This is a genomic window from Virgibacillus carmonensis (assembly GCF_057836705.1).
Window position 1 is genome coordinate 57672 of sequence record NZ_JBYQFJ010000001.1, and the last position, 115343, is coordinate 173014.

At 37.8% G+C, this 115343-nt stretch carries 94 protein-coding genes and 1 riboswitch (2 of these 95 cut by a window edge); of the genes, 84 read left to right on the forward strand and 10 right to left on the reverse strand.

The annotated features are described in order from the left end of the window. From AC3G7N_RS00280 to solA, 20 genes are all read left to right on the forward strand, one after another. Nucleotides 1-899: the 3' portion of an SLC13 family permease gene (locus AC3G7N_RS00280; RefSeq protein ID WP_489420130.1), read on the forward strand. It extends 526 nt beyond the left edge of the window; the window shows 899 of its 1425 coding nt (coding positions 527-1425); its start codon lies off the left edge, out of view; the stop codon is at nt 897-899. 243 nt (nt 900-1142) lie between these two features. Continuing rightward, nucleotides 1143-1913, forward strand: coding sequence for an IclR family transcriptional regulator (locus AC3G7N_RS00285; protein ID WP_489420131.1), 771 nt, complete (start codon nt 1143-1145; stop codon nt 1911-1913). Between the two features lie 91 nt (nt 1914-2004). After that, nucleotides 2005-3402 (forward strand): APC family permease, encoded by a 1398-nt coding sequence (locus AC3G7N_RS00290; protein WP_489420132.1) that lies wholly within the window; start codon nt 2005-2007, stop codon nt 3400-3402. Between the two features lie 23 nt (nt 3403-3425). Beyond that, the gene (locus AC3G7N_RS00295; protein WP_489420133.1) at nt 3426-4235 is read left to right on the forward strand and encodes a creatininase family protein; all 810 of its coding nucleotides are present in this window, start codon (nt 3426-3428) and stop codon (nt 4233-4235) included. A 332-nt stretch (nt 4236-4567) separates the two neighbouring features. After that, entirely contained in the window at nt 4568-6691 is a 2124-nt protein-coding gene (locus AC3G7N_RS00300; RefSeq protein WP_489420134.1) for a BglG family transcription antiterminator, read from the forward strand. A 12-nt stretch (nt 6692-6703) separates the two neighbouring features. Continuing rightward, nucleotides 6704-7144 (forward strand): PTS sugar transporter subunit IIA, encoded by a 441-nt coding sequence (locus AC3G7N_RS00305; RefSeq protein WP_489420135.1) that lies wholly within the window; start codon nt 6704-6706, stop codon nt 7142-7144. Between the two features lie 5 nt (nt 7145-7149). Continuing rightward, nucleotides 7150-7425, forward strand: coding sequence for a PTS sugar transporter subunit IIB (locus AC3G7N_RS00310; protein ID WP_489420321.1), 276 nt, complete (start codon nt 7150-7152; stop codon nt 7423-7425). A 30-nt stretch (nt 7426-7455) separates the two neighbouring features. After that, nucleotides 7456-8751: a PTS ascorbate transporter subunit IIC gene (gene ulaA, locus AC3G7N_RS00315; protein WP_489420136.1), complete on the forward strand. Its 1296-nt coding sequence runs from the start codon at nt 7456-7458 to the stop codon at nt 8749-8751. Nucleotides 8752-8830: 79 nt separating this feature from the next. Then, nucleotides 8831-9823, forward strand: coding sequence for a phosphotriesterase family protein (locus tag AC3G7N_RS00320; RefSeq protein WP_489420137.1), 993 nt, complete (start codon nt 8831-8833; stop codon nt 9821-9823). Nucleotides 9824-9848: 25 nt separating this feature from the next. Next, nucleotides 9849-10562 carry a creatininase family protein gene (locus tag AC3G7N_RS00325; protein ID WP_489420138.1) on the forward strand — a complete coding sequence of 238 codons (714 nt, stop codon included), beginning with the start codon at nt 9849-9851 and terminating at the stop codon, nt 10560-10562. Nucleotides 10563-10594: 32 nt separating this feature from the next. Continuing rightward, nucleotides 10595-11308 (forward strand): KDGP aldolase, encoded by a 714-nt coding sequence (locus AC3G7N_RS00330; RefSeq protein ID WP_489420139.1) that lies wholly within the window; start codon nt 10595-10597, stop codon nt 11306-11308. After that, a complete protein-coding gene (locus tag AC3G7N_RS00335) occupies nt 11309-12037 on the forward strand; it encodes an SIS domain-containing protein (protein WP_489420140.1) in 729 nt (242 codons plus the stop codon). A 237-nt stretch (nt 12038-12274) separates the two neighbouring features. Then, nucleotides 12275-12997: a GntR family transcriptional regulator gene (locus AC3G7N_RS00340; protein ID WP_489420141.1), complete on the forward strand. Its 723-nt coding sequence runs from the start codon at nt 12275-12277 to the stop codon at nt 12995-12997. A gap of 292 nt (nt 12998-13289) precedes the next feature. Then, nucleotides 13290-14405, forward strand: a complete 1116-nt coding sequence (locus tag AC3G7N_RS00345; RefSeq protein WP_489420142.1) for an NAD(P)/FAD-dependent oxidoreductase — start codon at nt 13290-13292, stop codon at nt 14403-14405. A gap of 84 nt (nt 14406-14489) precedes the next feature. Next, nucleotides 14490-14813: a (2Fe-2S)-binding protein gene (locus tag AC3G7N_RS00350; RefSeq protein ID WP_489420143.1), complete on the forward strand. Its 324-nt coding sequence runs from the start codon at nt 14490-14492 to the stop codon at nt 14811-14813. Further along, nucleotides 14803-15915 carry an NAD(P)/FAD-dependent oxidoreductase gene (locus AC3G7N_RS00355; protein WP_489420144.1) on the forward strand — a complete coding sequence of 371 codons (1113 nt, stop codon included), beginning with the start codon at nt 14803-14805 and terminating at the stop codon, nt 15913-15915. The genes AC3G7N_RS00350 and AC3G7N_RS00355 overlap by 11 nt, the downstream gene beginning before the upstream one ends. Beyond that, on the forward strand, nt 15916-16248 hold the full coding sequence (locus AC3G7N_RS00360) for a (2Fe-2S)-binding protein (RefSeq protein ID WP_489420145.1): 333 nt from the start codon (nt 15916-15918) through the stop codon (nt 16246-16248). Continuing rightward, on the forward strand, nt 16241-17332 hold the full coding sequence (locus tag AC3G7N_RS00365; protein WP_489420146.1) for an NAD(P)/FAD-dependent oxidoreductase: 1092 nt from the start codon (nt 16241-16243) through the stop codon (nt 17330-17332). The genes AC3G7N_RS00360 and AC3G7N_RS00365 overlap by 8 nt, the downstream gene beginning before the upstream one ends. Nucleotides 17333-17422: 90 nt before the next feature. Then, entirely contained in the window at nt 17423-18850 is a 1428-nt protein-coding gene (locus AC3G7N_RS00370) for a sodium:solute symporter family protein (protein ID WP_489420147.1), read from the forward strand. A gap of 42 nt (nt 18851-18892) precedes the next feature. Further along, nucleotides 18893-20020 carry an N-methyl-L-tryptophan oxidase gene (solA, locus tag AC3G7N_RS00375; RefSeq protein WP_489420148.1) on the forward strand — a complete coding sequence of 376 codons (1128 nt, stop codon included), beginning with the start codon at nt 18893-18895 and terminating at the stop codon, nt 20018-20020. A 182-nt stretch (nt 20021-20202) separates the two neighbouring features. Here solA and AC3G7N_RS00380 read toward each other — a convergent pair whose 3' ends face one another. Further along, on the reverse strand, nt 20203-20343 hold the full coding sequence (locus tag AC3G7N_RS00380; protein WP_489420149.1) for a hypothetical protein: 141 nt from the start codon (nt 20341-20343) through the stop codon (nt 20203-20205). Between the two features lie 161 nt (nt 20344-20504). Then, a riboswitch (cyclic di-GMP riboswitch) is annotated at nt 20505-20607 on the forward strand. 96 nt (nt 20608-20703) lie between these two features. Between AC3G7N_RS00380 and AC3G7N_RS00385 the strand changes: the two genes are divergently transcribed. From AC3G7N_RS00385 to AC3G7N_RS00425, 9 genes are all read left to right on the forward strand, one after another. After that, nucleotides 20704-21174, forward strand: a complete 471-nt coding sequence (locus tag AC3G7N_RS00385; protein ID WP_489420150.1) for a chemotaxis protein CheX — start codon at nt 20704-20706, stop codon at nt 21172-21174. Nucleotides 21175-21198: 24 nt separating this feature from the next. Then, a complete protein-coding gene (locus AC3G7N_RS00390; RefSeq protein WP_489420151.1) occupies nt 21199-23148 on the forward strand; it encodes a chemotaxis protein CheW in 1950 nt (649 codons plus the stop codon). A gap of 17 nt (nt 23149-23165) precedes the next feature. Next, nucleotides 23166-23627: a chemotaxis protein CheW gene (locus AC3G7N_RS00395; RefSeq protein ID WP_489420152.1), complete on the forward strand. Its 462-nt coding sequence runs from the start codon at nt 23166-23168 to the stop codon at nt 23625-23627. Nucleotides 23628-23647: 20 nt separating this feature from the next. After that, complete coding sequence (locus AC3G7N_RS00400; RefSeq protein ID WP_489420153.1) at nt 23648-24007, forward strand: response regulator; 360 nt, start codon at nt 23648-23650, stop codon at nt 24005-24007. Between the two features lie 25 nt (nt 24008-24032). Continuing rightward, complete coding sequence (locus AC3G7N_RS00405) at nt 24033-25727, forward strand: methyl-accepting chemotaxis protein (protein ID WP_489420154.1); 1695 nt, start codon at nt 24033-24035, stop codon at nt 25725-25727. A gap of 59 nt (nt 25728-25786) precedes the next feature. After that, nucleotides 25787-27559, forward strand: coding sequence for a methyl-accepting chemotaxis protein (locus AC3G7N_RS00410; RefSeq protein ID WP_489420155.1), 1773 nt, complete (start codon nt 25787-25789; stop codon nt 27557-27559). A 113-nt stretch (nt 27560-27672) separates the two neighbouring features. Next, nucleotides 27673-29382, forward strand: coding sequence for a methyl-accepting chemotaxis protein (locus tag AC3G7N_RS00415; RefSeq protein ID WP_489420156.1), 1710 nt, complete (start codon nt 27673-27675; stop codon nt 29380-29382). 71 nt (nt 29383-29453) lie between these two features. Then, nucleotides 29454-30191, forward strand: coding sequence for an EAL domain-containing protein (locus AC3G7N_RS00420; RefSeq protein ID WP_489420157.1), 738 nt, complete (start codon nt 29454-29456; stop codon nt 30189-30191). Nucleotides 30192-30249: 58 nt separating this feature from the next. Then, a complete protein-coding gene (locus tag AC3G7N_RS00425; RefSeq protein WP_489420158.1) occupies nt 30250-30885 on the forward strand; it encodes a response regulator transcription factor in 636 nt (211 codons plus the stop codon). A 239-nt stretch (nt 30886-31124) separates the two neighbouring features. On the opposite strand, the gene AC3G7N_RS00430 is transcribed toward AC3G7N_RS00425, so the two are convergent. Beyond that, nucleotides 31125-31514: an RNase H family protein gene (locus tag AC3G7N_RS00430; RefSeq protein WP_489420159.1), complete on the reverse strand. Its 390-nt coding sequence runs from the start codon at nt 31512-31514 to the stop codon at nt 31125-31127. 321 nt (nt 31515-31835) lie between these two features. Here AC3G7N_RS00430 and AC3G7N_RS00435 point away from each other — a divergent pair, with 321 nt between their 5' ends. From AC3G7N_RS00435 to AC3G7N_RS00465, 7 genes are read left to right on the forward strand one after another with little or no spacing between them, the layout of a single operon-like run. Continuing rightward, nucleotides 31836-32504: a GntR family transcriptional regulator gene (locus AC3G7N_RS00435; protein WP_489420160.1), complete on the forward strand. Its 669-nt coding sequence runs from the start codon at nt 31836-31838 to the stop codon at nt 32502-32504. A gap of 46 nt (nt 32505-32550) precedes the next feature. Further along, on the forward strand, nt 32551-33243 hold the full coding sequence (locus AC3G7N_RS00440; RefSeq protein WP_489420161.1) for a DUF2848 family protein: 693 nt from the start codon (nt 32551-32553) through the stop codon (nt 33241-33243). Between the two features lie 2 nt (nt 33244-33245). Continuing rightward, nucleotides 33246-34043: a carbon-nitrogen family hydrolase gene (locus AC3G7N_RS00445; protein WP_489420162.1), complete on the forward strand. Its 798-nt coding sequence runs from the start codon at nt 33246-33248 to the stop codon at nt 34041-34043. Between the two features lie 16 nt (nt 34044-34059). Then, on the forward strand, nt 34060-35055 hold the full coding sequence (locus tag AC3G7N_RS00450) for a TRAP transporter substrate-binding protein (RefSeq protein WP_489420163.1): 996 nt from the start codon (nt 34060-34062) through the stop codon (nt 35053-35055). Between the two features lie 56 nt (nt 35056-35111). Continuing rightward, the gene (locus AC3G7N_RS00455) at nt 35112-35570 is read left to right on the forward strand and encodes a TRAP transporter small permease (protein ID WP_489420164.1); all 459 of its coding nucleotides are present in this window, start codon (nt 35112-35114) and stop codon (nt 35568-35570) included. Beyond that, the gene (locus AC3G7N_RS00460; RefSeq protein ID WP_489420165.1) at nt 35567-36841 is read left to right on the forward strand and encodes a TRAP transporter large permease; all 1275 of its coding nucleotides are present in this window, start codon (nt 35567-35569) and stop codon (nt 36839-36841) included. The genes AC3G7N_RS00455 and AC3G7N_RS00460 overlap by 4 nt, the downstream gene beginning before the upstream one ends. A gap of 15 nt (nt 36842-36856) precedes the next feature. Beyond that, nucleotides 36857-37624: a putative hydro-lyase gene (locus AC3G7N_RS00465; RefSeq protein ID WP_489420166.1), complete on the forward strand. Its 768-nt coding sequence runs from the start codon at nt 36857-36859 to the stop codon at nt 37622-37624. A gap of 112 nt (nt 37625-37736) precedes the next feature. Here AC3G7N_RS00465 and AC3G7N_RS00470 read toward each other — a convergent pair whose 3' ends face one another. The 4 genes from AC3G7N_RS00470 to AC3G7N_RS00485 are packed head-to-tail and all read right to left on the reverse strand — an operon-like array spanning nt 37737 to nt 42355. Continuing rightward, nucleotides 37737-39308, reverse strand: coding sequence for a hydantoinase/oxoprolinase N-terminal domain-containing protein (locus tag AC3G7N_RS00470; RefSeq protein WP_489420167.1), 1572 nt, complete (start codon nt 39306-39308; stop codon nt 37737-37739). Nucleotide 39309: 1 nt separating this feature from the next. Beyond that, nucleotides 39310-40401 (reverse strand): S-methyl thiohydantoin desulfurase family protein, encoded by a 1092-nt coding sequence (locus tag AC3G7N_RS00475; protein WP_489420168.1) that lies wholly within the window; start codon nt 40399-40401, stop codon nt 39310-39312. Then, on the reverse strand, nt 40398-41735 hold the full coding sequence (locus AC3G7N_RS00480; protein WP_489420169.1) for a purine-cytosine permease family protein: 1338 nt from the start codon (nt 41733-41735) through the stop codon (nt 40398-40400). Before AC3G7N_RS00480 ends, AC3G7N_RS00475 begins: the two co-directional genes overlap by 4 nt. Before the next feature lie 29 nt (nt 41736-41764). Further along, nucleotides 41765-42355, reverse strand: coding sequence for a TetR/AcrR family transcriptional regulator (locus AC3G7N_RS00485; protein WP_489420170.1), 591 nt, complete (start codon nt 42353-42355; stop codon nt 41765-41767). A 267-nt stretch (nt 42356-42622) separates the two neighbouring features. Between AC3G7N_RS00485 and AC3G7N_RS00490 the strand changes: the two genes are divergently transcribed. The 21 genes from AC3G7N_RS00490 to AC3G7N_RS00590 all read left to right on the forward strand — a co-directional run bounded on the left by AC3G7N_RS00490 (nt 42623) and on the right by AC3G7N_RS00590 (nt 74258). Beyond that, nucleotides 42623-44545 carry a BglG family transcription antiterminator gene (locus tag AC3G7N_RS00490; RefSeq protein WP_489420171.1) on the forward strand — a complete coding sequence of 641 codons (1923 nt, stop codon included), beginning with the start codon at nt 42623-42625 and terminating at the stop codon, nt 44543-44545. A 107-nt stretch (nt 44546-44652) separates the two neighbouring features. Then, nucleotides 44653-46596: a fructose-specific PTS transporter subunit EIIC gene (locus tag AC3G7N_RS00495; protein WP_489420172.1), complete on the forward strand. Its 1944-nt coding sequence runs from the start codon at nt 44653-44655 to the stop codon at nt 46594-46596. Nucleotides 46597-46664: 68 nt separating this feature from the next. Continuing rightward, nucleotides 46665-46904, forward strand: a complete 240-nt coding sequence (locus AC3G7N_RS00500; RefSeq protein WP_489420173.1) for a hypothetical protein — start codon at nt 46665-46667, stop codon at nt 46902-46904. A 195-nt stretch (nt 46905-47099) separates the two neighbouring features. Next, nucleotides 47100-48089, forward strand: coding sequence for a substrate-binding domain-containing protein (locus AC3G7N_RS00505; RefSeq protein ID WP_489420174.1), 990 nt, complete (start codon nt 47100-47102; stop codon nt 48087-48089). Further along, a complete protein-coding gene (locus AC3G7N_RS00510; protein ID WP_489420175.1) occupies nt 48086-49540 on the forward strand; it encodes a sensor histidine kinase in 1455 nt (484 codons plus the stop codon). The genes AC3G7N_RS00505 and AC3G7N_RS00510 overlap by 4 nt, the downstream gene beginning before the upstream one ends. A 40-nt stretch (nt 49541-49580) precedes the next feature. Further along, on the forward strand, nt 49581-51005 hold the full coding sequence (locus AC3G7N_RS00515; RefSeq protein WP_489420176.1) for a response regulator: 1425 nt from the start codon (nt 49581-49583) through the stop codon (nt 51003-51005). 90 nt (nt 51006-51095) lie between these two features. Continuing rightward, a complete protein-coding gene (locus AC3G7N_RS00520) occupies nt 51096-52391 on the forward strand; it encodes an ABC transporter substrate-binding protein (RefSeq protein ID WP_489420322.1) in 1296 nt (431 codons plus the stop codon). A 223-nt stretch (nt 52392-52614) separates the two neighbouring features. Continuing rightward, complete coding sequence (locus AC3G7N_RS00525; RefSeq protein ID WP_489420177.1) at nt 52615-53553, forward strand: carbohydrate ABC transporter permease; 939 nt, start codon at nt 52615-52617, stop codon at nt 53551-53553. 68 nt (nt 53554-53621) lie between these two features. Further along, nucleotides 53622-54374: a carbohydrate ABC transporter permease gene (locus AC3G7N_RS00530; RefSeq protein ID WP_489420323.1), complete on the forward strand. Its 753-nt coding sequence runs from the start codon at nt 53622-53624 to the stop codon at nt 54372-54374. A gap of 392 nt (nt 54375-54766) precedes the next feature. After that, entirely contained in the window at nt 54767-59908 is a 5142-nt protein-coding gene (locus tag AC3G7N_RS00535) for a GH92 family glycosyl hydrolase (RefSeq protein WP_489420178.1), read from the forward strand. 211 nt (nt 59909-60119) lie between these two features. Further along, nucleotides 60120-60848 carry a MurR/RpiR family transcriptional regulator gene (locus AC3G7N_RS00540; RefSeq protein WP_489420179.1) on the forward strand — a complete coding sequence of 243 codons (729 nt, stop codon included), beginning with the start codon at nt 60120-60122 and terminating at the stop codon, nt 60846-60848. Between the two features lie 126 nt (nt 60849-60974). After that, nucleotides 60975-62936 carry a PTS 2-O-a-mannosyl-D-glycerate transporter subunit IIABC gene (mngA, locus tag AC3G7N_RS00545; protein ID WP_489420180.1) on the forward strand — a complete coding sequence of 654 codons (1962 nt, stop codon included), beginning with the start codon at nt 60975-60977 and terminating at the stop codon, nt 62934-62936. Between the two features lie 24 nt (nt 62937-62960). Next, nucleotides 62961-65576, forward strand: coding sequence for a mannosylglycerate hydrolase (gene mngB / locus AC3G7N_RS00550; protein WP_489420181.1), 2616 nt, complete (start codon nt 62961-62963; stop codon nt 65574-65576). A gap of 67 nt (nt 65577-65643) precedes the next feature. Next, nucleotides 65644-66777 carry a glycerate kinase gene (locus AC3G7N_RS00555; RefSeq protein WP_489420182.1) on the forward strand — a complete coding sequence of 378 codons (1134 nt, stop codon included), beginning with the start codon at nt 65644-65646 and terminating at the stop codon, nt 66775-66777. A gap of 54 nt (nt 66778-66831) precedes the next feature. After that, nucleotides 66832-67788 carry a mannose-6-phosphate isomerase, class I gene (manA, locus tag AC3G7N_RS00560; protein ID WP_489420183.1) on the forward strand — a complete coding sequence of 319 codons (957 nt, stop codon included), beginning with the start codon at nt 66832-66834 and terminating at the stop codon, nt 67786-67788. 10 nt (nt 67789-67798) lie between these two features. After that, nucleotides 67799-68707, forward strand: coding sequence for an ROK family protein (locus tag AC3G7N_RS00565; RefSeq protein WP_489420184.1), 909 nt, complete (start codon nt 67799-67801; stop codon nt 68705-68707). A gap of 294 nt (nt 68708-69001) precedes the next feature. Further along, complete coding sequence (locus tag AC3G7N_RS00570; RefSeq protein ID WP_489420324.1) at nt 69002-70012, forward strand: LacI family DNA-binding transcriptional regulator; 1011 nt, start codon at nt 69002-69004, stop codon at nt 70010-70012. Nucleotides 70013-70079: 67 nt separating this feature from the next. Further along, the gene (locus AC3G7N_RS00575; protein ID WP_489420185.1) at nt 70080-71423 is read left to right on the forward strand and encodes an extracellular solute-binding protein; all 1344 of its coding nucleotides are present in this window, start codon (nt 70080-70082) and stop codon (nt 71421-71423) included. Nucleotides 71424-71484: 61 nt separating this feature from the next. Then, nucleotides 71485-72399 carry a carbohydrate ABC transporter permease gene (locus tag AC3G7N_RS00580; RefSeq protein ID WP_489420186.1) on the forward strand — a complete coding sequence of 305 codons (915 nt, stop codon included), beginning with the start codon at nt 71485-71487 and terminating at the stop codon, nt 72397-72399. Nucleotides 72400-72415: 16 nt separating this feature from the next. Then, entirely contained in the window at nt 72416-73240 is an 825-nt protein-coding gene (locus tag AC3G7N_RS00585; RefSeq protein WP_489420187.1) for a carbohydrate ABC transporter permease, read from the forward strand. Between the two features lie 49 nt (nt 73241-73289). Then, entirely contained in the window at nt 73290-74258 is a 969-nt protein-coding gene (locus AC3G7N_RS00590) for a formylglycine-generating enzyme family protein (RefSeq protein WP_489420188.1), read from the forward strand. Between the two features lie 99 nt (nt 74259-74357). Here the strand turns inward: AC3G7N_RS00590 and AC3G7N_RS00595 are convergent, their stop codons facing one another. Then, complete coding sequence (locus AC3G7N_RS00595) at nt 74358-75161, reverse strand: AraC family transcriptional regulator (protein ID WP_489420189.1); 804 nt, start codon at nt 75159-75161, stop codon at nt 74358-74360. A gap of 194 nt (nt 75162-75355) precedes the next feature. Between AC3G7N_RS00595 and AC3G7N_RS00600 the strand changes: the two genes are divergently transcribed. The 3 genes from AC3G7N_RS00600 (at nt 75356) to AC3G7N_RS00610 (ending at nt 79535) form a co-directional block, all read left to right on the forward strand. After that, nucleotides 75356-77530: a glycoside hydrolase family 3 C-terminal domain-containing protein gene (locus tag AC3G7N_RS00600; RefSeq protein WP_489420190.1), complete on the forward strand. Its 2175-nt coding sequence runs from the start codon at nt 75356-75358 to the stop codon at nt 77528-77530. Nucleotides 77531-77643: 113 nt separating this feature from the next. Next, nucleotides 77644-78717 (forward strand): Gfo/Idh/MocA family protein, encoded by a 1074-nt coding sequence (locus tag AC3G7N_RS00605; protein WP_489420191.1) that lies wholly within the window; start codon nt 77644-77646, stop codon nt 78715-78717. Nucleotides 78718-78731: 14 nt separating this feature from the next. Continuing rightward, the gene (locus tag AC3G7N_RS00610; protein ID WP_489420192.1) at nt 78732-79535 is read left to right on the forward strand and encodes a sugar phosphate isomerase/epimerase family protein; all 804 of its coding nucleotides are present in this window, start codon (nt 78732-78734) and stop codon (nt 79533-79535) included. A 114-nt stretch (nt 79536-79649) separates the two neighbouring features. On the opposite strand, the gene AC3G7N_RS00615 is transcribed toward AC3G7N_RS00610, so the two are convergent. After that, a complete protein-coding gene (locus AC3G7N_RS00615; protein ID WP_489420193.1) occupies nt 79650-80444 on the reverse strand; it encodes a DeoR/GlpR family DNA-binding transcription regulator in 795 nt (264 codons plus the stop codon). A gap of 401 nt (nt 80445-80845) precedes the next feature. On the opposite strand from AC3G7N_RS00615, the gene AC3G7N_RS00620 reads away from it, so the two are divergent. From AC3G7N_RS00620 to AC3G7N_RS00725, 22 genes are all read left to right on the forward strand, one after another. Next, the gene (locus tag AC3G7N_RS00620; protein ID WP_489420194.1) at nt 80846-81514 is read left to right on the forward strand and encodes an aspartate/glutamate racemase family protein; all 669 of its coding nucleotides are present in this window, start codon (nt 80846-80848) and stop codon (nt 81512-81514) included. After that, nucleotides 81515-83011 carry an FGGY-family carbohydrate kinase gene (locus AC3G7N_RS00625; RefSeq protein WP_489420195.1) on the forward strand — a complete coding sequence of 499 codons (1497 nt, stop codon included), beginning with the start codon at nt 81515-81517 and terminating at the stop codon, nt 83009-83011. 56 nt (nt 83012-83067) lie between these two features. Then, entirely contained in the window at nt 83068-83985 is a 918-nt protein-coding gene (locus AC3G7N_RS00630) for a class II fructose-bisphosphate aldolase (protein WP_489420196.1), read from the forward strand. 54 nt (nt 83986-84039) lie between these two features. Then, nucleotides 84040-84732 carry a class II aldolase/adducin family protein gene (locus tag AC3G7N_RS00635; RefSeq protein WP_489420197.1) on the forward strand — a complete coding sequence of 231 codons (693 nt, stop codon included), beginning with the start codon at nt 84040-84042 and terminating at the stop codon, nt 84730-84732. After that, nucleotides 84729-86051, forward strand: a complete 1323-nt coding sequence (locus tag AC3G7N_RS00640) for a four-carbon acid sugar kinase family protein (RefSeq protein WP_489420198.1) — start codon at nt 84729-84731, stop codon at nt 86049-86051. The genes AC3G7N_RS00635 and AC3G7N_RS00640 overlap by 4 nt, the downstream gene beginning before the upstream one ends. Beyond that, nucleotides 86048-86683, forward strand: a complete 636-nt coding sequence (locus tag AC3G7N_RS00645) for a D-sedoheptulose-7-phosphate isomerase (RefSeq protein WP_489420199.1) — start codon at nt 86048-86050, stop codon at nt 86681-86683. The genes AC3G7N_RS00640 and AC3G7N_RS00645 overlap by 4 nt, the downstream gene beginning before the upstream one ends. After that, the gene (locus AC3G7N_RS00650) at nt 86680-87672 is read left to right on the forward strand and encodes an ROK family protein (protein ID WP_489420200.1); all 993 of its coding nucleotides are present in this window, start codon (nt 86680-86682) and stop codon (nt 87670-87672) included. The genes AC3G7N_RS00645 and AC3G7N_RS00650 overlap by 4 nt, the downstream gene beginning before the upstream one ends. Nucleotides 87673-87709: 37 nt before the next feature. Continuing rightward, complete coding sequence (locus tag AC3G7N_RS00655; protein WP_489420201.1) at nt 87710-88867, forward strand: Gfo/Idh/MocA family protein; 1158 nt, start codon at nt 87710-87712, stop codon at nt 88865-88867. Between the two features lie 14 nt (nt 88868-88881). Then, on the forward strand, nt 88882-89955 hold the full coding sequence (locus AC3G7N_RS00660; RefSeq protein WP_489420202.1) for a Gfo/Idh/MocA family protein: 1074 nt from the start codon (nt 88882-88884) through the stop codon (nt 89953-89955). Between the two features lie 139 nt (nt 89956-90094). Beyond that, on the forward strand, nt 90095-93283 hold the full coding sequence (locus tag AC3G7N_RS00665) for an FAD-dependent oxidoreductase (protein WP_489420203.1): 3189 nt from the start codon (nt 90095-90097) through the stop codon (nt 93281-93283). A gap of 32 nt (nt 93284-93315) precedes the next feature. Next, the gene (locus AC3G7N_RS00670; protein ID WP_489420204.1) at nt 93316-95739 is read left to right on the forward strand and encodes an alpha-mannosidase; all 2424 of its coding nucleotides are present in this window, start codon (nt 93316-93318) and stop codon (nt 95737-95739) included. A 115-nt stretch (nt 95740-95854) separates the two neighbouring features. Further along, nucleotides 95855-97198: a GH1 family beta-glucosidase gene (locus tag AC3G7N_RS00675; RefSeq protein ID WP_489420205.1), complete on the forward strand. Its 1344-nt coding sequence runs from the start codon at nt 95855-95857 to the stop codon at nt 97196-97198. Nucleotides 97199-97639: 441 nt separating this feature from the next. Continuing rightward, a complete protein-coding gene (locus AC3G7N_RS00680; protein ID WP_489420206.1) occupies nt 97640-98644 on the forward strand; it encodes a LacI family DNA-binding transcriptional regulator in 1005 nt (334 codons plus the stop codon). Between the two features lie 22 nt (nt 98645-98666). Next, on the forward strand, nt 98667-99554 hold the full coding sequence (locus AC3G7N_RS00685) for a carbohydrate ABC transporter permease (RefSeq protein ID WP_489420207.1): 888 nt from the start codon (nt 98667-98669) through the stop codon (nt 99552-99554). A gap of 4 nt (nt 99555-99558) precedes the next feature. Then, nucleotides 99559-100446: a carbohydrate ABC transporter permease gene (locus AC3G7N_RS00690; RefSeq protein ID WP_489420208.1), complete on the forward strand. Its 888-nt coding sequence runs from the start codon at nt 99559-99561 to the stop codon at nt 100444-100446. Nucleotides 100447-100555: 109 nt separating this feature from the next. Then, nucleotides 100556-101863: an ABC transporter substrate-binding protein gene (locus tag AC3G7N_RS00695; protein ID WP_489420209.1), complete on the forward strand. Its 1308-nt coding sequence runs from the start codon at nt 100556-100558 to the stop codon at nt 101861-101863. Between the two features lie 61 nt (nt 101864-101924). Continuing rightward, nucleotides 101925-103220 (forward strand): amidohydrolase family protein, encoded by a 1296-nt coding sequence (locus AC3G7N_RS00700; protein WP_489420210.1) that lies wholly within the window; start codon nt 101925-101927, stop codon nt 103218-103220. Beyond that, nucleotides 103213-105354: a Sip1-related alpha-galactosidase gene (locus AC3G7N_RS00705; protein WP_489420211.1), complete on the forward strand. Its 2142-nt coding sequence runs from the start codon at nt 103213-103215 to the stop codon at nt 105352-105354. The genes AC3G7N_RS00700 and AC3G7N_RS00705 overlap by 8 nt, the downstream gene beginning before the upstream one ends. 44 nt (nt 105355-105398) lie before the next feature. After that, nucleotides 105399-106229 carry a sugar phosphate isomerase/epimerase family protein gene (locus AC3G7N_RS00710; RefSeq protein WP_489420212.1) on the forward strand — a complete coding sequence of 277 codons (831 nt, stop codon included), beginning with the start codon at nt 105399-105401 and terminating at the stop codon, nt 106227-106229. 42 nt (nt 106230-106271) lie between these two features. Beyond that, nucleotides 106272-106901 carry a YesL family protein gene (locus tag AC3G7N_RS00715; RefSeq protein ID WP_489420213.1) on the forward strand — a complete coding sequence of 210 codons (630 nt, stop codon included), beginning with the start codon at nt 106272-106274 and terminating at the stop codon, nt 106899-106901. A gap of 66 nt (nt 106902-106967) precedes the next feature. Then, on the forward strand, nt 106968-108428 hold the full coding sequence (gene betC, locus AC3G7N_RS00720; RefSeq protein WP_489420214.1) for a choline-sulfatase: 1461 nt from the start codon (nt 106968-106970) through the stop codon (nt 108426-108428). A gap of 33 nt (nt 108429-108461) precedes the next feature. Beyond that, on the forward strand, nt 108462-110345 hold the full coding sequence (locus AC3G7N_RS00725) for a beta-N-acetylhexosaminidase (RefSeq protein ID WP_489420215.1): 1884 nt from the start codon (nt 108462-108464) through the stop codon (nt 110343-110345). Nucleotides 110346-110447: 102 nt separating this feature from the next. Here AC3G7N_RS00725 and gtfA read toward each other — a convergent pair whose 3' ends face one another. Both gtfA and AC3G7N_RS00735 read right to left on the reverse strand, forming a co-directional pair. Further along, entirely contained in the window at nt 110448-111917 is a 1470-nt protein-coding gene (gtfA, locus tag AC3G7N_RS00730; protein WP_489420216.1) for a sucrose phosphorylase, read from the reverse strand. A gap of 58 nt (nt 111918-111975) precedes the next feature. Next, nucleotides 111976-113163, reverse strand: coding sequence for an ROK family transcriptional regulator (locus AC3G7N_RS00735; protein ID WP_489420217.1), 1188 nt, complete (start codon nt 113161-113163; stop codon nt 111976-111978). Between the two features lie 201 nt (nt 113164-113364). On the opposite strand from AC3G7N_RS00735, the gene xylA reads away from it, so the two are divergent. Then, nucleotides 113365-114690 carry a xylose isomerase gene (gene xylA / locus AC3G7N_RS00740; RefSeq protein WP_489420218.1) on the forward strand — a complete coding sequence of 442 codons (1326 nt, stop codon included), beginning with the start codon at nt 113365-113367 and terminating at the stop codon, nt 114688-114690. A 29-nt stretch (nt 114691-114719) separates the two neighbouring features. Further along, nucleotides 114720-115343, forward strand: partial view of a xylulokinase gene (gene xylB, locus AC3G7N_RS00745; protein ID WP_489420219.1) — the 5' end (the start) only. Its footprint extends 876 nt past the window's final position; only the first 624 of its 1500 coding nucleotides appear in the window; the start codon lies at nt 114720-114722; the stop codon falls past the right edge of the window.

A 115343-nucleotide genomic window follows, 5' to 3' on the forward strand; every position in this document is an offset into this window, starting at 1 on the left:
CAGTCATTTTAATTATCACGTTTGTACCCTATTTATCTACCATTAGTATCTTGACAGGTGCAGGTGGATCTATATACGCCGCTAGTTTGTTTGAATCAATGCTCGGTTATGAATGGTCCTATTTGCACTGGATGATTGTTATGACACCTATTTCTTTGTTGATACTTTTAATTTTTTGGTGGTTATTACTTTGGCTATACCCAGTAAAACTAAAAAGACTAAAGAATATGAATCTGTTTCTTGAAAAGGAAAAGGATAAGCTAGGTTATATTACGACCTCTGAAAAAAAACTAGGGATATTGTATTGTCTCCTTATTATTCTATGGGTGACAAAAGAGATTCATCATATTCCAATTTCAATGTCAGCTGTACTGATATGCATATTTTTATTCATTCCAGGGTTCCATATACTTAATTGGGGAGAGGCAAAACAAGGTGTCGATTGGGGAGTTCCGCTATTATTTGCAGCTGGGTTTACAATAGCTCTTGCGCTTCAAAAAAGCGGGGTTGTTGAAATGATTACAACTTTAGTAGAAGAAAACCTCATAAATGTACCTAATTTACTTTTACCATCAATTCTTATGCTTATATTTGTTGCCGTCCGCATTGTTTTTACAAACTACACTGCAATGGTGGCATCATTATTGCCTGTTGCACTTACTTTTGCAGTTGGTAGCCCATTTAATCCAGTATGGTTAGGGATGATTTGTGTTGTTGCTAGTAGTACTTCTTATTTGTTTCCTTCACAGTCAATCGGGAATATGATGACATATTCACTTGGGTACTATAACGGGCGGGATATGTTTATGGTAGGAAGTTTTTTAACAAGTGCCATGATTATTATTACCTTATTGGCAGCCCTGTTTTATTGGCCGTCAGTAGGGATTGATATGTACTAAGCCGATAACGAAAGAGGAACTTTATGGGATTATGAAATCGAATGCATATGAGCATGGACTAAATAGTAAACAATCGTTTATTTGAAAGGGTAGACTCTAAGAAAATGTTAATGCAAATGAAGATGTAAAGTCAATCACTTTAACGGATGTATATTTTTCTGGAAATTGATAGTACTCATATCAAAAGATTAAAAGTTAGACACGTTTAGATAATATCGAAATAATTTAGGGGCTGAAAACCACATGAAAGAAAAAACTAGTAGAAGTTCCAGTGTTGATAAAGCATTATTATTATTAAATAGCTTTAAGGAGAAAAAATATAGTTTAACGCTTGATGACTTAACTAAACAAACAGGAATTCCACGATCAACAGTATTTAGAATGCTTACTTCGTTGGAGGGTTATGGTTATGTAAAGAGAATTAAACTTTCAAATAAGACATGGTATAGTCTTGGTTATGCTTTCCTTGAGAAAGGAATGATGGTACACCGGAATTTAGATATCCGGGGATTTGCAAGAGAAAGTATGACAGCTTTAAGAAATGAATTAAATTTAAATGTACAACTTGCTATACAAGACGGATTAGATGCTTTATACATTGAACAAATTCAATCATGGCGCCCTATTCGTTTGTACCCAGCTATAGGACGAAAAGCCCCTCTGTATGCGGCAGCTTGTCCAAGAGTTTTGTTAGCTTATTGTGAAGAAGACGAACGAAAAACAATCTTAAATCAATCTGATTTTAAGTTATTTACATCAAACACACCGACTAGCGAAAGGGAGATTAATAAACATATAGAAAAGGTGAGAAATCAAGGTTATAGCTACAGTAAGGGAGAACTATTTGAAGGAACTGTTGCAATTGCAGTACCAATTTTTTACCCCTCTACCAAAAATGTTATAGCTGCTTTGAGTATTGTTGGTTTAGAATCGGATCTTGAACTAAGTAATGACACTTATGTGTTAAAGCTACAAATGGCAGCTTTAGAAATATCTAATAATATTTCTGATTAATTTAAAAAATATAAAGGAATTTGAAAGAATATATCGAAGTATTTAATATAATGGTTTTTTAATACCACTAAATGGGATGGAGGGGATAAAGATGGAGGCTGATTCAACCAACACATCCGGAAGACTTATACGTGGCCTAGGCTTCGTGGATCTATGGAGTATTGGTGTAGGTGCGTTAATTGGTGGAGGAATATTTACGGTAATTGGCCCTGCAGTTGCTCAGGCGGGTCCTGCTTTATTTATTGCGTTTATAATTGCAGGTCTTGTAGCAATATTATCATCACTGAGTTATGCAGAATTGGCATCAATATGGCCTTATCAAGGAGCATCCTACGCATATTCTAAATTTGCTTTTAGTTCTATTTCACCTGACTTAGGAAAACTTATTGCCTTATGGTGTGCTGGTTTATATTTTTTGTCGTTTGCTTTTGCAGCAGGTGCAGTAAATTTAGGCTTTGCAGGTTATTTTAATTTTATATTTCCAGGGTTACCTCCAGTTATTGTAGCACCAGTAGTCTCAGTTATCATAACTGGATTATTACTAGTAGGAATTAAGGCTACAGGAAAAGTAAATACATTTTTTTCTATAATACAAGTGATCGCTTTGTTTGCTATTGCGATAATTGCAATATTTTCTAACCCAATTGGTCCGTTTCAACATAGTGAATTCTTACCGAATGGGTGGACGGGAGTATTTGCTGCTACAGCACTAATTGCGTTTGGACAAATGCAAGTGGAAGCAGTGCTTACACTAGGCGAAGAAGCAAAGAATCCAAGAAGAAATCTACCTTTGGCGCAAGTATCAGCCTTGGTAACTGTTGTTGTTTTATATGTAATAACTGGCTATGGTGTAGTTTCATCTTCGTCTCCAAGTGATCTAGCAGCGTCAAGTGCACCATTATCATTAGCGGTAGAAAATGTTTTACCAGGGATAGGGGCAGTTTTAATCGCGATTGCAGCTTTAACTGCTACTGGAACATCCACTATTGGTTGTTTGTTGGGTTCATCAAGAATGCTTTATGCGGGTGCAAGAGAGAGGGCATTCCCACCAATTTTTGCAAAGATAGGGTCAAGAACTGGCGTTCCAACGAATGCTATTATATTTACTGGAGTAATAGCTTTGGCAGCCACCTTGACAAGTACAATTGGTTACGCATCAGCTATTAGTTTGCTTGTTGGTGCAGCAGTGTTTGCTAACTGGCTAATGATGGCAATAGTGAATGTTGCACTTGTGGTTGTGAGGGTGACAAGAAAAGATTTAAAACCATCATTCCGTTATCCAGTAAACATTAAAAATATACCCATCCTTGCCATATTAGCAACAATTGCTTGTATATGGATACTTACTTACATTGAACCAATACCCACGTTAATAGGTATTTCATGGATAGTTCTCCTAACAATTTGGTATTTTGCATACGCAAAAAGTCGTTGGGAATTCCTTGATGAAAAAGATATGGAAGTAATAGCTAAATCTAATGAAGAATAAATTTTTAAGTAAGGAGTTTTATTATGAATAACGTATGGCTACAAGAAAATAAATGGGAAGACGTGGAAAACTACCTCGAAAAGAAGAAAACAATAATAATACCTTTTGGAAGTGTAGAACAACACGCCCAACATTTGCCCCTAGGTACAGACGCCTTCTTATCACAACAAATTGCAGAAGATGTGGCTAAAGAAACGAGTACACTTATTGCTCCACCAGTATGGGTAGGGTGGGCTCCACACCATATGGCTTATAAAGGTACTATAACTTTAAAACCAGAGACGTTAACAAGTATAGTGGAGGATATGTGTGAAAGTTTAATTTATCATGGTTTTGAAAAAATAATACTGGTAAACGGGCATCGTGAAGCGAATCTCCCTCCTATTAAAATAGCAATGACTAGGGTAAGAAATAAGACTGGTGCATTTTTAGCGATAGCAGATCCGTTTTACATTAATTATCAGAAAGGCAAAGAATTAAGTGAAGTTGAAGCAGGCGGAATAGGACATGCGGAAGAATTAGAAACTTCACAAATGTACCATCTGTTTCCTGGATTGTGTGAACCGTCTCGTTCCGCAAAAAATATCCCGGAACACCATCGTTTTTTACAGCATGACCCTCTTGTAATCGGTGATAAAATGATTACAGTGAGTGATGTGGCAACACATAAGGAGAATACTAAAGGAATTGGTATAATGGGTGATGCTACTTTGGCAACAAAAGAAAAGGGCAAAGAATACCATAAAGCATTAGTTAATAACATTTCGGAGTTTATAAACTACTGTGAAGATAATATTGAGGTGAAATTAAGGAACCAAGAGATACCTCTTTAAGAAATTGGGATTAGTGCCTGTCACTTCCCGTTTTTTGTCGTATATTGTCGAATGAGATTAGTAGGTTATAAAAGCTGTTAGATCTGATGTGCGTTATGCTATTGCCATTGGAACTAATGGCTTTTTGGCTAGCGGACCTCACTAGTGAGCGTTATGAAAAACAAGACCTTTGCATAGTCAAATGCAGGGTCTTGTTTTTTAATTATTTCAAACAGTCCAGTTTTGCAAATGCACATGTGGCTTATTTGGTCTTTTATACGGCTTGTATCTTTAATATATTATAACTAAGGGCAAGCTATTTTTAGCTTTCTAGAGTAGTGAGGGTGATAAGGATGGATCAACGCAGTATTGCAATTATAACTAAACTTGCAGAATCAGATTCGTACATTTCTGTTCACGATCTTGCGGGCCTATTTAATGTATCAAGACGTACCATCTATAATGAACTTGATAAAATCAATAGTTGGCTTTCAGAACATGACTTTTCTGAAATAAAACAGGTTCATTCAAAAGGTCTGTATATAGAACAGAATACAAAACAGCAAATCTTAAATAAACTTGGGCCATCTAATATCCCATACTATGAATTCTCACCAACGGAACGTAAAGCATGGATTTATATTTACCTTACGACTCAAGGGAAGTCATTTTTACTCAGTGACATTATAGATCTGTGCCGGGTAAGCAGGAATACTGCGTTGGACGATATTAAGAAATTGAAAGATGAATTAAATGAATACCAGATAACCTTATCCTCTGAAAGGAAGCGGGGATATATTGTTACAGGATATGAAAGCGATATCAGGCGAGCCCTTATCGATTATGTTGCTTTCGTTATACCTGATAATGGCTGGTATGGCCTTGTAGCAGGGTTGGAAGAGGATCTTGAAAGTGAGATGAATGCTGTTTATGCCATCTTCAAATCGAAAGATCTACGCTTATTAAATCAGCTTATTCGAGAATATGAGACACAGGAGAAGCTTGAGTTTACGGATAATGTTCTGGATACGCTTGTTATATGGTTCTATTTGTTCCTGAATCGGATCAGGCAAAACCAATTTGTCAAGATAGACCCGGATGAGAAAGAAGTTATACGTGGAACGAGTGAGTATCAGGGAGCAAGGAGTCTAGGCATTCGACTTGAAAATGAGATTCATATTGAAATACCAGTTGATGAAGTATGTTATTTTGCCAAGTATTTGCTTAGTTCTAAGGTGAATCAAAATTTAAGTTTACAGTTTCCCAATAAAGAGATGAGATCGCTTCAACATGTCGTGAAGAAAATGATACACGATTTTCAAATTTATGCGGCTGTAGCGTTTCCTGACCCTGAGCGGATGTATCAGAATATATTACTTCATATAAAGCCTGCGTATTATCGAATTAAATATGGAATTAGTATTGAAAATGCTTTGCTTGATTCTGTTAAAGGTAACTACCCGGAAGTGTTCCATCTGACCAAAAAAGTGATTCATCATCTAGAAGATACGATTGGGAAAACGGTACCGGAAAATGAACTGGCATTTATTGCTATGCATTTTGGTGGTTGGCTGCGCAGTGAGGGTGTAGTGATTGAGTCACAACGAAAGCAGATGCTAATCGTTTGTACGAATGGTTTAGGTACGTCACGTCTTTTGGAAAGTCAGATGAAGGGGTTATTCTCAGACGTGGATGTTGTAGGAGTTACGTCATTTCGGGAATATGAAAAAATGGATTTGTCAGTCGACTTCATTGTTTCTACCATCCCACTTTCAGACAGAGGTATTCCGATTTTTGTTGTAAGTCCTGTGTTAAATAATGCGGAAAAGGAACAGCTGTTGAAAAAGGTTAACAGTCTCTTCCGAAGTTCATCTACTTCCCAGAGTTATTCCGTGGATACTGTGATAGGCATGATTGAACGTTATGCCACAATCAGAGAAGAAGAGAACTTACGACAGGAATTGCGTCAGTATTTTCATGCACCAGTGACACTGAAAAGTGAAAGGTTGAAACCAAGCTTAAATGATTTGCTGGTAGCAGATAAAATTGTTTTCCAAAAGCGACTAGAAAATTGGGAAACAGCAATTAAAACTGCAGCACAACCATTATTAACTGGAGGCTACATTCAAGATAATTATATATGTAAAATGATTAATATTGTTAAAGAAAAAGGGTCTTACATGGTTATTTCCAATCTAATCGCCCTCCCACATGCGACTGGGGATGATGGTGTAAATAAAACGGGAATGAGCATGCTGCATCTGGAAGAACCGGTAGATGTGATGGGGAAAGATGCACAAATTTTTATTGTATTGGCACCGAAGGATAATGAGCAACATTTGAAGGCACTGGCTCAACTTACCAGGTTATTTTCTAACCAATCATATAAAGATGAGATGTTACAAGCAACGTCAAAAGAGCAAATTACAAATTTAATACGTATACATTCAGACGAATCGTATGACGCAAAGAGATAGGTGTTGAGTGGAATGAAGTTTTTGGATAAAAGTCTGATTAAACTGGGAGCAGAGGTAAACAACGCACAGGAAGCAATTGAAGAAGCCGGAAAACTACTGTTTACCGAAGATCTTGTCGAGGAGTCGTATATTGAGGCGATGGTACAAGCATATAACGAAAATGGACCATACTTCGTTCTTGCGCCAAAAATTGCCATTCCTCATGCAAGACCTGAGGATGGGGTGAAAGAAGCATCCGTATCCTTTGTGCAACTAAAGAAGCCGGTAGTATTTGGTCATGCATCTAATGATCCTGTCCAACTGATATTTGGACTTGGGGCGTCATCAAGTGATGAACATTTAACTCTTTTAAAAAAGTTAACTAGTTTATTAAATGATCCCGCTAATATTGAGGCTTTAGTAAATGCATCAAGCTACGAGACTGTACAACAACTAATAGAAATGGAGAGATAGAGATGATTAAAATTTTAACAGTTTGCGGATTAGGTCAGGGAACAAGTTTAATTTTAAGAATGAATGTCGAGCAAGTACTTGGAGAAAGAAATATTCAGGCAGACGTTGAGCATACGGATGTTTCTGCTGCTTCAAGTATGGAGGCAGATTTTATCATTACGAGTAATGAACTGGCAGAAAGCCTAGTTGGACACAACGCTAAAATTATTATTGTTACTAATTATTTTGATATGGACGAGATTAATAAAGTAGTTGATGAAACTATTATACAAGAAAATTAGATTGTACTAAATCTATCAGGGGGCAGCGAAATGGATATTATTTTTTGGATTGCTACAAATATATTTGGCCAAGCAGCTATCTTATTAGGTTTTATTGTTCTACTAGGTCTACTACTGCAGAAAAAGACAGCCAGTCAAACGATTAGTGGAACGTTTAAAACAATTATTGGGTTCTTAATTATCGGTGCCGGTTCCGGCGTAATCGTAAATGCGTTAACGGTATTTGAACCATTATGGAAGGAAGTCTTTAATCTTTCTGCTGAACCTTTAGGCGACTTTATGGGACAAGAGGGTTTTAATGCGAAATTTGGAAGTGCAGTCGCTTTAGCAATGACACTTGGTTTTGTCATCAACGTTGTGCTAGCTAGATTTACACGATTTAAATTTATTTATTTAACAGGGCATATGATGTTTTGGACCACAACGATTTTTGCAGGTATTGTAGTTCAGGCAGTAGGTGACGTTTCTTTCGGAAAACTAGTGATATTCTTAGCGATTATTATGGGGGTATACTGGACGCTTCAACCAGCAGCAACTCAACCATTAATGCGTAAAATCACAGGTAACGATAATATTGCACTTGGGCACACGTCGGCCTCTGTAGCGTTACTGGCAGCATTGGCTGGTAAACTACTAGGAAATAAAGAAAATGATTCGGAAAAAATAAAGTTACCAAAGGGCTTAGAGTTTTTAAGAGACTCCAATGTAATTACTGCTTTAACAATGGGGCTACTATTCTTAGTTGGTGCAGTCATCATTTCCTTCAAGGATACGCCGGGTGCACAGGAATTAGTTGCACTGGCTGGCGATCAAAACTTTATCATTTATGCTATTATCCAATCATTTACCTTTACTGCAGGTATTGCAGTTGTGCTCATGGGTGTACGCATGTTCATCGGTGAAATGGTTCCTGCCTTCAAAGGTATAGCAACAAAAATAGTTCCTGGTGCAAAACCTGCTTTGGATAGTCCAATTGTTTTTCCATTCGCACCAAATGCAGTGATCCTCGGTTTCTTAGGATCTTTTGTAGGAGCATTATTGTGGTTAGTTATTTTAGGTAATACAGTCGGATATGTCTTTGTACCGACGATGATTGTATTGTTCTTCCATTCTGCAACTGCTGGTGTATTCGGAAACGTTACTGGCGGTGTGCGCGGTGCTCTAATGGGTGGATTTATTACAGCTACTATTGTGGCCTGGGGGCAGTTTGTTACAGTTAAATTCCTTCTCCCCGACACCATACCAGATACCGCAATGTGGGCGGCGGATTCGGATATGTTTATACTGGGACCAATTATCCGCTTTTTAGCACAGTTATTCTTTTAATTGTGATTGTTAAACAACCATGCCAAAGGGAAGAGAGTTTACTTTCTTTCCTTTTGTACATTAAAGGGAGTGTTTCTAAATGAGCTTTATTCGAACTTTTCATGGAGATATAGAACCTGATAAATTAGGATTTACGTACTCACACGAACATATTGTATGCAGACCACCATATTGGGTGGAGCTTGAGGCAGATGATTTGTTACTTGATGACAAAGAAAAGTCGAAGCTTGATGTTCTTGACTTTAAGAATCTCGGTGGACAGACTATTGTCGATGCTACGGCAATTGACTATGGCCGAGATGTGGATGCAGTAAGACAAATAGCTGAGGAGACTGGGGTCACCATTATTGGGACAGCGGGATTTAACAAAAGCTTTTTATGGAATGCGGCTATTCCAGATGGAGTGAAGGATGTAGTTGGCGACTTCCGTACGTATCATGAGTGGATTGAAACACGAACAATTAATGAGTTAGCTGATTTTGTGGTCAGTGAAATTGAGGAGGGATTACAAGGTACAGATGTGCGCGGCGGACAGGTTAAGTTCGGTACGGGATACAATCGAATAACCCCTCTTGAGGAAAAAACATTACGCGCTGTTGCACGGGCATACCACGAAACGAAAGCTCCGATGCATTCCCATACAGAAGCAGGAACAATGGGACTTGAACAGGTAGAACTTTTGAAAAGTGAAGGGGTAAACCTTGAACATATCAGCTTTGGCCACATGGACCGGAATCCGGATCCTTTTTACCATCAAAAGATGGCGGAAACAGTGGCGTTTCTCTGTTTTGATGGCATTTCAAAGATAAAATACGCGCCGGAAAGTACCCGAATCCATTGTATATTAGAGCTAGTCAAAAAAGGTTACGAAGATCAAATATTGGTAAGTGGCGATACTGCAAGAAAGTCTTATTACAAGCATTATGATTATGGATTAGGGTTGGAAAATATAATCGGTAAGTGGGTTCCGCGTTTTATCGAAGAAGCAAATACAAATGGATTTGATGGAAAGAATCTAATAGACAAATTTTTCATTGATAATCCTGCAAGATGTTTTACGTTTAAGAAGTAAAGGCGGAAATGGATGGTGATTAGGAATGCAGATGCAATATCAAAACTCGTATGACATAAAGGAACAGATTAATAAGTCAAAAATAGCAATCCTGCCAATTGGAGCAGTTGAAGCGCACGGCCCTCATTTACCTCTGGGTACCGACAATCTATTAGCAGAACGTGTTGCGGAAAAATTAGCTGATCGTGTGAACGGCATGCTCCTACCAACGTTACCATATGGACAAGTGTGGAGCTTACGTAATTTTCCTGGAAGTATCACTGTTAGTAATGATTCACTAATTCGTTTCATTGTTGATATTGGAGAAAGTCTTTCCAAACAAGGATTCAGGACATTTGCAATGGTGAATGGGCATTTGGGGAACGGTACTGCGTTAAAAGAAGCGGCTCGCGTCTTGTACGAAACCTGTCCAGAAATGAAGGTGTTTTACTTTTTTTACCCTGGAATGAACAAAGCGGTTGCAGAGATTCGTGAAACTGAATCTGCACATGGCACCTATTTTCATGCGTGTGAAATTGAGACATCCTACATGCTTTATTTAGCACCAGAGTATGTGGATATGGATAAGGCAATTACGGATATTCCAACGATACCAGCCCATGCTGATGTAACGCCTACACCGTGGGAAGAGTTTACAGAATCAGCAGTTCTGGGTGATGCAAAGCTTGCTACAAAAGAAAAAGGAAAGTACGTTATTGATATCGCACTTGAGAACATGGTGAAGCTTGTTATGGGGTAATAGAAGTTGTAAAGGAATGGTGAGATTTTAAAATGAAGCGTAAGCTATACGATAAATTTTTGTTTAACTTTTTAGCGAGTGACAAGGATAATGCTTCGAATATTATGGAAGCGGGTAGGGGATATGTTGTCCCGGGTATTGTCTCCGATCAATTTCCCTCTATTAATCGTGCTGTGGATAAGGTTCACGAGTTAAAGCGAGTCGCTGAAGTGGTCAGTGTTGGTCTTGGTGGTGGCGGTAATACAGCGAACTGGAAGCGGGTATTGGAAATAAGTGCTGCATCTCAGCCAGGCCATTTAAACCAACCATTTGAAACTGCATCCTATACAAAGGGATTTTTAGATGGACATGATGTCTCAAATCAATTGGTAAATGCACTTGTGAAACCAACAGGACAAGTAGGAAAGATACAGCTTTCGTCTGGATTAATTATGAATGTAGAAGAGTTTATCGAAGTAGCACTGGCGGTAGGCATAGAAAGTATTAAGATGATGCATGTAAAGGGTGCCCAACATTTAGAGGAACTTATTTATTTGACGGAAAAAGCTGCAGGCAAGGGAATTCGAGGCATTGAACCAGCAGGTGGAATAGATGCCACTAATATCGGTCAGATTTTTGATGGAATCAAGGGCATCGATATTGAATTTTTTATGCCGCATATATTTGGATCTACCATCGACAAAAAGACAGGCAAAACAATTCCACGTAAGGTTGAAGAAATACTACACGTTTTGGAGGGGAAATAAATGATTAATCAGTACATGCAAAAAATCCATGAATTATTAGAAGTGGTAGAAAAAGAGGAACATAAAGCGATGAATGAGGCTGCACAAAAGGTTGCAGAAGCGATTCAGGATGGGGGTGTCATTCATCTATTTGGTTGTGGCCATTCACATATCCTAACAGAAGAGGTTTTCTATCGTGCCGGTGGTCTTGTACCAATTCATCCGATCCTACATGAGCCACTAATGCTTCATGAAGGTGCAGTCCGTTCCTCAGAATTTGAGCGAAAAAATGAATACGCAGGTTCATTTATGGAAGAACAGGATATTCGTGAAGGGGATGTGATAGTTGTTATTTCCACATCAGGTCGTAATCCAGTTCCTGTTGATGTTGCACATATTGCAAAAAAGAAGGGTGCGTTCGTGATCGGAATTACGTCCCATGCCTATTCTTCAAGCCAACCCTCACGCCATCATAGTGGTGAGCATTTATATGACGCAGTAGACCTAGTGATTGATAATCATGCTCCTGTTGGAGATGCATTGCTAACGCATGAACATGTCAAAGTTAACTTTTCGCCAAGTTCAACAGTTGTTGGTTCAACCATTTTAAATGCAATATTTGCAGAAGCGATTACGGTAATGGCTGAAAATAATTTTGAGCCTCCTGTATTCCTAAGCGGTAATATTGATGGCGCGGACGAGCATAATGAGAAGTTGATTGAGAAGTATCGCGGTAGGGTTGAGTTGTAGTTTTGTGTGATTGGATTTAATTATGTGGATGATAAGGTGTTGTTTCTGTGGATAGGGACAACACTTTTTTTGTGGTTGAATTAGTGAGTATGGTTTGGTGATATTTCATTTCAGTTATTATTAAACAAATACAAATATATAATTGACTTTCCCTAAGTTTAGAATTATACTTTTCTAAATTAACTTATAATTTAAAAGGTTATAACATTATAATAATTTTTTCAAAGGGAGAACAGCATGAATATTAATAAGAACTTATCCATACCTTTATATCAACAAGTAAAGGAATATCTAAAAGATAAAATTAACTCGGGTGAATGGGAAGTAGGCTATAAGTTGCCATCAGAAAAAGAATTGGCATCTCAATTTAACGTTAGTAACATCACAGTAAAACGAGCAGTACTTGAGCTAGTTAATCACGGACTGTTGCATCGTCAAAGCGGTAAGGGGACTTTTGTTACACAAATTGAAGAAAAAGATATTTCAAAATTTGTTTCATTAAAAAATGAAGCTTGGGAACAACATCATCATCCGCACAAAACACTGAGCTTTAAAAAAGATAAAGCTGGGAAAAAGATTGGTAAGTTGTTAGAAATAAATCCTAATGAACAAATATATAAAATTAATCGTTTGAAAATCCAAAATGATAATCCAGTTGTAATTGAACATTCTTTTATTCCATCAGCTTTATTTCCTGATTTGGAGCAAACAGATATTGAAAACGATTTATTATATAACATTTTTGTAAAGAAATATGGTGCACAATTAAATAAGGCAAGAATTTATTTTTCAACAATCCTTGCTGATGAATACGAAGCAAATTTATTAAATGTCCCAATAGGGGAACAGTTATTTGTATTTGAACGCTATACGGTCACAAAAGATAAAAGAGCGATTGAATACTCCAAATTTGTTCTCAAACAAGATCAATCTAAATATTTTCTTGAAGTTCAACTTTAAAAGACTTTTAAGCAAAGGCTCTTTTCGTACAGATTGTAGTTTTTAGGTTGTTTAATGCAGCGTGGAAATATACTCGCTTTCCGCGGGGAAGCCGCAGGAGTCTCGCAAATTTCCACTGCTGATGTGCACTCACTTCTATCCAGCAACACTTTTTTTAATTAACAACAACTTTTTTAGAAAACAGCCTAAGCAAAATAGCTTTGGTATAAAAATAAAAGTTATAACTTTATAAGATTATAGTTTTATAGATTGTAAACATAAATTATTTTAACTTCTCAATAGGAGTGAAGCAATGAAGGTTATTATTATCGGCAGTGGCATAGTGGGAGCCAGTGCTGCATATCATCTAGTTAAAAATAATACAGAAGTAATTATGGTTGATAAGGATTATCAAGGGGCTGCAACCTCTGCTGGTGCAGGAATTGTTTGTCCATGGATTTCAAGTGTAGAAAATGATGATTGGTATAGAATTGCAAAAGGTGGCGCGCACTATTACCCTGATTTAATTTCACAATTAAAAAATGATAAAGAAGAAAATGTTGGTTATAAAAAAGTAGGAGCATTATGCGTAAGTTCCAACGCTGAAGAATTAGACAGAATTGAAAAAGGGGTAAGAGCAAAACAGAAAGATGCACCGGAATTAGGTGATATTGAAAGATTAACTTCGGAAAAAGCCTGTCAATTGTTCCCTCCGTTAAATGAGGGATTGGAAGCTATTTTTGTTTCGGGTGCTGCACGTGTAGACGGTAGATTACTAAGAGATGCAATGAAACGTGCCGCACAAAAACATGGCACCAAACTGTTGAATGGCGAAGCGGAATTAATTTATGAACATGATAAGATAACAGGTGTTAAGGTCAATGATCAATTAATTTATGCAGATGAGGTTCTTATAACAGCAGGTGCTTGGTCGACTGAATTATTAGCCCCTATTGGTATTGATTTGAAAGTGGAACCGCAGCGTGGACAAATTGCGCATATTAAGTTACCAAATACGGACACGTCTAATTGGCCTGTAGTATTGCCCGGAAGTAGTCATTACATGCTAGCGTTTGATGATTCACGAATTGTTGCTGGTGCGACAAGAGAAACAGGATCCGGATTCAATTATCGGACTACTGTTGGTGGGGTTAATGAGATTGTAACAGAGGCATTAAGCGTGGCACCTGGTCTTGCTGAAGGAACCATACACGAAGTACGGATTGGATTTCGACCGATGGGCCCTGATATTTTACCTATACTAGGAACATTGGATAATTTAAAAGGCGTAGTATTGGCAACAGGTTTAGGAGCTTCTGGGCTGACAATGGGACCATATGTTGGGACATTAGCCGCTTCAATTTTAAAAGGTGATGAAGTAAATCTTGATTTGTCTGCATATAATCCAATGCGTGCTATTTCGATTTAGGAAATGACTATTGAAGCTAATAAATGTAAACGGTTCAATTAAGATTATAATATTATAACTTTATAATATTAGGAGGCTTTCAGAATGAACACTTTCATTCATCCAATTCTAGGAAAAAACATTGAAAAGGAAGTATCTTTTTATTTTAATGGAAATTTGCTTAAAGCTAAGAAAGGCCAAACGGTAGCGTCGGCATTAATAGCAAATGGTATGAAGAAATTCGGAATTAGTAGAAAGCTGCAACAGTCTAGAGGGTTGTTTTGTGCAAACGGCAGATGTTGTAGCTGTTTTGTTTCTATAAATGGTTTAGATCATGTGCTTAGCTGCATGACCCTTGTGGAAGAGGGCATGAAAGTCGATTCAACTAATGGTGACCCTAATGTTAGGAGGGGGAAAAATGGAGACTGATTTATTAATAATTGGTGGTGGTCCAGCAGGTTTAAATGCTGCATATGAAGCGGCTTCAAATGGTGTAAAAACGGTAGTCGTTGACGAATCATTTTCAATAGGTGGGCAATTAAGACAACAAACGCAACTATTAGGTAACCTCCCAAAGCAATTTGAAAGACAAAGAGGTACAACACTTGCCCAGACATTACTTGAACGGCTCTTACCCTTAAACGTAACGATTTTACTAAAGCATACCATGATAGGAACGTATAAGGATGGGCGAATTGGCGTTTCAAATGGGGTGAACACGATTCCGATCACTGCTAAGAAAGTTATTATTACAACTGGTGCGGCCGAGGAGGCAAGTGTATTTCCCGGTTGGACCTTGCCAGGAGTTATGACTATAGGAGCTGCCCAAATATTAATGAATCGTGAATATGTACTCCCAGGTAAAAATGCACTTATTTTAGGATCGAATACTTTTTCGTTAGAAGTTGCTAAACAATTAAAAGAAAGTGGTGTAGCTATACAAGGAATTATTGAAAGTGATAGTCAATTAGCTAGTAATCATGAAAAAACGATTCAATTATTAAAGGAAGATGGTATCCCTATCTATTTAAATAGTTTCATTGCAAATGCAACAGGTTTTGGTGAGGTACAGAAGGTGATTCTAAATCATAACGGTGTGGAAGAAGAAATCAATACAGACTTGGTTTGTATTGGTAAAGGTGTGACACCGATTTTAGAACCCTTCGAAATACTGAATTGTGGTTTTACATATCAAATTGGCCTTGGAGGGTGGTTACCCCAATATTCTATAGTGATGGAAACAAGCAAACCTTCCACATATGTAGCTGGAAATGCAGCTGGAATCACCAGTATGGGTGCCATTCTATTAACAGGAGAAATTGCAGCAGTCAGTGTGACAGAATCCTTAGGTCTGTTAAGTGAGGAAATAGCAACAGAGAGAAGAGCATCTTTGTGGAAGGAGCTCTATTGTATAGAAACTGCGGATTCGAGGGAGGCATTTAATGCACGAATGGCTTTAATTAAAGGTTTTCATGAAGAAACAAACCTACAATCATCATCGTTATTTGAATTGAGCTTGGAGGAATGTTAAATGGACAAATCAACAATCGTTTGTAGGTGTGAAGAAATCAATATTGATGAAATCGAATCAGCGATAAAAATGGGGGCACATACCTTTGACGACATTAAAAGAATAACGAGGTGTGGTATGGGGCCATGTCAAGCGAAGATATGCACAAGTTTGGTTCAACGAATCATCAGTGAATTAACCAATAAACCGTTGAGTGACATTGGTCCATCGAAAATGCGAATGCCGTTAAAAATAACCCGGATCGGTGCATTAGTTGGTAGTAAAGAATCTTCAAGTGTAATTTCAGTTTTTAGCGAGTCAGCCCCAAAAGAAGGTGAAGCGAATAATGACTAATCAGTACGATATTGTAGTTATTGGAAGTGGCGTAATAGGGAGTAGTATTGCTTTTCATCTATCTGAAAGCAGACAGAAGAGCATCTTAGTAATCGATAAAGGATTCCCTTTATCTGGAACATCAGGATCTACTCAAGCTTGGGTTTGGGTTCATAATAAAACACCATCATGGTATGGCGAACTAAGTATGTATAGCGCGGAATTATATCCCTTTCTCGAAAGGAAAATTGGAGATGTGGAATATAAGCGTACTGGTGGTATTGCTCCATTTTTTGATGAAGCAGACCGAGAGAAAGCGCTAAGGCTTGCGGAAAAACAGGCGGAAGTTGGAATTGAGATTGAAGTATTAAATCGTGAGCAAGTACTAGAAAAAGAACCCGCATTATCTCCAACTATTGCCGGTGCTACGTTTAGCAAAATTGATGGAAATGTGAATCCGTTTCGCTTGGTCGAACTTTATATTAAAGCAGCTAAAAAGAACGATGTAGAGTTCTCTTTTTATAATCCGGTTATCGGTATTGAAAAACAGAATGGGAAATTTACAATCACAACTAAAGACAGCATCTTTTTTGCCAAACAATTGATTATAGCCGGAGGCCCTTGGACGAAAGGATTGGGAGAACTGTTAGGAGTAGATATTCCGGTGAAGCAAGTCCGGGGGCAAATAATAGTTACAGAACCATTGGCACCACTAATCAAACATACTATCGGGGGGATGCGACAAGCTGACAATGGAGAAGTCTTGATTGGATATTCAAAAGAGGAGGTGGGCTATGACCGGAGAACTACACTAGATGTAATTCAGGATACAGCAAGGATGGCTGTTGACTATTTGCCAGATCTAGCAAAAGCAAATATAGTACGCTGTTTTTCAGGAATTCGAGTAATACCAAATGATGGGTTCCCAATCATAGGCAAGATTCCTACGATTGATAATGCATTTCTTGCTGTTATGCATAGTGGGATTACGTTGTCCCCTCTAGTTGGAACGTTAATGACGGAGCTTTTAATGGAAGGGGATACCTCTATCGATTTAAAGCGTTTAAGGATTGATCGTTTTAATGAATTTAAGGCTTCTGTATAAAGAAGATATAAACACAACATGACTTTTACTATACTAATTTTTTATAAAAAAAACGTAAGGTAATATTAATAAATTAGTAGGAGGTAAAAAATGAGTGCTACTTTGGTAATTGTATTAAGTTCTATTGTAGTTTTGGCAGGTGCAGCTATCTTCTCATTTTGGATTGGCAGAAGGAATAAAAGCAGTGAAAACTGGACAGTCGGGGGGAGATCGTTACCTATTTATGTAGTAGCAGGAACTCAATTTGCTACAGGCATGGGGGGCGGTGTATTAGTTGCTCATATAGGAATAGGCTATAGTGCTGGTTGGTCGGCTGTAACCTATAATGTACTGTATTCCATAGGTATTGTTATTCTGGTATTACTTGCTAATTGGCTAAAAGAGCATAAGTTTACCACGATGCCGGAAATTTTTAAAAAACTATACGGTGACCATAAAATAATGATGAGTATCGTTACCTTTTTAGCTATTGTTGTTCCATTTGGATGGTTATGTACGCAATTGGTTGCTTTTGGAAGTCTATTTTCAGAGATAACAGGTATTGGTTTTACTACACTGATAGTAATCTTCGCTGCTATTAGTCTATTATTTGTACTGCCTGGTGGATTGACTTCTGTCGCGTGGACTGATTTTATTTTTGGCTGTGCAATGGTAGTCATGACAATAGTAAGTGGATTTTATGTTTTAAATCTTGCTGGAGGATGGTCTGAAATATCAACGAAAGTACCTGAATCTATGATTAGTTTTCCAGAAGGGTTCGGTGCAGTTGGAACGATGACGATTATATTTTGGATTTTGGCTATTTTCCCTGGGGCATTGACGAATCAGATGTCCTACCAGCGTATTTATGCTGCAAGTAGTCCTAGTGTCGCGAAAAAAGGTTTTATCATTGCTGCAATAGTGGGAGTTATCAGCGGTTTTTGGGCATCATTTATGGGAATTGCCATTTTTTCGATGAATCCTGATTTAACTGATCCAGAAATGGCTTCAGGGTGGTTCTTAACTCAACTTCCACTTTGGTTTATGGCTATCTATGCATCGTTTATTATTGCCACGATTATGTCAACTGTTAGTAGTGCTGTTCAATCAGTTGTAGTTAATATAACAACGGATATTTATCAATCTTACATTAATCCAAAAGTTAGTGATCGTAAGTTATTGAAGTTATCACGGATGATGTCCGTTATAGTAATAGTACTGGCGGTTATTTTAGCGTTATATTATCCCAAGGCTTTAGGGTGGTTAGTTGCAACGTATGCCTATTCTGCATCAGGATTATTAGTACCAATTTTTGGAGGCTTTATTCTAAGAAAATCGAACCTATTAAATGCTAAAGGTGCAATTGGAAGTATGTTGTTAGGAATATCTTGTGCAGCAGTTGCACAAATTATTGGTACCAATATACCTTATGTAGGTTTCGGTATACTAGGTTCATTAGTAGGTTTCATTTTGTTTAATTATTTGTTTAAAGATAAAAACCGTGTCAATGATTTAGAAATAAATAAGAAAGAGGCGTAGTCTAAATTAACGTAATAAATAAAAAACTAATGAGGTGAGATGATGGATGCTGATGTAGCAGTTATTGGCGTTGGGGCTATGGGAAGCATGGCTCTATGGCAGATTGCTAAAAGGGGTGTTTCTGTTTTAGGGTTTGAACAATTTGGAGTCGGGAATGATCGGTCAGCTGTCGGAGGAGAATCCCGCCTGTTTCGTACAGCGTATATGGAGGGAAAGGAATATGTACCATTATTGCAAGAATCTCGTAAATTATGGAGGCAATTAGAGCAGGAAACAGATAAAAGTCTATTAACACTAAATGGAGGGTTAATGATCGGTGACCCCAATACGGAAGTGATAAAGAATGTACTTCGATCGATAGAAGATTTTAATTTAGAACATGAGGTTATTCATGGGAATGAGGCTAAAAGTCGATATCCTCAACACCGATTATTTCCTGAAGATATAATGGTCCTAGATAAGAATGCTGGCTTTATGCGACCTGAGTTAGCAGCTATTTCAGCTGCAAATCAAGCAGAGGCTCTAGGGGCAAAAATTCACCGATATTCAAAAGTGGAAGAGGTCCTTCCAGATAGCGATGGTGTCACTATTTTAGCTAATGGAAAAAAGTATCGGGTAGGTAAAGTATTGGTTACTACAGGAGCATGGACCGGAAAACTCATTCCGAAATTAGAAAACAAAATAACGGCACGACGTTTAGTCTTAACATGGTTTGCAGCAAAAAACATCGATGATTTTAAACCTGATAAATTTCCGATATTTGCCCGCATGCGAAAAGAATTTAGATTAACGGGTGCACCAACACTAGATGGAACGATGGTGAAAGCTTCAAATACGAAAAATCCAGGAATCGTTCCCGAACCAGGATCTCTTGACCGTGATGTTTCTCTGGAAGAAATGATAGAAGTCAGTGATGCGGTTAAGGAATTAATTCCTGATCTAATACCTGATCCCGTTCGAGCCAGTGTTTATATGGATGGTTACACACAAGATGATCATTCAATTGTTGGCGATGCACCAGGAATGGAAAATACATTATTAGTAAGTGGTTTTTCAGGACATGGATTTAAAATGGCCCCTGTTATCGGATCGATTGCAGCAGATCTTATCATAGATGGGGAAACCTCCCATTCGATTGAGCATCTTAATCCAAAGAGATTTACGAATTAATATTATGCCGTTTCAGCAAATAGACTCTCGAAGGATCTAGAGAGCTAGGGTTAAGGTAGTGTCAATTATTACCACCCTAAACAGGAACTACACAGACTCGTTAAGAGATGTGTAGTTTTTTTCACCTATGCGATCAAATAGTATACTTTTATCGGTTATCCGTTGTAAAGATGACAGCGCACTTAATATGTTCGATCAATTACTTTTTTACCTCTAAAATTATTTTCCTCTGCCTTAAGAAGCTTCTCCAAGATTTCATGTCCAACAACGATTAGCGGGCCAATATTGGACTCATTGCGGATTTGTACTGGATTAATTAGCATATATTAATGCAGTACCCGTTGCCAGGTAACTAGTATAGAAGTGCATGAAAAATTACCAGTATGTATAAGTTATACTTTTTTGAAAGAAATAGTCGATTGTTGTTGAATTTTGGATAAAAATGGATTATCATACTAAAGAACCAGTTAAAAAGTACTATTATTGAAGATAAAGGCAAACTATTCGAAAGGGTGGGACGCAAAGCTTAGGGTCTAACGTGAGGATTTGTCATAAATCCTAAACACTACGATTGCCTGGTTACCAAATTCGGTTTTTAATATTTATATATTAGAATCTATTGGCTGTTCTATGTACTTAGGATAGTCAATTTTTTTGTGGAATTTTATTTAAATCAGAGGAGAGTGGTTCTATTGACCATTACGGTAGAGGAAAGAAATAAGTCCGTTAAAGAATTATTAAACGGGACGTATACATCTTTAAAAACGGTAGTCCCTATTAAACATGAGATTGCTAAACCTCAATTATTAAAACAACATTTACATATTCAGTTTGGTGTTCTTATTGGTATTACAGGGGATGTAAAAGGAAAATTAGTTTTATCTGGGGATACAACTATCTTTGGCTCTATTGGTGAATCAATGTTTGGGATGCCAATAGATGGAGAAATGCTTGCTTCCTTTAGCGGGGAATTAGGCAATATGGTAGCTGGAAGTCTTTCTACGAATATCGTTAAAGAGGGAATCAATACAGATATCACTTCCCCGACAATTATTCAAGGTAATACGACATTATCAGGTTTTGAAAAGGCCATCCAAGTTACAGTGAGCTTCGATCAGATTGGAGAAATGGAAATCTACTTACTACTAGATTAATAGAGACAAGAATGGAGGTATCAAATGGATACCAATCAATACATAGAAATGTTTCTTGATGAAAGTCGCGAACATTTACAAGCGGTTAATGACAATCTTTTAAAACTGGAAAAGCAGCCACAAGATCTAATGATTGTTAATGAAATATTCCGCTCCGCTCATACGTTAAAAGGTATGGCTGCAACAATGGAATTTATGGACATAGCATCGTTAACACATCAGATGGAAAATGTGCTTGATAAAATTCGTACTAATGATTTAGCTGTAAGTGCTGAGGTAATTGATGTAACTTTTGACGCAATTGAGTATTTAGAGGAAATGGTTGGTGCGATTTCAGAAGGCGCGGATGGGAAGAAAGATGTCTCAGGTCTCGTTACTCGTTTAGAGCAAATAGAAAACGGCACTACTGTAGAGAAAAAGCTTACTATTACGAATATGGAATTAGATGAATATCAACTTACGGTTGTTTCACAGGCAAAAGAACAAGGTTTCCAAACATTTCACATAACAGTTGGACTAACGGAAGATTGCATGTTAAAAGCGGCACGTGTATTCATGGTTTTTGAAGCATTGAAAGATTTAGGCGAGGTTATTAAATCCGTTCCTTCTGTAGTGGAATTAGAAGATGAGAATTTTGAACAAGACTTCTCCATTGTTTTCTTAACAATGGAGCAACCTGAAGCTATTCAAGCTCGTATACATAAGATCTCAGAGGTTCAGAAAGTCGAATTAGCTAGTTTTTCTGCCTTGGAGCAAAAGAAAACTATCGAACAAAATAAGTTAGAAAAGGTTAGTGAAGAACCTGAAAATGGTAGGTCAATTTCATCAAAAACAATTCGTGTGAACAGTGATCGTATCGATGAGTTAATGAATCTTTTTGAAGAGGTAGTCATCGACCGAGGTAGATTAGAAGATCTATCAAAGAAAATGGAAAACCAGGAATTAACAGAAACGGTGGAACACATGTCTAGAATCTCGGGGGATTTGCAGAGTTTGATATTATCCATGAGAATGGTTCAAATTGAACAAGTGTTTAACCGATTCCCACGTATGGTAAGGGGACTAGCGAAAGATTTAGATAAAAAAATCAACCTGGAAATTATCGGAGCAGATACGGAGCTCGACAGAACTGTTATCGATGAAATTGGTGATCCTTTAGTCCATTTAATTCGAAACTCGATTGATCACGGCATTGAAGCACCAATGAAACGGAAACAATCTGGAAAGGTAGAAGAAGGGAAGTTACATTTACGGGCCTTTCATAGTGGTAATCATGTGTTTATTGAAATAGAAGATGATGGTGCTGGAATCAATCGGGATAAGGTAGTTGCCAAGGCTATTGAAAATGGATTATTCACACATGAACAAGCTGAAGCTCTTTCTGATGAAGAGGTTTATCAGGTGATCTTATCATCTGGGTTTAGCACAGCCGATGAAATCACTGACATATCAGGACGCGGTGTTGGCTTAGATGTGGTAAGAAGTAAAATAGAATCGCTTGGTGGAAGTATATTCATCGAGTCGGATTCAGGAAAAGGGAGTAAATTTTCCATTCAATTACCTTTGACACTTTCTATCCTTTCAACCTTGTTAGTTAAGGTTCAAAAAGAAACCTATGCAGTACCACTTACTTCGATCGTGGAAACAGTGTTAATGCAAGAAGAACAGATCATGTATGTACATGGGCAAAAGGTAATGAACTTTAGGGACGAAGTGATACCCCTTGTATCTTTAAAAGAAGTATTTGCGGTTCCACAGGATCAAGTAGTAGATGAACAACACTACTCGATTGTCGTAGTTAAAAAGGGAAACAGAATGACAGGATTACTGGTAGATTCCTTGATTGGCCAGAAGGAAGTTGTTTTGAAGTCAATGGGCAATTATTTGCGTCATGTACATGCTATTTCAGGAGCTACCATTCTAGGGGATGGGCGCATATCGCTGATAATCGATCCTAATGCATTAATCAAGTAGAAAAGAGGGACTTACGAATGGAAGAGCTATTAAAAGTTATTGTATTTCAATTGAAGGAGCAACAGTATGGTGTCAATATACAACATGTTCGTTCAATAGAAAGACTGGAAGACGTTACCGAAGTTCCTGGTACGTCTGACTTTATAAAGGGTGTTATAAACCTTCGTGGTGATATTACACCTGTGGTTGATTTAAAGGAACGACTGCAAATAGGTATCACGACTCTAACCAGTGAAACGCGGGTTCTAATCGTGGATATCAATACTGTTCAAGTTGGATTGATTGTTGACACAGCAACGGATGTTATCGACATCGACCCGGCAGTAATAGAAGCTTCACCTAAGATTATTGGCGGTGTTAATGAAGCTTTCATAAAAGGGGTAGCAAAATTAGAAAGCAAACTTTTAATACTATTAGATTTTGAATGTATTTTAAATCTTGATGAAATAAACGAGGTTCAAGAGGTAGTAGAGAATTAATACGTAGGGGGAAAACAACAATGGCGAGGATATTAATAACGGACGATGCAGCGTTTATGCGAATGCAATTAAAAGATAATTTAATAAAACATGGTCATGAGATAGTTGGCGAGGCAGAAAATGGTCGTGATGCGGTCGAAAAATATCAGGAATTAGAACCAGATCTTATCACCATGGATATTACCATGCCGGAGATGAATGGGGTAGAAGCGGTTAGAGAAATTAAGAAATTAAATTCTAACGTCAAGATTATTATGTGTTCAGCTATGGGGCAACAGGGGATGGTTGTTGATGCTATTCAAGCTGGAGCAAGTGATTTTATTGTGAAACCTTTTACTCCTGATCGAATTAAAGAAGCAGTGGATAAAGTACTAAAATAACACTTAGAGAAAAAGAGGTTCAACATTGAAGAAATTAATAAACTTTAAAAGTATAAAAACAAAGATCTTATTCGGTTTTTCACTAATCATTTTATTGGTTCTTATTTTTGGCGGATATAATTATTTCGCACTTGAAAAAATCAATCATGAAACAGAAGAAATTGTAAATAAACAACTTCCATTGTTAATTGCGGATGAAAAGATTGCTTACAATATGGCACATAGAACAGCATTAGTACGTGGTTTTTTACTATATGAAGATAATGAATTTAGGAATGAATTTAACGGTCAAATAGAAGAAAGTATCAAACTTGAGGAACAAGTTCTAAAGTTAAGTAATTCACAAAAGGTAAAAGACCTTATTGCGAAAAAAGTGGAATGGGGAACTGCGTTAGATGAAGTTTTTGCGGAATATGACCGTGGAAATAAAGAGAATGCAATGGAAATTTTGTCTACTGAGGTTAAACCTCTTGCACGTGAAATAATGACTGGATTTGAAGAAATGGCCGTAACTAGAGAAAATTTAATAAATGAAGCGGGAAAAGATAGTTTATCTAGTGGAAAAGCGACAGCGCTTGTAGGAATAGTAGTGTCCATCTTAGTTGTAGTACTAGGGTTAGCTATTGCACTTCTTACTTCGAGGATAATCACAAAACCGATTGTGACCGTTATGAAGCGAATGAAATTACTTGCAAGTGGCGATTTAAGCCAGGATGCCCTAGAAACAAATTCAAAAGATGAGATTGGTCAGCTTGTTGCAGCAACCAATGAAATGAATCGTAATACCCGTGAATTATTAAGCAAAATAAATCAGGTTTCTGGTTCTGTAACAAGTCAAAGCGAAGAATTAACCCAATCAGCAAACGAGGTAAGAGTTGGATCTGAGCAAGTTGCGACAACCATGCAAGAATTGGCTTCTGGCTCAGAGACACAAGCAACTAGTGCAAGTGAACTGGCTTCGAATATGAGCACATTTACTACTAAAGTTGAGGAAGCAAATACAAAAGGGACACATATTCAACAATCATCAAATGAAGTCCTTGGCATGACAAATGAAGGTAGCAGGTTAATGGAATCTTCTACGAAACAAATGGCAATGATTGATCAAATCGTACAGGATGCCGTTCAAAAGGTGCAGGGTTTAGATGTGCAGTCTAAAGAGATATCGAAGCTGGTTTCGGTCATAAAAGATATTGCGGATCAAACAAATCTTCTTGCATTAAATGCAGCCATCGAAGCCGCAAGAGCTGGTGAACATGGGAAAGGTTTTGCCGTGGTAGCGAGTGAAGTGAGAAAACTTGCAGAACAAGTATCTATATCTGTTACAGATATTACAGGCATAGTTGGTAACATACAAAATGAAACAAGTACCGTTACGGAGTCATTAAAAACGGGGTATGCAGAAGTTGAATTAGGATCAACTCAAATCAAAACTACTGGTGAAACATTTAATGGAATTAGTACAGCGGTTAATGAAATGGTTACACACATAGAAACAATCTCAGAAAACTTATCTGATATTGCAACTAACAGCCATAAAATGAATGGATCGATTGAAGAAATTGCAGCAATTTCAGAAGAGTCTGCTGCAGGTGTTGAACAAACTTCTGCATCATCACAGCAAACAAGTAGCTCAATGGAAGAAGTAGCAGGAAGCTCGGAACAACTGGCTAAATTGGCGGAAGAGCTAAATGAATTAGTTCGTAAGTTCAAACTTTAAGGAAAATGAAGTGTTAAATGAATCGTACATAGTAGTTAGCAAAAGGAGATCCGAAACAAATGAAAAAGTTCAGAACGAAATTGTTACTTATTTTTTCTGTATTGTTTTTTATATTAGCAGGTGTGACAGGTGCATATAACATTATTACTACCATTAATAGCAATGACGCCCAGGTACAAAGTTATAAGAAGGATTTAATTAAAAATTATGATACAAGCATAAAGGAACAAGTGAATACTGCGCTTTCCCTAATGAATTATGCCTATGAGCGCCACCAATCCGGGGATTTATCAGAAAAGGAAGCGCAGGCCCTAGGAATTAAATTAATAAAGGCATTGAAATATGGTGAGACTGGTTACTTTTGGATTGATGACACGGAGGGAGTACTTATAGCACATCCTGAGACACCTGATAAAGAAGGAACAAACCGCATCGATATTCAGGATCCAGAGGGTACGTATTTAATTCAAAATGTTATTTCAGCAGCTACGAAAGAGAATGAAGATGGGTTTTCTGAGTATATGTGGGACAAACCGGGAGTAGATCATTTAGTCAAAAAGCGAGCATACTCACAATCATTTGAACCATGGAATTATATTATAAGTACTGGTAATTATATTGATGATATTGATGCTCTTGTGGCGCAAAAAAGGGAGTCATTTAACGAACAAATGACAAATGAAATTACATATCAAGTAATTATTATTGCTATTTTACTTCTAATCTCAGGATTAATAGCTTTTGTATTTAGTAACAGGGTATCAAAAAATATAGTGGCTATTACAAATCATGTCAAAAGCGTTGCCAATAACGATCTATCTGTTGAAGATTTACCCATTACAACAAAAGATGAAATTGGACAATTAAGTGTTGGCGTTAATCAGATGGTCGGTAATTTGAAATCTATTATTAGAAACGTCGGTGAAGCATCCGAAAAAATGACCAGCCATAGTGAAGAGTTAACGCAATCAGCAAATGAGGTTAAATCTGGTTCAGAACAAATTGCGACTACGATGCAAGAATTGGCATCTGGTTCGGAAACACAAGCAAATAGTGCGAGTGAGCTGGCCACTGTCATGAGTTCGTTTACAACTAAAGTTCAAGAAGCTAATACAAAAGGTGAGCACATTCAGCATTCTTCAATTGAAGTTGTAGGGATGACCACTGAAGGTAGTCACTTAATGCAGTCTTCTTCTGAGCAAATGGATAAAATAGATCAAATTGTTCAGGAAGCTGTTAAAAAGGTACAAGGATTAGATACGCAGTCACAAGAAATTTCTAAGCTAGTATCCGTTATTAAAGATATTGCGGATCAAACAAATCTTCTTGCATTAAATGCAGCAATTGAAGCCGCAAGAGCTGGTGAACATGGTAAGGGTTTTGCCGTGGTAGCGGACGAAGTAAGAAAGCTAGCTGAACAGGTATCTGTATCTGTTTCGGATATTACAGGCATAGTTGGTAATATCCAAACTGAAACAGGTTCCGTAACGAACTCTTTAAAAAGTGGTTACGCAGAGGTTGAGCTAGGAACAAATCAAATTAAAACTACTAGTGAAACCTTTAATGGAATCAGTACAGCTGTTACTGAAATGGTAGCTAATATAAAAACGATATCTGAAAACCTTTCTGATATTGCAGTTAACAGCCAAAAGATGAATACGTCTATTGAAGAAGTTGCAGCAATTTCAGAAGAATCGGCTGCAGGAGTAGAGCAAACGTCCGCTTCAACACAACAAACCAGTGGTTCTATGGAAGAAGTAGCAGGAAGCTCAGAACAACTAGCTAAATTAGCGGAAGAGCTGAATGGTTTAGTTCGTCAATTTAAACTTTAGAATAAGAAAAAACAGTAAAATAAAAAGCATAGGATAGTCCGCAAAATAGATGAACTATCCTATTTTTTTATGTTAATTAAACTAACTAGTCTATAAAAAAAGGAGAACCCTATATGTTTAAAAAGTTTAAAATTAAAAATTTGAATATTGGTATGAAATATGGTCTAACACTTGTTTTAGTATTTGTTTTATTTGGAATCTCAACAGCTGTTGTTACAACATTAATCGATGATATTGGTAGCAATGTTGATGAATTAGAGCGACGTGGTCAACGAGCAATAGATGTTACAGAAATGGGATCATTAACCCGTTCTAAAAGTATCCGTATTATAAGTTATATTCAAAGTGGAGACCAGGCGTTTGCTGATGAATATGAAACAAGAAGAGAGAATTTTAACACACTCGAAGCTACCATAAGAAAAAAGATGGATACCCCTGAACAACAAGAAATATTTGACCAGATTGTTGTAAATGACAAGAAAATGAATGATTTATTTACAAAAAAGGTTGTTCCAGCAGTAGATAATGGTTATGTAGATTTAGCAAGTAACTATGTCAAAGACGCCACTAATCTAAGGTCAGAAACAGTAGATTTACTGGAAAGTCTTCTGACAATAGTGAATGATGAACGTGCTTTCGCAGGTAGTCAAGCTAAAAACAGTCAGGAATTAACGCTTCAAATCCAGGTTGCATCTATGATCGCTTCCATTATTATAGGCGTGGCACTCGTATTTTTTATTAGTTGTTCAGTCTCACGTAACCTGAATAAAGTAGTAGGAATGAGTAATCAAATTGCTGAAGGAGACCTTTCTGTTCAGAAGATTGATTATGATGGAAAGGATGAAATTGGCAGACTTGCTACTTCCATAAATACCATGAGTGATAATCTGCGAAGCGTCATTCAACAGGTTGCTGAAGTATCTGAAACAGTTACGAGTCAAAGTGAAGAATTAACGCAATCAGCAAGCGAGGTTAAAGCTGGTTCGCAACAAATTGCTACTACTATGCAAGAATTGGCTTCAGGTTCAGAAACACAAGCAAATAGTGCAAGTGAACTTTCTTCTGTAATGGTTTCATTTACATCTAGGGTTCAAGAAACGAATGAAAATGGCCAATTAATCCAGCAATCTTCAAACAAAGTTCTTGATATGACAGATGAAGGCAGTAAATTAATGGAATCCTCTACAAATCAAATGGCTAAGATTGATCAAATTGTTCAGGATGCTGTTCAAAAAGTGCAAGGATTGGATGTACAGTCTCAAGAAATATCAAAATTAGTTTCTGTTATCAAAGATATTGCAGATCAAACAAATCTTCTTGCATTAAACGCAGCGATTGAAGCTGCAAGAGCAGGAGAACACGGAAAAGGTTTCGCGGTTGTAGCAGATGAGGTGAGAAAGCTAGCAGAACAAGTATCTGTTTCCGTGACTGACATTACAGGTATTGTAACTGGTATTCAAAACGAGACGAGTAGTGTAACTGACTCGTTAAAAGGTGGATATATTGAGGTTGAGCAAGGAACGACTCAAATAAAAACTACCGGCGAAACGTTTAAAGGAATAAGTTCTGCTGTATCAAATATGGTACAACGTATACAAACAGTATCGGAGAACTTATCTGATATTGCAGCTAACAGTCAAAATATGAACAAATCCATTGAGGAGATTGCAGCAATTTCAGAAGAATCGGCTGCAGGTGTAGAGCAAACATCTGCATCTTCGCAACAAACAAGTAGCTCAATGGAAGAAGTCTCAGAGAGTTCGGAACAGCTTGCAAAGTTAGCAGAAAAACTAAACGGATTAGTTCGTCAATTTCAGCTGTAATGTCCATTTAAACATTTCAAAATTCAAGATATAAAAACTGACGGCAAAAGAAAGAAAGGGTAGCGAATAAAATGGAAAATCCACAATGGAAGACGTTGATTAAAGAATCCAATTTTCATCACATCGTACAACCTATTATGGACATGTCAAATGATGAAGTACATGGTTATGAAGTTTTACTTCGCTCACATGGTTTTCGGAATCCGGAATTATTATTTAAGTATGCAATGGAACAAAATCAGCTATTTGATTTGGATATGAAAGCAATTTCAAAAGCTTTTCAAACTTTCAAACTGGACACATCAGATTTAGGTGATAAATATTTATTCATTAACATATTTCCATCTACACTAATTAATCCAGATTTTCATTATAATTTACAACGTATTATATTAACTATAAATTTCCAACCAGGAACAATCGTGTTTGAAATAAATGAAGCAGAAAAGGTACCCGATTTAATTGTTATGAAAGAAGTTATCTCAGACTTGCAGAAACAAGGTTTTTTAATTGCTCTTGATGATATTGGAAAAGGTGAATCAACGCTACAATCTATTGTAGAACTTGAACCAAACATTGCAAAGATTGATCGCTACTTTGCAAAAGGCCTATCCAATTCACTTCCAAAACAAAAGATAATCAGGATGATGTTACAACTTTTTGGGAATGAGATTACGATGATTCTAGAAGGCTTTGAATGTGAAGCAGACTTTTTGAAGGCGAAAGAGTTGGGTGTTCCTTATGGTCAGGGATTCTTTCTGGGTAGGCCTCAATCATTAAGTTATTATGAAAAGGTGGATTCGCTGTAACGTTATGCGCTACTACTTGAAAGATAAGATTTAATTTAGAAAGAGGTATCTATTGATAATGAGCAGGATTGCAATAGTTAAAGATCCAGGTATACTTCGAGAAGGAATTTTGAAGGTTTTACAGGATAAGTTACCTAATCATAATTTTGCAGTATATAGTACGACACAACTAGATTTACTTTATCAAGAAATCTATATAGCAGACCTACTTATCATTGATATGGATACAGCCATAGATATATCAAAAATAATTAATTTTTACACAACGGCTCATATAAAAATTGCTGCCTGGGCTTCTGATATAGAAAGTGATTACTTAACTAAGTTATTTAAACTAGGTTTACATGGTTATTTTTATCATGGAATGGGGACAAATGAATTATTATTTGCAATAAAAAGTATGCTGAATGGGGGGAAATATATTCACCCATATTTGGCACCAACTCTTTTAAACGATTATATAAGAGTTACAGGCAAGGTGTTCATTCGGCCTAGCAAAATTTTAACAGGACGAGAATGGGAAGTATTGGAGCAAATAGTGGAGGGCGCAAGTAACGAGGATATCGCTGATAATCTATTCATATCACCAACAACTGTCAAAAACCACATTGGATCAATTTTCAGGAAATTAAATGTGACGGATAGGACAAATGCCGCTTTATTAGCAATTAGGAATAATTGGATTGAAGCGTAGGTTGGTTTGGTGCCTGTCAATTCCCGCTCATACGTTTTTAGCCTACTGTAAAAATAAACAAAAAATCACAGGAGTACAATCCTGATTGTCTCCTGCTGATCCATTTTAACGACACCCAAGCTAAGGTGGTGTGAAGTGTTTAGGGTTATCCACCCTTCCTGACTAGGTGTTATCTTTTGTATACTTTTTCCGGTGTATGTTTCGGTGATCTTATAATATGAGAATTGCCTACATATTTATTACTGCATTCGAATGGCTTCTCTTGCTAGCCGATCCGCATGGTTATTACTCTTTTCAGGTATCCATTTGATAAAAAAGAATGGAAAGTTGTTTGCTTCTTCTCTGATTGTTTCAAGCAAGGGAAGAAAGGTTTGGTTTTTTGTGAGATTCTTTTCAATCACATCTACTACTAGCTTTGAATCCGACCTAAAGGACAGTATTTCACCTGGAAATTGCTCCCTGCAAATTTCCAATGCTTTCACAACAGCATGAAATTCAGCTTCATGGTTAGACATCTCTCCTAATGGAAACGCGTATTCATACTTTTTTCCCCTTGCTTTTATATAAACTCCTGCACCACTAATTCCCGGATTGCCACTTGATGCGCCATCTGTATAGACTTCAATCAATGTCTTGTCTCCTTTTATTGAGGATATATTTCTAGATTATAACAGTTTTATACTGAGGTGTTATTAATACTGTTTATGGTAACACCACCAAAAACATATACAAGTGAAAGTCTACATTGATTCCAATGTAGTTAGCTATCATTCATCAGTCCAACTGGTTGGTTAACCAGTTGGACTTTACATTGGAATGTCTGAATTTATAGATACTAAAACCTATTAATGAACCAGGAATCATAAACCATTTATAATTTTCCGCCTAGTATTGACAATTCTGTGAAGTTTAATGTATTATGTATACATCATACAAGGAGAGGTTAGTATATGGAAAAATTGAGGATACAACCTATTAAAAAAAATAAAACAACAAAAGAAATCGTATATGAAAAACTAAAAACAGCAATTTTAATTGGCTCAATTAATAACCAGGAGATATTAACGGAAACCATGCTTTCTGAAGCATTAGAAACCTCCAGAACTCCTATTAGAGAAGCTGTTGCTGATTTAACAAAAGAAGGTTTATTAGTTCATATACCAAGAAAAGGATTTCACGTTAGAGAAATTACCGAAAATGAAAAAGATCAAATTATTTTCTTGCGATCAGCTATCGAATCAGAAGGATTAACAAAACTTGCTTCAACGGTAACGAAAGAACAGATAGGTGAATTACTAGAAATAGTAGGAAATCAGGAAATTTCAATGAAGGAAGACGATCGCGTAAGGTACATTGAATTAGATCAACTATTTCATCAACAAATATTAGAATTCGCAAATCAAACTATCTTAAGTCAGTTGTTACAGGATATGTACAATCTAACAAGATTAATTGGCCATCATGCTCTTATGAAAGATGGAAGAATGATAGAAGTTTTGAAGGAACACAAGGAAATTATTAAATCGTTAGAAGTAAATGATGGTGACAAAGCAGCTCAATTAATGAGGGACCACTTGGAGATTACAAAAGAAATTGTAAAGACTGTTAAACCAAACTAATTTTTTTAATAATTAAAGAAAGCGCTATCATACGAGGAGGATTATCATGAATACAGAGAAATCACTTTACCCATTTGAAGTGGATGGGGAAGTCAAGAATATTAAAGTAGATTCGGTTTATTGCATTGGTTATACAGGCAGAAACAAAGAAAAAACAATGGAACATATAAAAGAGCTTGCTGAAATTGGTATTCCGGAACCATTAGAAGTTCCAACCTTATTTCCAGTTCGGACAAGCAGTTTAAATCAGGTTAATAAAATTGAAGTTCTTGGTGGAGACACGAGTGGAGAAGCTGAAATTGTATTAATTTTTGGAGATTCAAAAGATGACGTTTTCCTAAGTGTGGGTAGTGACCATACTGATCGCTCGTTAGAGGCTGTTGATATTAATAAGTCAAAACAAGTTTGTGATAAGCCGTGTGCCTCAAAAGCGTGGAAAGTTGAAAGTGTTATAAGTCATTGGGATGAATTAGAGCTCTCCTCGCAAGTTTACACTAATGGTAGTTGGTTGGAATACCAAAAAAATCCGATTTCTTCGATTATCAGTTTAGAAGAAATACAAAACTATCTTCAAAACAAAAAAGTGGAACTAAAAAATAGTGTGATATTTTCTGGTACAGTTCCTTTGCTTAACGGATTTAAGTATGGCGATAAGTTTAAAATGCAACTAACTGATCCAGTTAATAGTGCGTATATTGATACTTATTATGATATCAAAGACATTTCGGTAGGGGGGTAGTCATGAAGTATTCCATATATCAAATGAATATAGTACCTGGGAATCCAAGCGAAAACAGACGTAACGTACAAGAGTGGATGGAGGAGGAGGTGAAGAAAAGTAATCCCGATACAATCGTTTTGCCGGAATTATGGACCACTGCATATACACTTGATTCACTTGAACAATATGCTGATCGACACGGGGAACCGACCAAAAGTTTTTTACAGGAATTAGCAAAAAAACTCCATGTAAACATAATTGGTGGTTCAGTTGCAAATAAAGTTGATGGTGAGTTTTACAATTCTTCTTTTGTTTATAACCGATCAGGAGAGTTAGTTTATGAGTATGACAAAGTTCATCTAGTACCTATGTTAAATGAACATAACTTTTTGTCTGGGGGTAAGGCTGTTCCAGAAGTATTTGAGCTTGAGGGAGTCAAAATGGGAGTAATCATATGTTATGATCTGCGTTTTCCAGAAGTGATTCGTTCGCTTGCGTTAGAAGGAGCCCAAGTATTGCATATTGTTGCCGAATGGCCAAGCGCCCGTACCTCTCATTGGAGGTATCTTCAAATTGCAAGAGCTATCGAGAACCAAATGTATGTTGTTTCTTGCAACAGAATTGGGAGTTATGACGGGGTTTCCTTCTGTGGAAAGTCAATGGTAATTGATCCATGGGGAGATATTTTACTAGAGGGTTCCGAGTCAAACGAGGAATCGTTACGCGTAGCCTTAGACCTAGAGAAGGTTATTCAAGTAAGAAATAATGTTCCTATATTTTCAAGCAGGGTCCCTCATTTATATAAAAAAGAGAATTAGAAAGGGGAAAATAAAAATGAAAAAGGTAATTACGTTAACAATTGTCGCAATGTTCGTTATAGTTTTGGCTGCTTGTTCAGATTCAAGTTCAGATGAAGGCAATGGGGAAAGTAAGTCTATTAAGTTGGCCCATTCGGGATCTGAAACACATCAGTATCATATTGCTGCTAAAAAGTTCAAGGAATTGGTTGATGAAAAAACAGACGGAGAATTACAAATTGAAATTCATCCTAATGCTACCCTCGGGAGTGAAGCCGATGTCATCGAACAAGTGATAGGGGGATCTGTCGAAATGACAACAGTAGCTGCGGATAGTTCATTCGCAAATACTGTCCCAGAAATGAATGTTTTCGGAATACCATATTTATTCACTGATCGAGAACATGTGTATAGTGTCCTTGACGGTGAGATTGGGAAAGATTTATTAGAATTGACAAGTGAAAATAGCCTTAAGGGGTTGGGATATTGGGAAGTTGGATTTAGACATCTAACAAATAACCAAAGAGAAATTGTTACACCAGCTGATGCGGAAGGATTGAAAATTCGCGTTCAACCTGCTCCTGTATGGGAAGCACACATGAAGGCTATAGGTGCAAGCCCAACACCTGTCGCATTTAATGAATTATATTCGGCTCTTGATCAAGGTGTAGTAGATGGACAGGAAAATCCTTTACCAACTATAAACTCCATGAAATTTTATGAAGTGCAAAAATATGTTTCTCTTACTTCACACACGTATTCACCAGCAATTGTAGTGATGAATGAAAGCTTTTTTGATGGTTTAAGTGAAGATCATAAAAAGGCTGTGCAAAGTGCTGTTAAAGAAACTACAGATTATCAAAGACAATTTCTTGCTGACAAAGAAAAAGAGATTATAGAAACATTAAAGGAAAATGACGTAACCATTACTGAACCTGATCGTGACGCTTTTCGTGAAGCAACTAAAAACGTTAAAGATGCAGTTAGTGAAGAAGTTCCACAAGAGCTCATTGACAGAATCAAAGAACAATAAATAGAGTAGCCCATAATACAAGATTATGGGCTGCTTTTACAAAGGGTTGTGATTCCGTGTTACTTAATAAATTCGATACGTTTCTTGGGAAATTATTAGAGACAATTACAACAATCGCTTTATCGGCAACAGTAATAATTACCTTTTTACAAGTGATCTATCGATATGCCTTGCAGCAACCACTAAGTTGGTCACAAGAGGTTTTAATGATTTGTTTCGTTTATAGCATTCTTTTTGGATCTGCGCTTGCAATAAAAAATAAAGAGCATCTAACTGTTGATTTATACGATAATCCTTCTAAATGGTTTTCTAGAATCCTAAAAACAATAGAGTTTATCGTTGTAGGAGTTTTAATCATTGTGCTTTTATACTATGGGTATGTATTAGTAATGGAAAACTTTGCTTCGGGTCAAATTCTTGGAATTCTTCCAGTGAAAAAAGCTTACGTATACATGGCAGTCCCAATTAGCGCGCTATTCATGCTATACTTCCACATTAAGAAGGTGTTCACATGATTTGGTTAGTTGTATTATTATTTATTCTAATTATTTTAAGAGTTCCGATTGCCTTTGCATTAGGAGCTGTATCTATTTTCGGAATTATGCTAACTGATATCGAGTTATTAATAAATGTGCCAAGAAAGGTTTTTAGTGGGATAGACAATTTCACCCTTGTAGCAGTACCTCTATTTATTCTTGCAGGTGAAATTATGACAAAAGGGGGAATTTCGAAACGTCTAATTGATTTTTCGAAAACTATCGTAGGACCTCTTCCTGGTGGACTAGCTATGGTAGTAGTTCTATCCAGTATATTTTTCTCGGCTTTAACCGGTACAGCAATTGCTGCAGCAGCTGCTATTGGAGGGATGATGATTCCCGCAATGAATAAAGAAGGGTATGATCCCCGTTTTTCAGCAAGTCTTGTGGCTACTTCATCGACAATCGGACCGATCATACCACCTAGTATCGTACTGATTTTGTACGGAGTAATTGCAAGCGTTTCAATAGGTGATTTATTCGTTGCTGGAGTTATCCCAGGTTTATTAATGGGGTTAGGATTAATGGGATACAGTTACTACATCGGTAAGAAAAATAACTATCGATCTAGTGATAGGAAAGCGACCTTTAAAGAGGTAATTGTGGGGGCTAAAGACGCAGTATTGGCATTACTTATGCCGATTATCATAATTGGTGGTATAGTCTCTGGAATTTTCACACCCACTGAATCAGGGGTTGTAGCGGTATTTTATTCATTAGTAATCGGTTTATTTGTTTACAGAGAAATATCGATGAAAGATTTATGGAAAATTATGCTGGATACAGCCAAAACTACTGCAACGATCGTGTTTCTAATTGGAACAGCATCTTTATTTATATGGTTTTTATCTTTTAACCAAATACCAAACCAGTTAATAGAATTAATGGGCCCTGTATCTGATAATCCTATTATTTTATTACTTGTAATAAATATAGTTTTACTAATTTCCGGTACTTTTATAGATACGATAAGCGCTGTTTCTATATTTACTCCGCTGTTCTTACCATTGGTTTTAGCAGCTGGTATAGACCCAGTTCATTTTGGAATTGTGTTAGCAGTTAACCTAACTATTGGTATGGTTACGCCACCATTAGGTGTATGTTTATTTGTTACATCATCGATCGCAAAGATAAAAGTACCAAAGATGTTTAAATACTTGTTTCCACAGGTGGCAATATTGATTATTGTTCTAATACTCGTTACTTATTTACCAGAACTGATTTTATTCCCTGTAGGACTACTTGAATAGATAAGGGGAGATGGTATGAACCCGAGCAATCAGAGACTACTGTATCGCAAAAACCTGGATGCCAACACGACGTCTGGTCTATGCAATGATTATTTACAGGCAAACCTTATTACACTGCCAAAACAATATGCGTTTGAATTTCTGCTATTCTGTCAGAGGAATCCGAAGTCGTGTCCTTTGATAGATGTTCTGGAAGCTGGCAATGTCACTCCAACCATAGCTGATGCGGATATTCGAACGGACATTCCTAAATACAGGGTTTATGAGAATGGGGTTTTTAGTAAAGAAGTTTTGGATATTTGTGATGTATGGGAGGATGACTTTGTTAGTTTTCTAATTGGTTGTAGTTTTACATTTGAAAAGGCGCTTAAGCAAGCTGGAATTCGAATGCTACACCAAGAACAGAGCAAAGTAGTCCCCATGTTTAAAACGACTATACCTTGTGTCAAAGCCGGTATATTCGAAGGGAATATGGTAGTTAGCATGAGGGCATTAAAGCAAGATGAAGTTAAGACTGCAACAAAAATAACTGAACAGTTTAGTACGTCACACGGCGCCCCTATTCATATAGGAAAACCTGAGGAAATAGGAATCACCAACATTCATTCACCTGACTATGGTGAAAGCGTCACTTTTGATGAAAAAGAAAGGTTACCAGTGTTTTGGCCTTGTGGAGTTACACCTCAAAATGTATGTTTATATGCAAAACCAACTATCATGATTTCACATGCACCAGGGCATATGTTAATTACTGATAGAAAGGAAGAATATACTAGTTTTTGATTTTTGGAGTATCTGCTGCTTCTCGATTGGTGAGAGTGAGCATGCGAGGTCTGTCGGCAGAAAACAAAAAATCAGCAGGAGCACAATCCTAATTGTCTCCTGCTGATTTAGTTTAAGCCAAAGTAGTTTTCTTTAACGAACCGGCTGCCTTTACTCGTATTCTAGTGGCATTGCCAGATAAGTATGCGAGAGGAACATCTTCTAGGTCAACAATTACCAGATCGTCAGGGTCAGCACCTGCAATAATTGCTTCTTCCCGTGCCATGTTTTTCGCCTTTTCTATTGTTTTATCCCGGCCAAGTTCATCCATTGAAAAGATTTTCTCAATTTGACCACTTACTTGTGAAATAGCTGATCCAATTGCATTTGCTACACCAAAGTTATTCGGGCAAATGACCTTGGAAGCCCCTTTTAGTGTATCAGGAAGCAAAATACTTCCACCTCCAACTAAGATAACTGGTATTGGTTCTGCACTTGTTTTCATTTTATCTAGTGCTTCTTCCACCAAGTTCACCATTTTTGCGTATATCTTTCCTAACAAATCAGTATCCAAGTGGGCTACTTTTGATGGATCGCCTAGATTTGCTTTTCCTAATGCAACAACAATGTCAGTGGTAGTTAACGTGTCACCGCCAAAAATGAGTGCTTCTTCTGTTAGTCGATAGCCAACGCTGTCAGGACCAATTTGAAATGAATTATCTTCGTTAACTTGGATAATGGTACCGCCGCCAAGCCCTACAGACATAATATCTGGCATACGAAAGTTTGTACGAACCCCACCGATTTCTACAGCTAGTGATGATTGACGCGGAAATGAATTTGTTAAAACGCCAATATCGGTTGTTGTTCCGCCTACATCGATAACTAACGCGTCGGATAAATTTGTTAGATAGGACGCTCCACGTAAACTGTTTGTTGGTCCACATGCAATGGTTAGGATTGGGTAACGTACCGTATATTCAATTGACATAAGTGTTCCATCATTTTGACCGAAAAAGACTTTCGCATGAATGCCTTCTTCTTTCAATGCATTTACAAATCCATTTGCTGTTGTTCTGGCAACATTAACGATTGCTGCATTCAAAATAGTTGCATTTTCTCTTTCCAAAAGCCCGACATTTCCAATTTCACTCGATAATGAAACGGCTACTTCATCACCAAGAACTTCTTGCAATATTTCAGATGTGCGCTGTTCATGTTCATTTGTTACAGGAGAGAAAACAGATGTTACAGCGATGGAATCTACTTTTCCTTTTACCTCATTTGCAATTCGGTATATATCCGTTTCATCGAGATCGGTGATTTCACGACCATCAAATTCATGACCACCCCGTACAATATACATATATTTTCCTAAAATAGCCTTAAGATCTTCTGGTACGCCAACTAGTGGTTTTATCGCAAGCGTAGCAGGTGCTCCAATACGTATGACTGCAATTTTATTAAGACGTTTTCGCTCGACGATTGCATTTGTACAATGGGTTGTGCCGAGCATCGCATAATCAATATCTCGGGCAGGGACCTTTGAAGAAGCTACTACTTCCTTTAATGCGTTGTATATTCCGCTGCTCACATCAGCAGAAGTAGGAGCTTTCGTTTCTGCAATAACGTTATATGCCTCATCTAAAACGACAGCATCTGTATGTGTTCCACCCACGTCAATTCCAATTCGATAGCTTGTCATTTTATGCTTCCCCCTTGTTTATAAGTTCTTCAATTGGAACAAAGTCGATATCATAACCGAAATATCGGGGACCGGTTGCTTCAATGCCTTTTTCAGTACGCCATTTAGCGTCGCAAGGCAACCCTACAACGACACAACGGGCTCCGTATCGCAATCCTTCTGTAGTAATTGGCATTCCAGTATCCAAATCCAGTACAGCAATTAGATCTGGTGTCATGCATAACGTTTTTTCCTTTGTTTCCGCTAGTAAATGCTCGTTTTGAAACTTTAGGTATAGTTCTTCATTTTGATAGTTTTCCATTCCTTCGATTGTAGCTATACCACGTGCAAAGCCAGTTTCCGTTTTACGGTCGATGTCAGTTACTTTTCCTTTGAACAATGTGTATCCGTTCGTAAGCTTTAGCACCTCGGAAACTGCATCATAATTATTGAGTTTAGCTTCACGAATGGTTTGGCCTATTTTTTCTTCCAGTTGCAGGATATTGTGTATGGCGCTTTGTTTTACTGTTTTTCCATCCATGGGATAAATGGAAAGCATGACAGACCCACCCATTTCGACGGTCGCACTACGAGCAATTCGCTCTGCCCATACATTGTTTATGGTATTAAGTACCGTATTATTTCCTTTTTCATCCGCTAGAACCATTGGTGTAGCAGATACGCCGTCTAAATAAAAAGTTACCATCTGCAGTTCAGGAAAAGCCCTGCCCATTCCATCCGCATCAATAACAGGCAAACCTAACTGTGCAGCTAAGGCAAAAGGTAATAATGAATTTACACCACCTGCTTCGATAGGCATGGTTGCGTAAATTTCTTTACCCATGTATGCCTGTAATGCTTTAAAAGCTCCAACGGCTTCTTCTCCACTCGGAATTTTTTCGATCATAACAGTCGGAGCTCCCATCATTGCAGATGGAACTACAAGTGCATCGTCAGGTACTTCATCAACGGATAATAACGTAATAGGTCCATTTTCTTCAATAGCTTGTAATGCCATTAACTTACCTATATAAGGATCTCCGCCACCACCGGTACCCAAAAGAGCAGCACCAATTGCGATATCTTCTATTTCTTGCTTACCTATTAATCTCATGAAACTTTTCCCCCTTTAATGTTTGGTTTCGTAATCGATCCCTTATTCGTACGATTAATTAATTTCCCCATGACAAGCTGTAATCCGAAAGCAACTAGAAATGCGTCAAGGCCTGATGCGCCTGTTAGCGTAAACAAACCAAATCCATTTGGGGCAGGTATAGTCATAAATGCTACTAGTGCAGCTATTACCCAAACACTAACACCAACTACCTCCACATTTTTTGTTTCTCCGAGCTTTTCAAAACTATATTTTTTGCGGTTAACCATGAAATCTGCCACGTATATGCCCCCAATAGGAGGAATTAAGGCACTTAAGAAATTCAAGAATGGAATGAAATTTTCATATATACCAGCGACTGCCATTCCCGTGCCGATAACACCGGCTATAACCGTTAATATAGACTTGGGAATTTTTTGGAAAATTACGGAGAATCCAAGTGCAGAAGAATATAGATTGTTATCATTTGTTGTCCACTGCGCCAGTATTAAAACGAGCAGTGCAGCCGTTCCCCAACCGAGACCGAGCATAATCTCAACGATATCAACTTGAGTTGTTGCTTTTGCTAGAACTACAGCAATAATTAAAACAATACTAAACCCTACAAAATATGCCATGAAAGATGAGATGATTGCATCTTTAGTAGAACGTGCATACCGGGAAATATCCGGTCCGATAATAGCACCTATTGCAAGTGAACCAATGATTAATGAAATTGCAGTTCCAAGTGTTAGTGGATCTCCAAGAATAGGTGCATTAATTACTTCTCCAAGGTTATTACTACTCATTACTTTTATTAGAGAACTAATTAACAAAATTCCCAATAAAGGTACTGCCAGTAAACTTAACTTTTCAATCGCTTTATACCCGATAAATGCTGTTGTAGTCATTAATAGTCCACCAACGAGAACTAGAATAAGTGGAGGAATATTAATAGTTAAACCATCAATTAAAATATTGTGTAAGCTTGCTCCGAATAAATCAAGCTGAACACCAAACCATCCAAATAAGGCAATTGCGATAATAATTGAAACCGCATAAGATCCATACTTTCCTAAAGCAAATCTAGAAACGAGGGCTGTTGACAAACCTGTCTTCGCTCCCACAACACAGCATAGCGCACTGAGTACAGCCAAAATGAATGAACCGACAAATGAAGCTATAATGGCTTGAGAAAATGATAATCCAGCCCCCAATGCCCCTCCAAGAACAATCGCCGATAATGCTACAATTGCTCCCATCCAGACAAATGATAGTTTCACCCATCCTTTTCGTTTATCTTGTGGTATCGGTTCAAGTTCATAATCTTTAACTAGACTAAATCGATTTTTCATTTTCTATTCCTCCCAACTCTTCCTATAAACTATGTTGTATATTTTTCTTCAAGCTCCAAAAATAAGGTATGAATCATTTGATCAGCCAATTCCACGTGCTCGGTAAAATCCTTGCCTTCATACAATTTAATCCCCCAAAAAACACCATTCCCGATGAGAATCCATTGCTTAATCACACGATCCACTTCAGATGATGGCATCAGTGGGTAGCTTTTTTTTAAGGCAGATTCCAGTGATTTTACAAGCCAATCATTGATGCTTAACATGTAGTTATTCAGGTACTCATTAATTTCTGGTATAGGTGATGTGACGAGAGAGATATATGCAGTTGTGCGCTGTTCATTTCCCTTATGGTGAGCAACAATACCATGAAGCAAAGCAGAGAAAATGTGATTAACAGGGCTGCCTTTATTGTCGTTTAAAACCCTCTCCATTTGACTGAAATGATCATCTAGTAATTGTTGAAAAGCTGCGATAAATAATTTTTCCTTATTTTCATAGAAAAAATAAATGGATGCAGGTTTTATTCCAACCTCTGTTGCAATTTTTCTCATCGTTGCACCGTGATAGCCATGTGTAGAATACTGATGTAAAGCTGCATCGATTAGTTTCTCTTTCAACTATTTTCACCACCTAACGATTGTTAGGTTGATTATAAAAGCATATTGTATAGAAGTCAATGTATTTTTTGATAATTCTATGTAGGGTGAATGTTTTGGTTTTATTTTGGAGGGGTGGATTGGGTTAGTGCCTGTCACTTCCCGTTTTTTGTCGAATGTTGTCGAATGAGGTTTTTAAGCTGAAAAGTCTTCTTAGCTCTGAAGCAAATCTAATGGTAAGATATAGCATAACAATAAATTTCGATCGGAAAATGAGTGGGTGTAACCATGAATGATAGACAAAAGGAACTATTACATATTTTACTGGTAGATCATAACGTAGCTTTGCTCGTACAGGATCTGTCTGAGCGGCTTCATTGTTCGGAGAAAACAGTACGTAATGATCTGAAACATATTGAGGAATTTATAACTCCATATCCGAGCGCAAGCCTTATTCGCAAACCGGGTCTAGGTGTGTATCTTGAAATAGATTCTGGAGAACGGTCACAGTTATTTCAGTTACTTCTTTCTAAAGGATCAAAATCAGAGGAAGAGCGGATCATGGAAATGGCTTATCAGTTATTGGTCAGTGATAAACCAATCAGCTTGCAACGATTCGCTGAGCAATACTATATTCATAAGACAGCTATTAAAAAGGATTTGGAGAAAGTTACGAAATGGCTGGATCGTTTTGATCTAATACTCGTGTCAAAACAGCGACTGGGAAATATGATTACGGGTACGGAATTGAATAAACGCAGTGCACTAGCACATTTATCACAGCTTATTCCTCCTGTTCTGGGTAATATGAATTATGTAATCGATTTATTTTTGCCATATGAAATAACCACCGTTAAAAAGGCATTAACGGATTTACAGCATAATTATTCTGTTGCATTTACGGATGGAGCAATGGAAAGCCTTCTTGTCCATGCACTTATCATGATCAAACGAACGCGGCAACGATCAACTGTGTCCATACCTGATTCAAAGAAGGAATCGATCTATCAAACCAGTGAATATCGCTACACGAAAGGCTTTCTAGACCAATTGGAATCTGCATTTCGCCTTTCATTTCCTGAGGAAGAGTTAATCTATTTTACCTGGCATTTAATTAGCTGTAAGAAAACAGACGATCAATCTAGCAGTTTCTTAGGATTAAACGATAATTTAACTAGGATTGTTACGGAAATCACATTGAAGTTAAAGCAATTGACAATGATTAACTTTGAGGAAGATTCAGTGTTAATGGAGGGGCTAACGGTCCACCTGGATACTGTCATAAACCGGTTAACTTATGGTTTTCCAATTACGAATCCGCTTCTATCCGATATTAAGAAGATGTATCCGTACATGTTTAGCATGGTCGTGCTGACTTTAGAGGATATGAATGAATCCTATCATTTACATATCCCAGAAGATGAAGCGGCCTATTTAGTTCTACATTTTCAAGCTTCTATCGAAAGGTTACAGAAAAAGAGAGATAAGAAAAAAAGTGTTCTTATTGTTTGTCACATGGGGATTGGTATGTCACATCTATTGCGGGCAAAGCTTGAACAGACCTATAAAGGTATTACTATTTTAGACTGTGTTGGAAAAACAGAGGTAAGTGAATGTATAAAACATAACAGTGTTGATTTTATTATTTCAACTGTTCCCCTTAAAAACGTAACTGTGTCCCATATCGTCATTTCACCACTTCTAGAAGCAACGGATAAAAATAAATTGGATCAATTCTTTCATCAAGCAGAAAAGAAGGAAACGAACTATCAAGGAAATTCCTATCTTTCTAAATTAATCGATCGGGATTTAATTTATCTGAACGTAGATACGGATCATCGTTTTAAAGTCGTCGAAAAGCTTGCAAATGCGCTTTATCAGAAAGGGTTTGTAGATAAAGAATTTGTCCATAGTACACTTTTTCGTGAAAAAAGTTCAGCCACATCGATTGGAGGGGCAATAGCAATACCTCATGGAAGCCCACACTTGGTAAAACATTCGGCCGTTGTTGTGGCTGTACTAGCAGAACCACTTGAATGGGGAGATGAAATGGTTTCGATTGTTTTTATGCTGGCAGTTTCGAATGAAAGGGATAATCCAACAAAGGAGCTTATTCAGCAAATAGCATCGTTCAGTGAACAGCCAATGCTGGTCGAAGCTATAACAGCAGCAAATGATCCATCTGATATTTTAATCCTCCTTGATAAATAATTCATTTTTACCATAGCTCTGGTAAAAATGAAAATTATTGAATGGACATGCTAGGTATATAATAAAAGAAAGCGTTTGCTTATTATAAAATAGTGGGAGGAAACATCATGAAAATATTAGCTGTTACAGCTTGTCCAGTTGGCATAGCTCATACGTATATGGCTGCTGAAAATTTGCAAAAAGCAGGCAAAGAGATGGGCATTGATATAAAAGTCGAAACACAAGGTTCCATTGGAGTGGAAAATGGACTTACGGAACAAGATATAAAAGAAGCAGATGGCATTATTATCGCAAGTGATAAAGAGGTTTCTAAAGAGCGCTTTATCGGAAAAAAGTTGTTAATAACGGGTGTGCAAGATGGAATTCGACGACCGGAAGAATTAATAAATAGAGTGAAAAGTGGAGAGGTTCCTGTATATAAAGCCGAATTACAATCAGCTGATGAGATAAAGAAAAAGCGTAAAGAAAAGGAAAACCCAATTTATAAACATCTGATGAATGGTGTGTCCTATATGATTCCATTCATCGTAATTGGTGGATTATTGATCGCGGTTGCGTTAACGCTTGGAGGAGAACAGACAGCTGGTGGAATTGTTATCCCAGAGGGTTCATTCTGGAAACAAATTGAAAGTATCGGTGCTGCATCATTTAGCTTTATGGTTCCTATTCTGGCCGGGTTTATCGCGGTAAGTATTGCTGATCGGCCAGGGCTTGCTCCGGGTATAATCGGTGGATTTATTGCGGCAAATGGAAGTTTTTATGGAAGTGAAGCTGGAGCAGGATTTATCGGTGGAATTATCGCAGGTTTCTTAGCTGGCTATGTAACATTGGCAATCAAAAAGATTAAAGTACCTAAAGCAATGCAGCCAGTAATGCCAATCATATTTATTCCGATATTTGCTTCATTAATCGTTGGATTGTTGTTTATATTCGTTGTTGGGGCACCTGTTGCGCAAGTCTTCGAATCATTAACAACATGGCTTGAAGGAATGCAAGGAACAAGTTCTATTCTGTTAGCACTTATTTTAGGAGCGATGATCGCAGTTGACATGGGTGGACCCTTTAATAAAGTAGCCTTTTTATTCGGTGCTGCTATGATTGCAGAAGGAAATTATGAAATAATGGGACCGATTGCCGTTGCTATCTGTATACCACCACTTGGAATGGGTCTAGCTACATTCATCAATAAACGAAAGTATCAATCTGCTGAAAGAGAGACGGGGAAAGCTACATTCACGATGGGTCTGTTTGGAATCACAGAAGGTGCCATCCCATTTGCAGCACAAGATCCGATACGTGTAATTCCAAGCATTATGGTTGGTTCCATGGTTGGATCAGTTATTGCTATGATCGGAAGTGTAGGAAATCGGGTAGCGCACGGTGGACCAATCGTGGCGGTATTAGGTGCTGTCGATAACGTGTTGATGTTCTTTATTGCAGCAATTGTTGGGTCGGTTGTTACTGCAGTGATGGTTAATATGTTGAAAAAAAATAGTAATATAGATGATGCACAGGAAGTTGAATCAGAGGAGAATGAATTAGATTCAGCGGAAGTAGAGGAACAGGTTGAAGCAGAACCAGTAACGATTGAAATTAACAAACTAACGGATATTACGAGCATTGACCTAATCGATACGGATCTGACTGGAAGCAGCCAGGAAGAAGTTATTGATGAGCTGATTCGTAAACTGGATACATTTGATCTATTAAGTTCATCACAGGAATTTAAACAGGCAATTCTAGCTCGAGAAAGTGAAAGTACTACAGGGCTTGGGATGAATATTGCAATTCCACACGGGAAGTCATCAGCAGTTAAACGGCCGGCAGTTGTATTTGGGATCAAACGTGATGGTGTTGATTGGAAAAGCATGGATGGTACTGATGCGAAACTTATTTTTATGATTGCTGTACCGAAAGAAAGTGCTGGAGATGCACACTTGAAAATTTTACAGATGCTATCCCGTAAATTGATGGATGAGAATTTCCGAAATCAGTTACTACATGTTACCTCTAAAGAAGAAGCATATAAACTATTGGAAACGATCAATTAAGAAAGAGAGCATGCGCTCTCTTTTTGGTAAGGGATTATGATAAGATATGAAGAGGTTATTGAGGGGGTTTGTCTGCTAAAAAGCTTGTAGAAGAGAGGTATTTTAGTGTTTATCATTGGAATTTGAATGGTAAAGTGATTAGAAAGTTAGAGCGTGACTTGTGGAAGGTTAGTGTTATAGAGGATAGTGTTCAGATCGAAGTTTTGGATAAAAGCTTTCCAATTAAAAAAGGGGATCATCTATTTTACCCTCCACAAAAGGAGTATGAACTTTCAGGTAATTATGAGTTTATTGCTTCACATACTTAGATTAGAAGGTATTCTCTAGCTGGGAATACCTTTTAATTATTTTTAAACTAGTTTCTTAAGTTAATTTACAATATTGAACAAAACGAATGGTAAGGTATAATTAAGAAATAAGTAGTTGAAAAATTAGGGATATTCTGATGTTCCTGTGTTTTGTTTCGACAAAATATGACAAACTCCGGGTGGTGCCAGGCACGAATGAATCCTAATTCTAAATTGATATTGTATACAATATCTGCTGTCTTTTTCCTTATAAGTGTTGTAGGGATGTTTATTTATGGTTATAAAACGTTTTATATTGAGCCTGAGAAAGTGGTGTCCAAAAGTTATGCTTATCATTTTGCTTTGATTGCAGAAGAGAGTGACAACGATTATTGGAAATTAATAGAGAAAGGCGCTAAAAAAGTAGCACAGGAAAATGGTGTTTATCTAGAATATGTTGCTCCCGAAAAAGCTGACAATAGTGAAATGCTGAAATTATTAGACAGGATGATATCTGCAAAAGTTGATGGGATCATTATACAAGGAGTTGAAGGGCGACGTTTTATTGAATTAGTACACAAAGGAATAGAGCAAGGTATTTCAATCATTACTATTGATACCGATGTGGAAAATAGTGAACGTCAAGTATACGTGGGTACAAATAATTTTTATGCAGGTCAGTTATCGGGTAAGAGTATCATCGAGAATACGACAGGTCCTCAATTTGTAGGAATTGTGACGGGACGATTTGATGCTATAAATCAGCGGGAAAGAATTGCAGGATTCAAACATGCAATCGAATCTATCGATCGGATTCATATAGTCGATAGTAAAGAATCAAATATCACAGAAATAGGTGCAACACAAGCTGCATATTCTTTGCTAAAACAATATCCGGAAATAAATGCTTTAATTGGTACAAGTGCATTGGATGGTATTGGGATTGTTAATGCAGTTAAGGAAATATCACCTAATAAAGAAATATTTATAACTGCTTTTGATGTGTTACCAGAAACCTTAAATCTTGTACGTGCGGGTCTTCTTGATGCAACGATAGCTCAATATCCAGAAAAAATGAGTGCGGATGCTGTAAAGGTAATGATAGAGCTACAAACTAATAAATTTCTAGATCGTAAAAAGTATATTGAGACTAAAATAATTCAAAAACAAGACCTAATTAAAACTCCTGGTGGTGTGAAAAGATGAGAACGATACGAGGAAAGTTGATCGTTTATTTCTTTGTGTTTGTTATCCTTTTTTACGTTACAGCAGTTTCCATTTTCATAAGTTCTAATCAGTTGACGAATACATACCATGAAAGTTTCCAGCGGTTTTTATTGTTAAATTCCATTTCAAAGCAGTCTGAGGAACTATATTCACTTACAAAGACGTATGTGAGAGAACCCAATCAGAAGAATAGTAAGGATTATTATACAACTAGAAAGTTATTAATTTCGGACAAGGAAGCGCTAGGATCGTCTTTTTATACAATAGATAAAATAGAGTTACAAAACTACATTAATTTAATAGAAACCTTTATTCAAGAAAGTGAGTTGACAGTTGGTTTTGTTATCAAAGATGATCTCGAAAAATTCACATACCATTTAGATGAAACAAGAAATGCGTCCAGTTATATACAAGAATTGACTTTGGAGTTAATAAATCTGGAGTTGAATGCTTATCAATCTTTTTACAAAGATATGCAATTGCGTAATCATTCTTTTCTATTGTTTATCATATTTTTATTTATCACAAGTGTAATTCTAGCAATCTTTTTTGCACTTTGGTTTTCAAATGGTATTACACGCCCTTTGAAAAAGTTATCAATTGCTGCAAAAGAAGTATCTAGAGGTGAGTTAGCTGGTGAACCTGTTCAAATTAAATCGAAGGACGAACTAAAGCTGCTAGGCGATACATTTAATAATATGCGGTCGAATATACATGGGCTTGTTGAAGAAATTAAAGAAAAGTCCGAACTAGATCGATTAGTAAAAGAGATGGAATTAAAGCATTTACAAAATCAAATTAATCCACACTTTTTATTTAATACGTTAAACACCTTATCAAAAATGGCATATTTAGAAGAAGCAAAAACAACCTCTAATTTGATTGAATCTGTGGCAACGCTCCTTAGACATAGTTTAGGAGATATTGGCGGTAAAATAACTTTGCGCGATGAAGTAGAAGTGGTCAAAGATTACTTCCTTATTCAAAAAACGCGTTTTTCAGAACGGATTCAATTCAAGCTCGTTATAGATGATTCTTGCTTGGATATTCTAGTTCCACGGTTGACGTTACAACCCCTAGTAGAAAACGCGTTTATTCATGGAATAGAGGAGAAGGAAGATGGAGGAATTATCTCACTACATATCTATCAATCTGAGAAAATGGTTATGGTAGAGGTTAAGGATGATGGGATTGGTATAGAAGCAGATCAAATAGAACAATTACTTTCCTTAACTAACAACTCAAATGAGCATGTAGGTCACTCAACAGGACTTGGCTTAAGCAATGTTATACGGCGGTTACAGCTTTTCTATCAAGAAAAACAAGTAGTAGAAATAGAATCAGAAATTGGTCGCGGGACTACTATTCGGTTGGTAGTACCAAAGGAGAAAAGCGGAAGCGGCTGTTCAGGGAAGTCCACTAGTCGCTAGAGCAAGACAATAAAGCATGATGAAAGGGGGGGAGCCATGTATGCGTATTTTGATCGCAGAGGACGAATTGTTAGAAAGAAAAGCAATGAGAAAGTTCATTGAAGATAACTTTTCTGAGTTGAATGTTATTGGTGAGGCAGAGAATGGTAGAAAAGCAATCACGTTGGCTAAAACGTTATCTCCAGATATAATTTTTATGGATATCAAAATGCCTGGCATAAATGGTCTTGAAGCCATTGCACAGATTAATGCAGTTTCTCCATCCATTAAATTTATTCTAGTTTCCGCCTATGATTCTTTTGACTATGCAAAGCAAGCAATGCGTTTCGGTATAAAAGAGTACATTGTAAAGCCTGGAAAGAAAGATGAAATTGTAAAAGTATTGCTTCGAGTCAAAAAAGAGATAGAAGCGGAAACTGTACAATCTATAGAGAAAGTTCAATCTGACCAACTGCTTAAGGAACGATTTATAACTAAATTAATGCAAAATCCGGTTCATGAAAGTATAGGGGAAACCCAACGTGAATTGTATCCTGATATGAGAAGTGGATTCTTTTTGGTTTTAAGTTTAGAGGGTATAAATGATTTCAATCATCTAGAACAATCTCTTGAAAAATATATTGACTATCCCTATATATCCCTGCAAACAGAGAGCAATTTAACTGTGTGTATGTTTGCTCAAGACGTTCTAGAAAAAGCGGATTTATTAACAATGGCAAGAAAAATACAACTGGGTAGCGATTTATATATTGGGATAGGTTTCCCATACACCCGAATAGATCAACTACCAAAGTCGTATCATGAAGCGTATTCAGCATGTTTCCAGTTAGCAACAGAAAAAAACAGTAAATACGGTTTTTTAAAAGAAAATAAACAACGCAATTATAGTAATGAAGTAGTTTCAACCATCCTTAACGAATTAACAAAGGGAAATAATTTACAAGCAACAGTATGCTTCAGGGAGAATGCCAGCCATTTTACTTTAATGGACAAAGAAAATTTATATATAGAAATTAAAAGCATTTTGTTAAAAAGAGGCATTGTCATGCCTGAAAATTCCATTGGTGCACTGAAATCAACGCAGGACTGGCAAACATTTATTAATATGTGCTGTATAAAGATAAACGAGTATTTTCAATCAAAACAATTTATAGTTCAAGCGAAGAATTATATTCAAAGTCATTATCAATCTGCAATTACATTAGAGGAAACTGCAACTTTTGTAAAGCTAAGTTCCAATTACTTTTCAAACTTGTTTAAGCAGGAATTCGGGGAAACTTTCATTGATTATCTAACAAAAATTCGTCTACAAAAAGCAAAAGAACTAATGGAAGAAAATATTTATTCATTAAAAGAAATTAGTTATATGGTTGGGTATAAAGATCCAAATTATTTTAGTAGAGTGTTTAAAAAGTATTATCATGATTCTCCTAAACGTTTTCAGCAAGAAATCTTTAAAAAGTGAAGAAAATAGTAAAAATGTACAGAAAATTAACTCCATAAATTGGCTAATAATTTTTATAATGAATATGAAAGCGTTGTCAATAAGGGGGATATTCAAGTGAGAAAGTTATTTGGAATATTAGTGTTACTTTCATTAGTACTAGTTATAGCTGCTTGTAGTGATTCATCGGACAAATCAGAAGGAGATACTGGTGGTGAAGGCGAAGAAGCTGCAAGTGGTAAAGTTGAAATTTTTAGTTGGTGGACTGGTGCTGGTGAAGAGGATGGATTACTAGCATTAATTGATTTGTTTAAAGAAGAATACCCGGACATTGAGGTTGAAAATGCGGCTGTTGCTGGGGGCGCTGGAACGAATGCAAAAGCAGTTCTAGCAACTAGAATGCAAGGTGACGACCCACCATCAACATTCCAAGTACATGGTGGTGCGGAATTAAATGAAGGTTGGGTAGCGGCAGAAAAAATGGAACCGCTAGATGATTTTTATAAAGAAAATGAATGGTTGGATAAATTTCCAGAGGAGTTAATCGATTTAGTAAGTTCTGATGGTCATATTTGGTCCGTTCCTGTAGATATTCATCGTGGAAACGTCATTTTTTATAACATGAAAGTGTTTGAAGAAAATGGTGTAGAAGTACCAACAACTTTTGATGAATTTTTCGAAGCAGCAGATAAGTTACAAGCAGCAGGAGTTGTACCATTGGCACTAGGCGATAAAGAATCATGGACAGCAACACAAGTATTCGAAAATGTACTTCTTGGTGTAGTAGGCCCAGATGATTACAAGAAACTTTTCGCTGGAGAAATTGCTCTTGATGATGCACAAGTCGTTGAAGCGGCTGAAAAGTTCAAAAAGATTCTTGAGTATGTGAACGAAGACCATGCATCTCGTAACTGGCAGGATTCTGCTCAACTCGTAGCAAATGGTGAAGCTGCTATGATTAATATGGGTGACTGGGCCAAAGGATATTTTGTAAACGATTTGGAAATGGAAACTAATAAAGACTTTGGTTACTTTGCATTTCCTGATACAGAAGGAGAATTCGTTGTAATTACAGATACATTTGGGTTACCTAAAGGCATCGAAAATCCAAAAGATGTAAAGAAATTCTTAACTCTTCTTGGATCTGTTGAAGGACAGGATGCATTTAATCCATTGAAGGGATCTATTCCAGCGCGTGTGGATGCTGATGTTTCTAAATATGATCAGTATGGTAAAGACACGATTGAGGATTTTAAAAATGCACGATTGGTTCCAAGTCTTGCACATGGTTCAGCTGCGTCAGCAGGATTTTTAACTAAAGTTAACCAGGCAGTAAATATTTTCGTTACACAAGGTGATGTTGATAACTTTATTAACGCATTGAAAAATGCAGCACCAGAAATGTAATAGGTATTGACTTATGAGGCTGCCTCATGCAATTAGGGCAGCCTCTTCTTTATTAGCAAGGAAAGTTTAAGTTTTGGTGCTTATCTGTCTAGCTTCAGCGCCTAGCCCGCCTGAGGTTTTAAGTCAACTCTCAATGCGTGCAAAAAGCACCACATAGAGGTTTGACATAAACATTTCGGGTCTGACCAAGGCGGTTGCACTTTTCTGTTTAGGAGGATTTGATTTGGCAAACGATATTCATGTTAGACGCAAACGAAATTTTTCGAAGGATCAATGGACAGCTGTTGCATTTTTAATCCCATCCTTACTTTTAATCCTACTTTTTGTATATGGTTTTATCGCTTGGACTGGTTATGTTTCATTGAGTAATTGGAATACACTTGTTCCAGACTTTTCATTTGTGGGACTTAAAAATTATATATATCTGTTTCACGATTTCAGGTTTCAAGCTGATTTGAGAAATACAATATTTTTTACAATTTTGTTTATCGGACTTGTTATTATTTTTGGAATGGGGTTAGCCATCTTAATTGATCAAAAGTTAAAAGGTGAGTCTATTTATAGAAATATATTTTTATTCCCGATGGCGTTATCTTTTATCGTTACAGGTGTTGTTTGGCAATGGCTTTTAAACCCATCTACTGGTTTCAATCAATTCTTGAGTGTATTCGGTATTGAGCCCAAATGGTATACAGATACGACCATTTTAGGTGGATTTGAATGGGGGAGTATTGAATTTGGTTTGCCTGTTGCGATAATAGCTGTTGCAATTGCAGCAGTTTGGCAAATGACAGGTTTCTCATTAGCCATGTATTTAGCAGGTTTACGGGGGATCCCGGATGAATTAAGAGAAGCTGCCCGGATGGATGGTGCTACTGAGTTTCAAATCTATTGCAAAGTTATTTTGCCTATGCTCATGCCAATTACTATATCTGTCGTTATAATGATGGCGCATATTTCATTGAAAATTTTCGATTTGATCTACGCAATGACGGGTTCAGGGGCAAATTTCGTTACGGATGTTCCAGGGGTGTATATGTTTGAAACAACTTTCAAAGGTAATTATTACGCGAACGGGGCCGCTATAGCAATCATCATGTTACTTCTAGTCGCGATATTTATTGTTCCGTATTTATGGAATAGTAGAAAGGGTGATAGATAATGGCCGCGTTAAATACAGGAAAAGTAATTAAATATATCATTTTAACCATTTTGGCAATTATTTTTTTAATGCCCATTTATGTCATTATCGTAACGAGTTTAAAGCCAATAGATGAGGTCTCACTTGAACAAATGTGGGCATTACCAACTTCTATTAATTTTAGTTCCTATGCAGAAGCTTTTAAAAACTTGTCACCTAACTTTTTGAACAGTATTTACCTGGTTATTCCTGCAACATTATTGTCTGCATTACTAGGTTCTATGAATGGGTATGTTTTATCAAAATGGAAATTCAAAGGTGCAGACACTATTTTTATCATCATTTTATTTGGTATGTTTATTCCTTACCAAAGTATCTTAATTCCGTTAATACAGTTTTTACGTATAATTGAATTATATGATACAATACCGGGTCTAATTTTAGTTCATGTGATATATGGTTTACCAATTACAACTTTAATGTTCCGTAATTTTTATGCCAGTATACCAGATGAAATGTTAGAAGCGGCTAAAGTAGATGGTGCTAACTTCTTAGGAATCTTTAGGCATGTTATTATACCATTATCAATTACTGGCTTTGTGGTCGTAGCAATCTGGCAATTCACCAATATTTGGAATGAATTTTTATTTGCTGTAACAATAACGACCCCAGAGAACCAACCGATTATGGTTGCATTACAAAATTTATCTGGAAGCCAAATTGTACAGTGGAATGTACAAATGGCAGGAGCTTTAATGGCTGCAATGCCAACCTTGCTCGTCTACATTATTCTCGGAAAGTATTTTGTCCGTGGTCTTTTGGCTGGTTCTGTTAAAGGATAAAAAGGATTATATGAACAATTATTTAAGTTTAGAGGATCCAGAGTAAATTCCAGGATCCTTTAGACTTTTTATTTAGTTTAAAGAATCATGCACCAGGAAAAACAGGTGTGAACATTCGCGAGTGCTTTCAAAAAAAGAAATCTTAAAAAAATGAAGATAACCGTAAAATAATACAGAAAATAATTTGCTGGAATCAACTATAAGACCCCATAATTGTCTATGTGAAAGCGCTATCAAAGGAGGTGACTTATTAAGAAATTATGGGTTATATGTGACAGCACCCAAGATAATTGTCAAACGCACAAGCAGCACTACTACCACCACCACGAAGCTCCACTTACATACATCAGCAAAATAAGAACAAAAAATTTATTTAAGGAGGATATACGTGCATGAAAAATCGTTATGTTTCGAGAAGCTTTTCTCACTTTCTAATTTTGCTACTGGTTCTTCAAATGGTTTCCATTCCTGCTGCTCGTACAGTATCTGCAAAGGAAGCAAAAACAACCGACTTCTTTACTTCGTTTGAAGACGAAGATGATCCACCTACCTGGGAGAACACCGTAGAAACTGACAGCGAGGGAAATAAAATGTCATCCGGTATTATAGGGGGTGTTCCATATGAATCTATTCCAGGAGATATAACTTACCTAGTAGAAGAAGTCACAGCAAGTGATGATAACCCGCCAACGGAAGTTGCTTACAATTTAATAGATCGTAGTGATCAGACTAAATGGTTGGCAAATGAACCTGCTGCTTGGATTAAGTTTAAGTTCGCAGAGCCTGAAAAAATAATTAAATATGCACTTACTTCGGCTAATGATGCTCCAGGAAGAGATCCTCAAGCCTGGACGCTTTATGGTTCAAATAATGAGGAAAATTGGACGGAACTCGACACCCAAACAAAGCAAGAATTTGGAGATCGGTATGAACAAAAAATCTATGAATTTGAAAACGATAAAGAATATACTTATTATCGCCTTAACATAACTAATAACGCAGGGGACGATATTACACAATTAGCTGAGGTAGCTTTATCGAATGGTGAAGAAACGCAGCCTCCTGAACCATCTGATATGAAATCAGAAATTGGGGACGGAACGCAAAGTAGTTATACTGGTAAGACCAGAGCTGGATGGACAGGAGGGAAAGCTTTACGTTATTCTGGCAGTCATGTGGCAGAAGATAGAGCTTACTCTTATAATAAGATATTTGATGTAAATATTGAGGTTACTTCCAAATCCCAACTTTCCTATTACTTACACCCACAGTTTATGGATGAGGAACAACTTGATTATTCTAGTACCTATGTATCTATTGATCTTGCATTCACTGATGGCACATATCTTAGTGATCTTGGGGCAAAAGATCAGCATGGTATTGAATTAAATCCGCAAGCACAGGGAGATTCGGATACCTTATACCCGAATCAATGGAACTATAAATCATCTGTCATTGGAAAAGTAGCTGAAGGAAAGATAATCGACAGAATTTTAGTCGCTTATGACAATGCCCATGGTCCTGGGGTTTTTGAAGGCAGTATAGATGATATAAAAATCGAAGGTAATCCAGTAGAGGAAACATATGAAAGTCCTGTTGATTATGTGAATATATTGAGAGGGACAAACTCGAATTCTACCTTTTCTAGAGGGAACAACTTCCCTGCTGTAGCTATCCCGCATGGATTTAACTTCTGGGCACCTGTGACTGATGCTGGTTCTACCAGTTGGCTTTATTCCTATCAACAGGGGAATAACTCAGAGAATTTACCTGAATTGGAGGCATTTTCCCTTAGTCATGAAACAAGTCCATGGATGGGAGACCGTCAGACGTTTCAAGTAATGCCGTCAGCTTCCGAGGCACCAAGTGCTAACCGGAATGAACGGGCGCTTCCATTTAAGCATGAAAATGAAATAGCAAAGCCTCATTACTATAGCGTTTCATTTGAGAATGGAATACAAACGGAAATGACTCCGACAAACCGTGCAGCAATGTTTAAGTTTACTTTTACAGACGAGAACTCCAATCTCATTTTTGATAATGTAAATAATAATGGGGGATTGTCTTTAGATCCGGATAATAAGATTATTACCGGCTATACAGATGTAAAAAGTGGCGGTTCTACTGGAGCTACAAGGATGTTCATATATGCCTCTTTTGATAAAGAAGTAACGAATAGTGGAAAATTGACTGGCGAAAATAGGGATAATGTTGCTGGCTTTTATCAATTTGATACATCTGATGATAAAACAGTCACAATGAAAATCGCTACATCACTGATTAGTGTTGAACAAGCGAAAAGCAACCTTGAGCAAGATATAAAGCCAGCGTCAACCTTCGAAAGCCTAAAGGAAGAAGCTAAAGAAGCATGGGAAGAAAAATTGAATATTATTGAAGTGGAGGGAGCAAGCAAGGATGAGCTTACCACTTTATATTCTAACATGTACCGACTGTTCTTATATCCTAATATAGGGTATGAAAATACGGGCACAGAAAAAGAACCGAACTATAAATATGCAAGCTCATTTTCAGAACAAACAGGGGAAAACACACCAACAAAGACTGGTGCTAAAATCGTCCAAGGAAAGCCATTTGTAAATAATGGTTTTTGGGACACTTATAGAACTACTTGGCCTGCGTATTCCTTGTTTACACCAACAGAAGCCGGTGAAATGATCGATGGTTTTGTACAACAATATAGGGATGGGGGCTGGATATCTAGATGGTCTTCCCCAGGATATGCAAATATGATGGTTGGGACAAGTTCAGATGTGGCTTTTGCTGATGCATATCTAAAAGGAGTAACCAATTTTGATGTAGAAGCCTTTTATGAATCGGCCTTAAAAAATGCTGCGGTAGCTAGCAAGAATGATAGTGTAGGTCGGAAAGGTTTATCCTCATCGATTTTTAATCGATATACAAGCACTTCGACTGGAGAAGGTATGTCGTGGGCAATGGATGGTTATATCAACGATTTTGCAATTGCAAATATCGCAAAAGACCTGGCAGAGCAAGCGGATGAGTCTAATTCATATGATGAACAGTTTGAGGATGATGCCAAATATTACTCGGCACGAGCTCAAAATTATGTAGAAATGTTTAACCCTGACGCCAGTTTCTTTATGGGAAGAAAGCCATCAGGGGAATGGAGAACTACTGCCGAAAATTTCAATCCCGAAAAATGGGGTGGTGATTATACGGAAACAAACGCTTGGAATATGGCTTTCCATGTACCACAGGACGGTCAAGGACTGGCGAATTTATATGGAGGAAGAGATGGACTGGCAGAAAAATTAGACAAGTTTTTCTCAACTCCTGAGACAGCCACACATCCGGGACACTATGGTGGTGTAATTCACGAAATGCGTGAAGCCAGAGATGTAAGGATGGGAATGTATGGGCACAGTAATCAGCCTTCACATCACATCCCATACATGTATAATTATGCTGGACAGCCAGCGAAGACACAGGAAAAGGTCCGTGAGGTATTATCCCGACTTTATCTTGGAAGTGAAATAGGACAGGGATATTCTGGTGATGAAGATAACGGAGAAATGTCTGCCTGGTATTTGTTCAGTGCTGCAGGTTTTTATCCGCTACAAATGGGAGTACCTGAATATGCGATAGGGGCACCTTATTTTGAGAAAATGACTATTCACCTTGAAAATGGGGAGGATATCGTCATAGAAGCTCCTAATGTCAGTGATAAAAATAAATACGTGCAGAGCCTGGAGATAAACGGAAAAAGCTATGAAAAGTTAACTTTAAACCATGAAACACTCACAAAAGGGGCCACATTGAAGTTCGAAATGGGAAGTGAACCATCGAACTGGGGTACAGGTGAAGACGCATTACCAGTATCGAATACTGATACAGCAACAAACGGTACGTCTTTACAGTCTACTCCACTGAATGATTTGACGGATAGTAAAGAAGGAATATCCTATCATTCCGATAAAGGCGTGGCACAAAAGCTGTTTGACAATACTTCTAATACGAAGCTGACGTTAGAAAATAAAGATCCTTGGGTACATTATAGTTTCAAGAATGAAACTAAAAAATCATTCATGTATACGATTACTTCTGGTGAGGATGAAAAACAGGATCCGAAAAGCTGGGTATTAATCGGTTCAAAAGACGGCCAGGACTGGCAGATTCTTGATGCGAGAGAAAATGAAAACTTCAAGTGGCGTAATTTCACCAAACCTTTCGCAATTGAAAATCCTGGTGCCTATTTGCACTACAGGTTGGTGATTAAAGAAAACGGTGGTGGGTCCACTACTTCTATGGCTGAAATAGAATTGCTTGGTTATGGAGATTTACAGGAAAAACTTGATCAAGTAGAATCAATCTTTCAAGGATTTGTTGAATCCGGGGAAATTGACGGTGCACTGAAAAAACAATTGAAAACAAAGTTATCCCAAGCGAAAGATCACTATCAAAAAGGGCAATACAAGCAAGCAGTCAAGAAACTAGAAGACTTTTTGAAGCGTACGAATAAGAAAAATCCTGGTTCCATTTCTGATGAAGCAAAGGAGCAATTAAATGCTGATATCCATGCATTAATAGGAGCAGTGGCAAAAGTTATAAATGGTAGCAATCCTGGTAAAGGAAAATGGAATTATGATGATGAGGTAACTCAAGTACCGGTCTTTAAGTTATCTGAGTTAGAGATACCTTCTGTAGAACCTGGTGAAAATGCTGACATATCTGTTCAGGTAGAAAATATTGGCTTAATGGATGGAAATACACAAATTGATTTTTCTTTCAATGGAGAGCAGGTTGAATCAAGGACAGTCGAACTTGAATCCGGTGAAAATCAAACGTTAACATTTACCATTGAAAACGTTGAGCTCGGTATCCATCAGGTGAAGGTTAGTAATTTAACAGGGACACTAAAAGCTTTATATGCTGGGGAGCCTGTCTTATCACTTGAATTCAATGGAGAAAGTGGAACAATGGTGAAGGATTCTTCTCCTTATGATCACGACGGTACGATCAGCGGTAACGTAACTTTCAAAAACGGTCCATTTGGAAAAGCCATTGAATTAAATAGCGGTTGGGTTGAAGTGCCATCTACCGAACTATTAGATGGAGGAAGCGAACTGACAATAGCTTTATGGGTAAATTTAGACAATGCTCAAGTAGATCAAAAGATAATCGGTAAAACTAGCATTGGAGATGGGTATGTCTTAGGAGTGGATGGGGGCTTATATCCTGAAATGTGGGATGAAAATGGTAGTAGATTCTCCTTTAATCAAGGCAGTATTCCTTCCAAAGAATGGACTCATTTAGCAATGACGTGGAGCCAAAATGGTAATGCCATCGGTTATGTAAACGGAAAAGAAGTAGCTAACACTACGGCTGGTAATAGTCCAATTGCCTCCAGTGAAAGACCGTTCATAATCGGGGGAGCGCCATGGAATCCTAGCTCTCTTCAGACAAAAGGTATGGTTGATGAAGTGAAAATATATAAGCAAGCATTAACTAAGGAGGAAATTCAACAGATTTATACTTCTTATAATTTAGATTAAAGATTTAGCCGCAGAGAGATCTCTTTTCATCTGCGGCTTTTTATCGCAGTTTGACGGGCAGTAAAACCCCCCGTTGAATGAAGTTTTACTTTATATGACTATTTTCTCCATAAAACGGATTTATTAATCTGAAAGGAGTCGTGTTAGGAAGTGTTCGTAAATACATGTCATGTTATACTATTTTTAAAACGACCTACAGGGAGAGCAACGTATGGATTTACAGGATCGCGCTCATAAGTATGAGTACAAACTAAATGATACGGATGATCAAATTATTGCTTATATAGTTGAGAATAAATCTACTGTTATTGCTACGTCGATTCAGACACTTGCAAAAACGTTGTACACAGTGCCAAATACGATTACCCGTTTATCCAAGAAATTGGGGTATGATGGTTTTTCTCAGTTAAAGAATAATCTCAAGGAAGAAGTACAAGACAAAGAAATGGAGCCGGCGGAGAGTGTTCCTTATAATATGAAGCGGACCCTTGAGCTTTTAGATAATGAAATACTCTCTACCATTGCCAGAAAAATTCACCAGGCAGATCATGTATACATTTTCGGTGTGGGTGATACAGTTCCTTTTTGTGAGCTTTTTTCTACTCATCTTAAAATAGGTGGGAAGGCGGTTGAGTTTTTCCTGCATCGTCATGATGCTGTATATGCAGTTAATCATGCTACTAAACATGATGTTTTATTTCTTATCAGTATGTCTGGAGAAACGGAGCAGATACTGGAAATAGTTGATTTAGCCAAGTCAAAAGGGGTAACAATTATTTCCTTGACGCACTTTACCCGCAATACGTTACAGGATAAAGCAGACTATAAGTTTTTCTTCTATTCCCCTAAGAGAATGCTTGAGAACTACAATACTTCTGATAAAACACCTGTCATGCTCGCTTTGCAAGTATTATCAAACATTTATTGGGAAACTGTTTGATGTGTATAAATACACATGTAAACGGTTTCTTTTTATTATTTGGTGTACATGTATAAAGATGAGTAAACGCTTTCTTCTCCTGTGCTAAGATGAGGACAATTAATAATCGTTGAGGAGGCAAAAGTGATGAGATTACAACGTTTGACCTCATCTAACCTAATATGGACAAATCAATCTTTTTCTACTAAAGATGAAACAATTCAATTCCTAGTAGAACAGTTAAATAACAATGGTAAGCTCCACTCTAAAGAAGACTTTTATCAAGCTGTAATGGAAAGGGAGTCATTATCTGCTACAGGGCTAGAAGGAGGATTAGCCATTCCACATGGCAAGTCTTCAGCTGTAAAGGAAGCGGCTTTTGCGGTTGCAACGCTTGAGAAGCCGATAGCGGAGTGGGAGAGTGTCGATGAAAATAATCGGGTTGAACTCGTCATGCTATTAGCAATTCCGGACAATGAAGCAGGATCAACGCACCTGAATTTGCTAGCGGAGTTAATGACAAGGTTGGCCGATCCAGCTTACAAGGAAAGACTGATGCAAGCGAAAACAAGTAATCAGTTCTTTGATGCGCTTGATTTTGAAGAAGAGAAACAAGAAAGTAACGAACAACAAATGACTAAAACGATTCTTGCTATAACAGCATGCCCAGCGGGAATAGCGCACACGTATATGGCAGCTGAAGCTCTGATAAGAGCCGGTAAGGAATTAAATGTAAAAGTTATGGTTGAGAAACAAGGTGCGAACGGTATTGAAGATCGCCACTCAAAAAAACAAATTTCCCAGGCGGATGCCGTTATTTTTGCGGCAGATGTAGCTGTTAAAGATCAAGGGAGATTTTCTAAATTACCGCGCGTTACGACATCTGTAGCAACCCCTTTAAAAAATGCGAAAGGGATTGTGGAAGAAGCGATTGAGAAATCGAATCAATCTCCTAAATCTTCAAGAGACCATGAGGAGATAATGGAAGAAGACGAAGAGCCGGAAAGCAAATCTTTTAAGAAAGAAATAAAAGATTCTATTATGACTGGTATTTCGTACATTATCCCGATCATTGTAGCTGGTGGAATGACGCTTGCCTTTGCTGTGTTGGTTTCACAAGCCTTTGGATTACAGGATGTCTACGCAGAAGAAGGTTCATGGCTATGGTTGTTCCGTCAATTAGGCGGTTCCATGCTTGGTACCTTAATGGTTCCAGTTCTAGCTGCTTACATGGCTTATTCTATTGGTGATAAGCCTGCACTCGGACCAGGTTTTGCCGCTGGTATCTGTGCGAACTTAATTGGAAGTGGCTTTTTAGGTGGTATGCTTGGTGGTATTCTAGCTGGTTATATCATAAAATTTTTGAAAAAACATGTACAAACTTCTGGTACGTTTTCAGGTTTTGTGAGCTTTTGGCTTTATCCGGTTGTAGGAACGCTTTCTGTTGGTGCAATCATGCTATTTGTTGTTGGCGAGCCATTAGCAGCACTAAACAGTGGGTTAATCAGCTGGCTTGAAGGATTGTCAGGTGGAAACGCTATTTTACTTGGCGTAATTCTTGGGGCAATGGTATCATTCGATCTCGGTGGCCCAGTGAATAAAGCAGCTTACGCATTTTGTATTGGAGCAATGGCAAGCGGCAATATTATGCCATATGCTGCATTTGCTTCCGTCAAAATGGTGTCAGCATTTGCTGTAACAGGAGCTACAATTATCGGTAAGCAGTACTTTACAAAGCCTGAACAAGAGGTAGGTAAACAAACGTGGCTTCTTGGGCTGGCCGGAATTACTGAGGGAGCTATCCCGTTTATGATTAATGACCCGCTTCGAGTAATTCCTTCACTTGTTGCTGGTTCAGCTGTAACAGGTGGAATCGTAGCCTATTTTGGAATTGGACTAAATGTTCCAGGGGCAGGAATCTTTTCATTAGCCCTACTGGAAGGACAGCCACTAATTACAGCTGCTAGTGTTTGGCTTGGTGCTGCTATCCTAGGTGCATTTATTTCCATGGTTTTACTAATAATCACACGTAAAAATAAATTGAAGAAACAATCAAGAACAGCATCGCAGGCTGAAGAAAATGTACAAATGGAAACAGCCGTAAACTAAAAAGTTATAAGGGTAGGGATACGTATGAAGCAGGTACACATCGTACCACATATGCATTGGGATCGTGAATGGTACTTTACTACAGAGGAATCACGTATTTTACTTGTTAACAATATGGAAGAAATCATGGATCGTCTAGAAAATGATCCTGACTATCCTTATTATGTACTTGATGGACAGACCTCCATTTTAGAGGACTATTTCGCTGTGAAACCTGAAGCAAAGGGGCGCGTTAAGAAGCTTGTTCAAGCAGGCAAGCTCATCATAGGTCCATGGTATACGCAAACAGATGAAATGGTTGTAGGCGGCGAATCAATCGTACGGAATTTATTGTATGGAATCAAGGATAGCAAGGAGTTTGGTAGTCCAATGATGATTGGCTATCTTCCTGACTCCTTTGGACAATCCGCTCAAATGCCGCATATTTTAAATGGTTTTGATATTAAATACACCATTTTCTGGCGTGGTACATCTGAACGGCATGGTACGGATAAAACGGAATTTTACTGGGAGTCGAATGATGGATCAAAGGTTCTTGTTCAACTGCTTCCACTCGGTTATGCTATCGGTAAATATTTACCACAAGATGAATCTGCCTTAAAGCAGCGGATGGAGAAGTACTTCCCTGTACTTGACCGTGGAGCTACGACGGATCATACGATACTTCCGAACGGTCATGACCAGATGCCGATCCAAAAGGATATCTATGAAGTTATCGAAAAGCTTGGCGAGTTGTATCCGGATCGTGAATTTTTCCTAAGTAAATTTGAGAACGTGTTTGCTGAAATCGAACAGCAAGCGAACTTGGCTACGTTGAATGGTGAATTCTTGGACGGTAAATATATGCGTGTTCATCGAAGCATTTATTCCACTCGGATGGATATTAAAGCAGCAAACACACGTGTTGAAAACAAAATCACGAATATACTAGAACCATTAGCTTCCATGGCCTACGATTTAAGTTTCGAGTATCATCATGGTTTAATAGAATTGATTTGGAAAGAAATAATGAAAAATCATGCGCATGACAGTATCGGTTGCTGTTGTTCTGATAAAGTTCACCGGGAAATAGCAAACCGATTATTTTTGGCAGAAGAGAAAACGGATCAGCTTATCGAATTTTATAAGCGGCAGATAGTGGATTCGATGGAAGCAAATAATGACATGGACCGCTTAACGTTGTTTAACTTCCTTCCTTATAATCGGGAAGAAGTCGTAACGACCGAGATTATTTCGAAATACAATGCATTTTCATTAGAAAATGAAGCGGGAGAATCGATCAGTTTTGAGATTCTTCAAGCTGAGGAGATCGATCCGGGCCTGATTGATAGACAAATCGTCCATTATGGAAATTATGAGCCATTTATTAAGTATAAAATCCAGCTTAAAGAAGCACTGCCATCCATGGGGTATCGAACTTATTTTGTCAAAGAGGTTGAAGATGCCGTGGGGAATAGTTATCAGGATAAGCAAACCATTGAAACGGATTATTATACCGTTTCCGTTAACGAAAATGGGACATTAAAGATTTGGGATAAACAGGTCAAAAAGTCATTTGACCAAGTACTTCTTTTAGAAAACGGTGGCGATGACGGAGATGAATACGATTATTCACCTTTAGAAAACGAAGATCTTATCTTCAGTAACGATGTGGTGGCAACTGTTTCACTTAAACAAAACGATTATGCAGCTAATATTGATATCTGTTACACGTTATCCGTGCCTGGAAACATCGAGGAGAGAAAGTCTGGAGAAGAGACTAGTCATGTAGATGTCAGGTTTAGTCTATTTATTCCAAACCACAAACCGATCATTGACGTTTCGTGCGAGTTGGACAATTTTGCAAAAGATCATCGCTTGCGTGCGTATATTCCAACAGGACTAAGTTCAATTTTCTCCGTTGCTGACAACCAGTTTGGACATATTAAAAGAAATGTCTACGACTCAGCGATGGATGTATGGGAGAAGGATAATTGGAATGAGCGCCCGGATGCTATCTACCCTATGTTGAACTATGTCGGGTTATCAAGTGAAGAGTATGGTATAAGTGTGCTTACAAATAGTACACGGGAATATGAAATTGTTGGCGAACAGTATGATACAATTGCCTTAACTTTATTCCGAAGCATCGGTCATTTAGGTAAGGGCGATATGCTGCGCAGGCCAGGCAGACCTTCAGGAATTAAGCTTCCTACCCCAGACTCGCAAATGCTTGGAAAGCTTAACCTGGATTTCGCATTGGTTTCACATAAGGGAAATACACTGGATGCAAATGTGGCTAAGACAGCCAACGAATATCTAACACCTGTGCATGCATACAACAAGATTCCTTATAATGCGATGAAGTTAAATGCTTCAGGGATTGAGACTCCTCTTTCCTATCAGCTTTTAAAAGAGGAAAGCTCTGCGGCTGTTCTAAGTACGTTAAAGAAATCCGAACAGGAAAACGCGTTAGTCCTTAGGGTGTTTAACCCATCCGATAAAGCAGTTGAGGCTAGTTACCACATTGAGGGTGACGTGAAAGAAGCTTGTCAAACCAATTTAAATGAGGTTCCACAGGAAAAGCTGGCTCATAATCAAGGTACCATCCATATTCCATTAAAAGTAAACCAATCACAAACGATTTCCATAAAAAGATAGAAACTAGCGGCCAGAGAGTAATATCTCTGGCTTTTAATCTATTAATCATTTAGTTGGGGGAAGATTCATGAAAGTTGTATTAGCACCAGATTCATTTAAAGGAAGCATTAACTCGATACGAGCTTCCGAAAAGATGGCTGAAGCGATAACCTCTATTAATCCAAGTATTGAAGCAATACTCAAACCAATGGCCGATGGAGGGGAAGGTACATTGGAAGCATTATTAAAGGCAACTGCCAGTAAGAGCGTTCCCCTTTTTTGCCATGGGCCATTAGGTGAAGTCTCAGAGAGCTATTTTGCAGAAATTGAAAATCAAACTGCTGTAATTGAATGTGCAACTATTGCGGGATTACCGTTAGTGCCTTCTGGTCAAAGAAACCCTGATTCCACAACAACATATGGAATAGGGGAAGCAATTCTATGTGCATTAGACAGAGGGAATAAGCATTTGATTATTGGTCTTGGTGGTAGCTCGACAAATGATGGTGGTCTAGGAATGCTACAGGCATTAGGGATGAAAGCGCTCAATGCCAATGGTCAACATGTAGGTATATTTGGCAGAGACCTATTGGACATTGAAGCGGTCGATTTCAGTGGTTTGGACCCGCGGCTAATGGAAGTTACTATCCAAGTTGCTTGTGATGTTGACAATCCATTAACAGGATCAAACGGTGCCACGTATGTGTATGGGCCGCAAAAAGGGGCGACGCATGATCAACTGCAAGTATATGATCGTGCATTAAGTAGGTACGGGCGGTTAATGGAGGAAGCATGTAATCATTCGCTCGCAACTGTTAAGGGAGCTGGCGCGGCTGGTGGTCTAGGTTTTGCCTTGCTGGCAATCGGAGCTAAGTTACAGTCTGGAGCAAAACTTGTCGCAGACGCCATTAAACTTGGGGAAGCTATTAAGTTAGCTGATCTGGTAATAACTGGTGAGGGACAGAGTGATGAGCAAACCTTATACGGCAAAGCACCAGGCTATGTGGCAGAGCTAGCAGCAGCGTATGGCAAACCGACCATTCTTTTATCAGGAAGTCTGGGTGGAAATGCAGATAAACTGAACGCTGTTTTTGCAGGCTGCTTTTCAATTGTTCCCGGCCCAAGAACTTTGGAGCAGTGCATGGATAACGGAGAATCTTATTTGTATAATGCTACTAAGCAGCTTATTCATGTAATACAGAAAGTCGTAAAATATGAATAAATGGCAAAAAACAGGTAGAATGACACTATATTAATCTAGATGGAGGCATACATGATGTACAAGGAACCAATTTTTTTACAACCCGTTTTTCAAGAAAGAATATGGGGCGGGAAAAAACTACAAACAGATTTTAATTATACGATCACGTCTGAAACTACTGGTGAAGCATGGGTGATATCCGCACACCCAAATGGCCCTAATCGTATAACCAATGGTCCACTGGAAGGAAAAACGTTAGCAGACATTTGGAAAGAAAATGGGGAGTTATTCAATAAAGCGTCTACTAATATGGAAGATTATCCTTTATTAGTCAAAATTCTTGATGCTGATGCAGATCTGTCTGTACAGGTGCACCCAGATGATCAGTTCGCGAGTGAAGTGGAGCATCAAGCCTATGGTAAAACAGAATGCTGGTATGTGCTTAGTGCAGATCCTGATGCGGAAATTATTTTAGGACATCATGCCAGTTCACGGGATGAGTTGGAGAATAGGATGGACAGCGGGGACTGGAGTGCATTATTGCAACGTGTAAACGTACAAGCAGGGGACTTTATTTACGTTCCAAGTGGTACAATTCACGCAATAGGTAAAGGGATCGTTATTTTAGAAACACAGCAAAGCTCTGATATAACATACCGCGTATATGATTATGATAGGGTTGATACCAAAGGCGAAACAAGAGAATTACATCTAGAACATGCGAAACAAGTGACTACTGTTCCACACCAGTCAGTAAACGTGGCCCAACAGGTAAAAACGAATGAAGGATTGACTGCTAAAAAGTTAGTAAAAGAAAACTATTTCACTGTCTATCATTGGCAGCTGAATGGCAAGGTTAATCAGCGATTAGAAAATGATTTCCTGCAAGTCAGTGTGATAGAGGGTGAAGCAGATATAACAGTTGACGGGAATACTTTTACTATAGAAAAAGGAAGTAATTTTATTTTGCCTTATACGGTAAAGGAATATGAGTTGTCTGGGAATGCGGAGTTTATTGTTTCGCATGCATAGGGGGGATAAGATGCACTATTCCATAGGTGTAGACATAGGTGGTACAAAAGTAGCTTTGGCAGTAGTAAATCAAGGTGGAACTATCGTTCATGAATCTATTATTCCGACAGATCTAACTATTACGCCCGAAGCATTGATAGAAAGAATTAATTTAGAAATTATAAATTTGATCAATCAATCTAGGGTCCCTAAAGAACAACTAGTGGGTATTGGGATTGGTGCACCTGGACCTTTAGACAGCAAGAGAGGTATTATTACATGCCCACCAAATTTAACGAATTGGATTAATATCCCAATTAGAAAGTTAGTTGAGGAGTCGCTATCCATTCCTGTTACGTTAGAAAATGATGCCAACGCTGCGGCTCTAGCAGAAAAATGGGTCGGTGCTGGTCAAGAGAGTGATAATTTTACCTATATAACGATAAGTACTGGAGTTGGGGCAGGAATTATCGTTGATGGAAAACTGCTCAGAGGCGATAGAGGGAATGCAGGGGACATTGGGCACACAGTGGTTGATCCATCATTTGGACAATGTGTTTGCGGGCAGTATGGCTGTCTGGAATCGATTGCCTCAGGTACCGCCATCGCAAAGCGCGGTTCTGAAATTATGGGGGAAGATTTATCGACAAAAGAAATTTTTGCCCTTTATAACAAAGGAAATCCATTGATTGTTGATTTTATTGAGCGAGTATTTCGCGTATTGGGTGTAGCATGTGTATCTGTAATAAATACGCTAGACCCTGACAGAATTGTAATTGGGGGTGGAGTGTCAAAAGTAGGAGGTCTATTATTTAAATCCGTTCAAGCTTATGTCAGTCAATATGCTTTAAATCCTACAGGACGTGAAACTGAGGTTGTTCCAGCTAAGTTAGATCAGGATGCTGGTGTTATTGGAGCGGCGAGGTTGTGTTTTGAATAGTAGTTTGGTTTCTTAGAGCATTTTCATAAGAATAAATGATGAAAATTGGTGATATTCTAAATAATTAGATATTCTATTGACTACATACAGAAAAGAAAGTATAATTAAGAACCAGGAAAACGTTTTCCCGATTTATGGAAAATAACCTAGCAATATAGTAGATTCAATGGGAATTGAAAATCTTTCATGCAATTTTATCTCTTTTTTTTACTTTTCCAGGAAAACGGTTTCATATAATAACTTACTTAATAAACTTGAATAGGGGGAGGTAATATAAAAACTTCAATTAAGGAGATAGCAGTACTAGCAAATGTATCTGTGTCAACTGTTTCAAGAGTATTAAATAATAGTAAGTATGTAAGTGATGATCTTAAGAAACGGGTAACTGCTATTGTAGAAGAAACTGGTTTCAAACCCAATTTAGTAGCCAGAGGTTTAGTAAACAAGAAGACAAAACTGATTGGTGTTCTAATTCCCAGAATATCAAACAATTTTTTCTCGATGCTAATTGAAGGAATTGAAGAACTAGCGCAAACTTATGGGTACGATATTTTGTTAGGTACTTCTAATAACGATATGAAGAAAGAAATAGACTACTTAAATATTTTTGAAGAAAGACAACTGGATGGAATTATCTTTTCGGTTACGGAATTTACTAATCTTCATAAATCTTTTTTTGAAAAAACGTCAGTTCCAACCGTATTTGTAGGTCAAAAAGTAGATCAACAGGAAAAGTATCCGTATGTAACGATTGATAATATTAAGGCTTCCTATGAAGCTACTAGGTATCTCATTAACCAAAATCATAAAAGAATTGCCATAATGGGTGGGCCGGAATCAGACCTTGCGACTGGTGAAAATCGTTTACAAGGATATAAAAAGGCTCTAATTGAAGCAGGTTTACCAATTAATCCTGCTTGGCAAACAAGGAAGTTTCATACCATTGAAAGCGGATACTATGCTGCCAGCCAAATAATATCCCAAAATGATAAGCCTACAGCGATCTTTTCCTGTTCGGATCAACAGGCATTAGGTGCAGTGAATTATTTACAAGAACATGGTTACCGGATTCCTGAGGATATATCGGTTATGGGTTTTGATGATATTGATTTAGCTTCACTATTCAAACCAAGACTAACTACAATTAAACAAAATCCAATTGATATTGGTACTACTGCCATCAGACTATTAATTGATCAGATACAAGAAAAACCAGTACAAGCTATGGAAAACTTAGTCCCTTATCGATTAGTTGTTCGTGAGAGCACCAAATTCTATCATGCTGGGATTACATCTGAGATTTAGAGCTATCTCACTATAATGAAAGCGTATTCAATGTCTAATAAAGAAGAAAAATTAAGGAGGAATACTAATGTTAAAAAGATTATTACTTGCAGGTATGGCTGCCACTACTTTTGTTGGCGTAATAGGTTGTAGTGATTCGTCCGAACAGTCTTCAGCAGACAATAGTGGTAAACAAGAATTGACGGTTACCTATCCAACATGGTGGGAGGACTGGTTTAAAGGTTTAGAAAAGGATTTCGAAAGTGAAAATAAAAAGGTTGATGTCAAATTGATTCCTCTTCAAGGTGACGTTACCACAAAACAGGCAATGATGATGAAGTCACCTGAGACTTCTCCGGATGTGGCTGTTGAAGATACATTTATCATAAATTCGGATGTTAATGCGGGCTATCTTCAACCAATGGATGAGGTAGTTAACGGCTGGGAAGACTGGGACAAATTTGAGGAAAAAATAAAGCAGGGTGTTACTGCAGAAGATGGAAAAGTGTATGGAGTGCCATTTAGTACAGATGTCCAAGGTTTATGGTATAACAAAGAGTTATTTAAGGATGCTGGTCTCTCAGTACCATTTGAACCTAAGTCATGGGAAGAAGTTTTACATGCCGCTGAAGTTATCAAGGATAAAACAAACGATGTTATACCTTTGTTCACCTATGCAACAAAAGCAACAGGTGAAGCAACTTCTATGAGAACTTTCCAAGTATTATATAGCGGTACCGGATCCAGTCTATATGATTTTGAAACAGGTAAATGGGTTGTAGATCCTAAAGCATTAAAAGACACTTTTGGATTTATTGATTCTGTTTTTGAAAATGACCTTGGACCAAGTTTAAGTGTAGCCTCAAATAGCCAAGTAGCGAACCTTCTGGCAGAAAATTTAATGCCTAATAATGAAGTTGCTATGGTAATGGATGGTAATTGGGTTGCTGCTACTTGGAGGGAAGGTAGAGCAATGCCTTGGCCTGAAGCATTAGAAACTTGGGCATTCATTCCATTTCCAACTCAAAAAGGTCAAGATCCAGGTTATACATCAATGTCAGGTGGCTGGGCATTGTCAATACCTAAAAATGCACAGCACGAGGACCTGGCAGCAGCGTTTATTAAGATGGCAGTTGATGAACAGCATCAACTTGAATATGTTAAACAAACTGGGGACATGACGGTTCGTAAAGATGTTGCCCAAAAAGAAGAATATATAGAACAACCGGTAAGTAACTACCGTGAAGCAGGAGAAATATTAAAGTATACAAATTTCCGACCTGCTGTAGATCAATATCCAGCAGTCTCAACATTTATTCAAGAGGTAGTTGAAAGTGTTGCGTCAGATAGTGCTACTCCTGAAGAAGCAGTGAAAAAATATGAAACAGGCCTGAACCGTATTGTTGAGGAAGATAACGTAATTACTAAATAATAACCACCAGACCAATTCCGAAAGGTTTTGGTCTTCATTTCTTCCAATTGGGGGGTCCAGCATGATGTTAAATGAAAACACTATAAAACCTAAACAAACTAAATTTATAAAGAATAGTAATTTGCGAAAAACATTGTTATTTTTATCACCATCTCTAATTTTATTATTAATATTTTTTATTGGTCCTGTTATCATGACCTTCATTTTCGCTTTTACGAATATGTCCTTAACAGGTGCTTCCGCACAACATGTTGAGTTTATCGGATTCCAGAACTTTGTCAATATGTTTAAAGATCCAAGCTTTAAAATATCTTTAATTACTACCATGGTTTTCCTACTATTCTCTGGAATTTTAGGACAACAAGTACTTGGATTTTTACTTGCTGTTTTGATGAAGAGTAAAAACAAAACCTTTCGTAAATTTGTCGGAGGAACTGTTATGGCCGGTTGGGTTACTCCGGAAATTATTGTTGCATTTACATTTGTATCCTTTTTACATGATGGAGGGACGCTTAACCAATTTCTCGGAAACTTCGGGGTTGAACCAATATCTTGGTTATTCACTTATCCCATGGCTTCTGTAGTTGTTGCTAACATTTGGCAAGGATCTGCACTTTCCATGCTGATGTTCCAAGCGGCGTTAGACAATATTCCAGATTCTGTGGAAGAAGCGGCTATGATTGATGGTGCAAGTCGGTGGCAACGATTATGGAGAATTACAATTCCGATGATTAAGAATACAATTTTCACCAACCTGGTTATCATTACATTAGGGACTCTCGGAGTGTTTACGCTGATTTATACGATGACCGGTGGTGGTCCTGCAAAAGCGACTTCAACTTTGCCGATTTATATGTATGAACAAGCATTTGTAAATTACCAATTGGGTTATGGCACAGCTATATCACTTGTAATACTATTAATCGGAATAGTATTTAGTTTAGCTTATATTAGACTGTTAAAGACAAATGATTAATTGGGGGAAACTTAAAATGAAAAAGAATAAAATGCATCATATACTTCCCTATGCAATTCTATCAATAATTGCACTATTATTTATTGTACCGCTTTTATGGGTTATCTTTGCTTCATTTGATGCGAACGCGACCCAGGTAATAAAGCTTCCAGAAAAGTTCACACTGGACAATTATTCTTCTGTGATTACGAGCCCAGAGAATCAAAGGGCTTTTCTAATTGGCCTTTTATTATCTGGTGGTCAGACTATATTAGTAGTGATTCTATCGATATTAGCGGCGTATCCGCTGTCAAGATTTCAATTAAAAAGCAAGCAAAAGTTTATGGTAGGAATACTATTCATGACTTCGTTACCAATAACAGCAGTTATGGTTCCTGTTTACCAACTTTTTTTATTTTTAAATTTACAGGATTCCTTAATTGGTACATTACTTTTTTTAACTGCTTCTCAGTTACCATTTGGAATTTGGATTATGAAAAATTTTATAGATGGTGTCCCCGTTGAACTAGAAGAGTCAGCTTGGATTGATGGTGCTTCTCTTCTCGGTGGGATACGAAGAGTGGTCGCTCCTTTAATGATTCCAGGAATATTCACGGTTAGTATCTTTGTATTTATTGGAAGTTGGGGGAACTTCTTTGTACCGTACATTCTACTGCAATCACCTGAAAAATTACCTGCTTCCGTAACGATCTACCAATTTTTTGGTCAATATGGATATGCGGCATATGGACAGTTGGCGGCCTACTCAATTTTATATATGCTACCGACTTTCGTTCTTTATTACTTTGCTCAAAATCATATGTCGAAAGGATTTACTATGGGCGGGGCAGCTAAAGGCTAAAGTTAATGTAAAGTGCATGGTTTATTAACATTATAAGAGAGGTTAAAAAATGACAAAAGGAACCAATGAATCTCGTTCTTGTTGTGCTTCAAGTCGATCTGAATTTGAATCAATGGAGTTAAATAGAAACCAACAGGCGCATTTAACTTTTAGCAGTGAATCAAAGCTAACGGACAAAATGGTGTATCTCTCAGGTGGAGAATTTTTAATGGGAACGGATGATTTGAAAGGATTTCCAAATGATGGTGAAGGGCCTGTTCGAAAAATTGTGGTTCACCCGTTCTATATCGACAAGTATACTGTGACGAATGCAGAATTTAAGACGTTCGTAGAAGAAACAGGATATAAAACAGATGCAGAGAATTTTGATTGGTCATTTGTATTTCATCTTTTCTTACCCCTTAAATGGAAAGCTAGAGAAAGGCAATTATCTAATACTCCATGGTGGTTCGCTGTCGAGGGGGCCAATTGGTTTCAACCAGAGGGACCCGGCTCATCGATTGAAAGCAGAATGAATCTTCCTGTCATTCATGTATCATGGAATGATGCTACCGCATTTTGCAATTGGGCAGGAAAAAGATTACCTACAGAAGCGGAGTGGGAGTTTGCAGCTCGGGGTGGATTAGAGCAAAAGAAATATCCATGGGGAGATGAGTTAGTCTCTAAGGGTGGCTATCAATGTAATATCTGGCAAGGACAGTTCCCGACAAAGAACACGGAAGATGATGGCTTTGTAGGGGTAGCACCAGCTCAATCCTTTCCATCAAATGGTTATGGTTTATATAATATGGTAGGAAATGTATGGGAATGGTGCTCCGATTGGTTTGCCAAGGATGCAGATAAATATGGTAGTCTAAATCCTGTAGGGCCTAACAATGGTGAAACAAAGACAATTAAAGGTGGATCTTATTTATGCCACGAATCCTATTGCAACCGCTATCGAGTAGCAGCAAGAAGTTCCAACACAATTGATAGTTCTACAGGTAATATGGGATTTAGATGTGCAACAGATGCATAGCAAGGAGTTTGATTATATGGTTGTGATTAAAAGAAAGAAGTAACTGTCCATGGAAAATGGCGATTACTTCTTTCTTTTTTTGGTGCTTGGCTAAAGTGGTTAGTAATGTTCATTTGAAAAAAAATCAGTAGGTGACATGCCATATTTTTTTCGGAACACTCTGTGAAAGTAAGTATAGCTGCCAAACCCAGATAATTCGGCTATTTGTTCCATTGACATATCGCTATATTTTATGAGTTTGACGGCTGTATTCATACGAATTTCTGTTGCATATTCTATCATTGTTTTTCCAAAGTTTTCTTTAAAAAGATGGGAAGCACGTGAAACACTGAATCCAACATGGTCGGCTACATCTTTTATTTTAAATGACACATTCGAATGTTCTTCAATGTAACTTTTCATAGTCAGTACAGGAAGTGTCGGTTGATTTTTGAATGAATGATAATTCTTCGTCGCATTATCAATTGATAGACATAAAGATCGGTGCAGATAATCAAGTAGTTCCTCATCCTTTTCATAAATACGTCGCTTTTCCAAAATGATTTCTTTCCACAAGACAAGTAGTTTTTTTTCATCGTTGATATGTTTGATGGTCGATCTTTCCATTCTTTGCCACCATTGATCCATCCAAGGACCCTTGCACATAAGGTAATAATCACCACTGTGAATGGATTTTTTTCCTGACTGATCCGTATGCTCGTCGATAATCAATTCACATGCATCGCCGGGCTTATGCAGCAATAAGTCACCTGGAAAAACCTCTTCCATTTCTCCGTTAACTAGTGCAGAACAACGTCCCTCTGTTTGCAAGCGAACAAAGTAATAGTCTAATCCGCTTCGCCAATTAAAATGTTTTCTTTCATTATGGTAAGAGTATTCGCAAAGCAGCAGTTCATTTTTCATTCCATCACCATATTTCTAGTTGAATTGTATATGTCTATTATAAAGCAAATGATTACTGGTGTTATACGTAAGGATAAAATAATTCATATATATAGCAAAATAGTTCATATGAAGTAACTAGGTCTTCCATTAAAATTAAAGTAGATGAATAGTATGCTTTTTTAAATTATTAATTTCTTCGGGAGGTAGTGAATATGCAAGAGGTACCCATTTATCGGAATGAAAAATTAAGCTATAAGGAACGGGCAATGGATCTTGTATCAAGGATGTCGGTGAAAGAAAAGGCTTCTCAAATGATTCATAAGTCTTGTGCAATCCCAAGGTTAGGAATCCCTACCTATAATTGGTGGAATGAAAGCCTTCATGGTGTAGCACGAGCTGGAGTGTCCACCATGTTTCCACAAGCAATAGGTATGGCTGCAACTTTTAACGATGAACTTATTCATCAGGTGGCTGATATTATATCAACGGAAGGACGAGCCAAGCACCACGAGTTTGCTCGAAAAAATGACCGTGGGATCTATAAAGGCCTTACTTTTTGGGCACCTAATATAAATATTTTCAGAGACCCAAGATGGGGAAGAGGACATGAGACCTATGGAGAAGATCCTTATCTAACCGGACGACTTGGTGTTGCTTACATCAAAGGAATACAAGGAGACGATCCAACATACTTGAAAGCTGCCGCATGTGCGAAACACTTTGCTGTTCATAGTGGACCCGAAGATGAAAGACACGAATTTAATGCAGAAGTAAACCAGAAGGACTTATATGAAACATACCTGCCCGCTTTTAGGGATGCGGTTAAAGATGCTAATGTAGAGTCCATTATGGGTGCTTATAACCGTGTCAATGGTGAACCTTGCTGTGGAAGTGAAACATTACTGCAGGATATCCTGAGAGATGATTGGGGATTTGAAGGTCACGTTGTTTCAGATTGCTGGGCTATCGTTGATTTTCATGAAAGTCACGGCGTAACGAATTCGAAGCTAGAATCAGCTGCATATGGATTAAACAACGGATGTGATTTAAACTGTGGTTCGATGTATAAATACCTTCTACAAGCTCATGATGAAGGGTTAATCACAGAAGATGCTTTGGATAAAACAGTAACGAGATTGATGATGACTAGGATGAAGCTTGGAATGTTTGATGACCCAGAACAGGTACCATTTGCGAATATTCCTTACGAGTTGGTTGATAGTCCCAAACATAATCAATTAGCTTTAGAAGTTTCAAAGAAGAGTATGGTACTTTTAAAAAATGAAAATAACACCCTTCCATTAAATAAAAATGAAGTGAAAAACATTGCTGTAATTGGACCTAATGCAGACAGCAGAGCAGCTTTGGTAGGAAATTATGAAGGAACAGCATCGGAATATGTAACTGTTTTGGAAGGCATCAGGGAAAGTGCACAAGAAGGAACCAGAATATATTATGCTGAGGGCTGTGAATTATACCAAAAGAAAAAGAGTGCACTCGATCAACCAAAAGATAGATTTGCCGAAGCTGTAGCAGCTGCAGAAAGAGCTGACGTAGTTGTTATGTGTTTAGGGCTGGATGCGACGATTGAAGGGGAAGAAATGCATGAATCAAATGCGTTTGGTAGTGGAGATAAATTGAGTTTAGATTTGCCAGGGTTGCAACAGGAATTGCTTGAAACTATTTATCAAACAGGTGTACCAATAGTGCTAGTCCATCTTTCAGGAAGTGCGATAGCATTGAACTGGGCTGATGAACATATCCCAGCAATTGTCCAAGCATGGTACCCTGGGTCTCAAGGTGGCAGAGCAATTGGCTCACTCCTTTTTGGTGATTGCAGCCCATCTGGAAAACTACCTGTTACTTTTTACAGAAGTACTGAGGAATTACCTGAGTTCAGAAATTACTCGATGAAAAACCGCACATACCGCTATATGAAAAATGATCCCTTGTATCCTTTTGGTTATGGTTTAAGCTATACGACGATAGAGTATGAAAAGGTAGATCAAGAGAAGACAATAATTAAGTCGAAAGAAAACATTTCATTTAAGGTGAGAGTAAACAATACAGGAACAAGGAGTTCAGAGGAAACTGTGCAAATGTATGTAAAAGATATGGAATCCTCCGAAGAAATTCCAAAATGGCAGTTGAAAGGATTTAAGAATATATCCCTTGCTTCGGGAGAACAAACAGAAGTTTCGTTTACACTTTCTCCTAGAGATATGGCATTAATTAATGAACAAGGTAAACGTGTACTCGAACCTGGCATGTTTGAAGTATATATAGGGGGGAGCCAACCGGATCAAAGAAGCTTGGAATTAACAGGAACCAATAGTATAAAATATGAATTTGAAGTGAGAGGACAGGAAATAGAACTAGAATTTTAATAGGTCTACGAGACAAATCAGTAAGCATTGTTTCTGGGAATTTCATTAATGGAAAATGGTAGATTTAAGTTAAGAATAAAAAATATATAGAAAGTATAAGTGAGGTGGACGAAATGAGACTTTATATCATTGGTGCAGGAGTAATTGCTTACACGCATGCTGTTGCTGCTGGGAAGATATCTGAATCAGTTCAACTAAGAGTAGCAGATACAAATCCAACTGTAATAAATGAATTTCACAAACAGTACCCTGAAGCAATTGTTTTTACAAATGTGCAAGAAATGCTCAACTCAGAGGAAGCTTTGGAGGATGACATTGTGATAGTCGCCACCCCTCCCTTTACTCACTTCGAACTAACAAAATTGTCCCTTGAGTCTGGTCGTCATGTTTTATGTGAGAAACCGCTTGCTATGAACCTTTCAGAAGCAGAAGAAATGACACATTTGGCTGAAGAACACGGAAGGTTATTGGGCTGCTGCAGTGTACGTTTTAAGGGCATGCCACATATGGAAACGGTTAAAAAAATTATTCGTTCTGATAACCTTGGAGATATTTATCATGTAACCTTTATTAACAAATTGGAACGTAGTCGACCAGGAATTGAATACCAGCCAACAAGCCCGTGGTTTCTAGATTCAACAAAAAGCGGTGGTGGTATTCTAATGGACTGGGGGCCGTATGACTTTGTCACGTTAACCGATTTATTGGACCCGGAAGTGATTGACATAACCGCTGCTTGGGCTGCTATGCCAATAACGGGGATTGATCCAGCCACTTCACCATTTGATGTGGAAACTCACATTGGTTCCTTGTTAACATTTAATCGTGGTGATTCTCATCCAATTCATGTACATTACGAACGTGCTTCGTGTACCCATGGAGAGGAATTCATTAAAGCTGAGATTGAAGGTACACATGGTTCGCTTAGATGGACGCCATTTGATTCAAAACAACCAGTTTTTTTACGTTGCGATAAGCAGGGGAAGGTGGTTGAGGAAATAGTAGAAAGCGAAATGGAAAGTGTTTACACCATTTTTGATAATCCCTTATTGCACTTTTATCGAAAAGTAAAAGGGAAAAAGTCACACGCCAATGTTAATCAACGAGCGCTCAACCATTTCCGTTGTCTGAAGGCACTTTATGATGTTGTGGAAACTGGACAAAAACAATCAATTATTATGAAATAACTGGAGGATTTATCTTGAACATACGTGGCTTTTCAACGAATATGTACGGCTGGACGGAACGCTGGAAAAAGGATGGAAAAACTCCTGACTGGGGAGAAATATTTTACGCTTGTGCTAAAGCTGGTCTAGATGCCGTAGAGATTGACCCAGATACGGAAAAACTTAAATTAGCCCGTGAAAATGGGTTGGCTGTATCAGCTTCCTATGTTGGCCTTCCCTTACACATGCCCTTTGACACATTGGAAATAGAACATACGGTAATGCCATTTGCTGAACGTTTGGCTGCTACAGAAGGTACTGATTTACTCATAAACGCGGACCCGATAAATTGGAAAGAACCAGTTACTAAATCAGAAGATGATTTTAAGTTGCAGGGGGAGAACCTATCTCGTATATCTGAACTTGTAACTCCAATGGGATTAAAGGTGTGTATGCATAATCATGCTGCCGATCATCACCATGCATTTGGAGATCTACGGTCAGTTGTCCAGTATGCAGATGAACACGTAGGATTATGCGTAGACTCTGGTTGGGCCCATGTCGCTGGTTGTAATCCCATTGAATGGGTCAATACGTATTTTAGTCGGGTATATGCTTTCCATTTACGTAACCAAAAAGGAAATGTCCCACATGAAGACTTACTCGAAGGTGATATCGATATAAAATCCTTATTAAATAATAAAGTATTGGATCGATACAACGGATGGATCGCACTTGAATTATGGCATCCAGAAGCTACTAAGCCAACTAGAACAATGACAGAGGATGTTCAACGCTCACTAGATTTTTTAAAGGATATCCTTCATAAAAAAATCTAATAGAGTAGACTTTATATAAGTCGAGCCTCTATTATATAAAGGTTCGACTTATGATAAATTGAGATCCTTCAAATAAGGTCCAATTTAAATCATTCGTTCAGTTAATAGTATTTGCTAGTCACCTATTGTTTCTTTTGTAGAGACTACGATAACCTCAACACCAGCCTTTTCAATATTGTGTAGTACTTCTTCATCTGCTTGATCACTCGTAATGAATATATCAACATCATTAAAGTGACAAAATGAAGTGAGGCCAGCTTTTTGTAATTTACTGTGATCAGCAAGCACAATTATTTTTTGTCCTGCTGCCACCATAGCTTTTTTCATTTCAGCTTCATATAAATCTGAACTTGTAAATCCCTGGCGTAATGAAATTCCGGATGCACCTAATAAAACATAATTAGCATTGTATTTTCTTAGTTCAGCTTCTGCCTGTGGTCCGACAGTACTCAACGAATTTCTTCTTAGTTTTCCACCAAGAAGATAGACGGAGGCAGATTCGTTTCTAGTACATTCTTCAGCAATATTCATGGCGTTCGTGATAATTGTTAATTTCTCTTTCTTTTCTATATGTTTACTTACATGCCATGTTGTCGTGCCGGCGTCAAGAATTAACGTTTGTTCTGCACTTATTAGTTCAGCAGCTCTTTTTCCTATCAATTCTTTTTCTTGATAAAACTGTTGGTGCCTTTTATGGATAGGTAAAACAATCTGATTAGGGGCTTGTTTTTCAATTAATATGGCGCCACCGTAATTTTTATCTAAAAATCCTTCTTGTTCAAGCTGATTTAAATCACGACGGATTGTCTCTTCAGAAACGTTAAATTGTTTAACAAGATCAGAAACTTTTACGCTTTTGTTTTTTAATAATAATTCCTTAATAGTAATTTTTCGTTTAGCAGCAATCAATATATAAACCTCATTTCTCTTTTTTATTTATTACCTTCTTTAACATAATCATTTATATAAAGTCCAACTAATACCACAATAATAAACTATAATTGTGTAAAGTGGGCAAAAGAACATCAAGTTTTTTCAAATAAATGTAATTGTACCGTTTAAGTTATGTAATATAACAAGTTACATAAGTATGTATCTATGTAAGTATATCGTTTTTTACATCAATCTTTAAATAAAAAGTTTTATTTACTTGATACGTTATTTACTTGATTAACGTGTAAATTACCTATCTAATATCAATTTAAATGTTGACGAGTCGTTAGTTTTGTTTCATAATTAGTTAAAAACAACAACAATGTTCAATAACCCACAAAATACCACTGTAGTTGCAAATGGAAAAGGAGGATATTATGAAAAACAAAATTGCAATTGTACACACCACACCTTTAACGGTTGAATCTTTAAAGAAACTAGCAAACGATAAAATTCCGGAATATGACATCGTAAATTTTGTTGATGATTCCATCTTACCTCAGCTCAAGGAAAATGGAGGAAATGTTGCTGAGGTTGAAGACCGATTAATCCACTATATGAAGTTTGCTGAACAAGTAGGCGCTGCGGTAATATTGAATGCTTGTTCATCGGTTGGGGAGATAGTTGGCAAAGCACAAGAAAAGGTAACAGTACCAATTGTGCGAATAGATGAACCGATGGCTGAAAAGGCGGTAAAAAGCGGTAACAATATTGGGGTAGTTGCTACGCTTGCTACGACATTAAATCCAACGATGACTCTGTTAAAAAGAAAGGCCGTTGAACTTGATCAAACAGTGGAATTTCATTCGAAGGTAGCAGAAGAATCCTATCAACTTTTACTGGCTGGTGATAAGGAAGGTCATGATGCTACTTTAGCAAAGGTATTATCGGAAATGGCAGAAAAAGTAGATGTGGTCGTTTTGGCGCAAGCATCTATGGCGCGTGTTGTATGTACGTTGCCTGAAGAACTGCAGAATAAGTTCTTATCGAGTCCGGAATTAGGCATGGAAAGAGTTCGTCAAACGTTGGAAGGAATCACTAACTAAATGAGTTTACTAGGAATTGATATTGGTACCACACATATTAAAGTCGGATTATTTGAATATGATGGGAAATTAGTTCGTTTAGCTATTTATCAAAACCAAATTTACAAAGATAAACGAGGGCACTCTTATTATAAGGCTAACGAAATGTGGAATAAGGTTATGTGTGCAATTCATGAAGTAACAGCTAATCAACAGCCCGCGATAGCGGCCATTGGGATAACGAGTATGGCTGAAAGTGGTTTGTTACTAGATCCTCAAACGGGAGAATATCGTTCTCAGGTCATTCCTTGGTTTGATCGTAGAACGGAGAATGTTGCAAATGATATAGAGAAAGAATTGGAGCCAATCGAGCGCTTTAAAAAGACTGGGCTACGCAATAACTATAAGCATGGATTAGCGAAGTTAGTATGGTTAAAACAAGAAAATCCTGATCAATTGAAAAATGCAAAATGGTTATCGACTTCTGATTTCATTGCATACAAATTAACTGGGGAAATTGGTACCGATTTTTCCCTTGCTGCCAGAACTTTTGCTTTTCGAATTGATCAGAAACAATGGGATATACCTTGGATTCATCATTTTGGTCTTCATCAGTCATTGTTTCCAGAAGCAAGGCCAAGTGGGATGAAAATGGGTGAGATCTACTCCGATGATTTTAAGCATATTGGTTTAAAAAAAGGTACTCCTGTTACTGTTTCCGGTCATGATCATGTTTGTGCTGCACTGGCGGTAGGGGCAGTAAAACCAGGTATTGTATCTGATTCGATTGGAACTGCTGAAACATTGGTGGGTTCCTTTCCGGAAAGAAAACTAACGGAACAAGATTATGAATCAGGATTTAACTTTGGGCTCCATTTACTTCCCGACCGTTTGTTTTGGATGGGAGCTATTCAATCTTCAGGGGGATCAGTGGAATGGATAAGAAATCAACTCTCTCATGAACCATTATCCTATGAAGAGATAGGGTCACTTTTAGATGACACGCCAAATGAACCGACCGGTATTTTGTATTATCCATATTTATCTGGAAGTGGATCACCGCAAGCAGATCCTCAAGCGAAAGGTGCTTTTATTGGGTTGAAGTCCACCCATCGTAAAGCTGAGTTAGTAAGGGGACTTTTAGAAGGAACTGCTTATGAGTTTGAATACATGAAAAGAACAATTGAATCGTTAGAAATTTCTAAACTATCCACATTGATAGCAGTAGGTGGTGGAACAAAGAACAAGCATTGGATGCAAATTAAAGCAGATGTTTCCAATTGCCCATTAACGATTCCTTCCATATCAGAGGCAACCTTGCTAGGGGCAGCGATAACTGCTGGTTTAGGGTGTGGCGTTTACAAAGATGAAAATGAAATCATACCGTATATCGCCTGTAGTGAGGGCTATGAAATTCATCCAAACAGCACCAATCATCAAAGGTATAGTCGGATATTTGAAGAAGGGTATCTACCTCTGCAACAACCACTAAGGAATTTTTATCAAAAAGGTTTATAGCATGTATCGAACAGCGTTGTGCGTATATAAAATAGGTTTGAAAAGGGGTTTTTTAAATGAATCATGTAAAAAACAAAAATGTCGTTACTTTAAAAAAAGCTTTAGAACAGGCTGAAAAAGGAAACTATGCGATTGGGTCTTTTTCTGCAAGGTATACAGATATGATACTACCTATTTTAAGAGCTGGACAAAAAACACAATCACCAATTATTGTACAAATCTCTCAAAAAGAATTAGAGCGATATCACATTACCCCATTTGAAATTGGGGAAGTCTTCTATCAAACAATGAAAGACGAAACTATTACAATTCCAGTTGTACTGCATTTAGACCATACAAAAGATTTCCAAGTAATTAAGGATGCGATTGAAGCAGGCTTTACATCGGTTATGATTGATGCATCTGAACATCCACTGGAAAAGAATATTGAGATAAGTGCAAAAGTTGCTGCGTACGCTCATTCAAAAGGTGTATCAGTGGAGGCAGAACTCGGCATGATTGGAACAACAGATTTTGTAGAAACAGATCGTGATGAAGAGTTGTATACTGACCCGGAAGAAGCGCTACAGTTTGTGAATGGAACGAAAATAGATGCTCTGGCAGCTTCAGTAGGTACCGCTCATGGTGTTTATAATGTGAGAAAACCAACTGTTGATTTGGAACGATTAAAAGCTATTCGTTCTTTAACGCCTGTACATCTTGTTTTACATGGTGGTTCTGGAGTACCGGCTAAAATGATCCAAGCAGCTATGAAACTACCAAATGGGGGAATTAGCAAAGTCAATATTGCTACTGATTTGGAACTTAGCTTGCTAGCCGCTCTTGGCAGGGAAGAAAGAATGACGAACAAAGAATGTAAAGCTTTGCCTGATTCTGAAAAAAGGCGTGGGCAGCATGCAGTAGAACAAACAGTCATCGAAAAGATTGAAAACTTCTTAACTAGTGCACAACATGTGAAAGATTTTCAGTTATAGATTTCTAACGTTGTTCATTTATATGAAGCTCATGTGGCTTTAGCTATTATAAAAATGAGTAAACATAATGGAGTGAAATTACGCATGTTAAAGAAAAGTGAAATCAACAAGCAATTACAAGAAGTTGGCCGCTATATGATGGATAATCAGTTAGCATGGGGAAATGCCGGGAACATTAGTGCGAAATCATCAGATGATCGTTTTTTTATTACGGCTAGTGGGACGTACCTTGGAGAATTGGGACCGGATGATCTTGTCGAATGTTCCTTTGATGGTAGTAGAAATGAAGAGGGAAAAAAACCTTCCAAAGAAGTACCTATGCACCTAGCTGTGTATCAACAACGTCCTGACGTAAATGCTATCCTACATGCATCGCCTTTTTATAGCACATTAGTTGCAAGCTCTAACAAGGATATTCCTTCTGAATGGTTTGTGGAATCTATGTATTATTTAGAACGTGTTGAACGTGTAGCGTATCATCACCCAGGTTCAGAAGCATTAGGAAAAGCTGTAAAGGAAAAGGCATCCAAAGCTAATATTTTATTGTTGGAAAATCATGGGGTCCTTGTATTTGATACCAGTATCAAAGAGGCTCGAATGGCTTTGCAAACGCTTGAATATACTTGCCGGATGATGATTACGGCCATGAGTGCTTCCGTGGATCTTGAACAAGTTCCGCGAGAGGTAGTGCATGACTTTCTTCATAACTCAGGCTATAAACCAAGAAGAAAGTGGGATGAAAAATGATAGGTGTTATAGCAGATGATATTACTGGTTCAAACGATATTGGTGTGATGTTCAGTAAGTCTAGTTATCTAGCTGATATCTATAGTTACCATTCATCTGTATTACCACAAATAATGGAAGGCACTACAGATGTCCTAATATTTGATACGGACTCCAGACTAGATGATGCAAAAACAGCGTATAATAAAGTTTTTAACGCAACGATAGATATACAAAAAGCTGGAGCAGTTCAATTTTTTAATAAAACATGTTCTGTTTTTCGTGGGAATATCGGTGCCGAGTTTGATGCTATGTTAGATGCTTTGGAAGAGGAGTTTGCGATTGTTGTGTTAGGATTCCCTAAAAACGGAAGAACAACAGTAAATGCTACCCATTACGTTTATGGAGAGAAACTGGAAAGCTCACAGTTTAAAGATGATCCTATCCATCCAATGATAGAATCTGATTTGGTGAAGATTTTGCAATCTCAAACGAAACGAAAAGTAGGGTCGATTGACCACTCTGTAATCGAGCAAGGACCGAAAATAATAAAAGAACATATTCGAAAAATGAAAGATAAGCAAGAGGTTAACTATGTTATTTTGGATGTAACGAATCAAAATGATCTACATGAAATTGCAGAAGCGGTCTATCAAGAAAGAATTATTTGTGGAAGTTCTGCTCTAGCGGAAGAACTACCCAAGGTTCAAAAGAAACGAGAGGCAAGAATTAACACCCTTCCACTGCCAGATATAGCAGCGGACAAAGGCCTCTTTTGCGCAGCGGGAAGTCTTATGCCTCAAACCTATGGACAGATAGAATATATGCGGAAAAACGGAAATATCGTTTTAGAATTGGATACACTTTCTCTCATTAAAGCTAGTGACAGGCCGAGAATGGTCAATCACCAAACAGATATCATCATACAACATATAAATGATGGCAAAAATGTTATTCTTCATACGTCAAATACTTCTGAAAAGATTAAGACCACAAAAGAAGAAGGCACAAAACATGGATGGAGTAATACAGAATTATCACGGTTAATTTCGGAAACGATCGCTGCGATTACTTCCATAGTGATCGAGCGAACCGGACAACATCGCTTTGTGATTGCTGGTGGTGATACATCAGCAACTGTTTGTAAGACCCTTCAAATACGAGGAATGAGAGTGTGGAAAGAAATACAACCCGGATTGCCATCCTGCCTTTCCCATACAGACCCTTCCTACTTGTTCGTGCTTAAATCGGGAAGTTTTGGTAACACAGAATTTATCGAAAAAGCATTTAATCATTTACTTGATATTGGAAATCAACAAGGAAAGGATGAATTGGCATGAATCAAGAAGTTGAAAAGTTAGTAGATAAATACCCTGATCTAACACCGTGCGTACCAGATATTGAGCGAGCCTTTGACCTTTTAGTAGCGAGTTATCACCAAGCGGGGAAGCTTTTATTGTGTGGCAATGGTGGTAGCGCTGCCGATTGCGAACATATAGTAGGCGAGTTAATGAAAGGGTTTACACTACAACGTCCGGTTGATCCGGAATTTAAACAACAGTTAATGAGCGTCGATTCATCTGAAGGTAGTTACCTGGCTGAACATTTACAACAAGCGTTACCTGCCATATCACTTGTAAGTCATTCGGCACTTACGACCGCGTTCGTAAATGATGTAGCAGCTGATATGGTGTTTGCCCAACAAGTATATGGTTATGGCGATCAAAAGGATATCTTGCTGGGTATAAGTACTTCTGGAAATTCAGATAATGTGCTGAAGGCTCTAAAGGTGGCAAAGGCTATGGGACTTAAAACGATTGGTTTTACTGGGGAAAATGGAGGCAAGATGAAAGAGATTTGTGATGTTTCCATTTGTGTACCATGGCAAGAAACTTTAGATATTCAAGAAAGACACTTACCAATCTATCATACGCTTTGTATTATGCTAGAAAAGGAGTTTTTTAAATCATGACCATATTAGCAGGTTTGGATATTGGCGGGACTAAATGTGCGGTGCTCTTAGGGAAGTTAGTAGGAGAAACCATCGAAATTATGGAAAGGAAGCAATTTCCTACACCTGAAACGCCAGAAAAAGCAATTAATGAAATGACAGAAAAGCTAGATCAGCTCATTGAAAAGTATCAGGTATCAGACTTGGTTGCAATCGGCGTTAGTTGTGGTGGGCCACTAAACAGCCGTCAGGGTGTCATCCTGTCTCCACCAAACTTACCAGGGTGGGATACTATTGAAATTGTAAAATTGCTAGAAGACCGTTATCACATCCCTGTGGCACTACAAAATGATGCCAATGCAGGAGCAATGGCAGAGTGGAAATGGGGTGCTGGTAAAGGTACGGAAAACATGATTTTTCTTACATTTGGTACTGGTATGGGTGCGGGACTGATTTTAAATGGACAGTTATATTCTGGTACAAATGATTTGGCTGGTGAAGTAGGGCATGTTCGATTGGCAGATGAAGGCCCAGTAGGTTTTGGGAAAGCTGGTTCCTTTGAAGGCTTTTGTAGTGGCGGGGGTATTGCAAGACTTGCTGCTAACATGGCTGAAAAAGCGATTAAAGAAGGGAATCCACCGCAGTACTGTCCGTCCTTCGATCAATTAAAGGATATTACAACAAAAAAAGTTGGAGATTCGGCCCAAGCAGGCGATGAACTGGCACTTGAGGTATTTTCAATTGTCGGCTTTCAATTAGGGAGAGGGCTTGCATTTCTCGTGGATACGTTAAATCCAGAAAAAATTGTAATCGGTAGTATTTATGGAAGGCAACAAGAGATATTAGAACCACTAGTGTTAAAAGAATTAAAAAAAGAAGCGATTTCTATATCCTTATCGGTTTGTGAGGTCACCCCTACAGGACTTGGGGAAAGTATTGGAGACTTAGCAAGCTTTTCTGTTGCCCTTCTTGCATTGGAAAAGGCACAAAACAAACACATGAACGCTTAAAGGAAAACCTCTTAACCTATCAAAAAGGAGTGTTGTCATGGGTTCTCAAAAAATTCGCATTGGTATGATTGGTTATCAATTTATGGGTAAAGCGCACAGTCATGCATATCGTGATTTACCGTTCTTTTTTGACCAGGATGTAGAACCTATACTACAAGCGATAGCCGGTAGGAATGAAGAAAAAGTAAAAAAAGAAGCAGAAAAAATGGGTTGGCTCTCCTATGAAACCAATTGGCGAAGTCTGATAGAGAGAGACGATATTGATTTAATTGATATAGTTACTCCAAATAATACACATGCAGAAATGGCTATTGCAGCTGCAGAAGCAGGAAAGCATATCCTATGTGAGAAACCATTAGCATTGTCTGTGGAACAAGCGGAAAGAATGTTTGAAGCGGTTAAAAAGAATAATGTTGTACATATGATTACCCATAATTATCGTTTTGCGCCGGCCGTACAATATGCGAAAAAACTGATCCAAGATGGCCGTTTAGGTGAGATCCGCCATATCCGGGCTACATACTTACAAGATTGGATGATGGATCCAAATTTCCCGCTTGTCTGGCGTCTTCGTAAAGAAGTGACCGGAACAGGGACACTTGGTGACATTGGAGCCCATAGTATCGATTTAGCGAGATTTTTGATTGGTGAAATCGATGAGGTAATGGGAACAATGAAAACATTTGTTAAAAAGCGTCCTGTTGCTGAGATGAGTAGTGGCTTATCAGCAATAAAAGGTGATCAACTTGAGGAAGTAGATGTTGATGATGCGGTTGCATTTTTAGCTCATTTTGAAAGTGGTGCTTTAGGGGTTTTTGAAGCAACTAGGTATGCTGGTGGTAATCGAAATGGTAACCGCTTTGAAATTAATGGTTCAAAAGGATCGATACGTTGGGATATGGAAAAAATGAATCATCTTCAGGTTTATTTCGATGACGACGAACCAGGTTTGCAAGGGTTTAGAACCATTCATTGTACGGAAGAACAGCATCCATTTGCTGAATCGTATTGGCCTGCTGGACATGGAATAGGTTATGAACACACCTTTATCAATCTATTATCTTGTTTCATGGATGGGATAGCAAAAGGGGTTTCCCCGTCCCCTAACTTTGAAGATGGTTTAAAAAATCAGCGTATATTAGAGGCTGTTGTAAAATCTGCAGAAACAAGACAATGGGTTAAAATTCTAAAGTGAACTAGGAGGTACCAATGGAAAAACTAAATATAGGTATTATAGGTTGTGGAAACATTAGCAATATCTATTTTAATAATTGTCGACTATTTCAGTCACTAGATATTGTGGCCTGTGCAGATTTAGATAGTGAAAGAGCAAAATCTAAAGCAGAAGCGTTTAATGTTAAAGCTTACAGTGTAGACAAAATGTTGGCTGATTCAGAAATTGATATAGTAGTAAATCTAACTATCCCAGCAGCACACGGTCAAGTATCGTTGACAGCTCTTGAAGCTGGCAAACACGTGTATTCGGAAAAACCTCTTGCCATATCATTGGAGGATGGAAAAAAAGTAGTTGAGTTAGCTAACTTAAAAGGCCTCCGGGTTGGAGGTGCTCCAGATACTTTCTTAGGTGGAGGAATTCAAACGTGTGCCAAATTAATTCAGGATGGATGGATTGGTAGACCAATTGGAGCTAATGCATTTTTTATGAGTAATGGTGTTGAAGAGTGGCATCCAAATCCGGATTTCTTTTATCAAACAGGTGGTGGGCCGATGTTTGACATGGGACCATACTACATTACCGCCCTAATCTCTTTAATTGGCTCTGTGAAAAGGGTGACAGGATCAGCTAACATGTCATTTAGCGAGCGCGAAACACCCGAGGGGCGCAAAATTCCAGTTGAAGTACCGACTCATATTGCTGGAGTGCTAGATTTTGAGAATGGTGCTGTCGGTACGCTAGTGACTAGTTTTGATTCTTGGGGGAGCAATTTACCTAGAATTGAAGTGTACGGTGAACTTGGTACATTGAGTATTCCTGATCCAAACACCTTTGGAGGTCCAGTGAAATACCGAAGAAAAGGTGAAAAAGAGTTCATGGAAGTACCACTGACACATGGGTATCGGTCAAATAACAGAGGCATTGGACTAGCTGATATGGCAGAGGCAATTCTAGAAGGTCGACAACACCGGGCTAATGTCGATTTGACTTATCACGTACTGGAAATTATGCATGGATTCCATATCGCATCCGAACAGGGTAAACATTATCATTTAACTAGTGAGGTAAAGCGTCCACAACTGTTAGATATAACAAAGAAATTTTAAAAAAGTCTTAATTATTTAACTAGTCATGAAAAAGAGATGGTATGATGTTGGAGTTATGGATGTTACGGAATCTAATTTAAGGAACTTGAAAGCTCAACTTATTTAAGAGTGGGAGCGTTCCCAAAGAAGGATGTTTTAAATGGATACAAGCAGATTTGATTTTTCGGAAAAAAGTACTGTAAGCGTCCAAAATAAAGAGTTACCAATTTTATATGATGTGGATGCAGTAATTGTTGGAGGTTCTTTTGCTGGTGTCTCGGCAGCAAGAGAACTTGCTAAAAGGGGCAAAACTGTTGCTGTAATCGAATCGAGAACATATTTGGGGCGAGAGGTCACGGCAAATCTTCGTCCTTGGTTGGAGAGTTCAACAGATTCAACATCCATTTCATTTACTGAAGTTGTCAAAGAGGTTTCAAGGCGCGGTGTGGAAAGAGATGGTGAAACAGCTCTTTATATGGACCATGTCAAGACATCCTTAGAAGACCTGTTATTAGAAAGAAATGTCAAGCTTCTATATGCAAGTTACCCATCAGAATTGAACACCGATGATAGCGGAAAAAAGTTGCTTGTCATCGGAAATAAATCTGGTAGGCAGGTCATTAAAGCAGATATAGTTATTGATGCAACAGAGTCTTCAAGTGTTTTACGTTTAACAGGTGAACGATTTGAAACGAAAAAACAAATGACGCGCAGTTTTCTAAAAACGATCGAAATGTATCGATCAGAAGAAATCTCGGATCGATACATAAAAGTACCAGAGGAAATAGGGATCGATGACGATACTGTTTATGTTCACCGAGGCTATTTAGAGAAAGGGCACGTAGTATTGGAATTTAAACTTACGATGGAAACAAAGGAAAAGAAATCAACCATCGGCCAGGAAATGAATTTCGAAGTAGAGTCTAGACATACAATGATGAAATTGGCGGAGTACTTTATTCAACATCACCCTGCATTTCAACATGCTTATTTAGCAGCTTCTTCCTATGAATTACAAGCCTTAGACTTTCCTCGTTTGAGTGGGAAGTCGATAGATGGAGGAAATGGTTCAAAGGATCAAGCGAGAGTAGAGGACTTTGTCGGTTCAGATTATCGTGTTTGGTGTTTAAATGAATCTGCTCGAATTTCGAAAGCCAGTCAACTGTTCTCTAATCCTGTAACATCCAGTGAGCTGGGTGAACACGTAGCTGAACTATTAATTGAAAAGTGGGATGAACTAGTAAATTTATCTAATGAAGTGCCTAAAATTGATACCCTGCAGGAAACAGTACGAAGTGATTCAGTTTACCAGGTTGCTGAGTTAGATCAACCTCAAGAAGGTAAAGCCTACAAAAGGCAATTTGTACCTGGACATGATATTCCGATCCTCCATCACGCGGATGTGCTGGTAATTGGTGGTGGTACAAGCGGCGCAACTGCCTCCATTACATCAGCCAACGAGGGAATGGATACCATATTATTAGAAATGAATCCGGGTCTGGGTGGTACGGCAACTTTAGGAGCCGTTGATAGTTATTGGTTTGGTCGTAGGGTAGGGTTTAATGAACGTGTAACAGAAAAGGTTAATGAGGTGCAAAAACGTATTAACCACTATAGTCCGAAGTGGAATGTGGAAGCAAAGATGTATGCGCTGTTAAATGAAGCTGAATCAGCAGGTGTGAACACGTATTTCTACACAATGACTATTGGAACAATAATGGAAGGTAATCGAGTCAGAGGTGTCATTGTAGCATCTAAATTTGGAATGTTTGCAGTTCTAGCTGAAACGGTCATTGATGCAACTGGTGATGGAGATATAGCCGCATTTGCTGGTGCTGATTATCTCTATGGGTCAGAACGAGATCATATTGTTATGTGGTATTCACTAGCACAATTTGCAAAGCCAGGTCGTTCACAGAACAATTTTACAAGCATGGTTCATATTTCTAATGTGGAGGACTATACAAGGGCCATTTTGGATGGCCGCAGACGTAAGCGTAAACGGGATGTTCATGATCACGGGATATATGTTGCTTCCAGAGAAACACGTCACATTTTAGGTGAAGAAGTGATGACCCTGACGGATCAGTTAAAGTATCGTCAATGGGATGATGTGATTAACATTCACTTTAGTAATCATGATATGAAAGGTAAAAATGGTGCTGACTGGATGCATTTAGGGCTTATACCACCGAATTTAGAGATTGAGATACCGTATCGAATTCTGCTGCCAAAAGAACTTGAAGGAATACTGATAGCTGGAAAAGCTGTTTCAGCAACCCATGACGCATTCGCTGCTATTCGGATGCAATCAGACTTAGAGAATTTAGGTGGTGTGGTTGCACTTGCAGCCGCCCAATCCGTCCGTAACCGTCAACTCCCAAGGGATATTGATGTAAAGCAGTTACAAAAACGCGTAATAGCAGAAGGACTACTTCCAGAGAATGTACTTACTAGAACGCTAAACAACAAGGAGTATCGTGATGAAGAACTGGAATCACTAGTTGACTCTTTATCAGGTGAGCAGCCGCTGTACATGTATGCGGATATGGAAATGGATGAAGTGTTCACTGACAGAATTCCTATCGTTGAGATTTGTACTGTGGGACCAAAAGTCATTCCTTTTCTGGAAAAGGCTTTAGATCATTCAATAGAAAAAGGAGCCATGAATAGGCAAATCGTTCTCGCACAAGCATTGGCAATGTACGAATCATCCTATGGAGTTCCTGTATTAGTAAGAGAAATTGAAAAACAATTAGGTGATTATGGGTTACCGATAAGGGATAATGCTATCCGACATACCCAGTTGCCACCAGATCAGGGGGCGATGCCAGATGTCGTGTACTTGATCTATACTTTAGGAATGACGAGAGATAAAAAAAGTATTCCAATTTGGAGAAAAATTGCTTCGAGGATAGACCCTTCAGAAGAAAACCTAAAGGATATGCTTAAAGGAACTTTTTATTATGTTGATGCTGTTTGTTATGGAATCGAACGTTTAGCAGATCCTGATTGTATCCCAATATTAGAAAGTTTTTACACGCACGGTTATCTGAGCGATCAAACCCGTACTACAGGGGTAGAGCCTGATTACTTTCAAGAAAGGCAAGCAATGCTCGATCTAAGCATTGCCCGTGCACTCGCAAGCTGTGCGGGTGAACAAGGTTATACTATTCTGGTTAACTACCTCGATGATTCCCGTTCCTTATTAGCTGAACACGCGCATGCTGAGCTGAAACGTATCACAAAAAGGAACTTTAAGAAAAATCAAAAGGACTGGCTTGCTTACCTGGAAAATTTACAAGACGGGCTTAAGCCACAGCCTGTCACAATTAAATTAGATATGTAAACTACTATTTTTTTCAACAAGGAGGAAGAACAATGAAAGAAAAGACGTTACACATGATAGGTAATGCCCACTTAGACCCGGTATGGCTATGGCAATGGCAAGAAGGTTTTCAAGAGACGAAAGCAACCTTTCGCTCTGCATTAGATCGTTTAAATGAATATGATGATTTTGTATTTACCTCCAGTTCAGCTGTGATGTATGAATGGGTGGAGAAAAATGCCCCTGAGATGTTTGAAGAAATAAAAGAGCGAATACAAGAAGGAAGATGGATTATTTGTGGTGGTTGGTGGTTACAACCAGATTGTAACATCCCGAGTGGGGAATCTTTTGTTAGACAAGGTTTATACGGGCAGCACTATTTTAAAGAAAAATTTGGAGTTACTGCATCTGTTGGGTATAACGTGGATAGTTTTGGTCATGCAGGAATGCTACCACAAATCCTACAGAAGAGTGGCATGGACCACTATGTATTTATGCGTCCAGGGCCACATGAGAAAGGATTACCAGGTCGTTTATTCTGGTGGGAATCTGATGATGGGTCTCGCGTGATGACTTTCCAAGTCCCGTTTGAATATACCACGTGGGGACAGGATTTAGAACAGCACGTTAATAGGTGTGCCAAAGAGTTGAAGGAACCTGTTAACGAGTTGATGAGCTTTTATGGTGTTGGAAATCATGGAGGTGGACCAACGAAGGAAAATATTGAAAGTATTAAACGGTTAAATGAGCAAGAAGATATGCCCAATTTAGTTCTTAGCTCACCAAATCAGTTTTTCGAAGAAGTAAAAAAACAAGGTGTGTCTCTTCCAACTGTTCACCATGACTTACAAAACCATGCTAAAGGCTGTTATTCTGCACATTCGGGTATAAAGAAATGGAATAGAGAAGCAGAGAATTTATTAGCAAAAGCAGAGAAATTGTCTGTTATCGCAAATGCGACTACCGGCCAACCCTATCCAACCAACTATAAACAAGCATGGAAAAATGTCATGTTCAATCAATTCCATGATATTTTGGCAGGAACAAGTATAGAGGAAGCGTATGAAGATGCCAGAAATATGCATGGAGAAGCAATGTCTATTGCAGATCAAGGGCTTAACTATGCAGTACAGTCTCTAGCATGGAATATTAATATTGAACAAGATGAAGAGATGCTGCCAATTGTTGTTTTCAACCCACATGCCTGGGAGGTTGAGACAAATGTTGAGGTGGAGTTTAAACGATTAAAAGAAGACCAACTATTAACTGATGAAGTGGGACAAGAAGTTCCTGTACAAGTTGTTCAATCCCACGCCACAGCTAATGGCCGAAATCGTTTAAGCTTTATTGCTAAAATTCCTGCCATGGGTTATCGGGTCTATAAAATGGTTTCTAATTCAAAGCCTAAACAATTCGAGACAATTAAAGCCAATGATTATGTACTAGAAAATAGCCGATACAGACTACAATTTGATCCGAAAAGTGGATTTATCAGCAGTCTTTACGATAAACAAAAGCAATATGAAGTGTTTACTGGTGAAGCAGCAAAACCAGTGGTAATTAACGATACGAGTGATACCTGGTCACATGATGTCGTTCGTTATGACGATGTAGCTGGAGAGTTCCAGGCTAAAAGTATTAAGCGGGTTGAACATGGTCCAGTTAAGTCCATAATCCGTGTTGTGAGTGAATATGGTTCATCGACACTAATTCAGGAATTTGCGATGTACAAGGATTTAGATTATATCGATGTAAATGTAACGGTTGATTGGAGAGAGAAGTTTAAAGTACTGAAATTAAAATACCCTGTTAATGTTGTGCATCGGAAGGCAACGTATGAAATACCTTATGGTCATATCATTCGTGAAGCAAATGGTGAAGAACAAGTTGGACAAAGCTGGATTGATGTTTCTGGAACAGTTAAAGAAACAGGTGGCCGCTATGGTCTTAGTATCACTAATGATGCAAAATACAGCTACGATGTGGAAGGAAATGAATTAAGTCTAACGGTTTTAAGAAGTCCAATATATGCACATCACGATCCACTGGTTCCAGATCCAGACGGACATTATTCCTTTATTGATCAAGGAATCCAAAATTTCCGCTATACCCTGTTACCACATGAAGATAGTTGGGAAGAAGCTCAAACAGTAAAGCATGCCGCGGAATTAAACCAGCGTCCGGTGGCTTTAATTGAAACGTATCATGAGGGAACATTACCACAAAAGGATTCGTATGTTTCGATTGAGCAAGATAATGTGATTGTTAGTGCAATGAAACAGGCAGAGGACAATGATGATATTATCATCCGCTGCTATGAAACGAATAAAGTTGGCACGGAGGCAACCATACATTTGCCAAGGTGGGATCGTTTGATAACTGCTAGTTTTGGACCTTGTGAAATTAAAACGTTCAGAATTCCAAAGGATACATCAAAACCAGTTACTGAAACAAATCTACTCGAATGGGAAGAATAGATTTCTTATTCATACGCTTGGAGCCAGTAGCTTATACAATCGGCTCCAAGCAACGTGTTAAAAAAAGTTTAATAGAACCATCTGAAGGAATTTATAGATAGGGAGGAAAACAACCATGGCAATCATTACATTTCCAAAGGATTTTCGGTTCGGCGCGTCAACTGCATCCTACCAAATTGAGGGCGCCTATGATGAAGATGGACGAGGAATGTCGATTTGGGATACCTTTAGCAGGACACCAGGTAACGTATTAAATGGTGACAATGGGGATGTTGCTTGTGACAGCTACCATCGTATGGATGAGGATATCCAATTGTTAAAGGAGTTGGGTGTTAATACATATCGTTTTTCGATTGCATGGCCTAGGATTTTTCCTAATGGTACTGGGGAAGTAAATCAGCATGGCGTTAATCATTATCACCAATTCATTGATCAGCTAGTTGAGAATGGAATTGAACCGATTGTAACTATCTATCATTGGGATTTACCACAGGCATTGCAAGATCAAGGCGGCTGGAAAAATCGCGAGACAATTGAGGCCTTTGCTGATTACGCAGAGTTACTTTATAAGGAATATGGAGACAAGGTCAAACAATGGCTTACCATTAATGAACCATGGTGTGTAGCCTTCCTTGGACATTATTCAGGTGAACAAGCTCCTGGTGAAAAAGATTTACAAGCAGCAATTAACGTAGCGCATCACTTGTTAATCGCACATGGAAAAGCAGTCCAACGATTTAGAGGGAACGGTTGCAAAGGACAGATTGGTTTTGCACCAAATGTCAGCTGGTATGAACCTTTTACCAATAAGCAAGAGGATGTTGATGCATGCCAACGGTCATCCAGTTGGTTTATGGAATGGTTTTTCGATCCAGTATTTAAAGGGAAATATCCAGAGCTTCTCTCTAATTGGTTTGCTGAGAAAGGTGTACAAGTTAATGTCTTAGAAGGAGACATGGACATTATTTCTGAGCCGATTGACGTTCTCGGTATTAACTACTATACAGGTACTGTCGCTCGGTATAAAGAAAACCAAGGTTTATTCGATTGTGAACATGTTGATCTTGACTATGATCGTACAGATCTTGGATTTAAGATATTTCCAGAAGGATTTTACCAAGTGCTAATGGATATTAAAAAGAAATATGGGGATATACCAATTATTATTACAGAGAACGGTGCATGTTACAATGACGAGCCGGTAGAGGGGAGAGTCCGTGACGATAAACGTATCCGTTACTATCGCCAACATTTAACAGAATTAAATCGTGCGATAAATAGCGACGTAAATGTTATAGCTTACTGTACATGGTCCCTCCTTGATAATTTTGAATGGGCTTTTGGATACAGCCAACGTTTTGGGTTAGTGCATGTCAATTATAATAACTTGGAAAGAACGAAAAAAGACAGCTACTACTGGTATGGCAAACTGGCTAAAAATAATTGGTTTGAGCTTTGAAACAGCAAAGGATTATAAATGGCTATAAAGAATAACAACATCAAACGTCTATCATAAAGACAATATAGGCTTTCTGATAGGCGTAGTTGTTGTTATTGTGTAATAAATTATAGAGTCAAAAAACCACGTAACATTACTCACTTTATTCCAGATCAGATGTAGCTTGTTGTGGTTTATTTAGTTTAACACACAAAAACCGTTATATTAATGACGGATTTTGTGAGAAAGGTATTGCCTAAATAGATTGAATGGGTTAAAATACAAGTGTAGTTTAAAGTTTGGGAATATTTATATTATTTAATAGGAAAGAAAGATTGTTTAAAAAAGGAACTGAATACTTAGATTAAATTCTCCCAGAAAGAGTTTAGAATTAAAATGGGAACGGTTTCATTTTGGAACATAGAAAGCGCTTTCTTAAAATTTGGAGGGGCTGGAGAAAAAATGGAGAATCCGACAATTAAAGACGTTGCAAAAGTTGCAAATACTTCTAAAAGCACAGTTTCACGCTTTTTAAATGGTCATAAAGTAAAAAAGGTGACGGAAGATGCTCTGAAGTTGGCAATACAAGAACTTAAATTCTATCCTAATGTCAACGCAAGAAGGTTGGTAAAAAAACATACCAAAGTAATAGGTATTGTAGTTGATGACATAGCAAACAACTTTTATGCTGATATTTTTAGAGGGATAGAGAAGGTTGCTAACGTGCATGGTTATCAATGTACTTATTATAGTAGAACGTCAAATTACCAAGGGGAATACGGTTTTATGAACCTGGCTCAGGAGAGACAGGTAGATGGACTTATATTAATTAGTTTTTTAAAACGTACCGACCGACTTTTAGACGAGGTCCAAAAACTGACCACCCCTGTAGCAATAATCGGAGATATGAATCAAAGTGATAGTGTCTTTTCAGTAGATGTCGATAACGAACATGGGATAAGGGAAGTGGTGCAATACTTAAGTCGAATAGGTCATGAGAAAATTGCCTATATTACGGGACCAGAGGAATTCTCAGCAACATTTTGGCGCAGAAAAGGATATGAAGGTGCTATGGCGGACTTAGGACTAGAACAAAACCCGTCGTGGGTTGTTCCCTCTGATTGGTCCGAGGCAGGTGGACATAAAGCGATGAAGGAACTGTTTAACATAAGTGAGATCACTGCCGTCATTGCTTCCAATGATGAAACGGCAATTGGTGCACTTCTTTGTGCGAGTGAGTTGGGTTATAACGTTCCAAGAGATATTTCAATTGTCGGATTTGATGACATTCCTGTCTCGAGGTGGGTGTATCCACCTCTAACTACAGTAAAACAACCTCTTTTTCAAATGGGGGAAAAGGCTTCAAATCGTTTAATTGAAAAGTTAAGTGGAGAAAAGGAAAGCTTCTCAAACCGACTACTTATAGTACCTGATCTTATTATTCGTCAATCATGTAAAAATCTATGATTTTGAAGGAGGATTACCGTTTATGTTTAGAAATAAAATAGATAAAAATCCACATGGATACTATTTTATTGCCCCGTTTTTTATTACCTTTATCGTTTTTGGACTCGGCCCAATACTCTACTCACTTTATTTGAGTTTTACGAACTGGGCCGGATTCAATGAACCAGTTTTTATTGGATTAGCTAACTATGAACGATTGATACATGATGCTCTTTTTTATAAATCAATCTGGAATACCATGATTATTTGGATATTTTCAATTGTTCCCCAGCTGACTATCGCTCTAACACTTGCCCTTGTGTTACACGAAAAGTTCATCAGGGGTAGACACTTGTTTCATGCGATCTTTTATTTTCCAAATATCATAACACCAATCACATTAGGTGTTATGTTTGCACTAATGTTTGATTGGCAGATAGGAAGTATTAATCAATTTCTGCTCGCAATTGGGCTAATAGAAAATCCGATTTACTGGATGAATGACCCATGGATAGCACGAGCCATCGTTGCTCTTACGATAATGTTTCAAAATTTTGGGTTTAATATGCTGGTGATCCTGGCAGGATTGCAGGCAATACCTAAGGATTTATATGAGGCTGCAGAAATTGATGGTGCCTCAAGGGTTCAAATGGCAATTAAAGTTACAATTCCACTAATTAGACCGGTACTTGTATTTACGCTAATTACTTCGGTTATTGGTGGACTACAAATATTTGATGCGCCCTTAATGTTAGGTAATGGACCAGATAATTCAACTGTTACGATGATTATGAACCTGTATCAAGCAGCGTTTGTCAGATATGACTACGGTTATGGTGCCACAATCGCTTATGGTGTATTTGTTGTCATCGCCATTGCAACTATTCTGACGTTTATGATTCCAGGAGTTAGAAAGAAAAAGGAGGCGTAGTAAATTGAAGCAATCAATAGAAATAAAATCGTCCTCTGAAATAACTGAAAAAAAGCTAAAAGCAAATCGACGTAAGAGCTTAATTATTAAAACCTTAATTTGGATCATGCTTGTTATTTCGGCGTTTATTTGCTTGATTCCATTTTATAGTATGATCATCACGTCTACACATCCAAACTCTGAGATTGCCAGAAATTTATTATTACTTCCTGGGGATCGATTTATAGAAAACTACAATCGTTTAATTGATGTTGTTCCAATTTGGAGGGGTTTTCTAAACAGTTTATTTATTACTGTGATTTCAACCATATTGGGATTATACTTTTCCGCTATGAGCGGTTATGGCTTTTCGAAGTATAAATTTAAGGGAAATTCATTTTTATTTGCTTGCGTACTAGGTACGATGATGGTCCCAGGTCAATTAGGGATAATTGGTTTCTTCAGATTAATGAATGAAATCGGTTTAATAAATACCTATTGGCCGCTTATATTACCGTCCATTAGTAATGCTTTCGCACTATTTTTCTTTAAACAAGTTGCAGATAATTCCGTTCCAAAGGAAATGCTTGAAGCAGCACGAATTGACGGAAGTAAAGAAATAACTATTTTTCATCGTATAGGATTGCCCCTTATGGGACCATCTTTAGCAACCTTGGGAATTTTTCTCTTTATTGGGAAGTGGAATGAGTTCTTGCAACCTTTGATTATATTGTTTGACAATGAACTTCAGACACTCCCAGTTATGATTGCTAGCGTAAGAAGTCAATTCAATGTTGATTACGGTGCTCAGTATGTAGGAATTGTTATTTCTATTATTCCGATTATTATTGTCTTCGCTATCTTTTCTAAACAAATTATTGGAAATGTTATGGCGGGTGCTGTTAAGGAATAAAAGTTCAGCACTATAATAAACAATTTAAACTTGAGGAGGTGGTGGGGGTACTATTACATTTGCATGATGTTTTGAACTTTACAAAACAAAAACTTAAGGGGGAACCATTATGAAACGGTTAAATCTGTTTAGTTTGTTATTGGTATTAACTTTGTCGTTTGGTTTACTGGCAGCCTGTTCGGATACTGAGGAAGCGGCAAATGACAGTGAAAGCGAAAACGAAAATTCTGAACCGAAGTCTCCGGAAGACTTTGAAGGTGATTTAGAAATTTGGACATTCTTTGGTGATGTTGAAAAAATGGGAGCAAAGTTCGAAGAGAAATATCCTAATGTAAATGTAAAGGTAAGTGTGTACCCAGGAGACCAGTATCAAACAAAACTAATTAATTCGATTAATTCAAAGACTGATGTACCTGATATTTTTGACCTTGAAAGAGGGTATATGGGGAAATTTATTAATCAACCATTTGTAGCTAATTTGTCTGAGATGGGTGCTGAGAAACTGGTAGAGAATTATGTTCCATATGTTAAAGAACTTGGGGTGGCCCAAGATGGAACTATTCGTGCAATTTCTGACCACTCTTCACCTGGTGCATTTTGGTATCACAGAGATCTAGCTAAAAAATATCTTGGTACAGATGATCCAGAAAAGGTATCTGAAATGGTGGGCACATGGGATAAAATTATTGATTTAGGTAAAAAAGTACAAAAAGACAGCAATGGTGACGTGCATCTAATCCCTCACTTTGGTGATGTGTATAATACGGAAGTGTCGAATCAGGAAATGTGGGTACAGGATAGCCAGTTGGTTATTGATCCTGCATGGGAAGACATTTTTGATAAGATGAAAAGAATTAGAGAAGAAGGTGTCGGTGCGAAACTCGGTTACTTCTCAGGTGGTTGGGGTGACGCACTTAACGAAGGCGGCGTAATTATGTTTGCAAATCCTGCTTGGGCAAGCTTCATGATTGATAATGAAAATGGTGCAGCAGCAGGAAAATATGGTCTTGCGAAAACACCTAGTGGGTATTATCAAGGTGGAACATACCGTGCTATTTATGAGGGTTCAGACAAAAAAGATTTAGCATATGAATTTATTAAATTCATTGCAAGTGAGGAATGGCAACAATACAACCTTGAGGAAACCGGTAATATGCCAGCGTTATTACCGATTTATGAGGAAAATATGGATACGTTTACACATGAGCTCTTTGGAGATCAAAAAATATTGAAAACGTATTATGACCTAGTTAAGAGTATTCCAGCAAAGAAAGCAACAACCAACAATCTAGCTATCTCACAATTGTGGTATGATGCAACAGCCGAGGCTATAGATAGCGATGAAGATTATGACAAAGCATTGAGTGATTTTAAAGCTTCTGTTAAAAATGGGTACCCAGAAATTGAAGTTGAATAGTATTTGAACCCTAAGACGGCTGCTAATTTAGCAGCCGTCTATTGCTAAAGGAGAATGGACATTGAATGCGATTGCTAAGCACATAAACAACTTACGGATTATCGATGGACACGAGCACTTAATCCCCCAAAAAGAAAGAAGCAAAATGAATAGTGATTTCTTTGACCTTTTACATTATTTAAGCTCAGACTTAATTGCAGCAGGTATGGACGCTTCTTTTTTTGACAAACACACGAATAAAATGTCTGATTTGGAAAAGGCAAAGGTTTTCCTCAACTACTGGGGTAAAGTCAGAAACACAACGTATGCTCAAATGCTAAGGTGGGCTGTTGAGGATTTGTATGGTATGGATGACTGGTCTGTTGAGGGAGTCTGCGCATTGAGTGAACGCGTGAAAAAGGCATCACAAGACACTGACCTGTACCGGAAAATATTAAAAGAAAAAGCGAAAATTGACATGGCTTTCACGCTAATCTTTACTACCAAGGTAGATTTTGAATTCTTTAGACCTGTGATGTGGATGGACCATATGATTAAGGTGCGGACATTGAAAGATGTTGAGGCTATTGAGACAGAAGCTGGATCGGATATTTATGATTTTGAAGACTATCTCCATGCAGTTGATACAATCATTAAACGGTATGTAGACGAAGGGATGGTTGCGACAAAGATTGGTGTGGCTTACTGGCGTACATTGCATGTTGAAAAGCCAACTGCCCATGATGCCGCCAAGGTATTCAATAAAATAAAGAAGAATCATCTTGGGGAATCGGTACCTCAGGAAGAGGCAAAAGCTTTTCAAGATTTCATCATTCACCGGGTTATTCAACGTTCCATTGAATTTGAAGTCCCTATTCAAATTCATACGGGACACCAGGAACCGAGCGTATCCTCTAATGGGAATTTGGTAACCAATTCTAAAGTTACTGATCTTGTTCAACTTTTACTAGAGTATAAGAAAGCCAAATTTGTTCTTTTACACGGTGGTTATCCTTTTTACAATGAGTATTTATCTGTTGTTAAGAACTTTCCAAATGCATACGCTGATTTGACTTGGTGCTACATTCTTTCTCCAACAGCAACTAAGCAATTGCTAACACAGATGATTGAAATGGTCCCCCAATCGAAAATTCTTGGGTTCGGAGGAGACTATAGTCAAGTAGAAGGAACATATGCACATGCTAAGCTGGCGAGAAAAGTACTAACTGAGGTTTTAACAGCTAAAGTTGAAAATGGTGATATGACCGAGTATGATGCATGTGATTTTGCTAATCACGTATTAAGAAATAACTTATTAGAGTTGTATAAAATAGATTTAAAACCGGCTTCCCTAGTTAAGGAGGATTTGTATGTTTAATATTCAAAAGGACGACGTACTATTGCAACTTTTTCATGATGAAAATAAGGTTTTAAGTGATGTTAACTTCGAACTACACCTAGACCAAATTGGTAAGGTCAGCTTGGATTATGCTGAGGTGAAAACGAATCAAAAGTCGGGCCATTTAGGGAACTATAAGCGGTATGAATATGTCTATAAAAAGGATGACTTGATAGAATTCTCCTTTATTCTGCATTGCTATGAACAGTTCATCCATGCTTATACCGATGTTGTCATTCATAGTAAAAGGCTCTTTGGCAAGAACGACTATTTATCTTCTGAAAATGGTGTAGTAATGAAGGTGAAAGATCTAGAGGGAATTGAGGGACTATCTGCCTCCTACCGTCACAAGGATTGGTGGACCCGGCCTCATTTCAATAAGGATGTGTCATCACTTCTTCCAAGGACTCAATCATTATTGTGGAATGCGCATGATTCCTATTATTCTTTATTGCCTGTTGTTGGGTCAGTTTTCAAATCTGAAATAGAAGGAAGTGACCAAGGATTTAATCTAACTGTTTCTTCCTATGACAGTGGACGGAATCAATGTCAAACACCTGTTTTTGTATTAGGTAAAGGGGAAAATCCGTTCAATTTGGCTAAAGAAACATCAAAGCGCGTGCTTGAAATAAGTGGGAATACTAGATTAATAGATGATAAGCGTTATCCAGAGCGGCTGGATTATTTAGGCTGGTGCAGTTGGGATGCCTTTTATCACAACGTCAATGAAGAAGGTATTTTGAAAAAGGTAACGGAATTTAAAGAGAAACAAATCCCGGTTAAATGGATTATGATTGATGATGGTTGGTCACAAATATCCAAAGAATGTTTAAGTGATTTCAAACCAGATCCTGACAAGTTTCCTAATGGTTTTAAATTTTTAATTAACCAATTAAAAACCAATTATGGAATAGATTCAGTAGGGGTGTGGCATACATTAGCAGGTTATTGGGGTGGAATTGATCCTGAAAGTTCCTTAGCTGATGAAATGGCCTCACACCTATTAGAGACCAACAGTCGAAAGTTAATACCCTATCCTAATAAAGGAAAAAGCTATGGATTTTGGGATGCATGGCATACTTATTTACAACAACAAGGAATTGATTTTGTAAAAGTCGATGGTCAAAGTGCTGTAAATAACTTTATGACAGGTCAGCAGTCGATTGGCGAATCCTCGGTTGAAACTCATAAAGCATTAGAAGGATCTGTAGGAATTCATTTTGACCAATGTGTCATCAATTGTATGGGAATGGCTTCTGAAAATATGTGGAACCGTCCGATTTCTGCTGTATCAAGAAGTAGTGATGACTTTGTCCCAGATGACGAAAATGGTTTCGCCGAACATGCCTTACAAAATGTGTACAACTCCTTCTACCATGGGGAAATCTATTGGGGTGACTGGGATATGTTCTGGACAAAGCATAAAGATGCCAAACGTCACGCTTTGTTAAGAGCGCTTAGTGGTGGGCCAATCTATACGAGTGATCGTGTTGATCAGACGGACGCTGAGGTATTATGGCCTCTAGTTTGTAAGGATGGCCGTATCTTACGGTGCGATCAGCCAGGTAAACCAACTTTAGATACGTTGATGGTAAATCCAATAGAAGAAAAGAAGCCGTTGAAGGTGTGGAATACTAGTAACGGAACAGGTCTGTTAGGTGTTTTTAATGTTTCAGAGGGACAAGTGGATGGGAATGTATCCCCTGCTAACATCGAGGGATTTCATGCGAATGAATACCTTGTCTATGACTACTTTAACCAAACAGTTGAAGTACTTAGACAAAATGAGACGAAAAAAGTTTCTTTAGCAAAAGATGAATTTACTTTCTATCTGATTATACCAAAAGATCATTCGGTGAAGCCTTTAGGACTAGTAGACAAATATGTTTCACCAGCCACATTTACGGAACGCTATGCTTTAAGCGAGACGGTTGTTGTTCATTTGAAAGAGGGAGGAACTTTTGGTTTCTTTGCTGAATCTGAACCACAGCAAGTTAGGGTAAATGGACAAAAAGTTACTGTGAATAGGTTGAACAAAGATGAGCCTATCTATCTCGTAGATTGTTCCCTGTATGATAATAACGAATCTATTACAATAGAAATTAAAGGCTAGGTCGATATTCGTAGAACAACCAATGTGAATGAGGAGTGTTAATAATGAAAGTTTCGTGTCATTTAATAACGTGGGGTGAAGAATTGCTGAAAGGGTTTGAAGAAGCATCAAAATTGGGTTATCACGCATGTGAAACATTTACACATTTGGCATTGCATTACGAAGACAATCTAGAGGAGTTCAAATCATTGCTAGATCAATATGGTTTTCAACTTTCTGCCTTGTATGGTGGCGGTAATTTTACAGATGAAACAAAAAGACAATACATAATCGATCGCAATGAGAAAGTGGCAACATTTTTAGCCGCAAATGGAAGTGATCGAATTATTTTTGGTCCTGGTGGCCCTAGAAGAGAAGGGGGAACCACCAAGAAGGAATTGGAAATTGCTGCTGAAACGATAAATAAAGCAGCAAAAAGGTGTTATGACTTAGGCGTAAAAGCTTGTCTTCATCCTCATGTTAATACGGAAATTGAAAATGAATCTGAACTAGATACAATTATGGAATTAACAGATCCAAACTATGTATTCTTCTGCCCAGATACGGCCCATTTGAAAAAAGCAGGCATGAATCCATTGGAAGTGATAAATCGTTATCGTGACCGAATTGAGTATGTTCACTTAAAAGATATTTCACCAGAAGAAGCAGATGCTGATACATTTCCAATATTGTCGGGCAATGAGGCAATGCCAATTTTTTGTGAGTTAGGACTGGGTACCTTGTCAACAGAATTGGAATCAATTATCGATTACTTAAGAGACACTCACTATGAGGGTTGGGTAACTGTTGAAATTGATAAAACAACTAGTACCCCTTATAACAGCTTAAAAGTTTGTCGGGATTTTGTTCAAGACAGACTAGAATTACCCCTATAAACTTTTATTTTAATAAGCATCAAAGAAAAGGGAGTGGCTAAATTGGCTCAAGGATGGAAAAGTGGTTTTGTTCGTTTTACTGAATGGTTCACTCGTTTAGCATACATTAACCTTTTATGGATAGGTTTTACATTAGTTGGGCTTATCCTTTTCGGTTTTATGCCATCTAGCGTTGCGATGTTCGCTGTATTAAGGAAATGGATGAAAGGCGATCTTGATTCCTCTGTTTTTAAAACCTTTTGGTACTTTTATCGGAAGGAATTTGTAAAATCAAATATTTCGGGGATTGTTATGATCGTTATCGGTTATGTCCTTTATTTAGATATTTTTGTTTTGAATTTGAAAGAATCTCTACCAATGGAACTAATTCAGTTACTACTCTACATTTTTGCGATTTTGTATTTAATGGTGATGGTCTTTTTCTTCCCTGTATACGTTCACTTTGAATTGAAGTGGCATCAGTATATTAAAATGGGAGCATTAATGTCCTTTGCTGCACCTTTCAAAGCAATCTTGATGCTACTTATAGGTTACGGCGTTTTCTTTCTCATGGCTAAAATGCCAATTGTTATGCTTTTCTTTTTAGGAAGTTTGGTTAGTTATTTGTTGTTAATGATTTCTCTACCAACTTTTAACAAGTTGGAGAACAAGGACGCGGGGATCAGTAATTAAGGTCTAAACACCTTGAATGATCTTCACCAAGATTAACATTTATTCCAGAACGAAAGGTGATTAAAAATGACACAACAACCTAACATTGTTATGGTCATGGCTGATCAGATGGCTTTTAACGTTATAAGTGCCTTAGGGCATCCCGCAGTTAAAACCCCTAATATAGACCAACTTGTTCATAATGGAGTAACATTTGAAAACGCATATTGTAATTCACCGATTTGCGCACCATCCAGAGCCTCTTTTGTAGCAGGTAAATTTATCAGTAATATTGGGGTATATGACAATGGTTCGGAGCTCTCAGCGGATACCCCGACATTTTTACACCATTTGAGACGTGCTGGATATGAGACTGTTTTGTCAGGAAAGATGCATTTCGTTGGTCCTGATCAACTACATGGTTTTGAAAACCGAGTAACAAAGGACATTCATACAGCTGCATTTGACCTTACCCCGGATTGGACGAAAGGAATATATCACAACCATGGTACGGGAGTAAAGAGGTTGAAGAACCCAGGGATAATGGAGCTTAATAATAATTTAGATTATGACGAAAAAGTTTTACACCGCACACTGGAGCAAATTCGTGCCTTTAAACGGAAAAAGGAAGGAGAGAAAAGACCATTCTTTTTGTGCTCATCCTTTTTCCATCCCCATGATCCTTTTCATATTACGGAAGAATATTGGAATATGTATGAGGATACTGTTATCCCAATGCCTGATGTTCCTGCCGAAAACTTGGATAAGATGCATCCCATTAACCAATGGATTCAAACACATCATGAGATAGATATTCATGAGTTATCGGAGGACGAGATAAGAAAAAATCGACGTGCGTACTATGGCATGGTTACCTATTTTGATCACAAGGTAGGACAAATTATGGATGAACTGGATCGATTGGATATGAGAGAGAACACCATCATTGTCGTAACTAGTGACCACGGAGAAATGCTTGGGGAACATGGAATGTGGTTTAAGCGAACGTTTTATGATCCCGCTACTAAAATCCCATTAATTATTGCTTATCCAGAACGTTTTCCTACAGGGAAAAAAGTCAGTAAAGTGGTATCGCTTATAGACTTGGCTGCTACGTTTATGACACTGGCAAAAGTCCCTGACTATACCACTTGGATTGATGAAATGGATGGAGATAGTTTGGAACATTTATTAAAAGGTGATGAGAAAAATTGGAAAGATGAAGTGATTTGTGAATACTACGGAGAAGGTCCAATTCAACCAATGATCATGTTACGATCTGAAAACTATAAATTTATCTACGTACATGATCAAAAGTCACTGTTATTTAATTTAGAAAGGGATCCTCACGAAATAAATAATCTCGCCGAATCAAAAGAACATAAACCTATTTTAACACAGTTTGAAAAGAGAATTACTTCTCAGTTTGACATGGTACAAATTAAAAAGGATATTATTCAAAGTCAACAAGAAAGAATAGTAGTTGCAGACTCTTTAAAAACAGGAAAAAAGAGTAGTTGGGATTATAAACCAGATTCAATGATCTGATATAAATTACAAGTTTCGTGGAGGGAAATTATCGTGAATATACATTTTAAAGGTGTGTCATCTGAATTAGATAATGGGTTGGCAATTATATGTAAGGAGCTTGGTATAACACAAAGTGATCATGGATTCCCCGTCCTAATCCAGAAAGGAAAGGGATCAATTAAAGTGAGTTGTACGAACGAAGGCGGTACGATTAGCTATGAAAAAAGAATTCACTTTTTTCGTGCACTCGGTTTATTCGTTGAGAATATTGAAAGGCATAAGGAATTTCAAATTGTGGAAGAACCCCAATTCGACATGAACGGAATTATGATCGATGCTTCAAGAAATGGTGTCATGACTGTTGGTGGAATTCAAGTTTTGTTACGGAAAATGGCACTTATGGGGCTAGACGTTGTCATGATGTACACCGAAGATACATTTGAAATGGAAAAATATCCGTACTTTGGGTACATGCGTGGTCGATATAGCGAGGAAGAATTAAGTGCCTGTGATAGGTATGCAAATGATCTTGGGATTGAAATGGTTCCCTGTATTCAAACGTTAGCCCATTTAACCGAAGCTCTGAAATGGAATTATGCAGGGAAGATGAAGGATACCGAAGACATTCTCCTTGTCGGGGAGGAAGAAACCTACCAATTTATTGAAGAAATGATTAAGGTAGCAAGTCGACCATTTCAATCCAACCGCATTCACATGGGTATGGATGAAGCGCATAGGCTTGGTTTAGGCGCCTATTTAGAGAAAAATGGATATAGACAGCGATTTACTATTATGAATGAACATTTACAAAAGGTAGTTTCCATAGCTGAGAAATATCAACTAAAACCAATGATTTGGAGTGATATGTATTTTAGATTAGGCTCCAAGACAGGTGGTTATTATGATCTTAATGCAGAGATTCCCAGTGAAGTGATTGATGCCATACCGGAAAACCTACAATTAGTATACTGGGATTATTACCATACAGATAAAGATTTTTATCAAACGTTTATTGAAAAACATAAAGCTTTTGGATCTAGTCCAATTTTTGCTGGTGGAATATGGACATGGAACGGTATCGCGCCAAACTATGGATTAACTTTTGCCACTACAGATGCAGCTTTAATCGCATGTAAAAACACGGGAGTAAAGGAAGTATTTGCTACAATGTGGGGGGATAACGGTACTGAGACGAGTCCTTTTGCCGGTCTAGCTGGTATGCAGTTGTTTGCTGAACATGGTTATTCTAAGGAGGTAGTAAGCAGCAAATTGGCTGAACGCTTTTCATTTTGTGTAGGGGGTAAGCTCGATGACTTCCTGGCATTAAACGATTTTGATGAGACTCCTGGTGTGTCTAAAGATAATCTTAAAGAGTCACATCCATCTAAGTTTTTGTTGTGGCAGGATGTATTAACAGGTTTGTATGACCAAAACATTAAAGGATTGCCAATGAACGGGCATTATGAAAAATTAGCTAATCGACTAACTGCAGCAAAACAGAATAACTCACAATGGGATGTTTTATTTGACTACTATATTCAGCTCGCTCAAGTTTTAAGTATAAAATCTGAGTTTGGCTTAAAACTGAAAGATGCATATGATAATCAGGATAAAGAACAAATTGGAGAATTAAAAAACCAACTTATACCATTGCGTGATATGGTAGATGAATTGAGAATGAAACATCGCACGCTATGGTTTGCTACAAATAAACCGTTTGGCTGGGAAGTCTTAGATATTCGCTATGGTGGTGTGATGGCACGATTAAATACTGCAAAGGACAGGTTAAATGATTGGGTTGATGGAAAAATAGAAAGCATAGAAGAATTAGAGGAAAAACGTCTTTACCACGATGCACCTTGGGTGATGCCTGAAGGAACTCTAGGAAAAAACGCTTATCATCGAATTGTGACAGCTGGAGCGTTTTCTAATTAATTGGGAGAAGGCAACTTCTTCATTCAGCAAACAAGTAAAAGGCAAGAAGTGGTTAACTTAAGAACGTCCACTTACTTGCCTTTTGATTTTTTGATTTAAAAATTAAACAAAATACTGATTTACATTTCCATCAGTGTCAACATAATCAATTACTGTCTTTTTATTGTTTAAATCAATAAATAATCTACAATATTTTTCATCCTTTATCCAAGAAAGGTAAATTTCATCCTTGGCAGAATCCAACACCTTAAAATCACCATCAAATGCAGGGTATTCATTTCTAAACCGAATTAGGTTTACGAGCCTTTGAACCACTTCATTTTGAAGAGATTCCTCAATCTCTTCAAGCGTATAGTTGTGTCGATTAATCTCACGGTTCTCTCCGGTCTTCTTTACTGATTCATAATCATTTTCTCCTGCTAATAATCCAACGTAATACACTTGTGGTATCCCTGGGGTAAAGAATTGAATCGCCCTAGCGGCTAAATATGCGTTATCATTATGGTTGAGCATCGAGTAGAAAGTACCGTTTATCTGGTGTACATCAAAACCGTCTTCTGTCTTATGCTCATCTGTAAGTATTAGACTAAGATTTGCGCCTCTATCTACACATACATCAACTACTTTTCTTGCTTCCTCTGTATCTATTAAATCTTCCATGTCAGGTAAAACGGGAATACCGTCGTGGCAGTCAAGCATGGTAAATTGCTTTTTGGGCCGAATCTTCAGGTAGTTACGGAGCCCCTCACTCGATTGGTTTATTAATGTTTCCAGAACCTTATAAGGTAAAATGAAATCGTATATCCAATATCCCTGCTCTGCTAATTTATATTGTGTCTGATAGTGGGCATGAACCTCGGGAAGTAACTTGATTTCCAGGGAGTCTGCCATCCCTTTAATCCAATCTAGAAACTCGTAGATATCCGGTTCTACGAAAAAGCAGCTCGTACCAATTTCTTTCATAACATAGCCTACAGCATCTAACCGCACTGTTTTTACATTATTCCTGCTAAAGTTCTCAAAAAACTCAGTTAGAAGCTGCTTTGCCTTTTTCGAACGAACATCCAAGTCGATTTGTTCTGATGGATCTTCTTTGCCAAAGGTAGTCCATACCATCTCTCGTTCACCAGTTCCTTCAATTGTAAAGGTAGAGTATGGTTTTGGTCTTCTAAGAAATATTTTATCGATATCTTCCTTGTTTGGCTTACCATCTTTCCAAAACTTATCAAGCGTAAGAAACAGATCCGCGTACTCTGATTTGCGCCCGTGTTTTAAAAAGTCCTGAAAATAGTTGGATTGTCTAGAAATATGATTCACCATTAAATCTACAAGTACGTCATGGTTTTCACCGATTGATTTTAAGTCTTCCCAAGTACCAAATTTCGGCTCTACTTCCAGGTAATTAAGTGGCGCAAATCCTCTGTCACCTGAAGAAGGAAATGGTGGTAGAATGTGGATTCCACCTATAAATAGATTAGAGAAGTGTTTCGATAGTACTAGATTAAGAGATTTTAAATTTCCTCCAAGTGAGTCTGGATAAGTAATAAGCAGTACCTTATTCTTCACTGTCATAATAGACTCCTCCCTCCTGAATCTTTAAGAATTTTGATAGTACCTAACATTTACATTTTTATCGCACTGACACCCTTTTATCGGATAAGAACTTGGAAATTGAGAAGGAAGAAGCCCCAATAGCACATGAGCGTTTTCCCAGTTTAGAAAATCGTATTTCCGTATTGTCTTTATGATATGTGGAAAGTCGTTCTTCCAAAACATGGTCGATTGGGTTTGCAATCCAAGTTTCAAATTGAGCAATACGATTTCCTATAACAACTACTTCGGGATTAAACGTGTTAACGATATTTGTTAGCCCAATACCAATATTTTCACCTAATGTATTTAATAGTTGAAGAACCTCCGTATTTCCTGTTTGCGCTTCATTAATAAGATAGTCTAAGTCTATTTTATTTTCCTTCTTCAGCAGATCATGATTTTCAGCTGCCCTTAATAGTGCGCTTTCAGAGGCATATAATTCCCAGCACCCACGGTTCCCACAAGAACACTTTTTTCCATTAGCTTCAATCGTTACGTGTCCCATCTCTCCAGATATGCCAGATGAACCGGTATAAAGATCATTATTAATAATAATGCCTGTACCAATACCGATTCCTATACTAATATAAATTATATTAGGGATGTTTTTACCCGCACCGTATAAGCGTTCCCCATGGGAACCAGCATTGGCTTCATTTTCAATCTTAGTAGGGATATTAAACTTATTTTCAAATACTTGCTTTAAATCTACCTGTTTCCACTTAAGGTTTGGTGCAAAAAGAATTTTATCATTTTTATCTACGTTTCCTGGAACGCCAATACCAATCCCGACAACACCATACGTACTCTTTGGAGCTTTTTCAATTAATGCCTCCACTACTGAAATTAAATTTTCAATTACATAGTCAAATTCAATACCATTCAACTCTCTGGTTGTTTCTTCTATAATGTTACCACTTAAATCTGTCAGTACGCCTAAAATATAATTTACTCCCAAGTCGATTCCTATAGAGTAACCAGTATGATTATTAAAATAGAGCATAACCGGTTTTCTGCCTCCACTTGATTGACCTGCTTCTATTTCATAAACGAAAGCGCCATTTATAAGTTCTGACACCATCGTTGAGACAGTTGCTTTATTTAACCCAGTATTTTTAGAAATCTGTGCACGGGACATAGGCCCTTTGCTTTCAATTAAACCAAAGACAATTGATTTATTAATTTGTTTTACGAGATTGTGATCGCCAGTCTGTAATTTTTGCATGTGTTTCTCCTTAACAGGAAGTTTGTTTAAACATTGTATAAAAGAAATTCGTAAAAACAATAATTACGAAGTTTTCATACGTTTATTATACTAGTAGTAGCCAGAAAATGCCATTACTAGTTGACAGCGTTTTCATCAATCGTTAAACTTAGTTTAAATATTAAACTAAGTATTCATAATGACGAGAGGAGATACAATGTAATGAGTTACTTTTCAAACATTAACAATATTAAATACGAAGGTGCACTATCAACTAATCCATACGCATTCAAATTCTATAACCCTGAAGAAAAAATTGGTGCCAAGACAATGGAAGAATACTTGCGTTTTGGTGTTGCATATTGGCATACATTTACAGCAGATTTATCGGATCCTTTTGGTGCTGGTACAGCGGATCGTCCATGGAAGAACTACCAAGGTATGGATTTATCGAAAGCGCGGGTGGAAGCTGCTTTTGAGTTGTTTGAAAAATTGAACGTGCCATTTTTCTGTTTCCATGATGTAGATATTGCACCAGAAGGAAATAGTTTAAGAGAAACATATAAAAACCTGGATACGATCATAAGCATGATGAAAGATTACATGAAGGACAGTAAAACAAAATTGTTGTGGAATACGGCAAATAATTTTACAAATCCTCGCTTCGTTCACGGCGCAGCATCTTCTAATAACGCAGATGTATTTGCGTATGCTGCAGCTAAAGTGAAAAAAGGATTGGAAATTGGTAAAGAGTTAGGTGCAGAAAATTATGTATTCTGGGGTGGCCGTGAAGGTTATGAAACACTTCTAAATACGGATATGAAATTAGAAATGGACAACCTTGGACGTTTCTTCCATATGGCAGTGGATTACGCAAAAGAAATTGGTTTTGATGCACAATTCTTAATTGAACCTAAACCTAAAGAGCCTACAACGCATCAATATGACTTTGATGTAGCTACCGGTTATGCTTTCTTACAAAAATATAACTTGCAGGATCATTTTAAATTCAATATTGAAGCAAATCACGCAACACTAGCAGGGCACACATTTGAACATGAACTGCGATATGCACGCGTAAATAATATGCTGGGTTCAGTTGATGCCAATCAGGGAGACCCGTTGTTAGGCTGGGATACAGATGAATTCCCGACAGACCTATACTCTGCAACACTCGCAATGTATGAGGTTATTAAAAACGGCGGATTAGGTCGTGGTGGTCTGAACTTCGATGCTAAAGTAAGAAGAGGTTCATTTGAAGTGGAGGATTTATTCCATGCACATATTGCAGGAATGGATACCTTTGCGGTAGGACTAAAGGTTGCTCAAAAATTAATCGATGATAACATCTTAGACGGAGTAGTTGAAGAACGTTACAAGAGTTACACAGAAGGTATCGGTTTGGATATCGTGGAAGGAAAAACTGATTTCCATAAACTTGAAGAACACGCATTGGGGTTATCAGAAATTCAAAATCGATCCGGACGATTAGAAAAAATTAAAGCAACGATTAACCAGTATTTGTTGAAAGCTTATGCTGGAGAATAAAATTTCAACAATACTAGGAGAGGTTTGCTATGAAATACGTAATTGGAGTGGACTTAGGCACAAGTGCCGTTAAAATTTTATTGGTCAATCAAAAAGGGGATGTACAGCAGGAAGTATCAAAAGCATACCCATTAATTCAGGAAAAAGCGGGATATAGCGAACAGGCTCCACAAGCTTGGGTAGACCAGACGATTGCAGGGCTGTCTGATCTTCTAAAAGCGTTTGATGGGGATTCAGCGGACATAGAAGGGATTAGTTTTTCTGGGCAAATGCATGGACTTGTACTGCTTGATGGAAACAATAACGTTTTGCGTCATGCCATTCTGTGGAATGATACACGTACAACTGCAGAGTGTCAGCAGATTAATGATGTTGTCGGTGAAAAGCGATTGCTGCATATAACAAAGAATCCAGCGTTAGAAGGATTTACCTTACCAAAATTGTTATGGGTTAAGGAGCACGAGCCAGAAGTATTTAACAAGGCAACAAAGTTCGTTCTGCCTAAGGATTATTTACGGTATAAGCTGACAGGTGCGTTGCATATGGAATATTCGGATGCAGCTGGTACTTTATTACTGAATGTAACGGAGAAAAAGTGGAGCGAGGAAATTTGTGATTTATTTGAATTAGATGATGAGTTTTGTCCGCCATTA

Excerpts from the sequence above, each read along its gene's own strand:
- AC3G7N_RS00285 (WP_489420131.1), top strand. The coding sequence starts at position 1,143 with ATGAAAGAAAAAACTAGTAGAAGTTCCAGTGTTGATAAAGCATTATTA.
- AC3G7N_RS00290 (WP_489420132.1), top strand. The coding sequence starts at position 2,005 with ATGGAGGCTGATTCAACCAACACATCCGGAAGACTTATACGTGGCCTA.
- AC3G7N_RS00295 (WP_489420133.1), top strand. The coding sequence starts at position 3,426 with ATGAATAACGTATGGCTACAAGAAAATAAATGGGAAGACGTGGAAAAC.
- AC3G7N_RS00300 (WP_489420134.1), top strand. The coding sequence starts at position 4,568 with ATGGATCAACGCAGTATTGCAATTATAACTAAACTTGCAGAATCAGAT.
- AC3G7N_RS00305 (WP_489420135.1), top strand. The coding sequence starts at position 6,704 with ATGAAGTTTTTGGATAAAAGTCTGATTAAACTGGGAGCAGAGGTAAAC.
- ulaA (WP_489420136.1), top strand. The coding sequence starts at position 7,456 with ATGGATATTATTTTTTGGATTGCTACAAATATATTTGGCCAAGCAGCT.
- AC3G7N_RS00320 (WP_489420137.1), top strand. The coding sequence starts at position 8,831 with ATGAGCTTTATTCGAACTTTTCATGGAGATATAGAACCTGATAAATTA.
- AC3G7N_RS00325 (WP_489420138.1), top strand. The coding sequence starts at position 9,849 with ATGCAGATGCAATATCAAAACTCGTATGACATAAAGGAACAGATTAAT.
- AC3G7N_RS00330 (WP_489420139.1), top strand. The coding sequence starts at position 10,595 with ATGAAGCGTAAGCTATACGATAAATTTTTGTTTAACTTTTTAGCGAGT.
- AC3G7N_RS00335 (WP_489420140.1), top strand. The coding sequence starts at position 11,309 with ATGATTAATCAGTACATGCAAAAAATCCATGAATTATTAGAAGTGGTA.
- AC3G7N_RS00340 (WP_489420141.1), top strand. The coding sequence starts at position 12,275 with ATGAATATTAATAAGAACTTATCCATACCTTTATATCAACAAGTAAAG.
- AC3G7N_RS00345 (WP_489420142.1), top strand. The coding sequence starts at position 13,290 with ATGAAGGTTATTATTATCGGCAGTGGCATAGTGGGAGCCAGTGCTGCA.
- AC3G7N_RS00350 (WP_489420143.1), top strand. The coding sequence starts at position 14,490 with ATGAACACTTTCATTCATCCAATTCTAGGAAAAAACATTGAAAAGGAA.
- AC3G7N_RS00355 (WP_489420144.1), top strand. The coding sequence starts at position 14,803 with ATGGAGACTGATTTATTAATAATTGGTGGTGGTCCAGCAGGTTTAAAT.
- AC3G7N_RS00360 (WP_489420145.1), top strand. The coding sequence starts at position 15,916 with ATGGACAAATCAACAATCGTTTGTAGGTGTGAAGAAATCAATATTGAT.
- AC3G7N_RS00365 (WP_489420146.1), top strand. The coding sequence starts at position 16,241 with ATGACTAATCAGTACGATATTGTAGTTATTGGAAGTGGCGTAATAGGG.
- AC3G7N_RS00370 (WP_489420147.1), top strand. The coding sequence starts at position 17,423 with ATGAGTGCTACTTTGGTAATTGTATTAAGTTCTATTGTAGTTTTGGCA.
- solA (WP_489420148.1), top strand. The coding sequence starts at position 18,893 with ATGGATGCTGATGTAGCAGTTATTGGCGTTGGGGCTATGGGAAGCATG.
- AC3G7N_RS00380 (WP_489420149.1), bottom strand. The coding sequence starts at position 20,343 with ATGCTAATTAATCCAGTACAAATCCGCAATGAGTCCAATATTGGCCCG.
- AC3G7N_RS00390 (WP_489420151.1), top strand. The coding sequence starts at position 21,199 with ATGGATACCAATCAATACATAGAAATGTTTCTTGATGAAAGTCGCGAA.
- AC3G7N_RS00395 (WP_489420152.1), top strand. The coding sequence starts at position 23,166 with ATGGAAGAGCTATTAAAAGTTATTGTATTTCAATTGAAGGAGCAACAG.
- AC3G7N_RS00400 (WP_489420153.1), top strand. The coding sequence starts at position 23,648 with ATGGCGAGGATATTAATAACGGACGATGCAGCGTTTATGCGAATGCAA.
- AC3G7N_RS00410 (WP_489420155.1), top strand. The coding sequence starts at position 25,787 with ATGAAAAAGTTCAGAACGAAATTGTTACTTATTTTTTCTGTATTGTTT.
- AC3G7N_RS00415 (WP_489420156.1), top strand. The coding sequence starts at position 27,673 with ATGTTTAAAAAGTTTAAAATTAAAAATTTGAATATTGGTATGAAATAT.
- AC3G7N_RS00420 (WP_489420157.1), top strand. The coding sequence starts at position 29,454 with ATGGAAAATCCACAATGGAAGACGTTGATTAAAGAATCCAATTTTCAT.
- AC3G7N_RS00425 (WP_489420158.1), top strand. The coding sequence starts at position 30,250 with ATGAGCAGGATTGCAATAGTTAAAGATCCAGGTATACTTCGAGAAGGA.
- AC3G7N_RS00435 (WP_489420160.1), top strand. The coding sequence starts at position 31,836 with ATGGAAAAATTGAGGATACAACCTATTAAAAAAAATAAAACAACAAAA.
- AC3G7N_RS00440 (WP_489420161.1), top strand. The coding sequence starts at position 32,551 with ATGAATACAGAGAAATCACTTTACCCATTTGAAGTGGATGGGGAAGTC.
- AC3G7N_RS00445 (WP_489420162.1), top strand. The coding sequence starts at position 33,246 with ATGAAGTATTCCATATATCAAATGAATATAGTACCTGGGAATCCAAGC.
- AC3G7N_RS00450 (WP_489420163.1), top strand. The coding sequence starts at position 34,060 with ATGAAAAAGGTAATTACGTTAACAATTGTCGCAATGTTCGTTATAGTT.
- AC3G7N_RS00460 (WP_489420165.1), top strand. The coding sequence starts at position 35,567 with ATGATTTGGTTAGTTGTATTATTATTTATTCTAATTATTTTAAGAGTT.
- AC3G7N_RS00465 (WP_489420166.1), top strand. The coding sequence starts at position 36,857 with ATGAACCCGAGCAATCAGAGACTACTGTATCGCAAAAACCTGGATGCC.
- AC3G7N_RS00470 (WP_489420167.1), bottom strand. The coding sequence starts at position 39,308 with ATGACAAGCTATCGAATTGGAATTGACGTGGGTGGAACACATACAGAT.
- AC3G7N_RS00475 (WP_489420168.1), bottom strand. The coding sequence starts at position 40,401 with ATGAGATTAATAGGTAAGCAAGAAATAGAAGATATCGCAATTGGTGCT.
- AC3G7N_RS00480 (WP_489420169.1), bottom strand. The coding sequence starts at position 41,735 with ATGAAAAATCGATTTAGTCTAGTTAAAGATTATGAACTTGAACCGATA.
- AC3G7N_RS00490 (WP_489420171.1), top strand. The coding sequence starts at position 42,623 with ATGAATGATAGACAAAAGGAACTATTACATATTTTACTGGTAGATCAT.
- AC3G7N_RS00495 (WP_489420172.1), top strand. The coding sequence starts at position 44,653 with ATGAAAATATTAGCTGTTACAGCTTGTCCAGTTGGCATAGCTCATACG.
- AC3G7N_RS00505 (WP_489420174.1), top strand. The coding sequence starts at position 47,100 with ATGAATCCTAATTCTAAATTGATATTGTATACAATATCTGCTGTCTTT.
- AC3G7N_RS00510 (WP_489420175.1), top strand. The coding sequence starts at position 48,086 with ATGAGAACGATACGAGGAAAGTTGATCGTTTATTTCTTTGTGTTTGTT.
- AC3G7N_RS00515 (WP_489420176.1), top strand. The coding sequence starts at position 49,581 with ATGCGTATTTTGATCGCAGAGGACGAATTGTTAGAAAGAAAAGCAATG.
- AC3G7N_RS00530 (WP_489420323.1), top strand. The coding sequence starts at position 53,622 with ATGCCCATTTATGTCATTATCGTAACGAGTTTAAAGCCAATAGATGAG.
- AC3G7N_RS00535 (WP_489420178.1), top strand. The coding sequence starts at position 54,767 with ATGAAAAATCGTTATGTTTCGAGAAGCTTTTCTCACTTTCTAATTTTG.
- AC3G7N_RS00540 (WP_489420179.1), top strand. The coding sequence starts at position 60,120 with ATGGATTTACAGGATCGCGCTCATAAGTATGAGTACAAACTAAATGAT.
- mngA (WP_489420180.1), top strand. The coding sequence starts at position 60,975 with ATGAGATTACAACGTTTGACCTCATCTAACCTAATATGGACAAATCAA.
- mngB (WP_489420181.1), top strand. The coding sequence starts at position 62,961 with ATGAAGCAGGTACACATCGTACCACATATGCATTGGGATCGTGAATGG.
- AC3G7N_RS00555 (WP_489420182.1), top strand. The coding sequence starts at position 65,644 with ATGAAAGTTGTATTAGCACCAGATTCATTTAAAGGAAGCATTAACTCG.
- manA (WP_489420183.1), top strand. The coding sequence starts at position 66,832 with ATGTACAAGGAACCAATTTTTTTACAACCCGTTTTTCAAGAAAGAATA.
- AC3G7N_RS00565 (WP_489420184.1), top strand. The coding sequence starts at position 67,799 with ATGCACTATTCCATAGGTGTAGACATAGGTGGTACAAAAGTAGCTTTG.
- AC3G7N_RS00575 (WP_489420185.1), top strand. The coding sequence starts at position 70,080 with ATGTTAAAAAGATTATTACTTGCAGGTATGGCTGCCACTACTTTTGTT.
- AC3G7N_RS00580 (WP_489420186.1), top strand. The coding sequence starts at position 71,485 with ATGATGTTAAATGAAAACACTATAAAACCTAAACAAACTAAATTTATA.
- AC3G7N_RS00585 (WP_489420187.1), top strand. The coding sequence starts at position 72,416 with ATGAAAAAGAATAAAATGCATCATATACTTCCCTATGCAATTCTATCA.
- AC3G7N_RS00590 (WP_489420188.1), top strand. The coding sequence starts at position 73,290 with ATGACAAAAGGAACCAATGAATCTCGTTCTTGTTGTGCTTCAAGTCGA.
- AC3G7N_RS00595 (WP_489420189.1), bottom strand. The coding sequence starts at position 75,161 with ATGAAAAATGAACTGCTGCTTTGCGAATACTCTTACCATAATGAAAGA.
- AC3G7N_RS00600 (WP_489420190.1), top strand. The coding sequence starts at position 75,356 with ATGCAAGAGGTACCCATTTATCGGAATGAAAAATTAAGCTATAAGGAA.
- AC3G7N_RS00605 (WP_489420191.1), top strand. The coding sequence starts at position 77,644 with ATGAGACTTTATATCATTGGTGCAGGAGTAATTGCTTACACGCATGCT.
- AC3G7N_RS00620 (WP_489420194.1), top strand. The coding sequence starts at position 80,846 with ATGAAAAACAAAATTGCAATTGTACACACCACACCTTTAACGGTTGAA.
- AC3G7N_RS00625 (WP_489420195.1), top strand. The coding sequence starts at position 81,515 with ATGAGTTTACTAGGAATTGATATTGGTACCACACATATTAAAGTCGGA.
- AC3G7N_RS00630 (WP_489420196.1), top strand. The coding sequence starts at position 83,068 with ATGAATCATGTAAAAAACAAAAATGTCGTTACTTTAAAAAAAGCTTTA.
- AC3G7N_RS00635 (WP_489420197.1), top strand. The coding sequence starts at position 84,040 with ATGAGTAAACATAATGGAGTGAAATTACGCATGTTAAAGAAAAGTGAA.
- AC3G7N_RS00640 (WP_489420198.1), top strand. The coding sequence starts at position 84,729 with ATGATAGGTGTTATAGCAGATGATATTACTGGTTCAAACGATATTGGT.
- AC3G7N_RS00645 (WP_489420199.1), top strand. The coding sequence starts at position 86,048 with ATGAATCAAGAAGTTGAAAAGTTAGTAGATAAATACCCTGATCTAACA.
- AC3G7N_RS00650 (WP_489420200.1), top strand. The coding sequence starts at position 86,680 with ATGACCATATTAGCAGGTTTGGATATTGGCGGGACTAAATGTGCGGTG.
- AC3G7N_RS00655 (WP_489420201.1), top strand. The coding sequence starts at position 87,710 with ATGGGTTCTCAAAAAATTCGCATTGGTATGATTGGTTATCAATTTATG.
- AC3G7N_RS00660 (WP_489420202.1), top strand. The coding sequence starts at position 88,882 with ATGGAAAAACTAAATATAGGTATTATAGGTTGTGGAAACATTAGCAAT.
- AC3G7N_RS00665 (WP_489420203.1), top strand. The coding sequence starts at position 90,095 with ATGGATACAAGCAGATTTGATTTTTCGGAAAAAAGTACTGTAAGCGTC.
- AC3G7N_RS00670 (WP_489420204.1), top strand. The coding sequence starts at position 93,316 with ATGAAAGAAAAGACGTTACACATGATAGGTAATGCCCACTTAGACCCG.
- AC3G7N_RS00675 (WP_489420205.1), top strand. The coding sequence starts at position 95,855 with ATGGCAATCATTACATTTCCAAAGGATTTTCGGTTCGGCGCGTCAACT.
- AC3G7N_RS00680 (WP_489420206.1), top strand. The coding sequence starts at position 97,640 with ATGGAGAATCCGACAATTAAAGACGTTGCAAAAGTTGCAAATACTTCT.
- AC3G7N_RS00685 (WP_489420207.1), top strand. The coding sequence starts at position 98,667 with ATGTTTAGAAATAAAATAGATAAAAATCCACATGGATACTATTTTATT.
- AC3G7N_RS00695 (WP_489420209.1), top strand. The coding sequence starts at position 100,556 with ATGAAACGGTTAAATCTGTTTAGTTTGTTATTGGTATTAACTTTGTCG.
- AC3G7N_RS00705 (WP_489420211.1), top strand. The coding sequence starts at position 103,213 with ATGTTTAATATTCAAAAGGACGACGTACTATTGCAACTTTTTCATGAT.
- AC3G7N_RS00710 (WP_489420212.1), top strand. The coding sequence starts at position 105,399 with ATGAAAGTTTCGTGTCATTTAATAACGTGGGGTGAAGAATTGCTGAAA.
- betC (WP_489420214.1), top strand. The coding sequence starts at position 106,968 with ATGACACAACAACCTAACATTGTTATGGTCATGGCTGATCAGATGGCT.
- gtfA (WP_489420216.1), bottom strand. The coding sequence starts at position 111,917 with ATGACAGTGAAGAATAAGGTACTGCTTATTACTTATCCAGACTCACTT.
- AC3G7N_RS00735 (WP_489420217.1), bottom strand. The coding sequence starts at position 113,163 with ATGCAAAAATTACAGACTGGCGATCACAATCTCGTAAAACAAATTAAT.
- xylA (WP_489420218.1), top strand. The coding sequence starts at position 113,365 with ATGAGTTACTTTTCAAACATTAACAATATTAAATACGAAGGTGCACTA.